Genomic DNA, 115,343 nt, shown 5'->3' with positions numbered 1-115,343 from the left:
AGGTCATGAGCCGCTTCGCGATCGACCCGCGCCTGCTGCCGTACCTGCCGCCGACCATGGCGCCGACGGCGACCTCGCGGGTCGAGGGCTACCTGGAGCACCCCGAGGAGGCCTTCGCGCAGTACGCGGCGGACGGCGTCGCGCGGGTCGTGTGCGAGGAGAAGCACATGGGCTCGCGGGCGGTGGCCCTGGTGTGCCGGGACGCGGAGACGGCCCGCAGGCGGTTCGGCGCGGAGGGTCCCACCGGGTCGCTGTACACCCGTACCGGCCGGCCGTTCTTCGACGACGGGAAGGTGACCGAGGAGATCCTCGGCAGGCTCCGCTCGGCGGTCGACAGCGCCGGGCTGTGGGACGAACTGGCCACCGACTGGCTGCTGCTGGACGCCGAGCTGATGCCGTGGTCGCTGAAGGCCTCCGGCCTGCTGCGCAGCCAGTACGCCGCAGTCGGCGCCGCGTCCGGCGCGGTGTTCCCGGGCGCGCTGGCCGCCCTGGAGGCCGCCCGGGCACGGGGCGCGGACGTGGGCGCCCTGCTGGAGCGGCAGCGGGAGCGCGCCGCCGACGCGGCCGCGTTCACCGCCGCCTACCGCCGCTACTGCTGGACCACCGACGGCCTGGACGGCGTACGCCTGGCCCCCTTCCAGCTGCCGGCCGTCCAGGGCCGCAGCCTCGCCGCGCTGCCGCACGACGAGCAACTGGCCCTGATCGACCGGCTGGTGGAGCACGACGGCACCGGACTGCTGCAGACCACCCGGCGGCTGTACGTCGACACGGCAGACCCCGAGTCGGTGCGCGCGGGCGTCGACTGGTGGCTGGAGATGACCGGCCGGGGCGGCGAGGGCATGGTCGTCAAGCCGGTCGGCGCCCTGGTCCGCAACGGCGACGGGCGGCTGGTGCAGCCCGGCGTCAAGTGCCGGGGCCGGGAGTACCTGCGGATCATCTACGGCCCCGAGTACACCCGCCCGGACAACCTCGCCAGGCTGCGGCAGCGGTTCCTGAACCACAAGCGGTCCCTCGCGCTGCGCGAGTACGCCCTCGGCCTGGAGGCCCTGGACCGGCTCGCGGACGGCGAGCCGCTGTGGCGGGTGCACGAGGCGGTGTTCGGGGTGCTCGCCCTGGAGTCCGAGCCGGTCGACCCGCGCCTGTAGCCGGCGCCGGCCTCCTCTCCGTCACACAACGCCCTTGTGTCGCTCACACATCTGTCCATATGGTGGACGGCTGCGGCACAAGGGTGTTCGCGCTGCGACGGGGAGGAACCGGCATGGAGATCAAGAAGGTCGTGGTCCGCGAGGAGGAGCGCGGCACCGGGCGTCGGCCCGCGATCCTGGAGAAGCGGCCGACCCGCTGAGCATGCGCGTCCACCTGGTCACGATGCCCTGGCATCCGCTCGACCTGCCCTCGCTCCAGCTCGGCCTGCTGAACCGGCTGGTCCGGCGCGCCGAACCCGGCGCCGAGGTGACCGAGTTCCACGGCTCGCTGCGCTGGGCGGAGTTCCTGCTGGAGCGCTCCGGCGGCCGGCTGCGGCCGCACGACTACGTCTCCGTCGGCAGCGACGCCGTCTTCCACGGCCTCGGCGACTGGGTCTTCTCCGGCGTCCTGTACGACGACCCGGACTGGGGCCTGGCCCGGCTGCGCGCCTACGCCGCCGAGCGGGACGTCTTCATCGGCACCGCCGTCGCCATGCGGCCGTACGCCGCCGCGTTCGTCGCCGCCTGCGCCGAGGAGGTGCTGGCGGCCCGGCCGGACGTCGTCGGGTTCACCAGCACCTTCATGCAGAACGTCGCCTCCCTCGCGCTCGCCCGCGAACTCAAGCGCAGGCGGCCGGAGTTGACGGTGGTCTTCGGCGGCAGCAACTGCGACGGGCCGATGGGCCACGCCCTGCACCGCAACCACCCCTTCGTCGACCACGTGGTCCGCGGCGAGGCCGAGTACGCCCTCCCGGCCCTGTTGCGGCACCTGGCGGACGGCACCGACCCCGTCGACGTGCCGGGCCTGTGCTGGTGGGACGGACCGGTCTCGCGCGCCAACCCCGCCGCCCGGCGGACCGTGGCCCCGGCCGACATCCCCGCACCCGACTACGACCAGTGGCAGGCCGCGCTGGACGCCTCCCCGGTGCGGGAGTACGTCCACCCGAAGCTCGTCGTGGAGGGCGCCCGCGGCTGCTGGTGGGGCGAGAAGCACCACTGCACCTTCTGCGGGCTCAACGGCTCCGCCATGACCTTCCGCGCCAAGCCGGGGGAGCGGCTGTGGGCGGAGATCGACCGGCTGGTGCGCCGGCACCGCGTCCTCGACGTGGTCACCGTCGACAACATCATCGACATGGCCTACTTCCGCGACTTCCTGCCCCGCGTGGTGGCAAGCGGCTGGGACCTGCGGCTGCACTACGAGGTCAAGTCCAACCTCACCGCCGCCCAGCTGAAGCTCCTCGGCGAGTCCGGCGCCGTGCACATCCAGCCCGGCATCGAGAGCCTGGGCAGCCGGGTGCTGGACCTGATGGACAAGGGTGTCACCGGCGCGCGCAACGTCCGCACCCTGCGCGAGTGCGAGAACCACGCCCTGACCTGCTCCTGGAACCTCCTCTACGGCTTCCCCGGCGAGACGGCCGACGACTACACCCCGGTGATCGACCAGCTCCCCGCGCTGGTCCACCTCCAGCCGCCGAGCGGCGCCCACCGCATCCAGCTGGAGCGGTTCAGCCCGCACTTCACCGACCCGGGCCTCGGCTTCGGCAAGCGCCGCCCGGCCCGGATGTACCAGCACGTCTACCAGCTGCCCGAGGACGAACTCGCCGACCTGGTCTACCTGTTCGACACCGAGGACGCCGGCATCGGCGGCCCGGTCGAGCGGCGCCTGCGGGACGCCGTGGTCGCGTGGCGCGCCGGGCACGCCGGCTCCCGGCTGCTGTTCGAGGAGGACGGGGAGCACCTCGTGGTCCACGACCGCCGGCACGGCCGGCCGCCGGCCGTCCACCGCTTCACCGGCTGGCGGGCCGAGGCCCTGCGCCGCCTTCAGGACGGCCGCACCGTCCGGGCCCTGCACCGGCTGCTGACCGCCGACGGCGGCGCGGAACCGACGCCGCGGGCCCTGGCGGAGTGGGTCCGGCAGGCCCATGACCTCGGCCTGCTGTTCCGCGACGGAGCCACCTATGTGTCCCTGCCGACCTGGGGCGAGCCGGTCCGCCTGCCCGAGGGCGCCGCATGAGCGCGCTGCCCGACGAGGTGCCGTACCGGCTCACCCGGCGAGGGGCCGACGTGGCACAGGCGCTGGACCTGAGCGGCGCGGGCCGGGCGACGGCGGAGGCGGTGCGCTTCCTGCGCGAGTGCGAGAGCCTGGGGCTGCACGTCGCCTGGCACGCCGCGGGCAGCCCGTCGTACGACCTCGGGGTGCTCCGCCATCTCCCGCCGCCCCTGGAACTGCCCGGTCACGAGGCCGAGTTGGCGGACTGGCGGGCCGCCTACTCCTACGGAAGGCTCCATCACCGGCGCGGGCCCGGCTTCGTCACGGTCCTGGACCGCAGACAGCGGGGCACGGCCGTACGGCTCACCCTCGACCACCCCGGTCTGCTCGCCGCCTTCCTCCGCCTGCAGGAACCCGAGCCGCTCGACGCCGTCGACCCGGAGGCCCTGGACCTGCTCACCGCCGAGCGGCTGGTGCTGGCCGCCGGGGGCTGGGCCGTCGCGCTGCCTCCGCGCATCCGCCGCTGGCCGGTCCCCTGTACCGCGATCTGACCGACGGCCCCGCTTCTCGTCAGTGGGACGAAAACAGGAGCGGACGGAAACGGTCGACTAGGGCGTGAAGACGGGCGCGGACGGCCAGGATGGAGGCATGGCATACCACGTCGACTCCGAGGCCGGACGGCTGCGCCGGGTGATCCTGCACCGGCCCGACCTCGAGCTCAAAAGGCTCACCCCGAGCAACAAGGACGCCCTCCTCTTCGACGACGTGCTGTGGGTGCGCCGGGCGCGCGCCGAGCACGACGGGTTCGCCGACGTCCTGCGGGACCGCGGCGTCGCCGTCCACCTCTTCGGCGACCTGCTCACCGAGACGCTCCGGGTGCCCGAGGCCCGCGCCCTCGTCCTCGACCGGGTCTTCCACGAGAAGGAGTACGGCCCCCTCGCCGCCGGCCATCTGCGCGCCGCCTTCGAAGCGATGCCCGCGCGGGAGCTGGCCGAGGCGCTGGTGGGCGGCATGACCAAGCGGGAGTTCCTTGAGGGGCACGCGGAGCCGACCTCCGTCCGCTTCCATGTGATGGACCTCGACGACTTCCTCCTCGGCCCCCTGCCCAACCACCTGTTCACCCGCGACACCTCCGCCTGGATCTACGACGGGGTCGCCATCAACGCCATGCGGCTGCCCGCGCGGCAGCGGGAGACGGTGCACTTCGAGGCGATCTACCGGTACCACCCGCTGTTCCGCGACGAGACCTTCCACGTCTGGTCCCAGGGGCAGGCCGACCACCCCTCCACCATCGAGGGCGGCGACGTCCTCGTGATCGGCAACGGCGCCGTCCTGGTCGGGATGAGCGAGCGCACCACCCCGCAGGCCGTGGAGATGCTGGCGTACAAGCTGTTCGCGGCGGGCTCGGCGCGCACGATCGTCGCGCTCGACATGCCCAAGCGGCGCGCCTTCATGCACCTCGACACCGTGATGACCATGGTCGACGGGGACACCTTCACCCAGTACGCCGGGCTCGGCATGCTGCGCTCGTACACCATCGAGCCGGGGGTCTGCGAGAAGGAACTGAAGGTCACCGACCATCCGCCGGAGCACATGCACCGCGCGATCGCCGCCGCGCTCGGCCTCGGTGAGATCCGGGTGCTGACCGCCACCCAGGACGTGCACGCCGCCGAGCGCGAGCAGTGGGACGACGGCTGCAACGTGCTCGCCGTCGAGCCCGGGGTGGTCATCGCCTACGAGCGCAACTCGACCACCAACACCCACCTGCGCAAGCAGGGCATCGAGGTGATCGAGATCCCGGGCAGCGAGCTGGGCCGGGGCCGGGGCGGGCCGCGCTGCATGAGCTGCCCGGTCGAGCGGGACGCGGTGTAGCGCCGTCCGCAGAACGAGATGCCGTATAGAAATGTGGAGGATCGTATAGACTTCCAGTAGTCACGTGTTCTCGTACCCTCTGGAGCGCCCCATGGCGACAGCCCCGACCGCCCTCGCCGGCCGCCACTTCCTCAAGGAGCTGGACTTCACCGAGGAGGAGTTCCGCGGCCTGGTCGAGCTGGCAGCCGAGCTGAAGGCGGCCAAGAAGGCGGGCGCCGAGACGCAGTACCTGCGTGGCCGGAACATCGCCCTGGTCTTCGAGAAGACCTCGACGCGCACCCGCTGCGCCTTCGAGGTCGCCGCCGCCGACCAGGGCGCCCGCACCACCTACCTCGACCCCTCCGGCTCCCAGATCGGGCACAAGGAGTCCGTGCGGGACACCGCCCGGGTGCTCGGCCGGATGTTCGACGCCATCGAGTACCGCGGCGACAGCCAGGCCAAGGTCGAGGAGCTGGCGGCGTACGCCGGGGTGCCCGTCTACAACGGGCTCACCGACGACTGGCACCCCACCCAGATGCTCGCCGACGTGCTCACCATGACCGAGCACAGCGCCAAGCCGCTGCGCCAGATCGCCTTCGCCTACCTCGGCGACGCCCGCTTCAACATGGGCAACTCCTACCTGGTCACCGGCGCCCTGCTCGGCATGGACGTGCGGATCGTGGCCCCCAAGAGCTACTGGCCCGCCCAGGAGATCGTCGACCGCGCCCAGGAGCTGGCCGCCTCGAGCGGCGCCCGGATCACCCTCACCGAGGACACCGCCGAGGGCGTCGCGGGCGCCGACTTCGTCGCCACGGACGTGTGGGTCTCCATGGGCGAGCCCAAGGAGGTCTGGGCCGAGCGGATCGACGCCCTCGCGCCGTACGCCGTGACCATGGACGTGCTGCGCGCCACCGGCAACCCGGACGTGAAGTTCCTGCACTGCCTGCCGGCCTTCCACGACCTGGGCACCCAGGTGGGCCGCGAGATCCACGAGACCTACGGCCGCGACTCGCTGGAGGTCACCGACGAGGTCTTCGAGTCCGCGCACTCGGTCGTCTTCGACGAGGCCGAGAACCGCCTGCACACCATCAAGGCGGTGCTGGTCGCCACACTCGGCCGGCGCGCCTAGTCCCCCGTCCCCACCAGCCCTTATCCTGGCCGGCGGCCCGGCACCACCCCAGCCTCGGGCCGTCGCCGCGACCCACCAGGTCGCCCCGTACATCCCAGAAACGAGCACCACCCGCAATGCCCGCTCCCCGCATCAAGTCCCCGCACCTGCTGGTCGCCGAATCCGGCGCCGACCGCGAGGGACACGGCCTGAAGCGCACGATGGGCCTGTTCCAGCTCATCTGCTTCGGCGTCGGCGCCATCGTCGGCACCGGCATCTTCGTCGGCCTCTCCGACTCCGTCGCCCAGGCCGGTCCGGCCGTCGTCGTCTCCTTCGTCCTCGCCGCGATCACCTGCGTCTTCACCGCCTTCTCCTTCGCGGAGCTGGGCGGCGCGATCCCGGTCTCCGGCTCCTCGTACTCCTTCGCCTACGCCGGCCTCGGCGAGTCCACCGCCTTCCTGGTCGGCTGGTGCCTGCTGCTGGAGTACGGCGTCTCCATCTCGGCCGTCGCCGTCGGCTGGAGCCAGTACGTCAACGAGCTGCTGCACAGCCTCACCGGCCTGCAGCTTCCGGCCGCGCTGTCCGCGGGACCCGGCGACGGCGGGATCGTCAACCTCCCGGCCGTGATCGTGATCGCCATGGCGTCCGTCCTGCTGGTGCGCGGCGTGCGCGAGAGCGCGCGGGCCACGGCCGCCATGGCCGCCGTCAAGCTCGTCATCCTGCTGGCCTTCTGCGCCGTCGGCTACAGCGCCTTCAAGCACGGCAACCTCACCCCGTTCTCCCCGGCCGGCCTCGGCGGCATCGGCGCGGGCACCACGGCCGCGTTCTTCTCCTACATCGGCTTCGACGCGATCACCACGGCCGGCGAGGAGGCCAAGAACCCGCGCCGGGACATCCCCGTCGCGATCATGGTCTGCATGGGCATCGTCACCCTGCTGTACTGCGCGGTCGCCGTCGCCGCGATCGGCGCCATCGGCAGCGACCAGGTCGCCGGCCGCCCCGCCGCCCTCTCCTACGTCGTCAACGAGGTCACCGGCTCCACCGTCGGCGGCGGAGTCGTCGCCTTCGGCGCGGTCGTCGCCATCGCCTCCGTCGTCCTCGCCGTGATGTACGGCCAGACCCGCATCCTGATGTCGATGTCCCGGGACGGCCTGATCCCGCGCGTCTTCGAGAAGGTGAACCCGAAGACCTCCACCCCGGTGGCCGGCACCCTGATCGTCGCCGTGGTCTTCGCGCTCCCGGCGGCCTTCGCCTCGCTGGACGCCGTGATGAACCTGTGCACCATCGGCACCCTCGCGATCATGGCCGCCGTCAACATCGCGGTGATCACGCTGCGCCGCCGCGAGCCGGGCCTCAGCCGCAGCTTCCGGGTGCCGCTGTACCCGGTGGGTCCGCTGCTCGGCGTCGCCTTCTGCCTGTACCTGATGTACGAGACCGGCTGGCAGACCTGGATCCAGTTCGCGGTGTTCCTCGCGGTGGGCCTCGCGATCTACGCCGCCTACGGCCGCCGGCACTCCACGCTGGCCCAGGCCGCGCCCGAGGTCACGCCGAGCGCCGCCGCTGAGCGGGAACCGCAGGGAGTCTGAACCACACCGCCTTGCCCCGCGGGGTGGGGCGGTGCCCGCAGGACGAGCTGAGGGCGCGGATCAGCAGCAGCCCGCGCCCGCCCTCCTGCCAGACGTCGGGCTCCTCGATCACCGGCCGGGTCAGATGGCCGGGCGGGGCCGGGTCCGGGTCGTGCACCTCGACCTGGCAGCCGCCGGGCAGCAGCTCCACCACCAGCTCGATCGGGCCGCGCCCGGCGGTGTGCTCCACGGCGTTGGCCACCAGCTCCGCCGTGAGCAGCTCCGCGGTGTCGCAGTCGGCCGGGTGCTCCACCTCGGCGAGGGCCGAGCGCACCAGGGCACGGGCCGCGGGCACCGCCGCCGCGGTGTGCGGCAGCGCGATCCGCCAGGAGGCCGGTTCGGTGGTGGGTTCGTGCAAGGCGAGTCCGTTCATGGAGCAGGCTGTCCTGCTTTCGACTGTAGAGATGGTACGGGCCCGGCCCCGGTGGCCGACGGCGGGCTGCGCCCGGGACCCTCGGCCCCGGTACCGGGCGGCCTACCCATGCGAACGGCCCGGCTCGCCCGCTCGCCCCCACTGTTACGGCGCTGTCGCCGACCGGTGACGCACGTGACCGGATCCGGCCGGACCACCGAGGCCTGTCGCGTGGTCGTGACGACAGTCACAAACAAGTGATAACTTCATGGGACAGCGCAACGTACGGCACCGCCGCCCAAGGAGGCCGCACGTCATGAGTCCCTTCACCGGCTCCGCCACCCGCACCCGCGACTGGGGGCACCTGCGCCTCCAGGTCGCCGACGGGGTCGCCACCGTCACCCTCGCCCGCCCCGAGAAGCTCAACGCGCTCACCTTCGGCGCCTACGCCGACCTGCGCGACCTGCTCGCCGAGCTGTCCCGGGAGCGCTCCGTGCGCGCCCTGGTGCTGGCCGGCGAGGGGCGGGGCTTCTGCTCCGGCGGCGACGTCGACGAGATCATCGGCGCCACCCTCGGCATGGACACCGCACAGCTCCTCGACTTCAACCGGATGACCGGTCAGGTGGTCCGGGCGATCAGGGAGTGCCCCTTCCCCGTGATCGCCGCCGTCCACGGCGTGGCGGCCGGCGCCGGAGCGGTCCTGGCGCTGGCGGCCGACTTCCGCGTCGCCGACCCGAGCGCCCGCTTCGCCTTCCTCTTCACCCGCGTCGGCCTGTCCGGCGGCGACATGGGCGCGGCCTATCTGCTGCCCCGTGTCGTCGGCCTCGGCCACGCCACCCGCCTGCTCATGCTCGGTGAACCGGTCCGGGCCCCCGAGGCCGAGCGGATCGGCCTGGTCAGCGAGCTGACCGAGGAGGGACACGCGGACGAGGCCGCGCAGGCCCTGGCCCGCCGCCTGGCCGACGGCCCGGCCCTGGCGTACGCGCAGACCAAGGCCCTGCTGACCGCCGAGCTGGACATGCCCCTCGCGGCGGCCGTCGAACTGGACGCCTCCACCCAGGCCCTGCTGATGAACGGCGAGGACTACGCGGAGTTCCACGCGGCCTTCACCGAGAAGCGCCCCCCGAAATGGCGAGGAAGGTGAGCGCGCATGCGTGTGGCGGTCATCGGCGGCGGCCCCGGCGGGCTGTACGCGGCGGCGCTGCTGAAACGGCTCGACCCGGCCCGTGAGATCACCGTCTGGGAGCGCAACGCCCCGGACGTCACCTTCGGCTTCGGCGTGGTCCTCTCCGACGAGACACTCGGCGGCATCGAACACGCCGACCCCGTCGTCTACGAGGCCCTGCAGCGCGACTTCGTCCGCTGGGACGACATCGACATCGTGCACCGGGGCGTCACGCACCGCTCCGGGGGGCACGGCTTCGCCGCGCTGGGCAGGCGGCGGCTCCTCGCGATCCTGCACGAGCGCTGCCGGTCCCTCGGCGTGGACCTGAGGTTCTCCACCGAGGCGCCCCGCGCGGAGACGCTCTCGGCCGCGTACGACCTCGTCATCGCCGCGGACGGGGTCAACAGCACCACCCGCGCCGCCCACGCCGACGTGTTCGAGCCGCACGTGACGACACACCGCTGCCGCTACATATGGCTCGCCGCCGACTTCCCCTTCGACGCCTTCCGCTTCGAGATCGCCGAGACCCCGCACGGCGTGATGCAGCTGCACGGCTACCCCTATGCCCACCCGTCTCCCGACCACCACCCCTCCACGAGGCCCTCCGGGCCGCAGGATCAGTTCGGCGCCTCGACCGTGATCGTGGAGATGCGCGAGGAGGTGTGGCGGGCGGCGGGCTTCGACGAACCGGAACCGGGCGAATCCATCGAGCGCTGCGCCAAGATCTTCGCCGACGCGCTCCGCGGCCGCCCCCTGCGCTCCAACAACTCGGCCTGGACCAGCTTCCGTACGGTGGTCAACGGCCGCTGGTCCCACGGCAACGTCGTCCTGCTCGGCGACGCCGCGCACACCGCCCACTTCTCCATCGGCTCCGGCACCAAGCTGGCCGTGGAGGACGCGCTGGCCCTGGCCGCGTGCCTGGAGGAACAGCCGGACGTGCCCAGCGCGCTGTCGGCCTACGAAAAGGAGCGCAAGCCGGTCGTCGCCTCCACCCAGCGGGCCGCCCGGGCGAGCCTGGAGTGGTTCGAGAACCTGCGGCTGTACCTGGACCAGCCGCCCCGCCAGTTCGCCTTCAACCTGCTCACCCGCAGCCGCCGCGTCACCCACGACAACCTCCGGCTGCGCGACGCCCACTTCACCGAGGCGGTCGAGCGCGAGTTCGGCTGCCCGCCAGGCACGCCGCCGATGTTCACCCCGTTCCGGCTGCGCGGCCTGACCCTGCGCAACCGGGTCGTGGTGTCCCCGATGGACATGTACTCCGCCGCCGACGGCGTCCCCGGCGACTTCCACCTCGTCCACCTGGGCGCCCGCGCGCTCGGCGGGGCCGGACTGGTCATGACCGAGATGGTGTGCGTGAGCGAGGAGGGCCGCATCACGCCGGGCTGCGCCGGTCTCTACACCGGCCGGCAGGCCGAGGCATGGCGGCGGATCACCGACTTCGTGCACACCCGGGCGCCCGGCACCGCGATCGGCGTCCAGCTCGGCCACTCGGGCCGCAAGGGCTCCACGCAGGTGATGTGGGAGGGCATGGACGAGCCGCTGCCCCGCGGCAACTGGCCGCTCGTGGCCGCCTCCCCGCTGCCGTACAAACCGGGCAGCCAGACGCCGCGCCAGCTCTCCCGGGCCCAGCTCACCGACATCCGCGAACAGTTCGCCGCCGCCGCCTGGCGGGCCGCGCGGGCCGGGTTCGACCTGCTCGAACTGCACTGCGCGCACGGCTACCTGCTCTCCGGCTTCCTCTCCCCGCTCACCAACCACCGCACCGACGCCTACGGCGGCTCGCTGGAGCGGCGGCTGAGGTTCCCGCTGGAGGTCTTCGACGCCGTACGGGCGGTGTGGCCCGCGGAGCGGCCGATGACGGTCCGCATCTCGGCCACCGACTGGGCCGAGGGCGGCACCACCGCCGAGGACGCGGTGGAGATCGCCCGCGCCTTCGCCGCGCACGGCGCCGACGCGATCGACGTGTCCACCGGGCAGGTCGTGGCCGAGGAGCGGCCGGAGTTCGGGCGGTCGTACCAGACGCCGTACGCCGACCGGATCCGGCACGAGGCCGGCGTCCCGGTGATCGCCGTGGGCGCGATCTCCTCGTGGGACGACGTCAACTCCCTGATCCTCGCCGGGCGCACGGACCTGTGCGCACTGGCCCGCCCGCACCTGTACGACCCGCACTGGACCCTGCACGCGGCGGCCGAGCAGGGGTACGAGGGCCCGGGCGCCGTCTGGCCCGCGCCCTACCGGGCCGGCAGCCGCCGCCCCCAGACCGGCCGCACGGACGCCCCGAAGCCCCGGCTGACCCTCGGCCGCTGAATCGTCGGCGCTGCATTGCCGGCGGGACCGGCCGGGGCCGGTCACACGCCTTCCACGTGATTCGCACGGTTCCTGAACCGGTCCGTTATCGGCGGCTGTCTAGGTTCTTTCGAGCCATTCGGCACACCCCACGGACGAGCCCAGGGATCGAGACTGCGATGACTGACACCAGGCCGCTGCCCGAGCAGCCCGGATACGGATACGGACACGGATCCGGACACGGATACGGCCAGGGCCCGCACCCGGCCCACCGGTACGTGGAACCCGCGGTGCCGCCGGTCGCGCCGGTCGCGCCCGCCCCGCAGCGGCGCCGGGACGGCTCGGGCATCCGACGTGCCGCGCTGGTCATTCACACGATCGGCGACGTCGCGGCGGCCTTCCTCGGACTGTGGATCGTGCTGTACCTGCTGGAGGCCAATCACGCGAACGTGTTCGTCGGCTTCGTCGAAGACGTGGCCGACGCGCTGTCCTGGTGGTCTCAGGACATCTTCACGATGGACACGGAGAGCCTGCGGGTGCTGCTCAACTACGGCCTGCCCGCGGTGCTCTACCTCGCCCTCGGGCACGGCGTCGCGATGCGGCTGCGCCGCTTCTGAGACACGCGGGAAAGCCGGTCACAGCCCGGCGAACCCGGCCCCCGCGTCGCGCAGCCGGCGGTGCAGCCCCTGGAACACCTCCGCCGAGCGCAACCCCGGCCAGCCGGCGGGCAGCAGCCGGGTGGGCAGGCCGGGGTCCGTGTACGGCAGATGGCGCCAGGAGTCGAGGGCGAGGAGGTAGTCCCGGTAGGCCTCCTCGGGCGGGGTGTCCGGCCGGCGCTCCCAGGCGCGCAGCACCGGGCCGTGCGCGTCCAGGAAGCGCTCGTGCTCCTTGGCGATCGCGGCCAGGTCCCACCAGCGGGCGACCGCCTCGGCGGTCGGCGCGAAGCCCAGGTGCTCGCCGCGGAACAGGTCCACGTACGGATCCAGGTGCAGGCGGCGCAGGGTGTGCTCGGTCTCCTCGTACAGCCGGGCCGGGGCGATCCACACGCCCGGAGCCGCCGTGCCGAAGCCCAGGCCGGCCAGCCGGGAACGCAGCACATGCCGCTTCTGCCGCTCCGACTCCGGCACCGAGAACACGGCGAGCACCCACCCGGCGTCCGCGACGGGCGGCGTGGCGTAGATGCGGCGGTCGCCGTCCTCCAGCAACTGCCGTGCCTCGGGCGAGAGTTCGTAGCCCGCCGCGCCCTGTTCCGTGCGGGCCGGCAGCAGCAGGCCGCGGCGTTTGAGCCGGGACACCGAGGACCGGACCGAGGGCGCGTCCACGCCGACCGCGGCCAGGAGCCGGATCAGCTCGGCGACGGGCACCGGGCCGGGCATGTAGCGGCCGTACGCGCCGTAGAGCGTGACGATGAGGGACCTGGGGGCGTGCTGCTCGGTCACGTTGATCATTTTAAGTCGTCGGCGTCACGGCCGGTCACCCTCGCTGCGCAGCCGGAACCGCTGCAGCTTGCCGGTGGCGGTGCGCGGCAGCGCGTCGAGGAAGACGAACTCGCGCGGGCACTTGTACGGCGCCAGCTCGGACGTGAGGAAGGCGCGCAGGGAGTCCGCGTCGCGCCGGGCGCCCTCGCGCAGCACGGTGTAGGCGACCGCCACCTGCCCGCGGGCCTCGTCCGGGCGGCCCACGACCGCGGCCTCCACCACGTCCGGGTGCCGCAGCAGCGCCTCCTCCACCTCCGGGCCCGCGATGTTGTACCCGGCCGAGATGATCATGTCGTCGGCGCGGGCCACGTAGCGGAAGTAGCCGTCGGGCTCGCGGACGTAGGTGTCGCCGGTGACGTTCCAGCCGGCGCGCACGTACTGCCGCTGCCGCGGGTCGGCGAGATAGCGGCAGCCCACCGGGCCGCGCACCGCGAGCAGCCCGGGCTCGCCGTCCGGCACGGGCCTGCCGTGCGCGTCCTGCACCCGCGCCTGCCAGCCCGGCACCGGCACGCCCGTGGTGCCCGGCCTGATGTGCTCGTCGGCGGCGGAGACGAAGATGTGCAGCAGCTCGGTGGCGCCGATGCCGTTGATGATCCGCAGGCCGGTGCGCTCGTGCCAGGCCCGCCAGGTGCCCGCGGGCAGGTTCTCGCCGGCCGACACACAGCGCCGCAGCGACGTCACGTCGTACCCGTCGAGCTGGTCCAGCATCGCGCGGTAGGCGGTCGGCGCGGTGAACAGGACGGAGACGCGGTGCTCGGCGATCGCGGGCAGCAGCCGGCGGGGGTTCGCCTCTTCCAGGAGCAGGGAACTGGCGCCGGCCCGCATCGGGAAGACCACGAGACCGCCGAGGCCGAAGGTGAAGCCGAGCGGGGGAGAGCCGGCGAAGACGTCGTCCGGCCGGGGGCGCAGCACATGGTGCGAGAAGGTGTCCGCGATCGCCAGCACGTCCCGGTGGAAGTGCATGCATCCTTTCGGGCGGCCCGTGGTGCCCGAGGTGAACGCGATCAGGGCCACGTCGTCGGCGGCGGTGTCCACCGCCCGGTACGGCGTGCCCGGGGCGGGCCGGCGCAGCAGGTCGTCGGGGCCGTCCCCGCCGTACGTGGTGATCCGCAGCCCGGGTATGTCGGCCTTCGCCAGGTCCTCCACCGACCGGATGTCGCACAGCGCGTGCCGCACCAGGGCGATCTCGCACATCGTCGCCAGCTCGTGCGGGCGCTGCTGGGCGAGCACGGTGACCGCTATCGCGCCCGCCTTCAGCACGGCCAGCCAACAGGCAGCGAGCCACGGCGTGGTGGGGCCGCGCAGCAGCACCCGGTTGCCGGGGACCACGCCGAGGTCGCCGGTGAGCACGTGCGCGATCCGGTCGACGTGTGCGCGCAGATCGCCGTACGTCCAGGGGGGCCCGGCCGGGGTGCGGAAGACCGGGCGGTCCGCCGCCGCGTGGCCGAGCAGTTCGGCGGCGCAGTTCAGCCGCTCGGGATAGCGCAGCTCCGGCAGGTCGAAGAGCAGCTCGGGCCACTCGTCGGGGGGCGGCAGATGGTCGCGCGCGAAGGTGTCGACATGGGCCGAGCGATGCATGGCGGTTCGCCCCCTTGCCGTGACAAACGTCGAAGACGGGCGTCGTGGTGGGCACCGGCGTCCTGGTGGGCTCGCAGACCGAGCGTATCGTGTTGGTGACGGCAGTCAACCTTCCGCGATAACGTCGTCGGTGGGTGGGCAGCACCCAAGAGGCCGGGCCCGGACGGACGGCCGTGCCCGCCGCCCCGGAGTCGCCCGGCCCCGCGTGACGGCCCGGCCCCGGCGGGACGGGAAGGCGCCGTGGCCCGCCCGGCAGACGGCGGGCGGGCCTGCCCCGCGCCGGACAGCGAACGGGACGGGACGGGCTGGTCCCGACCGGAGGGAGGACGGCAGTGTCCGCATTCTCGCTCGAACCCGAGCAGGCCGCCTGGCGCGCCGAGCTGCGCGCGACGGCCGCCGAACGGCTGCGGCCGCTCGCCGACAAGGGCGAGCCGGGGCACGTCAACCGGCCGCTCCTCGCCGAGCTGGGCCGACTCGGGCTCCTGGCACGGCTGTTCAGCTCCGGCGCGCTGGACCTGTGCCTGATGCGGGAGTCCCTCGCGCAGTCCTGCACCGAGGCCGAGACCGCGCTCGCCCTGCAGGGCCTCGGCGCCCACCCGGTGCACGCGCACGGCACCCCCGCCCAGCGCGAGCGCTGGCTGCCCCGGGTCGCCGACGGCACCGCGGTCGCCGCCTTCGCACTGAGCGAGCCCGGCGCCGGTTCGGACGCGGCCGCGCTGTCCCTCACGGCGGAGCCCGACGGCACCGGCTGGCGGCTCACCGGCGCCAAACGCTGGATCTCCAACGCCCCCGAGGCCGACTTCTACACCGTCTTCGCCCGCACCACACCCGGCGCCGGAGCCCGCGGCGTGACCGCCTTCCTCGTCCCCGCCGACCGGCCCGGACTCACCGGAACCACGCTGGAGATGCTCTCCCCGCACCCCATCGGCGCCCTCGCCTTCGACGCCGTACCCGTGACCGCCGACGACGTGCTCGGCGAGGTGGACCGCGGCTTCGCGGTCGCCATGGGCACCCTGAACCTGTTCCGGCCCAGCGTCGGCGCCTTCGCGGTCGGCATGGCCCAGGCCGCGCTCGACGCCACCGTCGCCCACACCCGCCGCCGCGAGGCCTTCGGCGGCCGGCTGATGGACCTGCAGACCGTCTCCCACCAGGTCGCCGAGATGGCCCTGCGCACGGAGGCCGCCCGGCTGATGGTCTACGCGGCGGCCACGGCGTACGACGAAGGCGCCGCCGACGTCCCCCGGCGCGCCGCGATGGCGAAGCTGCTCGCCACCGAGACCGCGCAGTACGTCGTCGACACCGCCGTCCAGCTGCACGGCGCCCGCGCCCTGCGCCGCGGCCACCTCCTCGAGCACCTCTACCGCGAGGTGCGCGCCCCGCGCATCTACGAGGGCGCCAGCGAGGTCCAACGGGGCATCATCGCCAAGGAGTTGTACGCCCAGACCGACGACCGGGAGGTCCGGTGACGACCGAGCGCGTCAACCCGCCCGAGCTGTCCCCGCCCACGGGGTTCTCGCACGCCGTCGTCGCGTCCGGCTCCCGCGTGGTGTTCCTCGCGGGCCAGACCTCCCTCGACGCCGACGGCAGGATCACCGGCGACACCCTGCCCGAGCAGTTCGAGCGGGCCCTCGGCAACCTTCTCGCGGCCCTGCGCGCGGCCGGCGGCACCCCCGCCGACCTCGCCCGCGTCACCGTCTACGCCACCGACGTCGCCGCCTACCGCGCCCACGCCGGACGGCTCGGCCGCATCTGGCGGGACCTGGCCGGCCGGGACTACCCGGCGATGGCCGTCGTGCAGGTCGTACGGCTGTGGGACGAGCAGGCGATGGTGGAGCTGGACGGCTTCGCCGTACTGCCGTGACCGCCCAGCCACATCATCGGCGAGCGCGTCGCGGGCGGTCCCGTGACGCGCCACCGAAGGGGTGACGGTCACGCCCGGCGGGACGGCCGCCCGGTACCAGTGGAGGCTTCCAGACCCCCACGGAACCGGGAGGCATCCCCATGCCCGTACGTCCCGCCCTCGCCGCGGCCCTCGGCGCGGTCGCCCTGCTGTGCGTCGCCTCCGGCCCGGCCGGCGCCGACCCCGCCGAGACCGTCACCGTCGACACCACCGGCCGGATCGCGTCCGACGGCACGGTCACGCTCTCCGGCAGCTACCGCTGCACCGCCGGCACCGGACCGGTGTTCGTCACCTCCTCGCTGAGCCAGCGCGACCCCCGCGTCCGGCACGGCATCGGCGGCGGCATCGCCCAGTGCGACGGCGCCGAGCACCGGTGGCAGAACTCCGGCACGGTCGACTCGGAGGTCCTCAAGGCCGGCCGGGCCCACGTGCAGGCCACGCTCATGGAGATGCGGCCCGTGGGCATCGTCCCGCTGCCCGCCTTCCACGCGGTCACCGACCAGGACGTCACCCTCGCCCAGGGCTGAGCCGGGGGTGAAGCCAGAGGTGTGACTGCCATGAGCCAGGAGTGAGACGGCGTCGGGCGCCGGGCCGCCCGACGCCGTCGCGGTACGCCGGTCAGGCGCGCTGCCAGCTGTGCGGCGCGTGGAAGGCGTGCGGGCGCCAGCACGTGGTGCCGGGGGAGACCGGCGCGGTGTCGGGGGCGGCCAGGGCGCCGCGGCTCAGCAGCAGCACCGCGAGGGCGGCCAGCTCCTCCTCGGTGGCCTGGCCCTTCTCGACCCGGATCGGGGCGGTGGGCGATGCGGGGGACGTGGGGGACACGGGCATGGGAACCTCCGTCGGGGGTGCGGGAACCGAGCAGGATCACTGCGGGGGATTGCCGTGCTTGCGCGCCGGTCGCTCGGCGTGCTTGGTGCGCAGCATCGCCAGCGCGCCGATGAGGACGGCACGGGTGTCGGCCGGGTCGATGACGTCGTCGACCAGGCCGCGTTCGGCGGCGTAGTACGGGTGCATCAGCTCGGCCTTGTACTCCTTGACCAGCTCCGCCCGCCGGGCCTCGGGATCGTCGGCCTCGGCGATCTGCCGCCGGAAGATGACGTTCGCGGCGCCCTCCGCGCCCATCACCGCGATCTCGTTCGTCGGCCAGGCGTAGGTGAGGTCGGCGCCGATGGACTGCGAGTCCATGACGATGTACGCGCCGCCGTAGGCCTTGCGAAGGATCAGCGAGATACGGGGCACGGTGGCGTCGCAGTAGGCGTACAGCAGCTTGGCGCCGTGCCGGATGATGCCGCCGTGCTCCTGGCCGACACCGGGCAGGAAGCCGGGCACGTCGAGCAGGGTGACGATCGGGATGCTGAACGCGTCGCACAACTGGACGAACCGCGCGGCCTTTTCGCTCGCCTCGATGTCCAGCACGCCGGCCAGGGTCTGCGGCTGGTTGGCGACGATCCCGACGACCTGCCCGTCCAGCCGGGCCAGCGCGCAGATGATGTTCCGCGCCCAGCGCTGGTGCACCTCCAGGTACTCGCCGTCGTCGACGATCTCCTCGATCACCCTGGCCATGTCGTACGGCCGGTTGCCGTCGGCCGGCACCAGCTCCGCGAGCGACTCGCAGCGCCGGTCCGGCGGGTCGTCGCAGGGCACGGCGGGCGGGGTCTCGCGGTTGTTGCGGGGGAGGAGGGACAGCAGGTACCGGACCTCCTCCAGGCAGGTCTCCTCGTCGTCGTACGCGAAGTGGCACACCCCGCTGGTCTCGGCGTGGACGTCGGCGCCGCCCAGCCCGTTCTGGGTGATCTCCTCGCCGGTCACCGCCTTGACCACGTCCGGGCCGGTGATGAACATCTGCGAGGTCTCGCGCACCATGAACACGAAGTCGGTGAGGGCGGGCGAGTACGCGGCGCCGCCCGCGCACGGGCCCAGCATCACGCTGATCTGCGGAATCACCCCGGACGCCGCCGTGTTGCGGCGGAAGATGCCGCCGTACCCGGCGAGCGCGGTCACGCCCTCCTGGATGCGGGCGCCGGCGCCGTCGTTGAGCGACACCAGCGGCGCGCCGGCCGCGAGGGCCATGTCCATGATCTTGTGGATCTTGGCGGCGTGGGCCTCGCCCAGCGCCCCGCCGAAGATCCGGAAGTCGTGCGCGTAGACGAAGACCGTACGGCCCTCGACCGTGCCCCAGCCGGTGACGACGCCGTCGGTGTACGGCTTCTTCGCCTCCAGGCCGAACCCGGTCGCCCGGTGCCGGCGCAGCGGCTCGACCTCGTGGAACGAGCCCTCGTCGAGCAGCAGGCCGATCCGTTCGCGCACGGTGAGCTTGCCCTTGGCCCGCTGGGCGGCCGTCGCCTTCTCGCCGGGGCCGGCGAGTACGCGTTCGCGCAGTCGGGCCAGTTCCGCGACCTGGGACTTCATGTCTCCCTGCCTCTACGTGAGGAGTTCTCGAGGTGGCGTCACCGCAAGGAGCGTGACAACCGGGGCTGACCGTGCGCTGACGGGCCGCCGACGCACTCAACCACCGTTCCGTTCAGGCGGGTTGGAGGAGGCGGTCGCCGCTGAGGGCCGGGTCGTGGGAGAGGATCGCGCTCTCGATCCGGCGCAGCGCGGGGGAGGGCTGGATGCCGAGTTCGTCGTCGAGCCGGCGCCGCATCCGGTGGAAGACGTCGAGGGCGTCGGCCTGCCGTCCGGCACCGTACAGCGCGATCATCAGCTGTTCGCAGAACCGCTCCCGCAACGGGTGGTTGGTGTGCGCCTCGGCCAGTTCGGCGAGCACCGCCGCATGGTGGCCGAGCCGCAGCTCGGCGTCGAAGAGCAGCTCCAGTGCCCGCATCCGGTACTCCTCGTAGCGGGCGCCCGCCAGCTGGCACAGGGTCCCGCCGGGGAACCCGCCGAAGACGGGCCCGCGCCACAGCGCCAGCGCGTCCCCGAGCAGCCGCGCGGTGCGCCCGGCATCGCCCGGGGGCGCGGACTCGGCAAGCCGCACGGCCCGCACGAACTCCGCGGCGTCCAGCTCCCCTTCGCCCAGCCAGAGCCGGTAGCCGGCCGGATGGATCGTCACCCGCGACACCGGCCGCCCCGGCTCCAGCGCCCGCAGCCGGCGGCGCAGCCGGCTGATGTGCGCCTGCAGCGCGTTGGCCTGGTTGTCGGGCGCGGCCTCGCCCCACATCTCCTCGGCCAGGCTCTCCCCGGAGACCGGCCGGCCCTCACTCACCAGCAGCGTCTGCACCAGGATCCGCTGAAGATCGCCCGGCACGTCCGCCGGACCCGCGTCGGTGCGTATCTGCAGTGGCCCGAGAACGGAGAACCTCAGCATGTCTTTTCCCCCTGGACGACCTTGACGACAATTCCTCGGCGACGGTTTTTCCGGTGTTCTGCTGCGGTGGAAGGGCTGAGCCGCCGAACGCGCCACGCCCCGGCGGGCCTTTTTCTCGAGCGGCCCGCCGGGGCGGTTGCTCCGCCGGGACGGGGGGCGGCCGGCGGTTCCTGGGAATCCGGTGTCCGTCGCCTTCGGCGGAACACCGGCTGAGGGTGGTCTCTCTTCCGCGCGGCGGAGTGTGAATTCTCGTTCACCCGCGTACGGAAAGCATGAACCGGCTTGTGGTGGAGACTGCGGTGGAGCGGGCGGGCCCCTGGCTCCGGTGACCCGTGCCGTTCACAGGCCTCACATTGGCAGTCGGCACTGACGGAAAGCTGACACGCTTCTGACGCAGGCAAAGGAATTTCCATCCGCCCTTTTCCCGGACATCCCGGCGGTGCTGTACTCCCTTCGGAACTCCCTTGCCGTGAAAGGCTCCCGAAAGGGGTACGGAATGACCGCCACCACCACCGAAACCACCACCCACGACCGGATTCTCGACGCGATACGCCGGCACACCGCGAGCGAGAACCCGAGTTCCTTCCTGGCGCTCAACAGCGGAAACAGCGTCTTCACCGTGCCGGGCGCGGACGGTGTCGTCGTCTACCGGCGCACCGGCCGCTGGGCCGTGCAGTTCGGCGGCCCCTTCGCCGCCGAGGAGGACTACGGCACCCTGCTGGACGCCTTCCGCGCCCACGTCCGGGCCGAGGGCCTGAACCTCGTCGGCGTCCAGCTGCAGCGCACGGACGCCGAGCGCTACGCCGGGCGCGGCTTCACCGTCAACCAGGTCGGCGCCTCCTGGGCCGTGAGCCTCGACGGGTTCACCCTGCGCGGCACCAAGTTCATGCAGCTGCGCAACAAGATCTCCCGAGCCCACCGCAACGGCCTGACGATCCACGAGGCCGACGCGGCCGACGTGGGCGAGGCCATCGCGACCATCGACCGGGCCTGGCTCGGCTCCAAGGGCGGCGCCCAGCAACTGGAGTTCCTCGTCGGCCAGATCGGCGGCGCCGCCCAGGCCCACCGCCGGCTGTTCGTCGGCACCATCGACGGCGCCCCGGTCGCGTACATCTCCTACTCGCCGGTGTACGGCAGCCGGGCCGGCTGGATGCACGACCTCAGCCGCCGCATCCCCGAGGGCTCTCCCGGCCTCATGGAGGCCATCAACGCGCACGCCATCGAGGTGTTCCGGGCCGAGGGCGTCGAGTGGCTGCACTTCGGGTTCACGCCGTTCACCGGGCTCGACGCCGCCCAGGAACTCGACGGGCACAGCGCCGCGTTCCAGTGGCTGATGCACGCCCTGTGGGCCGAGGGCGCGGCGCTGTACCCGGCCCAGACCCAGCTGTCGTACAAGCAGAAGTGGGCGCCCGACGTGACCATCCCCGAGTACGTCGCCTTCGACGGCCCGCAGGCCTCGCTGCCCGGGTTCGCGCACGTCTTCCGTGCCTGCAACGCCTTCTGACGTCCCATCATCCGAACCGGGAGACACATCATGAGCCAGTCCACCGAGGAACTCCAGCACGCCATGGTCGAGCAGCTCATGGCCGTCATCGGCGCCCCCGACGACCAGCAGGTCGCCGACGCCGCCGACGCGGTCGTCCGCGCCCTCGACGAGCGGCTGCGCACCGAGGCCGCCGCCTGAGCGCGCGGCTGGATCAGACCGGCATCAGTGCCACATCAGTGCGGCGCGGAACGCTGGACGTGCGTTCGCCCGGCGGTCCGGGCCCGGGAGCACCGCACTGTGCTCCCGTCGTCCGGGCCCGCCGGGCGGGCCGCAGCCCGCGACCGCACGCGGGAGCTGAAGTCGACTCGCGGCGCCCGCAGCTCCGCGGGGCAGCGGCGCCGCCGCCCGCCACCGGGCACTTCTCCCAAGGAGAGCAACGCATGCAGCGTCCGCACATCCAGACGGCCGGGGTCCCGGCCTCCGAGGCCGCCCCGCGCCCCGGCGCCTCGGCGACCTTCGCCGAACTGCTCAAACGGGTCAGGGCCGAAGGCCTGCTCGACCTCGACCCGCGCTACTACGTGGGCAAGCTCGCCCTCAACACCACCCTGCTGCTGATCGGCTTCGCCGCCTTCTTCGAGCTGGGCGACACCTGGTGGCAGCTCGTCACGGCCCTGTGGATGGGCCTGTGCGGCGGCCAGTCGGCGTTCATGTGGCACGACGCCGGCCACAAGGCGATGTTCCGCAGCAAGAAGGCGGCCTCCGCGGTCGGCTACATCCACGCCAACCTGGTCAACGGGGTGAGCTACGGCTGGTGGGTCAACCACCACAACCGGCACCACAGCAACCCCAACCACCTCGACATGGACCCGGACATCGGCCGGCGCACCGCCATCTTCGACATCAAGCAGTACCCCACCCGCAAGGGCACCCAGAAGCTCGTCGTGCGCTACCAGAGCGTGCTGTTCTTCGTGCTGCTGGTCCTCGAGGGCTTCAAGATGCTCAAGACCGCGGTCAAGTCCATCGTCACCGGCAAGACCAAGCGGCCCGTGCTGGAGACCTTCCTCATCCTGCTGCGCGCCGCCGTCTATCTCACCTGCGTCTTCACCGTCCTGTCCCCGGCGCTCGCGGTCGCGTTCATCGTCGTCCAGCACGCCTCCCTCGGCGTCTACTTCGGCATGATCTTCGCCCCGAACCACAAGGGCATGCAGGTGCGCGACGGCGAGGAGGAGACCCTGGACTGGCTGGAGCGCCAGGTCCTCACCTCCCGCAACATCCGGCCCGGCCGGCTGGTCGACTTCCTCTACGGCGGCCTCAACTACCAGGTGGAGCACCACCTGTTCCCGGCCATGCCGCAGAAGAACCTGCCGCGCGCCCGCGAACTGACCATGCAGTACTGCGCCGAACGCGGAGTGCCCTACCACGAGGTCGGCTTCTGGGCCTCGTACCGCGAGGTCGCCTCCTTCCTCCACGAGGTCAGCGCCCCGGTCCGCCGCGGTGACGTGGAGGAGCAGATCCGGCGCCGGGCCATGGAATCCGTCTGACGCCGGCTCGCCGGTGCCCGGGGCGACCCCACCGCCACCCCGCTCCCCACATCCCCACACCCCACATCCCACACCCCGCACTCCGGCCCCCGGGCCGTACGCCCGGGCCCGCCGGTGGCCCGGGCGGCTCCTTGGCCAGGGGGCGACGCGACAGTCCGTAAGGAGCCAGCCCCATGTCCCAGACCACCGCGGCGGCGGGCGGCCTCACCGCTCCCGCCCCGATCGGCGCCCGCCTGGACCGGCTGCCGATCACCCCGCTGCACCGCAGACTCACCGCCGTCGTCGGCGTCGGCCTGTTCTTCGACACCTTCGAGAACAACCTGTCCGGCACCATCGGCAAGGTGCTGCAGAGCGACTTCGGCTTCGGCGCGTCCTCGCTCAAGCTCGTCCTGGCCTCCGCGTTCTTCGGCCAGTTCCTCGGGTCCCTGACGCTCGGCCGGATCGCGGACCGGTTCGGCCGGCGCCGGGCCTTCCAGCTCAACCTGGCCGTCTACTCGGTGGCGTCCCTGCTCGGCGCCCTCTCGCCGAACGCCGCCTGGCTGATCGCGACCCGCTTCGTCGCCGGCCTCGGCATCGGCGCCGAACAGGCCCTCGCCGACTGCTACCTGGCCGACGTGCTGCCCGCCGGCAAGCGCGGCCGGTTCATCGCCCGGGCCTACACCCTCGCCTTCTGCGGGGTCCCCGCGGTCGGCTTCGCGGCCCTGTGGCTGGTGCCGCGCACCCCGCTCGGCGTGGCCGGCTGGCGCTGGCTGTTCGTCCTCGGCGCCCTCGGCTCGGCCGTGGTGTGGATCCTGCGCCGGGGCCTGATCGAGTCCCCGCGCTGGCTCGCCGCGCGCGGCCGCACCGGCGAGGCCGACAGGCTGGTGTCGCGCATGGAGGCGGAGGCGGCGAGCCGGGGCCTGCTGCCGGACCGGCCCGCGCCCCGGGCCGAGACTCCGGGGGACGGCACCCGGCTGCGCGAGATCCTGCGTCCCGGCCTCCGCCGCCGCACCCTGGTCCTGTGGCTGTTCTGCGTGCTCTCGGTCGTCGGCTACTACGGCTTCGGCACGCTCGCCCCGCAGATCGTCGCCGCCAAGGGCTACGGCATCGTCGCCGGCCTCGGCTTCACCGCGCTGTCCTTCCTCGGCTACCCGGTGGGCTCCGCTCTCGCCCTGCCCGTCGTGGACCGCGTCGAGCGCCGCACCCTGATCGCCCTGTCGGCGGCCGCGATGGTCGCGGCCGGACTCGGCTTCGCGTACGCGGGCTCGGCGGAGCTGATCGTGGTCTGCGGCTTCGCCTACACCCTCTTCAGCAACGTCTTCTCCAGCGTCTCCCATGTCTACCTGTCCGAGCAGTACCCCACCGCGATCCGGGCCACCGCCGCCGGCGCCGCCTACTCGCTGTCCAAACTCAGCGCCGGCGCGCTGCCGTTCGTCCTGCTGCCGGTCCTCGACGCCGACGGCCCCGGCGCCCTGTTCGCCGTGATCGCCGCCGCCATGGCCGTCCTCGCGCTCACCGTGCTGACCCTGGGCGAGCGCACCACCGGCACCCCGGTCGACTGAACCCGCCCACCAGAACAAGGAGTTGAAGATGGCCTACGTCATCGGACTGCCCTGCGTCGACGTCAAGGACCGCTCCTGCATCGACGAATGCCCCGTGGACTGCATCTACGAGGGCCGCCGCGCCCTGTACATCCATCCGGAGGAATGCGTGGACTGCGGCGCCTGCGAACCGGTGTGCCCGGTCGACGCCATCTACTTCGAGGACGACCTGCCCGAGGAGTGGGGCGGCGACCACGCGGCCTCCAACGCCGGCTTCTTCGCGGACCTCGGCTCGCCCGGCGGCGGCAGCGCCCTCGGCCCCCAGGACCACGACTCGGCGCTGGTCAGCGCGCTGCCCAAGGGGGTGCCGGCGGCATGAGCGGCATCCTCGCCGGCAAGCGGATCCTGGTCACCGGGGTGGTCACGGACGCCTCCATCGCCTTCCACGTCGCCCGGATCGCCCAGGAGGAGGGCGCCGAGGTGCTGCTCACCGGCTTCGGCCGGCTCTCCCTGATCGAGCGGTTCGCGGGCAAGCTGCCGAAGCCCGCCCCCGTCATCGAACTGGACGTCACCGACCAGGGCCACCTGGACACCCTCGCCGACCGGATCGGCGCCCACACCGACTCCCTCGACGGCGTCGTGCACTCCATCGCCTACGGCCCCCAGGGCGCCTTCTCCTTCCTCGACGGCACCTGGGCCGACGTGGCGACGGCCGTGCACGTCTCGGCGTACTCCCTGAAGTCGCTCACCACCGCCTGCCTGCCGCTGCTTCAGCGGCGCGGCGGCTCGGTCGTCGGCCTCACCTTCGACGCGAGCGTGGCCTGGCCGCACTACGACTGGATGGGCGTCGCCAAGGCCGCCCTGGAGTCCACCAGCCGCTACCTCGCCCGCGACCTCGGCGGGCACGGCATCCGGTGCAACCTGATCGCGGCCGGCCCGCTGCGCTCCATGGCCGCCAAGTCCATCCCCGGCTTCCCGGAGCTGGCCGACGTGTGGACCACCGGCCGCGCCCCGGCCGGCTGGGACCTCACCGACCCCGAACCGGCCGCCCGCGGCGTGGTCGCCCTGCTGTCCGACTTCTTCCCGCGCACCACCGGCGAGATCGTCCACGTGGACGGCGGGGTGCACATGATGGGCGCCTGACGCGCCGAAAACCTGCGTCAGGCAGGCCCAGGCCGAGCGTCCGGGTGGGTTCCGGCGGTGGGGCGCCGCCGCCGGAAACCCGGAATCCCGCACCTAGCCGAGCGGGTCCTGCTCTCCGGGCGTCCGACCAGCCGCATCGTGCTGCGACCATACGGCGCATGATGGACGCTCAGTCCTCCCCGCTGCGGCGGGTCCGCGCGGTGAGCCGGCAGGGCACCCTGCTTCTCCCGCTGCACACATCCCCCGTCCTGGCCGGCTGTCCGTGGCGGACGCGGAACCTCCCTGTGCCGGCCGGGTCCTCGGCGGCCGGGGCGGGCCGAGCCGACAGCAGGACGCCCTCCCCGGCGTCGAAGCTCACGCCCTGGAAGGACGCGGCCCGGCGCACCTCCCGGAAACCGATGGTCCGATGTCCCCCGAGGCGGCCCGCCCGATCCGCTCGGCCCACCGCGCGACCGGACCCCCGCGCACTCCCGCCTGGAGCGCGGCCAGGGCGGGACAGTCCTCGGTCTCCGCCCGCGCGAGGGCGACCCGGACCCGCTTCGGGCGGGCGTCCGGGAAGGGGGCGTAGGCCGCGAAGAAGGAATCCGGATCCACGGATCCTCCGCTTTCCGCCATGGACGGCCCACGCCCCTTCCGCCGAAGCCCTCTACCGCACGTTACGCCGCCCTCACTCGGTCGTGCCGCCCGGCAGGATCCGCCGGAACCCGGTGTACGGCACCAGCGCCTCGGGCAGCACCACGGACCCGTCGTCCCGGGCGCCCTGCTCCAGCAGCGCGGCCACGGTACGGCCGATGGGCAGGGCCGAGCCGTTCAGGGTGGCCGCCGGGCTCTTGCGGCCGTCGGCGCGCCTGACGCGGATGTCGGCGCGGCGGGCCTGGAAGGTGCCGCAGTCGGAGACCGAGGAGATCTCCCGGTAGGAGCCGCCGCCCGGCAGCCACACCTCGATGTCGTACGTCATCCGCGCCGAGAAGCCCATGTCGCCCGCGGGCAGCAGCACGGTGCGGAAGGACAGTTCGAGGCGGCGCAGGCACTCCTCGGCGTGCCCCACCATCAGCTCCAGCTGCTCCTGCGCCCGCTCCGGCGCGCAGATCCGCACCAGCTCCACCTTCTCGAACTGGTGCAGCCGGAGCACCCCGCGGGTGTCGCGGCCGTACGCCCCCGCCTCCGCGCGGAAGCACGGGGTGCGGGCGGTGAAGGCGTACGGCAGGGCGCGCGCGTCCAGCAGCTCGCCGGCCACCAGGTTGGTCAGCGGCACCTCGGCGGTCGGGATCAGGAACAGCTCCCGGTCGCCGACCTGGGTGCGGAACAAGTCCTCCTCGAACTTGGGCAGTTGCCCGGTGCCGGTCATGGTGTCCCGGCTGACCAGGAACGGCACGGACTGCTCGGTGTAGCCGTGCTCGCGGGTGTGCAGGTCGAGGAAGAAGTCGCCGAGGGCCCGCTCCAGCCGGGCGCCGGCGCCCCGGGCCACGCTGAACCGGGCGCCGGAGAGTTTCGCGGCGGCGGGGGAGTCCAGGATGCCGAGCGCCTCGCCGATCTCGGCGTGGTGCCGGGCCCCGGCGGCCGGACGCGGCTCGGGCCCGCCGCGCCGTATCTCCACCGCCTCCTTCTCGGAGTCGCCGTCCGGCACCGCGTCCAGCGGCAGGTTCGGGATGGACAGCAGCATGCCGGACAGCTCTCCGGCCGCCGTCCGCGCGGCGGCCTCCGCCGTCTGGACCTCGGCCCGCAGGGCACGCGCGGCCTCCTTCTCCGCCTGTGTGGGCGGGCCGGAGCGGCGGGCCCTGGCCGTGCGGTTCAGCTCGGTGCGCAGCCGGGTGACCTCCGCCTGGGCGGCGGTGCGGGCCCGCAGGGCGGTGGCCAGCGCGTCCAGGTCCAGCTCGTGGCGGCGGCGGGCCAGGCGCCGTACGGCGTCGGGGCCCGCCTCGATCAGCTCGTGCGGGTCATGCATGGCGGTCTCCTGTCAGGGCGGGGGAGGGGGCCGGGGCGTCCGCCGCGAGGTGCCGGGCGCCGAGCGTGCGGTAGCGCGCCGGGCGTGCCGTGCGCAGCCGGGCGGCGTACGCCAGCCCGCCGAGCGCGACCAGCGGCAGCAGCCAGGGCAGGGCGGCGATCACTTTCGAGGGGGAGCCGGTGAGCATGTCGAAGTTGCCGACGACCAGCCACACGGAGGCGGCCAGCCCGGCGAAGCCGAGCAGCGGGGCGAGGGTCTCCCGCCACCAGTGCCCGCCGCCACCGCGCAGCCGCAGCCCCAGCACGGACAGCGCGGCCAGCGCCTGCAGGGCGACGATGCCGAGGGTGCCGAGGCCGAGCATGCTGGTGGTCAGATCGGCGTACGGGTCCAGGCCGGCCACCGCGAAACCGGCCACGACGAGCGTCGTCAGCGCGCTCTGCGCGAGGCTCGCCCGGTGCGGGGAGCCGTGCCGCGGGTGCTCGGCGGCCAGCGCGCCCGGCAGCAGCCCGTCCTCGGCGAGGACCTGGGCGTACCGGTTGGCGGCGCTGTGCAGGGCCAGCGTCGCCGCGAACAGGCTGGTGCACAGCAGGACCTGGAGGCCCGTGCTGCCGGCCGTGCCGAGGAAGTCGTCGCCGAGCACGAAGAACAGGTCGCCCATCTGCTTGCCCGCGACCTCCCGCACCCGGCCGCTGCCGACCGCGCCCACCGCCAGCCAGCTGGTCAGCGCGTAGAAACCGGCGATCAGCACCACGGCCGCGTACGTCGCCCGGGGCACGCTGCGCCGCGGGTCCCGGGCCTCCTTGCCGTACAGCGCGGCCGACTCGAAGCCGATGAAGGAGACGAACGCGAACATCAGCGAGACGCCGGCGCCGGGGCCCGCGGCCGTGTGCGGCGAGAACGAGACGGCGGGCAGGGCGTGCGCCCCGTGCCGGACGAGGATCGCCACGTCGAGCGCCGCCAGTACGCCGATCTCGCCGAGCATCAGCAGGGCGAGCACGCGGGCGCTGAGCGCGATCTCCCGGTATCCGAGCACGGCCGTCAGCACCAGCCCGACGGCCGCGCACCACTCCCAGGACACCGTCAGCCCGTGCGCGGCGAGCACGAGGTGCGTGAAGTAGCCGAGCGCGCCCGCGAGGCCGATGGTGGCGCAGTTGTAGGAGAGCAGGGCGACATATCCGGCCGCGACGGCGGGCGGCCTGCCGAGACCGTCGGCGACGGAGGCGTAGAAGCCGCCGGATCCGCCGGTCCGCCGGGCGCTCACCGCGTACCCGACCGAGAAGCACAGCAGGGTCACTCCGGCGAAGAGGAAGGCCGCCGGCACACCCGCGCCGTCACCGAAGGCGAACGCGAGCGGAACCGTGCCGACCATCGCGGACAGCGGGGCGGCGGCGGCGACGATGAGAAAGAGGATGTGCCCGGTACCGAGCCGGCCGGGCGGGGAGGGGGAACCACTGGTGGACATGGGGACTCCAGAGCAGGGGGAGGAGGACGGGGAACAGCCGCCCGCAGGGGTTTTCCACGGACGGCTGCTGGAGCGCCCCACGGGGACGCGGGGCGGTGACGCTTACGCGGGTGCAATCGCCAGTGCGGTGTTCTGGCCCCCGAATCCCAGCGAGTTGCTCAGCGCCAGATCGATCGGCATCTCGGTCAGGGTCTGCGCCAGCTTCACCTCGATCCGCGGGTCGGGCAGGACCAGGTTGGCGACCGGCGGGACCATTTCGTGTTCCACACTCAGCACGGCGAACGCGGCCTCGACCGCCCCCGCCGCGCCCAGCAGATGCCCGGTGACTCCCTTCGTGGACGTGACCAGCGGATCCCCGCGCAGGGTCCGCTGGATCATGCGGGCCTCGGACAGGTCGTTGAGCGGTGTCGACGTGCCGTGGGCGTTCACGTGCTGCACGTCGTCCGGGTCGGCGCCCGCGTCGGCGAGGGCCGCCCGCACGGCCGCCTCGATGCCCGCGCCGTCCGGGTGCGGGGACGTCATGTGATGGGCGTCGGCCGTCGCGCCGTAGCCGATGATCCGGCCGTGCACATGGGCGCCCCGCGCCCGAGCGTCCGCCACCCGTTCCATCACGAGGATCCCGGCGCCCTCCCCGGCGACGAACCCGTCCCGGTCGGCGTCGAACGGCCGGGACGCGGACGCCGGGTCGTCGTGCCGCCTCGACAGCGCGCCCATCTGGGCGAACCCGGCCATCACCAGCGGGGTGATCATGGCCTCGCTGCCGCCGGCGAGGACGATGTCGCAGCGGCCGAGCGCCAGCAGGTCCCGGGCCGTGCCGATGGCGGTCGCGCCCGAGGCGCACGCGGTGGCCACCACCAGGTTGGGCCCGGTCGCCCCGAACTCGATGGCCGTCTGGCCGGCCAGCATGTTCGGCAGCTGCATGGGCAGCAGCAGCGGCGACACCCGGTCGGCGCCCTGTTCGCGGAGCACATGGTGCTGCTCCTCGACCGTGCCCGGACCGCCGTCGGCGCAGCCCAGCACCACGCCCACCCGCGCGCCGTCCCAGGTCTGCGGGTCCAGGCCCGCGTCGGCCACCGCCTCGTGCGCGGCGACCAGCGCGAACTGCACGAACCGGTCGAGCCGGTGGGCGCGCCGTGCGCTGAGCAGGGTCTCGGGATCGAAGCCGGGCACCCGGCAGGAGATCTGTACGGGGTTGTCCGCCAGTACCGGATCGAGGGCGGCGGCCGGCCTGCCGTCGCAGACCGCCGTCCAGCTCGGCCCGACCCCGATACCGCCCGGGGTGACCAGGCCGAGCCCGGTGACGGCTATGTCCATGCCGGCCATCAGACCGTCGCGCTCCGCTCCTCCATGAGCCGGACCATGTCGGCCACGGTCTCGGCCTCCAGGAGGTCGTCGTCACTGATGTCCAGGTCCAGCTCGGACTTCAGCAGCAGCGACAGCTCCACCACGGCCAGCGAGTCCAGCTCGATGTCCTCCCGGGTGGCCTCCGGGGTGATGGCCTCGGGCGACACCTTGAGCTTGTTGGACAGGATTTCCTTGAGCTGCTCCAGCATGACGGTTCCTTTCGAAGGTGTACGCGCCGCGCGTACCGCTGAATACGAGTTACTGACGTTGCGTCAGGGTGTCTGCGCGTCAGAAGGTCTGCAGCCGGGGCCAGAGGACCGTCGCCGCGCCCCACGACAGTCCGCCGCCGAACGCGGTGAGCAGGACCCGGTGGCCCGTGGCGAGCCGCCCCTCGGCGGTGGCCTCGGCGAGCAGGAGCGGGATCGAGGCGGCGCCGGTGTTGCCGACCCGCTCGATGTTGCTCAGCCGCCGCTCGCCGGGGATGCCGAGCCGGTCGGAGACGGCCTCCAGGATCCGGGCGTTGGCCTGGTGGGCCACGAACCGGTCGACGTCGGCCAGGCGCCAGCCGGCCCGCTCGGCGGCCTCGGTGGACGCGGCGGTCATGCGCTCCACCGCGTGCCGGTAGGTGTCCCGGCCGAGCATCTGGAAGAAGTGGTCCTCGGGCGCGGCCGGGCGGCCGGTGGACCGCTGCCGGGAGCCGCCCGCGGGCACCTCGATCAGATGGCTCAGCTCGCCGTCGCTGCCGAGCACCAGCGGCCCGATCGCCCCCGGTTCGGCGGGCGAGCCGGCCCGCAGGACGACCGCGCCCGCGCCGTCCGCGAAGATCACCGCGGTGGTGCGGTCGGCCGGGTTGATGATCGTGGTGAAGGCGTCCGCGGCGACCAGCAGCACGCTGTCGGCCACCCCGGCCGCGATCAGCCCGGCGGCGGACGCCAGGCCGTACAGGAACCCGGAGCAGACGGCCGCCACGTCGAAGGCGGGCACCTGCCCGAGCCCCAGCCGCGCCGCCACCTGCGGTGCGGTCGCCGGGCAGGGCTGGTCCGGGGTGGTGGTGGCCAGCACCACCGCCCCGACCCGCTCGTCGCCCGCCGACTTCAGCGCCCGCAGGCCCGCCTCCACCGCCAGGTCGCCGGTGGACGTGCCCGGGGAGACGAAGCAGCGCTCGGCGATGCCGGTGCGGGAGCGGATCCAGGCGTCCGAGGTGTCCAGCCGGGCCGCCAGGTCGTCGTTGGTCACCCGGTTGGGCGGGACGTACGACCCGATGCCGGCGATCACCGCGGCCCGCCCGGCGCTCATGCGCCCGCCTGGGAGGAGAGGACCTCCACGGGCAGGCCCATGTACGCCATGCGCACCTCGGCCATCTCGTCGGTCCAGCGTTCGGCCATGTCGTAGCGCTGCTCGGCGGTGGTGTCGAGGAGGCGCACGCCGGGCCAGATCTCGTAGTCGCCGATGAGGTCCGCGTGCCGGCCCATGCCCTCCTGGAACAGCTCCTCGCGGTGGATGACGAACTCCCGGTCCGGGATCTCGTCCCACAGCTTCACCCCGGCGCGCAGGATCTCGAGCAGCCTCGGCCTGTACTCCGGGTGCTCGACGACGTGGTCGCGCAGGATGGTGCTGGCCACCGTGAGGTGCCGGATCTCGTCGATGGCGGTGCCGCGCGAGATCTCGCCGGTCGCGGGGGACAGCGGGGTCCACTTGCGCTCGCTCAGCTCGGCGGCCGGGGCGAGCACGCCCTCGATGACGATGGCGAACACGGCGACGCCGCCGGGGAAGTCGGCCTGGTCGCGGACGATGTCCAGGGTGAAGTCCACCACCGGGTCCAGGACCCGCTTGCGGTAGTCCCGGGCCATTTCTTCGATGTCCTTCAGCAGCGTGTGCTGCGGGATGCCCAGGTCCACCAGGTGCTGCCGGAACACCCGGGCGTGCCGGGCCTCGTCGAGCAGCTGGGTGGCGTAGAACTCCATCTGCGGGATGCCGGGCGCGATCGAGACGTAGTGGCCGAGCAGCCGGGTGGCCAGCTCCTCCGCCAGCGCCCGGAAGCCGAACTCCAGCACCAGGGCCTCGCGCAGCGGGCCCGGCGCCTTCAGGAAGTCCGGGGTGAGCGCGTTCTCGTGGTGGCCGGTCGCCCCGCGGTCGCGCAGGGTGCCCTGGGCGACCGCGGTGATCCAGTAGGCGAGGTCGCACTGCTCGGGGCCGAGGGTGAGTTCCTTCGCACCGTCCAGCAGACCGGGCGCCTTCTCCCAGTCCGCCTCCGGTGCCACAGATGCGGTCATGACGCGGCGGCCTCCTTCGCCGGACGCAGGGAGCCGGCGTACAGCCCGCCGGCGTAAGAGAGCAGCGGCGGCCCGTCGTCCGCCGTGGCCCGCACGACGTGGCCGAGCAGCAGCTCGCTGTCGCCCGCCGCGTGCGCGGAGTGGAAGCGGCAGACGTAGTGGGCGAGCGCGCCCGCGATCAGCGGGGCGTGCGCGTACCGGTCCGCCGTCCAGGCCAGGCCCGTGAAGGCCGCGTCGCCGTCGGGCCGGGAGCTGTCCGCGAACCGGCGTGCCACGTCGGCCTGTTCGCCGCCGAGCACGTTGATCGCGAACCGGCCCTCGGCGGCCGCCAGCCGGGCGAAGGACGAGCCCGCCCGCAGCACGACCCCGACCAGCAGCGGCTCGCGCGAGACGAGGGTGACCGTGCTGGCCGTCGTGCCGTGCATCCGCTCCTCGGGGCCGGTGGTCAGCACCGACACCGGGGAGGCCAGGTGGTACAGGGCGCGCCGGCGCTCGGCCGGGTCCTGCCGGACCGGGCGCCGTACATCCGTGGCGGTGGTCATCGCACGGCCTCCGTCTCGCGTACGGCGCGGGCGGGCACGTGCCCGACCGGCACCGGGTCCATGGCGTGCCCGACCGGCTTGGGGTGGGGCAGGCCCAGGTCGTCCAGGAGCCTCAGGTAGCCCTCCTGGCGCACCGGTTCGAAGGGCAGCGCGAAGGACTTCATGAAGTTGCCGAACAGGCCGCGGTCGCCGAACAGGTGGAACGGCAGCACCAGCAGCGCCCACTCCGGCTTCACCAGCCAGCACCACAGCGCGGCGACCGCGCCCTGCGTGATCAGGCTGTGCATGACGTTGTAGAGGACGTAGTACGCCTTGTGGATCGGCCGGCCGCCGCTCCTGCGGAACGCGATCGCGCCGGGGATGTAGCCGATCAGGTCGATGTAGAGGAACAGCCCGAGCGCCGGCAGCCAGCGGATGTCGCCGAAGTGGTAGGCGATCAGGCCGGTGGTGACGGCGAGGCCCACCAGGTACTCGGCGCGGTGCAGCGAGTAGGTGCGCGGGGTCTCGAAGGGGTTCGCCTGGTCCATGTCAGCTCCTCGCCCGGGTCCTAGGCGCCGACCGCTGCGGGCGTGGTCAGTTCGATGCCGCCCTGGATGCGCACGGCCGGGAACAGGCCGGTCAGCGCCCAGGCGACGGTCTCCTTGATGACCCGCTCGGCGATCGGGTCGAGGATGCCCTCGAGGCTCGGGATGCCGAAGTCGAAGTCGGCGTCGAAGCGGACCGCGACGTCCGCCCCGGACTGCCGGACGGACCAGGTCCCGGAGAAGGAGTCGAAGTCCCCGTCGGACTGCTCGAAGCGGATCGCGCCCTCCTCCGGCACGACCGTGTCGTCCTCGGTCCAGCGCAGCAGGCCGCTGCGGAAGTGCAGCTCCCAGCTGGAGGAGGCCTTCGGGTCGGGGTAGGAGGCGTGCACGGTGGTCGCGTTGACGTGGGGCGCGAGGTCGGGGTACCGCTCCCAGCGCCGTACGGCGTGCAGGACCGTCTCGGCCTGCTCCGCGGGTATCAGGGCATCGAGTTCGACGTGCCGCACGATCAGTTACCGCCTTCCGGCATTGTGGCCGCGCCCTTGATCAGGTCGCGGGTGGCCAGGTCGAAGGAGTTGACGAGGAAGTCGACGTCGGTGTCGTCCAGCACGGCGGGCGGGGTGAACCGCACCACCGAGCTGCCGTTCATGGAGTGGTTGGCGACCACGCCGTGGTTGAACAGCTCGATCAGCAGCTCGCCGGCGAGGCCCGCCTCGACCAGCTCCACACCGATGAGCAGACCCCGGCCGCGCACGTCCACCACCAGCTCGGGGATGTTGCGCCGGGCGACCTCCGCGATCCGCGGCAGCAGCCGGGCGCCGAGGTCCATGGCCCGGGTGACCAGGCGCTCCTCCTTGACGGCCCGGATCGCGCCCTGCACCGCGGCCATCAGCACCGGCTGCCCGGAGAAGGTGGCGGTGTGGACGTAGGGGTCCTTGTCGAAGGGGCGGAACGCCTTGCGGGTGGCGACGGCCGCCGACACCGGCATCACCCCGCCGCCGAGCGCCTTCCCGGTGAGCAGGACGTCCGGGACGACGCCCTCGATGTCGGCGCCCCACCACTCGCCGAGCCGCCCGAACCCGGACTGCACCTCGTCGAGGATCAGGAAGCCGTCGTACTCGCGGACCAGCTCCTCGACCCGCTTGAGGTAGCCCTTGGGCGGGACGATCACCCCGCCCTCGCCCTGCACCGGCTCCAGGATCACGCACACCTCGCCGGGGTGGGCCCTCAGCTCGGCCTCCAGGGCGTCGGCGTCGCCGAACGGCAGGTGCTGGAAGTCGGGGACGAGCGGGCGGAACGGCGCCTGGTAGACGTCCTTCGCGGTCGCCGACAGGGCGCCGAGCGTCTTGCCGTGGTAGCCGCCGCGCATCGACACGGTCCGCTTGCGGCCGCCCGCGCGGGCCAGCTTCAGCCCCGTCTCCACGGCCTCCGCGCCGGACAGCGCGAAGTGCACCCGGTCCAGGCCGGGCGGCAGCACCGACACCAGCGCCTCGGCGGCGCGGGCCACCGTCGGCTCCAGCAGGATGCGGGTGGCGGTGGGGTGGGTGCGCAGCTGGCGCTCCACCTCCTCCATGACGATCGGATGCCGGGCGCCCATGATGAACACGCCGTAGCCGCCGGCGTTCAGGAAGCGCTCGCCGTCGCTGGTGGTGAGCCAGGCGCCCTCCGACGCCACCTCCATGTGACTGCCGAACAGCTCGGCGAGCGTGGCGCGGCCCTTGCTGAGGTGGGCGCGGTAGAGGTTGAGGATTTCCGACTCGGTGTCGGCGGTGGTCGCCGCCGGAGACTCCTGCATGACGGTCACGTGTCGCTCACTCCAAAAGGGTGGGTAGGGGAGCGCCCCGCAGGGGCGCGGGGAACTGCGCGATCAACCACAACGGACCCGCAGTCGCCCACTGAGCTCTGCCGGCCGAGCTCTACGCCAGAACCAACGGCCCCCCGCCGAAATACGCGAGCAACGGCTCCGACGCGGCGATCCGGGACGGCGGATGAAAAGCCAGCGCACGCGTCGCGGCAGCGGCCTGCGCGGAAGCCGTGTTGCTGATGAACTCCAGCCCGCCCAGCAGCTCCAGCGCCCGCCCCACGATCGCCGGCAGCGCGTTCTGCACGGCGTACCGGGCGACCAGCACCCGCGCCACCGACTCCTCGTCGCCGGGCTCGGCGCCCGTGCCGCGGGCCACGCCCTCCAGCAGGGCCAGCGCGGCCTCCATGTCCACGGCCAGCGCGGCGCGTTCCTCCGCGCCGCCCCGCTTGCGCTCCAGCACCTGCTCCACCAGCGCGGCGGCGGCTCCGGCGTACCCGGCGGAGATCAGCATCTCGAACCAGACGAAACCGGCCGACTGCAGGTCGTCCAGGCGGGTCGGGTCGTCGGCGCCGGCCCGCACCACCATCTCGGCCGGCACGAACACGTCCTCCAGCCGGACCTCGTCGCTCTCCGCGCCGGCCAGCAGGTCGTTGCCCCAGAAGGGGTGCACGGACAGCCCGGGCGCGCGGGCGGGCACGATCGCGAGCGCCAGTTCCGGCTCGCCGCCGTCCTCGCCGTGGATGGCGATGGACGCGGTGAGCAGGCTCATCGAGCGGGACAGGCTGCACGGCTTCTTCGCCCCGGACAGCAGGAACCCGCCCTCCACCGGGCGCGCGGTGACGGCCGGCTTGAGGATGTTCTGCGCGGTACGGCCCTCGGCCCAGCCGGAGGCCATCACCTGCTGCTCCGGCACGATCCGGTGCAGCAGCTCGGTCTGCGCGGCGGTGAGCCGGCCGTCCTTGACGGCGAGCGAGTACAGCATGGCGGCGGTGAAGTGGTGCATGGACACGGCCGCGACCAGGGACGGGGACAGCGCGCCGAGGGCCAGCTGGACGCGCAGCGCCTCCAGCGGGGCGGCGCCGTGGCCGCCGTAGGACTCGGGTATGAGCAGGCCGACCCCGCCGTGGATGCGGAACAGGTCGATCACCGGGCTGCCGGGCCGCTCCCGTTCGGCGTACGGGAGCCGCTCCAGCTCCTTGAGCAGTCCGGGGTGGAACCGCTCGCAGACGGTCCTGGCGGCATCGAGGGAACGCACGGGAAACCTCCGCGGGACTCTGGGGGTGGTCAGGCGCCGAAGACCGCGTCGTACGGGCTCACGTCGCGGGCGATGCTGACCCCCTGCACATGGGAGGTCTTGAGCATCGGGTAGTTGGCCTCGCCGAAGGCGCCGCCGGTGCGGCCGGTGCCGCCGTGGCTCGGCAGGTACGGCAGGAAGCCGATGTGGGAGTCGTTGACCTTCAGCAGGCCGCCGTTGACCGTGCGCCGCACGAAGGTCTCCACGACGCGGTCCGAGCGGGACCACAGGGAGTTGCGCAGCCCGTAGTCGTTGCTGTTGACGAACTGCAGGAACGCCTCCAGCAGGGCGTCGTCGTTGTCGCGTTCGGCGACCACGATCGGGATCAGCGGGAAGAAGGTCTCCTCGCGGACCACGTCGTACGTCCGCGCCCGGTCCAGGCCGTCCACCCGCACCACCGTCGGCTGCAGGAACACCCCGGTCTCCGAGACCGTGCCGTCCAGCTCGGTGCGGTGGCCGCCGGTCACCAGCTCGGCGCCGTTGTCCAGGGCCTGCCGCAGCAGCCGGAAGAACCGCTCGCTGCGCCGCACCGGCGACAGCAGCACGTCCTCCTCCTCGGGCAGGCCCGGACGGATGCCCTTGACCTGCTCCTTCACCTCGGCGATCAGCGCCTCGGCGACATCCGGGTGCACCAGGACGTAGTTCGGCACCATGCAGATCTGCCCGGAGCCGTAGAAGGCCTCCGTGATGGCCTCGGCCGCCCACCTCACGTCGGCGTCCTTCCACACCACGATGCCGTCGTTGCCGGCGAGTTCGAGGATCGGCTTCTTGCCGTGGGCCACGCACTGCTGCTCGAAGCGCAGGCCCTCCTGGCTGCCGCCGATGTAGAAGATGTCGTTGATCAGCGGGTCGGCGATCCAGCGGTCCATGGTCTGCTTCGGGTTGGAGCACACCGCGTTGAGCACGCCGGCGGGTGCGTCGATCTCCTCCAGCAGCGGGGCGACGACGTCCCGCAGCAGCCACATCGTGGACAGCGCGATGCTGCGCGGGGCCCGCACCACGACCGCGTTGCCGGCCATCAGGGCCAGCACGCACAGGGCGGCGCTGGGCAGCGGGGCGTTCTGCGGCGGGTTGAAGGCGACGACGCCGTCCGGCTGGCGGTGCAGGATCAGCTTGCGGCCGTTGTACTCCTTCTCCACCCGCATCTGCTTCAGGTACCAGCGCAGGGAGCCGGGGGCGTAGATCTGCAGCAGGCAGCTCAGCTCCCAGCGGGCGAGCTTCACGGGGTGGGACTCGGCGACCAGCATGCGCAGGAACTCGTCCTGGTGCTTGATCAGTTCCTCGCGGAAGCGGGTGCCCAGCCGCATCCGCCGCTCCAGGGGCACGGCCGCCCAGTCGGAGGCGGCAGCGGCGGCGGCCTGGGTGGCCAGGTCGATGGCGGAGTCGTCCGCGATCGCGCAGCGCCCGACGACGTAGGGGTGCCTCGCCGCCTCGGACTCGGGGTCCTGTTCGAGGGAGCGCTTCAGGCTCACGCTGGTGAACACGTCTTCCAGCAGGGAGCGTCCGCTGACGGTGTAGACCCAGCCGTCCCCGGCGACGTCCTTGCCCGCGATGTAGAGGTCGTAGCTCTTCAATCCGGAAGGTGCCTCAGCACTCTCCTCCTGCGCGGCTTCGCGAAGCATCTTCAGCCTTTCGGATATGGCGTGTGGATTTCTTGAAGCAAGGCGAGCCTGGCAGCGGAATCTGACCCGGCGCTGACGCCCGGCTGACCGGCTCGATCCGGCCAACCGCACCGATCGGAAGCCGTCAGTGGGGCGTCAGCCGGCGCTGCTTGCATGAGGCGCATGCCACCTGTCGACAGCACCAGCCGGCGCCTGCGTGAGCTGCCGCGCAGCGAACTCGCCGAAGAAATCGAGTCAATCGTCCTCGGCAAATTCAGGGCCGTTCTTCTCATGGACGATTCCGAGGATCTTCCGCTCGACATCAGCTATTTCGATCTCGGCCTCACCTCACTGCGGCTGACCGAGATACGGCAGAGCCTGGAACAGCTCCTGGACCTGTCGATCAACGTCAGCGTGCTCTTCAACGAGCCGACGATCGACCATCTCGTGGACCACCTGACCCAGGCCATCCAGGAAGCTTGAGGAGTCGCTCCATGCCGCGTACGGAGACAGAGCAGGCGCCCGAGCCGGTCGCGATCGTCGGAATCGGTCTGCGGTTCCCCGGCGGCAGCGGCTCGCCCGACGAGTTCGACGCCTTCCTGCGGGAGGGCAGGAGCGGGATCGGGCCCATCCCCCGGGACCGCTGGGACGTGGAGGCGTTCACCCCCGAGGGCCCCGACGACAAGGGCAAGATCATCGCCTCGGCCGGCGGATTCCTTGACCGCATCGACCTGTTCGACGCGGGCTTCTTCAACATCTCCCCGAAGGAAGCCCGCTACATGGACCCCCAGCAGCGGCTGCTGCTGGAGACCGCCTGGCAGGCCCTGGAGCACGCCGGCATCGACCCGGCCCCGCTGCGCCGGGGCAACGGCGGCGTCTACATCGGCGCCAGCTCCATCGACTACGCCCTGGAGCTGGACTCACTGCCGTACGAGGAACTCGACGGCCACCTGGCCTCCGGCATCACCATGTTCCCGCTGTCCGGCCGGCTGTCGTACTTCCTCGGCTGGCGCGGCCCGAGCATGAGCGTCGACACCGCCTGCTCCTCCTCGCTGGTCGCCCTGCACCTCGCCGTGCAGGCGCTGCGCGGCGGCGAGACCGACATCGCGCTGTGCGGCGGCGTCAACGCCCTGCACCACCCGCGCATCCCGGTGATGTTCTCCAACGCCCAGATGCTCGCCCCCGACGGGCACTGCAAGACCTTCGACGAGTCCGCCGACGGCTACGCGCGCGCCGAGGGCTGCGGCATCGTCGTCCTCAAGCGGCTGAGCGACGCCGAACGCGACGGCGACCGCGTCCTCGCCCTGGTCCGCGGCACGGCCGTCGGACAGGACGGCGACAGCGCGGGCCTGACGGTGCCCAACGGACCGGCCCAGGAGAAGGTCATCCGCAGCGCGCTCGACGCCGCCCGCCTCACGCCCGGGGACATCCAGTACGTCGAGGCGCACGGCACCGGCACCCCGCTCGGCGACCCCATCGAGTTCGGCGCCATCGGGGACGTGTTCGCAGGCTCGCACACCAAGGACCGCCCGGTGCTGGTCGGTTCGGTGAAGACCAACCTGGGCCACATGGAGCCCGCCTCCGGCATCGTCGGCGTCATCAAGACCGTGCTCCAGCTGCGCGCCCGCACGATCTACCCGCACATCAACCTGCGGACGCCCTCCGGCCGCATCCCCTGGGACCTCTACCCGCTGCGGGTGCCCACCGCCTGCGAGCCATGGGACACCGAGGTGCGGCGCGCCGTCGTCAACAGCTTCGGGTTCGCCGGGACCATCGGCGCGGTGGTGCTGGAGCAGGCGCCCGAGCGGGCGCCGGCCGCCGAGACGGCGGGTGGCGTGCCGCCGGTGTTCACCCTGTCGGCGAAGAACGCCGCGGCACTGCGCGAACTCGCCGCCGCCTACCGCGGGCTGGTCGACGAACAGCCGCTGGAAGCGCTCTGCCACAGCGCCAACACCACCCGCGCCCACCACCCCTACCGCATCGCCGCCCCGGTCGCCGACCGGGCCGCGCTGGCGAAGCTCCTGGACCGGGCCGCCGAGCAGGAGCACGAGGGGCCCTCCGGCATCCGCAAGACCGCGTTCCTGTTCACCGGCCAGGGCTCCCAGTACGCCGGCATGGGCGCCGCCCTGTACGGGGCCTTCCCCGTCTTCCGCGCCCACGTGGACGAGTGCGACCGGCTCTTCGCCGCCCATCTCGGCCGCTCCGTACGGGAGTTGCTGCTCGGCACCGCCTCCGACCCCGAGGCGGTCGACCGCACCGAGTACACCCAGCCCGCCCTGTTCACCCTGGAGTACGCGCTCGCCCGGCAGTGGATGGCCTGGGGCGCCCGGCCCAACGTACTCATCGGGCACAGCATCGGCGAGGTCGTCGCCGCCGCCGTCGCCGGGCTGTTCGACCTGCCCGACGCCGTACGGCTGGTCGCCGCCCGCGCCCGGCTGATGCAGGCCGTGCGCACCGAGGGCGGAATGGCCGCCGTCACCGCGCCCGTCGAGGACGTCGAGCCGCTGCTCGAGGGCCGCGACGACCTCGCGCTGGCCGGGATCAACGCCCCCGACCAGACGGTGATCTCCGGCGCCACGGCCGCCCTCGACGAGGTCGGCGCCATCCTCGCCGGCCGGGGCGTCCGCGTGGAGCGGCTGAAGGTCTCCCACGCCTTCCACTCCCCGCTGATGGCCGAGGTCTACGACGACTTCCGCGCCGCCCTCGACGGCATCGCCTTCCACGAGCCGCAGATCAGCATCGTCTCCAACGTCACCGGCCGGCTCGCCCGGTTCCGCGACATCGGCGACGCCGACTACTGGGTGCGGCACATCGGCGAACCGGTCCGGTTCCTCGACGGCATCCGGGCCGTCGCCCGGCGCGGTCGGCACGCGATGGTCGAGATCGGCCCGCAGGCCGGACTGACCGCGCTCGCCCGGCGCGGCGTCACCGCCGAGGACCACCTGTGGCTGCCGAGCCTGCGCCGCCGCGACACCACCACCGCCACCACCCTCACCGCCCTCGCCGACTACTACACGGCCGGCCTGCCCGTCTCCTGGACCGGCTACCACGCCGGGCAGCCCGTACCGGCCCGGGTGGACCTGCCGACGTACGCCTTCCAGCGCAAGCGCTACTGGCTGCCCTCCGTCACCCCGCGCCGCTCCGCCGCGAACGGCACCGCGCGGCACCCGCTGCTCGGCACCGAGGAGCGGTTCGCCAGCGGGGTACGGGAGTTCACCGCCGAGTTCACCGCCGAGGAGCTGGGCGCGCTCGCCGACCTCGCCGACGGCGGCCGTACCGTGCTGCCCGCCGGCGCCTACGTCGACCTGCTGTTCGCCGTGCAGGACGCGGTCCAGGGCCACGCCCGCTCCGCCGTCCGCGACCTGGCGCTGCTCGCCCCGCTGGAGCTGCCCGCCGAGACCCTGACCGCGCTGACCACCCGCTGGCGGCCCCGGCAGGGCGGCGGTGCCGAGGTCGAGGTGTTCACCACCGTCGGCGGCGAGGAGAACCTGCACGCCACCGCCGTCGTCGCCGCCGAACCCGAACCCCTCGTGCCCGTCTCGGAGCTGGCGGAACTGGACGCGACCCTGGCGCCGGCCGCCCAGCACATCGACGACGAGGACATCTACACCGACCTCGCCTCCGTCGGCCGCCCCCAGGGCCCGCGCATGCGCCTGCTGCTGCGCGCCGCCCGGCACGGCGACGGTCTGGTCACCGGCGAGCTGACCGGGCGCGACGCCACCGCCGTCGAGCACGTCCCGGCCGAGCTGCTGGAGGCCGCCGTGCAGGCGCTGGTCGTCCTCGACCCCGAGGGCCCGGTGTTCGTGCCGCGCGGGATCGCCGCCGTACGGCACTTCCGCAAGCCGCGCGGGGAGAGCCTGCGGGTGCTGGCCCGGGTGCGCGGCGAACAGGACGGGCGCCTCGCGGACGTGCTCCTGCTGGAGAACGGGGAGCCGGTCGCCGAGCTGCTCGGTGTGCGCATGGCCCGGCCCGAGGGCCGCGCCGGCCGCCGCCAGTTCCTGCACCGCCCCGACTGGGTGCGCCGCGCCCTGCCCGCCCGCGAGCACGCCCCGGCCCGGCACGTGGTCCTGCTCGACCCGTCCGCCGCGCGCGCCGCCGAACTCGCCGCCGAGCCCGGGGTGAAGGTCACCTGGCTGGCCGACCTCACCGACCTCAAGGCAGCCCTGGAGGACCCGACCGTCACCGACGTGTGCCGGCTGTGGCGGCAGCGGTCCGAGCCGATGTCCGCCGGGCGGCTGCGCGCCGAGTGCGAGGACAACTACCGCGAACTGCTCGCGCTCCTCGGCGCGCTGGAGGCCGCGGCGCGCCCGCCCCGGCTGTGGCTGGTCACCGAGGGCGCCCAGTGGCTGCCCGGCGACCCGGCCGGCGACGGCGGCCACCTCGGCGCCGCCACCCTGTGGGGCTTCGGCCGGGTGCTGCTCACCGAGTACCCGCAGTACCGGGCCACCCTGGTCGACCTCGCCCCCGGCAGCGGCCTCGCCCCGCTCGCCGAGGAGTGGCGGGCCGAGCCGCCCGGCGAGTACCAGGTCGCCCACCGCCCCGGCCGCCGCTATGTGCGCCGGCTGCTCGCCGGTGACACCGCCCTCACCTGGACCGGCGGCTTCGAACTGCGCGCCCCCGACTCCGGCGACCTGTCCGACCTGGCCCTCGCCCCGGTCACCGACCGGGCGCCCCGGGCCGGCGAGGTCCAGGTCCGGGTGCACACCGTCGGCCTCACCGCCGCCGACGCCCGCACCGCCCTGGACACCGGCCGGGCCGAGCGCGCCGAGGAGGCCGCCGAGGAGGAACCCCCGCCGTTGCTCGGCCGGTTGGCGCGCGGCACGGTCCTCGCCGCCGCCGGCGGCACCGGATTCGAGCCCGGCGACGAGGTGCTCGTCCGGCACGACGGCACCTTCCGCTCCACCCTCACCGTCCCCGTCCCGGCCGTCGTCCACGCCACCGGCTCCGACGACACCGCCCCCCGCTTCCGGCTCGACGAGACCGGCGAGGCCCTGCGCACCGCCCTCGCCGACCCCGCCGGGCGGGCCTGGGTGACGCTGCCGGAGGACATCGAGGAGCAGCCGCACCAGGCGGACGAGGGCCCCGCCGGGCTGCGCGCCGACCGCACCTACCTCGTCACCGGCGGCCTCGGCGGGCTCGGCCTGGTCACCGCCCGCAAGCTGGCCGCCCTCGGCGCCCGGCACCTGACCCTGGTCAGCCGCAGCGGCCGGGCCACCGAGGAGGCCTCCGAACTGCTCGCCGACCTCGCCGCCGACGCCGAGATCGATGTCGTACGCGCCGACGTGTCCCGCCCGCAGGACGTCCAGCGGCTGGTGCGGAAGCTGGCGGCGGGGCCGTACCCGGTCGGCGGGATCGTGCACGCCGCCGGCTCCTACGACAAGAAACTGATCTCCGAGCTGACCTGGGAGTCCATCGACGCCCAGCTCGCCGCCAAGGCCTACGGCGGCTGGCTGCTGCACGAGGCCGCCGAGACCTCCTTCCCCGAGCTGGAGTTCTTCGTCACCTACTCCTCCATCGCCTCCGTCCTCGGCGGCGCCACCCAGGGCCACTACGCCGCCGCCAGCGCCGCCCTCGACGCGCTCGCCGAGTGGCGCGGCCGGCGCGGGGTGCCGGGCCTGTCGGTGAACTGGGGCGCCTGGGCCCGGGTCGGCATGTCCGCCCGGCTGGAGGAGCACCTCGGCCAGGAGATCGAACGCAGCGGCGTCCGCTTCTTCTCCCCGACCCGCGCCCTGGACACCCTCGCCCGGCTCTGGGGGCGGCCGCGCACCCAGCGGATCGTCGGCGAGTTCGACTGGGACCGCTATGTCTCCGGCAGCGTCACCGGCGACCTGTTCTACGACCGGCTCGCCCGGCGGACACCCGGCGAGGACGGCAGCGGCCTCGACCTCGGCGCGCTGGCCGCGCTGCCCGAGTCCGAACGCCTGGCCGCCGTCACCCCCGTGGTCCGCGAGAAGGTCGCCGCCGTCCTGCACCTGGAGGAGGGCGACGAACTGGACGTGAACTCCGAGTTCGTGTCGCTGGGCCTGGACTCCCTGATGGCCCAGCAGGTCAAGTCCGCGCTGGAGCAGGCCTTCCGGCTGCCCCTGCCGGCCTCCCTCACCCACGACCACCCCACGGTCCGCGCGCTCGCCCGGTTCGTCGCCGGGCAGCTCGCCTAAGGCACGCGGAAAGCAAGGGACGGGAAACCGAGATGACCGACATACCAAGGGAGCGCTGGACGCTCCACCACTCCTCCCGGGCCCACGCCGGAAGCCGCCCCGACCACCCGGCGATCATCTGCGAGGGCCATGTCACCACCTACGACAAGCTGCACCGCGACAGCAACCGGGCCGCGCACGCCCTGCACGCGAGCGGGGTCGGGCGCGGCGACCGGGTCGCCTACCTGGGCCGCGAGTCCGCCACCTACTACCTGGTGATGATCGCCTGCGCCAAGGCCGGCGCCGTCCTGGTCCCGGTCAACTGGCGGCTCACCCCCGGCGAGGTCGACCACATCCTGCGCGACTCCGGCGCCACGCTGATCTTCGTGGACGACGAGTTCTGGGACACCGTCGCCACGGTCCGCCACCAACTGCGCGGACTGCGCCGGGTGATCCGCGTCGACGGCACCGACCCCTACGGCGAACCGGCGCGCGGCGCCGGACTGCTCGCCTGGGCGGCCGACCAGCCCGAGACCGACCCCGTGCCCGGCACCGGACCCGACGACGCCGTCATCCAGATCTACACCAGCGGCACCACCGGCCTGCCCAAGGGCGCCGTCCTCGCCCACCGCAGCTTCTTCACGCTGCCGCACGCGAGCCGCGCCGCCGGCGTCGACTGGATCGACTGGCTGCCCGAGGACGTGGCCCTGATCTCACTGCCGGGCTTCGGCGTGGCCGGCATCGGCTGGTTCCTGCACACCTTCAACGCGGGCGGCACCAATGTGATCATGCCCCGGTTCGAACCGCAGGAAGCGGTCCGCCTCATCCGCGCCCACCGGGTGACCACCACCTTCGCCGCACCGGCCATGCTCCAGGCGATGGCCGCCGAACGCGAGGCCGGACCCGAGGCGTTCGCGTCCCTGCGCAAGATCGCCTACGGCGCCGCGCCCATGTCCCCGACGCTGCTCAAGCAGTGCCTGGAGACCTACCGCTGCGAGTTCGCCCAGATCTACGCCAGCACCGAGACCGGCAGCGTCGCCGTGTGCCTGCCGCCCGACGCCCACCGCCCGGACAGCACCAAGCTCACCTCGGTGGGTCTGCCCTGCCCCGGCAACGAGATCAAGGTGATCGGCCCCGACGGCGAGAGCCTGCCGCCCGGCGCCATCGGCCAGATCTGCGTGCGCGCCCCCTCCCGGATGCTCGGCTACTGGAACCTGCCCGAGGCCACCGCCCGCACCCTGGCGGGGGAGTGGCTGCACATGGGCGACGCCGGCTACCTCGACGAGGACGGCTACCTCCACCTGTGCGACCGGATCAACGACACGATCATCGTCGCCGGGCAGAACATCTACCCGGCGGAGGTCGAGAAGGCCCTCGCCGCGCACCCCGCCGTCGCCGACGCGGCCGTGGTCGGCCTGCCCGACGAGCGGTGGGGCGAGAGCGTGCACGCGGTGGTCGTGCTCAAGCCCGGCGCGCGGGCGACAGCCCGGGAACTGCTGCTGTCCCTGCGGGGCCGCATCGCCGACTACAAGATCCCGGGCGCCTACCACTTCACCGACTCCCTGCCGCGCAACCCCTCGGGGAAGATCCTGCGCCGCGCGGTACGGGAGCAGCTGACGGCACCGGCCAGGGACGTACTCGGGAGCACAGTGTGACCTCACTTCGGATCGGCATCCTCCTGCCCACCCGCGAGCAGGCCATCAACGGCAGCTACGCCGCCGCGCCCCTGCTCGACTTCGCCCGCCGGGCGGAAGCGCTCGGCTTCGACTCGCTGTGGGCCGGGGACTCGCTCACCGCCCGCCCCCGGCTCGACCCCCTGGTCGTGCTCTCGGCCGCGGCGGCGGCCACCACCCGCATCACCGTCGGCACCGCCGCCCTCACCCCGGCCCTGCGCCACCCCCTCATCGGCGCCAACATGATCGCCAGCCTCAGCCATGTGGCCGCGGACCGGCTCATCCTCGGGCTCGGCTCCGGGTTCCCGATGGCCGAGACCGAGGAGGAGTTCGCCTCCGTCGGCGCCTCCTTCCAGGGCCGGGTGGGACGGCTGGACGAGATCACCGCGCTGTGGCGCACCGCCTGGCGCTCCCACGACGAGGGCGAACCCACCGAGTTCCAGGGCAGGTTCTGGCAGGCGGAGAACCTGGACCGGCTCCCCGGCCCCGCCGTCCCCGGCGGCCCGCCCCTGTGGCTCGCCGGCAGCGACACCCCCAGGGTGCTGGCCCGCGCGGCGGCCCGGTACGACGGCTGGCTGCCGTTCCTGCCGGACGTCGACGCCTACGCCCGCGCCCGCCGCCGTATCGCCGAACTCGCCGACGAGGCCGGCCGCACGGTCACCCCCGCGCTGTACGCCACGGTCACCGTGAACAGCGACGAAACCGCCGCCAGGGCGGAACTGGAGCACTACATCAGCCACTACTACGGCCGCTCCCTGGAGCAGATGAGCAGCATCCAGGCCTACGCCTGGGGCAGCGCCGAGAAGTGCGCCGAGTGGCTCGGCGGATACGTCCGGGCCGGCGCCCGGCACCTGGTCCTGCGGATCGGATCCCTGGACCCCGAGCCGCAGTTGAAGGAGATCGCCGAGGTGCTGCTGCCCGCCGTGCGCGCCCTCGGCCCGTCCACCACCGTTGGGAGTACGCAGTCGTGACCACCGAGATCGGCACCATAGGCAGCCGGATGTCCAGCGAGGGCCACTGGTTCCACCCCGTGGAGCCCTCGCCCGACGCCTCGATCCGGCTGTTCCTGCTGCCCCACGCCGGCAGCGGCGCCATCATCTACCGGGACTGGGAGCGCCTGCTGCCGCCGGACATCGCCCCGCAGGCCGTCACCCTGCCCGGCCGCCACAACCGCCGGGACGAGCCCACGTACGAGGAGTTCTGGCCGCTGCTCGACGCGCTGCACGAGGCCGTGCTGAACGACCTGGACGAGCGGCCGTTCGCCTTCTTCGGGCACTGCCTCGGCGCCCAGCTGGCGTTCCGGCTGGCCATCCGGATGCAGGAGGAGGGCGGTCCGGCGCCGGTCATGGTCGGCATGTCCGGCTGGTCGCCCGAGGGCTTCTTCCAGCCGACGGAGGAGCAGAGCCGGATGCCGGAGCCCGAACTCGTCGAGTGGATCAAGAAGTTGGGGTCCTTCCCGGCCGAGATCTACGACAACCCCGAGATGCTCGCCCTGGTCGTGCCCGCCCTGCGCGCCGATCTGCGGGTCGCCGCCCAGTACGAGGACGACGGCAAGGGCGTCACCTGCCCGCTCGCCTCCTACGGCGGCCGCAGCGACCCGCTCCAGGAGGCCCCGGACGCCATGACCCACTGGGCCGGCCGCACCCCGGCCTATCTCGGCCACAGCGAGTACGAGGGCGGCCACTTCTACATCGACACCCACGCCCAGGCCGTCACCGCGCACTTCGCGCACCGGCTCCAGCGGCTGGCCGCCGCGGCCGTGGGCTGACCGCCGCCGGCGTTCCGTGTCAGCGCCGTGTCAGCGGGGCGCGGGACAGTGCTCGGAGGACTGTCGTACCGAGCACCGTCCCGTGCCCCCTCGCGTGCGCCGCGGACACCTTCGGCACGCCCCCCACCAGCACGAAACGACCTAGGAGGGTCGTCCATGACCACCGAAGCGGAACTGACCGGCAGCGCGGCCTCGGCCGCCTCGCCACCGGACATCGAGGAGGCCGCGGGCAAGCCCGCCTGGGGCGCGCTCTGGGTCGTGCTGGCCGGTCTCTTCATCGCCAACGTCGACTTCTTCATCGTCAACGTGGCCATCCCGTCGCTGCAGCGGAACATGCACGCGACCAGCGCCGAGATCCAGCTCGTCGCCGCGACCTTCAACATCGGCCTGTCCGCCATGCTGATCACCGGCGGCCGGCTCGGCGACCTCTACGGCCGCCGGAAGGTCTTCTCCGTCGGCCTGGCCCTGTTCACGCTCTCGTCGCTGGCCTGCGGCATCGCCCCGAACATGGCCGAGCTGATCGTGGCCCGCGCGGTGCAGGGCGCCGCGGCCGCCCTCGTCATCCCGCAGGTCCTCGGCATCCTGACCACGGCCTACGCGGGCAAGGCCCGGGTCGCCGCGTTCAACGCCTACGGCATCACCATGGGCGCCTCGGCCGTGTTCGGCCAGCTCATCGGCGGCCTGCTGATCAAGGCCGACGTCTTCGGCTGGGACTGGCGGACCATCTTCCTGATCAACGCCCCGATCGGCGCGGTGGTGCTGCTGCTCACGCCGAAGGTGGTGCCCGAGTCCCGGGCCGAGGGCCACACCGGCCTCGACTGGACCGGCGTGATCCTGGTGACCGCGGGACTCGCCGCCGTCGTGCTGCCGCTGGTCGAGGGCCGGGAGCAGGGCTGGCCGACCTGGACGTGGGAGTGCCTGGTGGCGGCGGTGCCGCTGCTGGCCGCGTTCTGGTGGACCCAGCGCCGCAAGGCGGCCCGCGACAAGTCGCCGCTGGTCCACCCGAGCCTGTTCGAGGACCGCGCCTTCGGCGTGGGCGTCGTCTCGCTGCTCGTGTTCTTCGCCGCGATGGCCTCCTTCTTCCTGGTCCTCGCGCTGTACCTGCAGGAGGGCCGCGGCCTGTCCGCCCTCGAGTCGGGTCTGCTGTTCATCCCGCTCGGCCTCGGCTTCTTCATCGGCTCCGCCCAGTCGCCGAAGGTCGCGGCCAAGCTCGGCAAGCAGGTCCTCACCATCGGCGCGCTGCTGCAGGCGGTCGGCAACGTCGCGCTCGCCGCCACCGCCTGGGAGCTGGGCGGCAGCGGCTCCGTCGCCTGGTGCATCCCGGCCATGGTGCTCGCCGGCTTCGGCATGGGCTTCGTCGTCGCCCCGCTCGCCTCGCTGGTCCTGGAGGGCGTCGCCCCGCACCACGCGGCCGCCGCCTCCGGTGTCTTCTCCACCGCCCAGGAGATGGGCAACGCCGTCGGCATCGCGGTCATCGGCGTCGTCTTCTTCAGCGTCGCCGGCCACAAGGTCACCGCCCACTCCTACTCCCACGCCTTCGGCGCGGGCCTGCTGGTGCAGGCGGCCATCTGCGTGGCGGTGGCGCTGCTGGTGCAGCTGCTGCCGCGCAAGGCCGAGGCGTCCTGACGGCAGCGCGGGAGCAGAGCACCACCCACACCCGGCGGGCGCACGGAGGCAAAACCTCCGTGCGCCCGTCAGTGCTGCGTCAGAAACCCGTCAGCCGTCTCCTCCACGCTGGCCGAAAACGACCCGCCGCTTTTCGGCCGAGCCGACGGAGGACATCCGTGCCCGACACCCTTGACCCACTCCCCGCCTGGCCCATGCCACGCTCCTGCCCCTACGCGCCCCCCGACGCCTACGCGGAGCTGCGCGAACGGCCCCCGCTGAAGGTGCGCATACGCGGCGGCGAGGCCTGGCTCGTCACCCGCCACGCGGACGTGCGCCAGGTGCTCAACGACCACCGCTTCAGCGCCGACGACCAGCAGCCCGGCTTCCCCATCCGGATCCAGCTGCCGCCCGAGCCCGGCGTGATGTCGTTCAACCGCATGGACGACCCGGAGCACGGCCGGCTGCGCCGCATGGCCATGACCGAGTTCACCGCCCGCCGCACCCGCGCCCTGCGCCCCGACGTCGAGCTTCTCGTGCAGCAGCTGCTGGACGGCCTGGAAGCCGGCCCCAACCCGGTCGACCTGGTGCGCCACTTCGCGATCCCGCTGCCGTCGCTGGTGATCGCCCGGATGCTCGGCGTCCCCGAGCAGGACGAGGCGGACTTCACCGAGCAGAGCCAGGTCATCCTCTCCCAGGAGGCCGGCCCCGAGGAGACGTACGCGGCGTTCCTCGAGATGACGCGGTTCCTGGACCGGCTCGCGGCGCAGCGCACCGCCGAACCCCGGGACGACCTGATCAGCCGGCTGGCCACCCGGTACGTCGCCAAGGGGGAGCTGACCCACGACGAACTCGTCGCCATGGCCCGCTTCTTCCTCGTCGCCGGGCACGAGACCACCGCCCACCAGATCAGCCTGAGCGTCCTCAGCCTGCTGCGCGACCCGGCCCAGCTGGCCGAGCTGCGCGCCGACCCGTCGCTGTACAAGCGGGCGGTCGAGGAACTCCTGCGCTACTGGTCCATCTCCCAGGACAACCAGGTCCGCGCCGCCGTGGACGACGTCGAGCTGAGCGGGGCGCTGATCCGCAAGGGGGAGGGAGTGATCGTCGCGATCCCCGCCGCCAACCACGACGAGTCGGTGTACGCCGGCGCCGGCCGCCTCGACGTCCACCGCGACGCCTCCGGTCATCTCGCCTTCGGCTACGGCGCCCACCTGTGCCCCGGCGCCTCGCTGGCCCGCATGGAGCTGGAGGTGTGCCTGAGCGCCCTGTTCGCCCGCTTCCCCACCCTGCGCCTGGCCGTGCCCCCGGAGCAGGTCCGCTTCCGCGAGAACACCATCGTGTACGGCCTGGAGGAACTGCCCGTCACCTGGTGACGCCGCCGGACAGGCCGACGCCACCGGGCGAACCCTGTGGCGTCGGCCGGCCCGGGTCAGGAGACGGCGTGGCTGAGCCAGAAGTCCAGCAGGGCGCGGTCCCCGAGCACCGTCACCCGCGGGCTCCGCGGCCGCAGCCGCCCCTTGACGACCAGCAGCAGGTCCGCGGGCGCGGCGATCACGGTGGTGTCGGCCGGGTCGCCGGCCGGTGCGTCCCGGCCGACACGTACGCCCTCCGCCGCGCACGTGACCAGCCAGTCGCCGCGGCCGCCGGGGGTCGCCCCGGCCGAGCGGAAACCCAGCGTCTCGCCGCTGCGCGGCACCTCGGCGAACCGGGGCGAGAGGAACGGCCGGGCGGCCGGTTCCCCGAAGGCGCTGAGGCAGAAGTCGACACAGTCCAGGGCGACGTCCGTCTCCATCGCGAACGGCAGGCCAGCCGTCAGGGCCGCGTCGGCCCGGTGCACGGCCGTCTCGTACAGAGCCCAGCGCAGCCAGAACTCCTTGTCCTGCCGGCCGTGCGGCGCCCACAGCGGCACGTCGGGACCGACCCCGTCGAGCGCCTCGGCCAGCCGGTGCGCGCCCTCGGCCAGGAACCGCGCCCGCCGGCCCGGGTCGGCGAGGTCGTCGGCCGCTCCCCGGAGGCCCAGCTCGGCCACGCGCTCGGTCCAGCTCCTGCCGTCCTCCGGGGCGCCGGACAGGCCGCCGGGCGGGAGGAACCCGGTGCTCCGGCTGGTCAGGATCGTGGTCGCCCAGTCGTGGCCCTGCCGCACGTGCCGCACCAGGTCGGCGAGCGTCCATCCGGGGCACGTCGGGACCGGCTCGGCCGGCGGGATGCCGCGGGCCGCGTGCGCTAATCGGGCGGCCTCCCGGCGGAACTCCGAGGTGTAGCGAGGGAGGGCGAGGGTCGGACGCGTCCGTGTGGTCATGGCTGGCTCACTCCGGTCGACGGGACACAAATCGGTGCCATTCGACCCCGCTCCGCTGATCGACCGCTGACACGTCCCCGGTCACCGGCCGGTCCCGCGGTCCGGGCCGGACCCGGCGTCAGCCGCGCGTCAGCGCCGTGACAGAGGCCCCCGGCACAGTGGAGATCACCGCGGCGCCGGGCGTCCCCCGGCCCGGTCCCGCCGGTGCCGTCCGACGAGAAGGAGCAGGCCCGCCATGGCAGACACCGCAGCCCCGGCTCCCACCCGGGCGCTCGTCCTGGGCAACCCCGCCTCCGGCAGCCACTCGCCCGAACTGGTCGAGGAGGTACGCCAGGTGTGCGCCTCCTGCCTGGAGTACACGGAGGTGCACCTGACCACGGGACCGGGGGACGCCACGGCCGCCGTGCGCCGCGCCCTGCAGCGGCCCGCGCAGGCCGCGCCCGGGGCGCCGGACCTGATCGTCGTCATCGGCGGGGACGGCACCGTCCGGGAGGCCGTCCAGGGACTCGTGCCCGTGACCGGGAACGCCACCCTCGCGGTCGTGCCCGGTGGCACCGGCAACTCCGGCTACAAGATGCTGTGGGGCGAACGCCCCTGGAGCGAGTCCCTGAAAGCCGTCCTGACCGACAACGGCATCGGCGGCAGCGCCCGGCTGCGCCGCCTCGACCTGGCCCGCCTCGCCGAGACCCGCAACCTGGTGTACCTGGGCGCCTGTTCCGGGGTGATCGCCGACGCGCTGATCACGGCCAGGGAGCTGCCGCTGACCGGCCGGGAGCGCTACGCCCGCGCCTTCGCCGACACGGCCGCCGGCTACGAGCCGTACCCCGGCCGGGTCACCGTGGACGGCCGGGTGGTGCACGAGGGCCCCACGGTCCTCGCCAACGTCGGCGGCGGCCGCTACCGCGGCGGCCGGTTCCTGGTGCTGCCCGACTCGCTGCTCGACGACGGACTGCTCGACGTCTGCGTCATCGGCGGCGCCGTCCCGGCCGGCCGGGTGCCCGAACTGACGCTGGACGCGCGGCACATGGACCATCCGGCGACCGTGTACGCCCGTGGCCGCACGATCACCGTCGAGCGCACCGACGGCGGCCGGCTCCCGCTGGAGCACGACGGCGAGTACCAGCACGGCATCGGCGCCAGGGCCACCTTCGAGGTGCTCCCCGGAGCCCTCCCGGTCTGGGCGCCGGCCCTCCCCTGAACCGGCCCTCCCCCGAACCACCTGTCCGAAGAACCGAAGAAGCAACGCCACGTAAGGAGATCGCCCGCATGAGCGACCTGACCACCACCGTCAACCGCTACCTCGCCATCTGGAACGAGGCGGACGCCGACAAGCGCGCCGCGGCCATCGCCGAGCTGCTCACCGCCGACGCTCCGTACATCGACCCGCTCGCCGCGGTCGAGGGCCACGAGGGCTTCGCGGCCGTGGTGGCCGGCGCCCGCGACCAGTTCAAGGGCCTCAGCTTCGAGCTGCACGGCACCGTCGACGCCCACCACAACCAGGCCCGCTTCCAGTGGGGCCTGGTGACCGAGCCGGGCGCCGAGCCGATCGCCATCGGCTTCGACGTGATCGTCACCGACGACGCCGGCAAGATCAAGGGCATCTACGGCTTCCTGGACAAGGTCCCGGCGGCGTAACACCCTCTCTCACGGCGGGAGCACCGGGGCGCCGGTGCTCCCGTTGCCGTGTCCGCGGACGTACCACCAGGCAGCAGGAAGGTTTCCGCCATGACCGCCGTCCTCGCGGAGAGCGTCGCCCGGGCGCTGTGCGCCGACTGGGCCGAGCAGGGCAGCGTCCTGCCGCGGGCCGCCCGCGGCCGCCCGCCCGCCGACACCCCGCTGCGCGAACTGTCGCACTGGGCCGCGACACTGCGCCCCCAGCACATCCCGTGCCGGGTGCTGAAGCTCGCCGCGAGCCAGGTGCTGTCCCAGATCGCCTCCATCCGCGCGGGCCTCCAGCACCCGCTCGGCAGAAGGCTGGTGGCCGCGTTCGGGCACCCCATGCAGCGCGACCCGCGCCAGGCGGCCGGCGTCTTCGCCGCGCTCGGCTCCTGGCTCAACCTGGACGACACCGCGTACGCCGGGCACCTGTCGAACTCGACGGTCGCGGTGCCGCTCGCCTTCGCCTACGCCCGGCAGCTGGACGGGCTCTCGCTGCTCACCGCGGTCGTCGCGGCCAACGAGTGCGCGGCCCGGATCACCGCCTCCGCGACCCTCGGACCGCTGCGCGGCCAGAGCGCCGTGCACACCCACCTGGCCGGCGCGGTGGCCGGCCGGCTGCACTGCGACCGGGCGCCGGCCACGCTGTTCGAGAACGCCTTCGGGCTGGCCTTCGCGATGCCCAACTGGCCGCTGATGCGCGCCTTCCTGGCCAGCGACGCCCGTCTGTTCAACACCTTCACCCCGGTGCGCACCGCGATGGACGCCTGCGACGCGGCGTACGCCGGGCTGCGCGGGGCGCCGGACATCATGGAGCACAGCGACGGCTTCCTGGCCCGCTTCGCCACCGTGCCGCTGCCGCAGGCGGTGGCCAAGGGCCTCGGGCGCCGCTGGCACACCGACACGCTGTCGTTCAAGATGCACCCGGGCGGCCCCGGCATCGACGCGGCGGTCGACTGCGCGGCGGAGATCCACAAGGAGCTCGGGCCCGTCCGGCCGCGGGACGTGGCCGAGGTGGTGGTGGAGGCCTCGCTGTACACGCTGTTCGCGGGGGAGCGGGCCGCCCGCTATGTCACCGGCCCCGGCTCCCCGCTCGGCGCGCTGGTCCTGGACGTGCCCTATCCGGTCGCCACCACGCTGCTCACCGGCGGCTTCGGCGTGGACGACTTCTCCCCGCCGCACCTGGACGACCCCGACCGCTGGGCGCTGGCCAAGCGGATACGACTGGAGCACGACACCGAGATGACCCGCGAGCTGTTCCTGTCCGACGCGCCGTTCGGCGAGGCCGTGCGGGAGGCGGGCGAGCTGGCCGTGCCGTGGCTGCGCGGCTTCGGCGGCGACGAACTGGTCGACCTGGTGGGCGCGTTGGCCGCGGACGACCGGGACTTCTCCCGGTCCACCAAGGCGACCGGGGCCCGGGTGACCGTACGGCTGACGGACGGCCGTACCGTCTCGCGCACCCGGCTGATTCCCATCGGCGCGGCCGGGCCGGAGACCCGGGCGGGCCATGCCGAGCTGGTGCGGGAGAAGTTCCTGTCGGTGGGCGGCGCGCCGGAGGTCGCCGACACCGTGGACCGGCTGCATCGGATGCGCCCGCGGGCGGTACGCCGCTGGATCGAGACGGCGTTCCTGGACTGACGGCACCGACCGCGGCGCCGGGGTCCCCTTCAGTGGGCCGGTTGCCGTGGATCCTTCAGCGGATCGGTCGCCGCGGTCCCCTTCCGTGGGTCGGTTGCTGTGGATCCTTGAGTGGGTCGGTTGCCGGGGTCCCTTCAGTGGGCCGGTTGCCGCGGTCCCTTCAGTGGGCCGGTCGCGCGGTCGCTTCAGTGGGCCGGTTGCCGGGGTCCCTTCAGTGGATCGGTTGCCGGAGTCCCTTCAGCGGACCGGCCGCCCCCGGCCCCTCAGCGGACCGGTCGCCGCGGTCCCGTTTCTCCCGCCGGCCGGCGCAGGGCGGCCACGAACTTGTAGCGCGAGCCTCGGTACACCGAGCGCACCCACTCCACCGGGGCGCCCGCCGCGTCCCGCGAGTGCCGGGAGAGCAGCAGCATCGGCAGGCCCACGTCCGTGCCGAGCAACTGCGCCTCGCGCGGGGTCGACAGCGAGGTCTCGATGGTCTCGTCGGCCTCCGCGAGCCGGACGCCGTACACCTCGGCGAGCGCCGTGTAGAGCGAGGGGTGCGTCGCCAGGGTGCCGCGCAGTCCGGGGAAGCGGCGTGCGGACAGATGGGTGGTCTCGATCGCCATGGGCTCGCCGCCGGCCAGCCGCAGCCGCTCGATGCGCAGCACGCGCTCGCCCGCCGCGATGCCGAGCAGCTCGGCGAGCCGCTGGTCGGCCTCGGCCTCGCCGAGGTCCAGCACCTGCGAGGAGGGCGTCAGGCCCTGGGCGCGCATGTCCTCGGTGTGCGAGGTCAGCTGCAGCGTGCGGTAGAGCTTGGGCGGGGAGACGAAGGTGCCCTTGCCCTGGATCCGGTCCAGGCGGCCCTCGCCCACGAGTTCGGTGAGCGCCTGCCGCACGGTGGTCCGCGAGGTGCCGAACCGGACCGCGAGCAGCCGCTCGGCCGGCATGGCCGAACCGGGCTGCAGCGCCTCGGCCATGGCGAGGAGCTGCTGCTTGATCCGGTAGTACTTCGGCACGCGCGCGCCGCTGACGTCGATGGTCATGCCTGCCTTCCCGGCCGTGCCGACGGTCTCCCGTTATAGCGACCAACTGCCCTATGGTCTAGTCCAACTCGCCTGGCCGACCGTGGTCCGGTCCAACGCGGGGCGAAAGGGGCGGATGCGGACGGAGGCGCTCCGGTGACGTTCTCGTAACGGCCGGAATCGGCTCGGTTGACCACCCTTGACACCCCGAAAGGTCTAGGCCAAGCTCCACCGTACTGGTCTACACCATTAGTGGCCAGGTCCCGAGCCCTACGTGCAACAGCGTCGTACGCAGGTCACCGCCGAGGGCGTGGGGGGATTAGTGGCATCCCTGAGGAGGGTGGCGTGAAGCGCAAGCTCGCTGCCGCGATCGTGATCGCGGGCATGATGGTCTCCGTTGCGGCGTGTGGCGGAAACGGCGGCAAGGACGGCTCCAAGGACGCGGGACCGAGCAGCTGGAAGGGCCAGACGCTCACCGTCTGGACCATGGACGGCTCCGCTCCGCCGCAGTGGAGCAAGGACGTCCAGGCCGCCTTCGAGAAGAAGACCGGCGCGAAGCTGAAGTTCGAGACCCAGAAGTGGGACGGGATCCAGCAGAAGATCACCACCGCGCTCTCCGAGGACAACCCGCCGGACGTCCTGGAGGTCGGCAACACCCAGACCCCGGCCTACGCGGCCACCGGCGGCCTCGCCGACCTCTCCGACGTCAAGAAGGCGATCGGCGCCGACTGGACGCCGTCCGTCTCCCAGTCCTCCGTGTACGACGGCAAGCAGTACGCCGCCCCCTGGTACTTCGCCAACCGCGTGGTCATCTACAACAAGGCGATCTGGGCGAAGGCCGGCATCAAGTCCACCCCGAAGACCCGCGACGAGTTCTTCAAGGACCTGGACACCATCGGCAAGAAGACCGACGCCGAGCCGCTCTACCTGCCGGGCCAGAACTGGTACTTCCTCGACGGCCTGATCATCGGCCAGGGCGGCGACCTGGTGAAGAAGCAGGGCGACAAGTACGTCTCCAACCTCGCCGACCCCAAGGTCGCCGCGGCCATGGAGCTCTACAAGAGGTACGCCTCCTACTCCAGGGCCCCCAAGGACAAGGACGAGGCCACCCCGCAGCAGGCCACGATCTTCGCCAAGGGCAAGACCGGCGCGTTCATCGGCATGGGCTGGGAGGCCGGTACCGCGATCCAGGCCAACAAGTCCATCGAGAAGCAGATCGGCTACTTCACCATCCCGGGCGCCACGGCCGACAAGCCCGAGGGCGTCTTCCTCGGCGGCTCCAACCTCGCCGTCGCCCAGAACAGCAAGAAGCAGTCCCTCGCCAAGGAGTTCCTGAAGATCGCCCTGTCCGACCAGTACGAGGGCGAACTGGCCAAGCTCAACGGCGTCATCCCCAACAAGACGTCGCTGCAGAGCAACCTGAAGGGCAACGGCGCCGCCGAGGCCGCCGCGCCCGCCGCCGCCGCCGGCGGCACCACCCCGCTGATCCCGGAGTGGGCCGCGGTGGAGAACACCCCGAACCCCATCAAGTCCTACATGACCGCCGTGCTCAACGGTAAGGCTCCCGCCGCGGCCGCCAAGGACGTCCAGTCCGAGATCGACAAGCGCCTGGCCCAGCAGAACTGACGACCCGCGCCGGGGGCGCCGCGGCAGGCGCCCCCGGCCCAGCCGTTCGTACGGCCGGTTCGGCCACGGAAGAGATGACACCTCATGTCAGTGCAGACCCAAGGCACGGACACGGCCGGGGAGCCCGCTGTCCGCAAGGCCCGGACACCGGGGCCGCCACGGGGCGCGGAGCGCGCCTTCGGATCCCCCTCCCGCCGCGGTGCCGCCACCCCATATCTCCTGCTGCTCCCGGCGCTGCTGGCCACCCTGGTCCTGCTCGGCTGGCCCCTGGTCAAGAACGGCATGCTGTCGTTCCAGAACCTCAACCCGCGCCAGCTCATCCAGCACCTCACCGAGTGGAACGGCGTCGACAACTACAAGGAGGTCCTGACCGGTCCGGACTTCTGGAAGGTCGTCGAGCGCACCGTCCTGTTCACCGCCGCCAACGTCGTCCTGATCATGGTGTTCGGCACCCTCGTCGGACTGCTGCTGGCCCGCCTCGGCAAGAAGATGCGGCTGACGCTGATGATGGGCCTCGTCCTGGCCTGGGCCATGCCGGTCATCGCGGCCACCACCGTCTACCAGTGGCTGTTCGCGCAGCGCTTCGGCGTCGTCAACTGGGTCCTGGACAAGCTCGGCTGGCACTCCATGGCCGACTACAACTGGCTCGGCACCCAGTTCTCCACCTTCTCCGTGGTCACCCTGCTCATCGTCTGGATGTCGGTGCCGTTCGTCGCGATCAACCTGTACGCCGCGACCACCACCATCCCCAGGGAGCTGTACGAGGCCGCCGCCCTGGACGGCGCCGGCGCCTGGCAGAGCTTCTCCTCGGTGACCCTGCCCTTCCTGCGGCCGTTCCTGTACTCCACGACCTTCCTCGAGGTCATCTGGGTCTTCAAGGCGTTCCCGCAGCTCTTCGCCATGAACGCGGGCGGCCCGGACCGGCTCACCGAGACCCTGCCGATCTACGCCTACGTCGAGGGCGTCGGCAACCAGCACTTCGGGGTCGGCGCGGCGATCTCCTTCCTGACCATCCTGGTCCTGCTCGTCATCACCTCGTACTACCTGCGCATGGTGCTCAAGCAAGAGGAGGACGAGCTGTGAAGCGCTCGCTCTTCGGCCGTATCTGGCCCAACGCGACCGCCGTCGTCCTCTTCGCCGGCTTCGTGTTCCCCGTCTACTGGATGTTCGCCACGGCCTTCAAGCCGACCGGCGACATCATCGCGGAGAACCCCGTGTGGTTCCCGACGGACGTCACCCTCGGCCACTTCGACCGGGCCGTGCACGCCGACCACTTCTGGACGCTGGTCCTCAACTCCGTCACGGTCACCGTCTGTTCGGTGCTGTGCTCGCTCGTCATCGCCCTGTTCGCGGCCTTCGCCCTCGCCCGGATGCGGTTCCGGGGCCGGCGCGGGCTCATCGTGACCTTCATGCTGGCGCAGATGGCCCCCTGGGAGGTCATGATCATCGCCATCTACATGATCGTCCGCGACGACGACATGCTCAACAGCCTGGTGCCGCTCACCGTCTTCTACACGATGATGGTGCTTCCGCTGACCATCCTGACCCTGCGCGGCTACGTCGCCGCCGTACCGAAGGAGCTGGAGGAGTCGGCCATGGTCGACGGCTGCACCCGCATGCAGGCCTTCGTCAGGGTGATCTTCCCGCTGCTCGCGCCCGGCCTGATGGCCACCTCGCTGTTCGGCTTCATCACCGCCTGGAACGAGTTCCCGCTCGTCCTGATCCTCAACAAGGACATCGAGAAGCAGACCCTGCCGCTGTGGCTGTCGCAGTTCCAGACCGCCTTCGGCGACGACTGGGGCGCCACCATGGCAGCCTCGTCCCTGTTCGCGCTGCCCATCCTGATCCTCTTCGTCTTCCTGCAACGCAAGGCCGTCAGCGGCCTGACCGACGGCGCCGTGAAGGGATGACCCCGCCGATGACCACACTCGCCACGGGCACGGACACCCTCACCCGGGACGCCCTCGCCGTGCTGCAGCCGGGGTTCGACGGCACCACCGCGCCCGACTGGGTGCGCCGCCGCCTCGGCGAAGGGCTCGCCTCCGTCGCCCTGTTCGGCCGCAACGTCGTCTCCGAGGACCAGGTCACCGCGCTCACCGCCCAGTTGCGGGCCGAACGCGACGACCTGCTCGTCGCCATCGACGAGGAGAGCGGCGACGTCACCCGCCTCGACGTGCGCACCGGCTCCTCCTTCCCCGGCAACCACGCCCTCGGCGCCGTCGACGACCCCGGCCTCACCCGCGCCGTCAGCCGCGAACTGGGCCGGCGCCTCGCGGCCTGCGGCGTCAACTTCGACTGGGCGCCCTCCGCCGACGTCAACGCCAACCCCGACAACCCCGTCATCGGGGTGCGCTCCTTCGGCGCGAGCAGCGACCTGGTCGCCCGGCACACCGCCGCCTGGGTCGAGGGCCTGCAGTCCACCGGCGTCGCCGCCTGCACCAAGCACTTCCCCGGCCACGGCGACACGGCCGTCGACTCCCACCACGCGCTGCCCCGCATCGACGTCGACGCGAAAACGCTGTACGAGCGCGAACTGCCCCCGTTCCGCGCGGCCATCGCCGCCGGCACCCGGGCCGTCATGAGCGCGCACATCCTCGTCCCCGCCCTCGACCCCGACCGCCCCGGCACCCTCTCCCACCGCGTGCTGACCGGCCTGCTCCGCGAGGAACTCGGCTACCAGGGGCTGATCGTCACCGACGGCATGGAGATGCGCGCCATCTCCGGCACCTACGGCCTGGAGCACGGCGTGGTCCTGGCGATCGCGGCCGGCGCCGACGCCATCTGCGTGGGCGGCGGACTGTGCGACGAGGGCACCGTGCTGCGGCTGAGGGACGCGCTCGTGGCCGCCGTGCGCTCCGGCGAACTGCCCGAGGAACGGCTCGCCGACGCGGCCGCACGGGTGCGTGAGCTGGCCCGGTGGACGGCGCGGGCCCGCGGCCGCGCGGCGGCCACCGCGCCCGACCCGGAGATCGGCCTGACCGCGGCCCGCCGCGCGCTCACCGTGACCCGCGCGGGCGCCGCCGCGCCGGTCACCGCGCCGGTGTACGTCGCCCGGTTCGAGCCGGCCCGCAACATCGCCGTCGGCGACCAGACCCCCTGGGGCGTGGCCGCCGAACTGCGGCGACTGCTGCCCGGCACCGCCTCCGGCTCCTTCACCGGCGACACCGCGGGCGCCGACGCCCTCGCCGCCGCCGGCGGCCGCCGGATCGTCGCCGTGGTCCGCGACGAACACCGGCACCCCTGGATGCGCGCCGCCCTCGACACCCTGCTCGCCGCCCGCCCCGACACGGTCGTCGTGGAGATGGGCCTGCCCGGAGCCGCCCCGCGCGGCGCCCTGCACATCACCACCTACGGCGCGGCCCGGGTGTGCGCGGTGGCGGCGGCGGAGGCGGTGGTGGCGGGCTGACACCGCGCGGCGCACCGGCGCGGGCAGCCCTCGGCCACCCGCGCCGGCCGGGGTCAGATGTCCCGGAACGTCTCGATCTGCGCCCCCACCGAGTTCAGGCGCTCGGCGAGGTCCTCGTAACCCCGGTTGATGACGTAGACGTTGCGCAGCACCGACGTGCCCTCGGCGGCCATCATCGCCAGCAGGACGACCACGGCGGGGCGCAGCGCCGGCGGGCACATCATCTCGGCGGCGCGCCAGCGGGTCGGGCCCTCGACCAGCACCCGGTGGGGGTCCAGCAACTGCAGGCGGCCGCCCAGGCGGTTGAGGTCGGTCAGGTAGATCGCGCGGTTGTCGTAGACCCAGTCGTGGATGAGGGTCTTGCCCTGCGCGACGGCCGCGATCGCCGCGAAGAACGGGACGTTGTCGATGTTCAGGCCCGGGAAGGGCATGGGGTGGATCTTGTCGATCGGGGCTTCGAGCTTGGAGGGGCGGACGGTGAGGTCGACCAGGCGGGTGCGGCCGTTGTCCGCGACGTACTCGGGGCTGCGGTCGTGGTCGAGGCCCATCTCCTCCAGGACCGCCAGCTCGATCTCCAGGAACTCGATGGGGACCCGGCGGACCGTCAGCTCCGACTCGGTGACGACCGCGGCGGCCAGCAGGCTCATCGCCTCGACCGGGTCCTCGGAGGGGGAGTAGTCCACGTCGACGTCGATGTCCGGCACGCCGTGCACGGTCAGCGTGGTGGTGCCGATGCCCTCCACCTTCACGCCGAGGGCCTCCAGGAAGAAGCACAGGTCCTGGACCATGTAGTTGGAGGAGGCGTTGCGGATGACGGTCACGCCGTCGTGCCGGGCGGCGGCCAGCAGCGCGTTCTCGGTCACGGTGTCGCCGCGCTCGGTCAGCACGATCGGGCGGTCGGGTCGCACCGTGCGGTCGACCCGCGCATGGTACTGGCCCTCGGTGGCGGCGATGTCCAGGCCGAACCGGCGCAGCGCGATCATGTGCGGCTCGATGGTGCGCGTACCGAGGTCGCAGCCGCCGGCGTAGGGCAGCTTGAAGGCGTCCATGCGGTGCAGCAGCGGGCCGAAGAACATGATGATGGAGCGGGTGCGCACGGCGGCCTCGGCGTCGATGGCGGCCATGTCCAGCTCGGCCGGGGGCACCAGTTCCAGGTCGACGCCGTCGTTGATCCAGCGGGTGCGCACGCCGATGGAGTTCAGCACCTCCAGCAGGCGGTACACCTCCTCGATGCGCGCGACCCGGCGCAGCACCGTGCGCCCCTTGTTCAGCAGCGAGGCGCACAGCAGCGCCACGCAGGCGTTCTTGCTCGTCTTGACGTCGATGGCCCCGGAGAGCCGGCGGCCGCCGACGACGCGCAGATGCATCGGCCCCGCGTATCCCAGCGACACGATCTCGCTGTCCAGGGCCTCACCGATGCGGGCGATCATCTCAAGGCTGATGTTCTGGTTGCCGCGCTCGATGCGGTTGACCGCGCTCTGGCTGGTACCGAGCGCCTCGGCGAGCTGTGTCTGTGTCCAGCCCCGGTGCTGCCGGGCGTCACGGATGAGCTTGCCGATGCGTACGAGGTAGTCGTCTGCCATGAGGTTGAGGCTATCTCAGATATGAGATGCCGCCCGTCATAGGGGGCCATTCGGGTGACGACACGTCAACGACCTGCGGAAACGCGGCAGTACGCCCGTTTGGCGGCGAGTGCCCGATTTCAGCCTCATTCTCACCTTAGGAGGTGAATTAGGTGCATTGCGCGACCCCTCGCGCCGCGGCCGGCGTGGAGGGGGTGTCCGGGCATGACCATCCGGCCCCCATGTACTAGAGTTATCTCGACATCGAGATATCTGCCAGGCGCACCGCGGCGCCAGCCACTAAGGGTTACCTAACTTAGCCTTACCTCAGCGGATCGGCCAGACCGGAGTGGCGGCACGATGGACGGTGGTACGCGCACATCAATGAAGGAGACTGTCGTGTCGGCGAACAGCTTCGACGCCCGCAGCACGCTGCAGGTGGGCGACGAGTCGTACGAGATCTTCCGGCTGGACAAGGTGGAGGGCTCGGCCCGCCTGCCGTACAGCCTCAAGGTCCTGCTGGAGAACCTGCTCCGCACGGAGGACGGCGCGAACATCACCGCCGACCACATCCGCGCCCTCGGCGGCTGGGACTCCCAGGCCCAGCCCAGCCAGGAGATCCAGTTCACGCCGGCCCGCGTGATCATGCAGGACTTCACCGGCGTGCCCTGCGTCGTGGACCTCGCGACCATGCGCGAGGCCGTGAAGGAGCTGGGCGGCGACCCGGCGAAGATCAACCCGCTGGCCCCGGCCGAGCTGGTCATCGACCACTCCGTCATCGCCGACAAGTTCGGCACCAACGACGCCTTCCAGCAGAACGTCGAGCTGGAGTACGGCCGCAACAAGGAGCGCTACCAGTTCCTGCGCTGGGGCCAGACCGCCTTCGACGAGTTCAAGGTCGTACCCCCCGGCACCGGCATCGTCCACCAGGTCAACATCGAGCACCTGGCCCGGGTCGTGATGGTCCGCGACGGCAAGGCCTACCCGGACACCCTGGTCGGCACCGACTCGCACACCACGATGGTCAACGGCCTCGGCGTCCTCGGCTGGGGCGTCGGCGGCATCGAGGCCGAGGCCGCCATGCTCGGCCAGCCGGTCTCCATGCTCATCCCGCGCGTCGTCGGCTTCAAGCTCACCGGTGAGCTGCAGCCCGGCACCACCGCCACCGACCTCGTGCTCACCATCACCGAGATGCTCCGCAAGCACGGTGTGGTCGGCAAGTTCGTGGAGTTCTACGGCGAGGGCGTGGCCGCCACCTCGCTCGCCAACCGCGCCACCATCGGCAACATGTCGCCGGAGTTCGGCTCCACCGCCGCGATCTTCCCGATCGACGACGAGACCCTGAACTACCTGCGCCTGACCGGCCGTTCCCAGCAGCAGGTCGCGCTGGTCGAGGCCTACGCCAAGGCCCAGGGCCTCTGGCTGGACCCGAAGGCCGAGCCGGACTTCTCCGAGAAGCTCGAGCTGGACCTGTCCACGGTCGTGCCGTCCATCGCCGGCCCGAAGCGCCCGCAGGACCGCATCGTCCTGGCCGAGGCCGCCCAGCAGTTCGCCAAGGACGTCCTCAACTACGTCGAGGCGCCCGTCGCCCAGACCCCGGCCGCCGCCGCCTCCGTGGTCGACGAGGCAAGCGCCGAGTCCTTCCCGGCCTCCGACTCCCCGGCCTACGGCCACGAGGAGAACGGCGCCGGCGCCCCGCAGCACGGCCAGGGCACCGGTGCGGTCCCGTCCAACCCGGTCCCGGTGACCGCCCCCGACGGCACCACCTACGAGCTGGACCACGGTGCGGTGACGGTCGCGGCCATCACCTCCTGCACCAACACCTCCAACCCGTACGTCATGATCGGCGCCGCCCTGGTCGCCAAGAAGGCGGTCGAGAAGGGCCTGACCCGCAAGCCGTGGGTCAAGTCCACCCTCGCCCCGGGCTCCAAGGTCGTCACCGACTACTTCGAGAAGGCCGGCCTCACCCCGTACCTGGACAAGCTGGGCTTCAACCTCGTCGGCTACGGCTGCACCACCTGCATCGGCAACTCCGGCCCGCTGCCGGAGGAGGTCTCCAAGGCGGTCAACGACAACGACCTCGCCGTCGTCTCGGTCCTGTCCGGCAACCGCAACTTCGAGGGCCGGATCAACCCCGACGTCAAGATGAACTACCTGGCGTCCCCGCCGCTGGTCGTCGCCTACGCCATCGCGGGCTCCATGAAGGTGGACATCACCCGCGAGGCCCTGGGCACCGACCAGGACGGCAACCCGGTCTACCTGAAGGACATCTGGCCGACCGAGGCCGAGGTCAACGACGTCGTCGCGAACGCCATCGGCGAGGACATGTTCGCCAAGTCCTACAGCGACGTCTTCGCGGGCGACGCCCAGTGGCAGTCGCTGCCGGTCCCGACCGGCAACACGTTCGAGTGGGACCCGCAGTCCACCTACGTCCGCAAGCCCCCGTACTTCGAGGGCATGGGCATGGAGCCGGCCCCGGTCGAGGACATCACCGGCGCCCGGGTCCTCGCCAAGCTGGGCGACTCGGTCACCACCGACCACATCTCCCCGGCCGGTGCCATCAAGGCCGACACCCCGGCCGGCAAGTACCTCACGGAGCACGGCGTCGAGCGCCGCGACTTCAACAGCTACGGCTCCCGCCGCGGCAACCACGAGGTCATGATCCGCGGCACGTTCGCCAACATCCGCCTGCGCAACCAGATCGCGCCGGGCACCGAGGGCGGCTACACGCGTGACTTCACGCAGGAGGGCGGCCCGGTCTCCTTCATCTACGACGCCTCGCAGAACTACCAGGCCGCCGGCATCCCGCTGGTCGTCCTGGCCGGCAAGGAGTACGGCTCCGGCTCGTCCCGCGACTGGGCGGCCAAGGGCACCGCGCTCCTCGGCGTCAAGGCCGTCATCGCCGAGTCGTACGAGCGCATCCACCGCTCGAACCTCATCGGCATGGGCGTGCTGCCGCTGCAGTTCCCGGAGGGCGCCAGCGCCCAGTCGCTCGGCCTGACCGGCGAGGAGGCCTTCTCCATCACCGGCGTCACCGAGCTGAACGAGGGCCGTACCCCGCGCACGGTGAAGGTCACCACCGACACCGGTGTCGAGTTCGACGCGGTCGTCCGCATCGACACCCCCGGTGAGGCCGACTACTACCGCAACGGCGGCATCATGCAGTACGTGCTGCGCAACCTGATCCGCAAGTAGGCGGCAGGCCACCCAGCGGTCAGGGCCGCACCCCCCACCCAGCGGTCAGGGCCGCACCCCCGGCACCGGGGGTGCGGCCCTCGGCCTCGCTACGGCAGCTCCTGCTCCGCCCAGATCACCTTGCCCCGCGGGCTGTACCTGACGCCCCACCGCTCGGTCATCTGCGAGACCAGGAACAGGCCGCGGCCGCCCTCGTCGGTCGTCGCGGCGTACCGCAGATGCGGCGCGGTGTTGCTGCCGTCCGCCACCTCGCAGATCAGCGTGCGGTCGCGGATCAGCCGCACATGGATCGGCTCGGCGCCGTGCCGGATGGCGTTGGTGACCAGTTCGCTGAGCACCAGTTCCGTCGCGAAGCCGAGTTCGGCGAGTCCCCATTCCCCGAGCTTCTCGGTCACCGCCACGCGCATGTCCGCCACGGCCGCCGGATCGGGCGGCACGTCCCAGTCGGCGACCTGGCCGGGGGGCAGCGCCCGGGTGTGCGCGACCAGCAGCGCCACGTCGTCCGTGGCTCCTTCGGGCAGCAGCTCGTCCAGCACATCCTGGCACATCCCGTCCGGCGGCCGGCCGGCATGGGCCGCCAGCGCCTGCCGCAGCAGGTCCATGCTCACGTCCAGGTCACGGGTGCGGTTCTCGATGAGGCCGTCGGTGTAGAGCACCAGCCGGGTGCCCTCGGCCAGCTCCAGCTCGGCCGTCCGGAACGGCAGGCCCCCGATGCCCAGCGGAGGCCCGGCGGGCACGTCCGCGAAGGTGACGGTCCCGTCGGGGTGGACCAGGGCGGGCGCCAGATGCCCTGCCCGCGCCATCGTGCACCGGCGCGTCACCGGGTCGTAGATCGCGTACAGACAGGTGGCGCCGGCGATCTCCCTGGCCGCCTCCGCGCACGCCTCGTCCTGGTCGATGCGGCCGACCAGGTCGTCCAGATGGCTCAGCAGCTCGTCGGGCGACAGGTCGAGAGCGGAGAAGTTGTGCACCGCGGTCCGCAGCCGCCCCATCGTGGCGGCGGCGTGCAGGCCGTGGCCGACCACGTCGCCGACGACCAGGGCCACCCGGCTCCCGGACAGCGGGATCACGTCGAACCAGTCCCCGCTCACCCCGCTCTGCGCGGGCAGGTAGCAGTAGCCGACGTCGAGGGCGTTCTGCTCCGGCAGCGCCCGCGGCAGCAGGCTGCGCTGCAGGGTGACCGCCAGTGCGTGCTCACGGGCGTAGCGGCGCGCGTTGTCTATGCTGACGGCGGCGCGCGCCACCAGCTCCTCCGCGAGCGACAGGTCCTCCTCGTCGAAGGGGTCCCGCTTGGCACGCCAGAACGTCGCCATGCCCAGTACCGCGCCGCGGGCCCGGATCGGAGCGACGATGAGCGACTGGATGCCGTAGTCGAGGATGGCCCTGGCGCGCTGCGGATCCTGCGCCCGCCAGTCCTGCACGGTGGACAGGTCGGGCACCAGCTCCGCGTGGCCGGTGCTGTACCCCCGGCCGTGGGGCGTGGACGGCAGGAAGTCGATCAGCCGGTCCTTCTCGTAGAGCGGGTGGTCGTCCCGGACGCCGTGGACGGCGACGCGGCGCATGTCCGTCGCGGTGGCGGCCGGATCCTCGCCGTGCAGCACGGCGTCCGCCAGGTCCACGGTGACGAAGTCGGCGAACCGCGGCACGGCGACCCGCGCCAGCTCCGCGGCCGTGCGTCCCGCGTCCAGCGTGGCGCCGATGCCCAGACCGGCGTCGTAGAGCAGCTTGAGCCGCTCTCTGGCGGCCTCCGCCCGACCGGACACCGCCTGGAGCTCGGTGGAGTCCCGCAGGGTGACCACGGTCCCTCCGGGGCCTCCGGCGTGGTCCGTGGGCCGCTGGTTGACCGCCAGCAGCCGTTCGCCGGCGAAGAGCACCTCGTCACTGGCCTCGCGTCCGGAGGCGAGCAGCTCCACGATGTCGGGTTCCAGGCCCGGCTGCTCGGACACCCGCCGGCCCTCGGCCTCGGCGGGCAGCTCCAGCAGCCGCCGGGCCTCGTCGTTGACCAGCAGCAGCCGGCCGTCGGCGCCGACGATGAGGACTCCTTCGCGCACCGCGTGCAGCACCGTGTCGTGATGCTGGTACATGCGTGTCATCTCGTCCGGGGCCAGGCTGTGCGTCTGCCGCCGCAGCCGCCGGCTCATCAGCGCCGTGCCTCCGGTCGACACCACCAGCGCACCGGCCCCGGCCCCCAGGATGATGGGCAGCTGCCGGTCCACGGCGTTGGTGATGTTCTTGACCTTCAGCCCGGCGGAGACCAGAGCGACGACCTTGCCGTGCGTGTCCTTGATCGGAACGGTCGCCTGCTCCTCATGGCCGAGCGGTCCGTGGACGCTCTCCGTGTAGACCCTGCCGGCCAGCGAGGGCCCGATCGTGCCCACGAACCGGTGCCCGATCTTGCTCGGTATCGGGTGGGTGTAGCGGATGCCGTGTGTGTTCATGACCACGATGAAGTCGACGCCGGCCGTCTTGCGTCCCGCCTCGGTGAGCGGCTGGAGGATCTGGGTGGGGTGCGGGGCCTTCAGCGCCTGCAGGATGCCCGGGGAGTGCGCGAAGGTCTGGGCGACGGCGATGGAACGGCGTCGAGCCTCGGTGCCCGTGTCCCGCTGCGACTGCAGGACCAGGGCGACGACGGCGCACAGCACGAGCGCCGCGACGAGAGCCGCCTGCAGGACGAAGACCTGCCCGGCGACGCTTCGTGGGCACTTGCCGATCACAGACCGCCAAGAAGGACGCTTGGCTCGGCCAGGGGTGTCCGACATGCGGCCTTTGTAGCATTCGTATCCCCGTGTGGCTATGGCTGGGCCGCCGGCCGGCCGCACGCCCCTTCCTGCCGGAGTCGAATCGACGCAGGTCGCAGGCGTGAGAACAGAGGCTGAGGCGAATCACACATTCTCCGGGCGCCCTGCGCCTGTGCTCTGGGCGGACCCGGCGTCCAGGCGCACCGGGTCCGCGAGCCGGGCGGGGAGGGGGGTTCGGAGAACCCGCCCGGAAGGTGCTGGATTGTGATGTCGGACACAGTTTCTGCCGCAGCTCGGCGACAACGTTGTCCATGGCCGGTACATGACTCTACCTCGGCAACCGACAACGATGTCAACAGGTTTGGGGCACGAGGGCGGGAACGACGACGAAGAGCGGCCGTCCCCTCGCAGAGGACGGCCGCTCGCACTCCCGCCGGTACGCGTCAGGCCAGCAGCTCCACCTCCGCCAGCGTCGACGCACCGTCCAGCACCAGCCGGTACTTCGTGTACCTGCCCGGCGCGGCGATCGTGAACGCCCGGGTCTGGCGGTCCCAGGTGAACGTCTCCCCGGAGCGGTGGTCCAGGGTCTGCCAGGTGGCGCCGTCCGTGGAGCCCTGCAGCGTCCAGCCGGCCGGCGCCTTGGTGCGGTCGGCCGAGGAGGTCAGCGTGTACTGGACGGGCGTGACGGCCCGGTCCACCGGCAGGTCCACGGAGGTGACCGTGGCGTCCGTCGCCGAGGTGTCGTCGAACAGCGGGCCGTCGCCCTTCAGCACGTCCGACCGGGGCGCCGGCACCTTGTCGTCCTGGGTGATGGACACCGGCGCCGCGTTCCTGCCCGTGCCCCAGGTGGACGGCCTGGACCCCATGGAGAACTCCAGCACCCCGCCCTTGGCCAGCAGCGCGTGCGGCAGCGACGTGGACGTCCAGGGCCGGCCGTCGAAGGTGACACCCTGGACGTAGACGTTCCGGGCGCTGTTGCCGGGCGCCTTGACCACCAGATCACGGCCGTTCTCCAGGTGCACGGTGACCTTCTTGAACAGCGGGGAGCCGATGGCGTACTCGCCGCTGCCCATCACCAGCGGGTAGAAGCCGAGCGCCGAGAACAGGAACCAGCCCGACTGCTCGCCGTTGTCCTCGTCCCCGTGGTAGCCCTGCCCGATCTCGCTGCCGAGGTAGAGCCGGGAGAGGATCTCCCGGACCGCCGCCTGCGTCTTCCAGGGCTCGCCGGCCGCGTCGTACATGTACGCCACATGGTGCGCGACCTGGTTCGACTGCCCGAGCATGCCCATCCGGACGTCCCGCGCCTCGGTCATCTCGTGGATCACGCCGCCGTAGGAGCCGACGAACTCCGGGGAAGCCGTCTCCGGGGCGGAGAAGAAGGCGTCCAGCTTGTCCGCGAGCCCCTGCCGGCCGCCGTAGAGGTTGGCCAGGCCCCGGCTGTCCTGCGGGACGCTGAAGGCGTACCCCCAGCCGTTGGTCTCCGTGTAGTCGTACCCCCACACGCGCGGGTCGTACGCGGCGGAGTCCACCCGCCAGCCGCCCTTGGCGTCCCGCCCCTGGAAGAAGCCGGCCTTGGAGTCGAAGAGGTTCACATAGTCCCGGGCGCGGTTGAGGAAGTACTCCGACTCCTCCTCGTAGTGCTTCTCACCCGTCTTCCGGTACAGGGCCTCGCCCATCCTCGCGATGCCGTAGTCGTTGACGTACCCCTCCATCGCCCAGGACAGGCCCTCGGGGGTGTCGGTGCCGGTGTAACCGAGGAAGGGCGAGGTGCTCATGCCCTTGCGGCCCACGCCCGACATCGGCGGGACCACGGTCGCGTTCTTCAGGGCCGCGTCATAGGCCGCCTTCGCGTCGAACTTCACGCCCTTCACATACGCGTCCGCGAACGCCACGTCCGAGGAGGTGCCGGTCATCAGGTCCGCGTAGCCGGGGGAGGACCAGCGGGAGGTCCAGCCGCCGTCCTTGTACTGCTGCACGAACCCGTCCACCATCTCGCCCGCCTGAGAGGGCGTCAGGAACGAGTACGCCGGCCACGTCGTCCGGTAGGTGTCCCAGAAGCCGTTGTTGACGTACACCTTCCCGTCCACGATCTTCGCACCCGTGTGGGTCGGGGTGTCCTGGCTCGGCATAGGGGAGAACGGAGAGGCGTACCGGTACGTGCCCCCGACCTTCTCGAAGCCGGAGTTGGGGTACAGGTACAGCCGGTACAGGCTGGAGTACAGCGTGGTCAGCTGGTCCGGGGTCGCGCCCTCCACCTCGACCTTGCCGAGCAGCCTGTCCCAGACGTGCTGCGCCCGCTCCTCGACCGTGCCGAAGGAGGCGCCGTCCGGGATCTCCTGGCGCAGGTTGTCCTTCGCCTGGTCCACGCTGATCAGCGAGGTCGCCAGGCGCAGGGTCACCGTGCGGCTCGAGCCCGCGTCGAAGCGCAGATAGCCCTTGACCCCGCTCGAGCCGCCGTCCGTCACCGGCTTGTCGAACTCGCCGTACACGAACAGCCGGGTCGCGCCGGCCGACAGACCGGACTTCACGTCCGAGTAGCCGGTGACGATCCCGTGGTCCTTGTCCAGGGTCAGCCCCGCCTGCTCGGTGACGTTGTCGAACAGCACGCTCGCGTCGTCGCCTGGGTAGGTGAAGCGCAGCATCGCCGCGTGGTCGGTCGGCGTCATCTCGGCCTTGAGCCCGTTCTCGAAACGGACCCCGTAGTAGTACGGCCGCGCCGTCTCGTTCTCGTGCCGGAACGGCAGCGCCCGCGCCTCGCGGCCGGTGTCCGGGGTGCCCGACGCGGCCGACGGCATCACCTGGAACGTCTGCCGGTCGCCCATCCACGGGCTCGGCTCATGACTCGCGCTGAACGCCTGGATCGTCGGCAGGTTGTCGTCGTTGTTCGCGCGCGCGTACTCGTACAGCCAGCTCAGCGACGACGCGTTGGTCACCGGGGTCCAGAAGTTGAAACCGTGCGGAAGGGCCGTCGCCGGGAAGTTGTTGCCGCGCGAGAAACTGCCGCTGGAGTTGGTGCCGCGCGTGGTCAGCGCGTAGTCCGACAGGTGCGCCTTCGGCCGCTCGGGCGCAACCGGCCTCAGGGACACGTCGTCGATCCAGCCGCGGAACTTCGCCGGCCCGGCGGGGGAGTCGTACCCCACCAGGATCCGGTCGACCGTCCTGCCGGCCGCCACCGAACCGATCCGCGCCACCACGTTGTTCCACTGGTTGACGTACAGCGCCTTCGCCTCGCCCTGCCCGCGCGGGGACAGCGGGAACCCGTGCTGGTCCAGCGCGCCCAGACCGCTCAGATACGTGCCGTCGGTGAAGGCCAGGTCCAGGGAGACGTTGGTGGCGTCGTAGTCCCGGTCCCCGTCGGCCATCTGCGGGAAGATCCGGTACGACAACTCCGTGTCGGCGCCGACCTTCACGTTCACGTCGAAGACCTTGTTGTACGAGTACGCCCGCCCGGCCGCCGTGTGCCGTCCCGCGTACCGCAGCGCCCGCCTCCCGGTGAACCCGGCCCGGGCCTTCGCCGTCGGCGAGGCGGTCGGGCCCTTGTCCACCAGCGTCAGCATGTCCTGCGGCACCGGGCCGCCCCCGCCGCCGGTGGAGAACTGCACATCGGCGATCTGCAGGATGTCCGAGGCGCCGTTGTTCCTCGTGACCTCCAGCCGGAAGTGCTGGTACTCGGCCGGCTGGTCCAGGTCGTAGGACTTGGTCTGGAAGCGCTCGGAGAACGTCTCGCCCGAGCGGGTGTCGACCGTCTTCCAGTCCTTGCCGTCGGTGGAGCCGAGCAGCGTCCAGTCCCTGGGATCGCGCTCGGCGTAGTCGTTGGCCGAGGTCAGCGCGTACGTCACCAGCTTGACGGGCTTGTCGAGGTCGAACTCCGCCCAGCCGGTGGGCTCGAAGGTCAGCCACTTGGTGCCCGGCTCGCCGTCGGTCAGGTTCTCCTTCACCTCGCCCGCGCCGGTGTTCTCGCCGCTCGCCCTGACCTCGGTGACATGGTCGTTGACGTTGCCCGGTATGCCGGTGCTGTAGCCGCCGTCGACACCCGAGGCGCGCTTGGCGCCGTCCGGGCCGGTGTCGACGGTGTTCAGCCAGTCCGGCGCCGGATCACCCGTCTCGAACGAGGATGCGAACTCCCGGTCCGCCACCGGGGCCCTGGCCGGCAGGGCGACCGCCGCGCCCTGCGCGCCGACGGCCATGACAAAGGCGGCCGTGAGGACGACCGCCGGACCCCATCTGTGCCGCGTTCTCCGCTGCATCTACGGATTTCCCCTCCTGCGACCGCCGTGGACAACGTTGTCAGCTTCGGTGCGCAGGAACCAGTAGGGCGTCAAGTGACCGGCGGTGTCAAGGGTGTTGGCTGTGGCATTCAGGCACTTATGCGGCGGGTTTTTCTCGCAGGCGCTCCACAAGGGCCTCATATTTCCGCGAGGTCTCAACTCGGAAAAGACCCATCGCCAACCTTGCATTCGATCTTGCTCCGCTGGCGGGAAGTGGACTATACCTGTCGGCGTTTCCCGCACAACCCTGCACTACCCGACCGCGGTGCCGGGGAGGATCCGGTTCACCGCCTGAGTCCTGGAAGCGAGGACTTGAGCATGGGATCCACTGCGCACCACGGTGGCGAGGGTGTCGGCCGCCGCGATCTGATCAAGCGTTCGGCGGCGCTCGGACTGGCGTCCGTGCCCGCCATGGGCCTGCTGTCCGCCTGCGCGAGCGGCGGCGGGGGCGGCGGCTCGGACGAGGGCAACACCAAGGGGAAGTCGTCCAAGGACAATCCGTTCGGCGCCAAGAGCGGCAGCAAACTCGATGTGGTCGTCTTCAAGGGCGGCTACGGCGACGACTACGCCAAGGCGTGGGAAGCCGACTTCAGCAAGAAGCTCGGCATCACCTCGACCCACACCGGAACCCAGGAGATCACCGGCAAGCTGCAGCCGCGCTTCAACGCCGGCAACCCGCCGGACATCGTGGACGACTCCGGCGCCCAGCAGATCAAGATCGACGTCCTCTACAAGAACGGCTCCCTGCTCGACCTCTCCGAGGTCCTGGACGCGCCGTCGGTGGACGACCCGAGCAAGAAGGTCCGTGACACGCTGATCCCGGGCACCCTCGACCCGGGCGTCCAGGAGGGCAAGGTCGTCGCCCTCAACTACATCTACACGGTGTGGGGCCTGTGGTACTCCGGCAAGCTCTTCAAGCAGAAGGGCTGGGAGGCGCCGAAGACCTGGGACGACTTCCTCGCCATCTGCCAGGACGCCAAGAAGCAGGGCATCGGGGGCCTCGCCCACCAGGGCAAGTACCCGTACTACATCAACGTCGCCATCATGGACCTCATCGCCAAGAAGGGCGGCATCGACGCCGTCAAGGCGATCGACAACCTCGACCCGAAGGCGTTCGTCGGCTCCGAAGCGGCCCAGGCGGGCGTCGAGGCGATCTACGAGGTCGTCGAGAAGGGCCTGTTGATGCCGGGCACCAACGGCCTGACCCACACCGAGTCGCAGACCCGGTGGAACCAGTACAAGGCCGCGTTCATCACCTGCGGCTCCTGGCTGGAGAACGAGCAGCTGAAGCAGACGCCGACCGACTTCGACATGAAGTTCCTGCCGATGCCGCTGCTGCCCGGCAGCAAGATGCCGTTCGAGGCGATCCGGGCCGGCTCCGGCGAGCCGTTCATCATCCCGGCGAAGGCGGCGAACCTGCCCGGCGCCAAGGAGTTCATGCGGCGGATGCTGTCCAAGGACTGGTCGACGCTGTTCGCCAAGGAGGCGAACTCCCTGACGATCCTGAAGGACGGGGTGGACCCGAGCGTGAAGCTGCGGCCGGGTACGCAGTCGACGGTGGAGGCCTCCAAGGCGGCCGGCTCCAACACGTTCCGGTATCTGTACCCCGACTGGTACAGCGAGATGGACACGGCGATCCAGAACGCGTCCAATGAGCTCATGGCGAAGCGGATTCAGCCGAAGGAATGGCTGAAGAGGTGTCAGGCGGCGGTGGACAAGCAGGCCAAGGACCCGGCCAGCAAGAAGAACCACCACGCCTGAGTTCGAACGACCGGATTCGGGGCCGGGAACCGTTACGATTCCCGGCCCGGAACATCAGGGGCAGGAACGCCATGCGCAAAGGGCAGTACCGGTTCGTCGCGGGGTTTCTCCTCGTTCCCGTGGCGCTTTATCTGATCTTCGTGATCTGGCCGTACATCCAGACGTTCGGCTATTCACTGACCGACTGGAAGGGCCAGTCCCAGACCTTCGGCTTCGTCGGTCTGGACAACTACAAGGCGCTGTTCCAGGACGACGTGTTCCTCGAGGCGATCTGGCACAACATCCAGTTCCTGATCTTCATCCCGGTCATCACCATTCTGCTCGCCCTGTTCTTCGCCTTCATGCTGAACGCGGGCGGGCGCGGCAGGGCCGGCGGGGTGCAGGGCGTCGCGGGGGCGAAGTTCTACAAGATCGTCTACTTCTTCCCGCAGGTGCTCTCGCTGGCGATCCTCGCCGTGCTGTTCAACGCGGTGTACCGCAGTGACGGCGGCGGTCTGCTCAACGGCGTCCTGATCAAGGCCAGCCTGGTCGACGCCGACAACCCGGTGGAATGGCTGAACGAGCCGCACCTGGTGCTCTGGGCGCTCATGGTCGCCGTCATCTGGCAGGGCGTGGGCTTCTACCTGGTGCTGTTCTCCGCCGCCATGCAGTCCGTCCCGAAGGACATCTACGAGGCCGCCCTGATCGACGGCGCCAGCCGCAACCAGTCCTTCTTCCGCATCACCCTGCCGCTGCTGTGGGACACCGTGCAGACCGCCTGGGTCTACCTCGGCATCGTCGCCATGGACATGTTCGTCCTGGTGTCCTCCATGACCCAGAACATGGGCGCGTACGGCGGCGGCCCCGACCATCACAGCGATGTGATGTCGACCGTGATGATGCGCAACTTCCTGTACTACGGCAAGAGCGGCTACGCCTGCGCCATGGGCGTGGTCATGCTGCTGCTCACCCTGGTCCTGTCCGTCGTCACGCTGCGCGCCACCCGCCGCGAGCGCATCGAGTTCTGAGCGGGAGGAGAGACGATGAGTGCACTCAAGGAGACCGCTCCCGCTCCGGCCGGCGGGCCCGTGGCCAAGGCGCCCGTCCGGTCCGGCGACCGGCACGGCGAGGGCGTGGTCCTGAACGTCTTCTCGCACGGCTTCCTCGCCGTGTGGGCGCTGCTGATCGTGCTGCCGCTGCTGTGGCTGGTGCTCAGCTCCTTCAAGACCGACGCCCAGATCGGCGGCTCCGCGTTCGGCTGGCCGCACGACTGGTCCTTCGACGTCTTCCGGCGGGCCTGGAACAAGGGCATCGGGGACTACTTCCTGAACACCGTGATCGTCCTGGTCTTCTCGGTGCCGCTGACCATGCTCTTCGGCTCCATGGCGGCGTACGTGCTGGCCCGCTACCAGTTCTGGGGCAACCGGCTGCTGTACTACTTCTTCGTCGCCGGCGCCATGTTCCCGGTGTTCCTGGCCCTCGTCCCGCTGTTCTTCATGGTCAAGCGGCTGGACATGCTGAACACCTACCAGGGCCTGGTCCTGGTCTACATCGCCTACTCGATGCCGTTCACGGTGTTCTTCATGCACGCCTTCTTCCGGACCCTGCCCACGGCGGTCTTCGAGGCGGCGATCCTCGACGGCGCCTCGCACACCCGGACCTTCTTCCAGGTGATGCTGCCGATGGCCAAGCCGGGCCTGATCAGCGTGGGGATCTTCAACACTCTGGGCCAGTGGAACCAGTTCATCCTGCCGACGGTGCTCATGCAGCCGCAGAGCGGCTCCGACCCCGAGCGCTATGTGCTCACCCAGGGCCTGATCCAGCTGCAGCAGCAGCAGGGATACGCCTCCGACCTGCCGGTTCTGTTCGCGGGTGTGACCATTGCGATGATCCCGATGCTGGCCGTCTACCTGTCCTTCCAGCGCCAGGTGCAGGCGGGTCTGACCTCGGCGACCCTGAAGTAGCGCCACGCGGCGCGACCGATCGTGCGCACGCTGTCCCGGCCCCCGGGACGGCGTGTTCGCTTGTGTCCGGGGTACCCGGAAACGGTTCAACCTCTTGACGTGAGTCACCCCGAACGGCTCAGCTTAGAGTTCACTAGTTGGACATACGCGGGGCCTCGCCGAAGCGGCCCCGCGCTCAGGAGGTCGTCGTGGAGACTCCAGGGTCGCAGTCGTCGCTGCACCGAGCCAACCTGGAGCGGGTCGTACGGGCCGTGCGCCTGGCCGGATCCCTCACGCAGGCGGAGATCGCGCGGACGACCGGTCTGTCCGCCGCGACCGTCTCCAACATCGTGCGGGAGCTGAAGGACGGCGGAACCGTCGAGGTCACGCCCACGTCGGCGGGCGGGCGGCGGGCCCGCAGCGTCAGCTTGAGCGGGGACGCCGGGATCGTGATCGGCGTCGACTTCGGGCACACCCATCTGCGCGTCGCGATCGGGAACCTCGCCCACCAGGTGCTGGCCGAGGAGTCCGAGCCGCTCGACGTCGACGCCTCCGCCGACCAGGGCTTCGACCGGGCGGAGGAGCTGGTCAGCCGCCTGATCGCGGCGACCGGCGTGAACCGGTCCAAGGTGGCCGGCGTGGGGCTCGGCGTGCCGGGCCCGATCGACGTGGAGTCGGGCACGCTGGGGTCCACCGCGATCCTGCCCGGCTGGGGCGGCACCAAGCCCGCCGAGGAGATGCGCGAGCGGCTCGGCGTGCCGGTGCACGTGGACAACGACGCCAACCTGGGCGCCCTCGGCGAGCTGGTCTGGGGCAGCGGGAAGGGCGTGCGGGACCTCGCGTACATCAAGGTCGCCAGCGGTGTCGGCGCCGGTCTGGTGATCGACGGGAAGATCTACCGCGGTCCCGGCGGCACAGCTGGCGAAATCGGACATATTACACTCGATGAGTCCGGCCCGGTCTGCCGTTGCGGGAACCGCGGCTGCCTGGAGACGTTCGCGGCCGCGCGCTATGTGCTCCCGCTGCTCCAGCCCAGTCACGGCCCCGACCTGACCATGGAAGGCATCGTGCGGCTGGCCAGGGACGGAGATCCGGGCTGCCGCCGGGTGATCGCCGACGTCGGCCGCCACATCGGCAGCGGGGTGGCCAATCTCTGCAATCTGCTGAACCCGAGCCGCGTGGTCCTCGGCGGTGATCTCGCCGAGGCCGGTGAGCTGGTGCTCGGGCCGATCAGGGAGTCCGTCGGCCGCTACGCCATTCCCAGTGCGGCGCGCCAACTGTCCGTTCTTCCGGGGGCACTTGGCGGCCGTGCGGAGGTGCTCGGGGCGCTCGCCCTCGCCCTGAGCGAGATGGGCGATTCGACTCTTTTGGACGGGTCGCTGCCGATGGCGGCCCCCGCCTTCACTTAGAGAACGGATGGCACCGTTGCCATCTCGTTAAGGATTTACTTCTTGACGTCGCACGTGTGGCCGAGTTGACTTCCAGCCACCTCGGCCGCAACGACGCGGCCTCGTCAGGGAGGTTTCTGAAGTGAACGCACGTATGCGTCGTGCCGCCGTTGCCATTGCCGCCGGTGCCATGGCGGTCTCGCTGGCCGCCTGTGGCAGTGCCAAGGAGTCGAAGGGCGGCAGCTCTTCCTCCTCGTCGCCGAAGAAGGGCGACAACATCAAGGTCGGTCTCCTGCTTCCGGAGAACAAGACCGCGCGTTACGAGAAGTTCGACCGCCCGCTGATCGAGAAGAAGATCAAGGAGCTGACGAACGGCAAGGCCACCATCCAGTACAACAACGCCCGGCAGGACGCGAACCTCCAGGCGCAGCAGGTCGACACCATGATCACCAACAAGGTGGACGTCCTGATCCTGGACGCGGTGGACGCCAAGGCCATCCAGAACTCGGTCCAGAAGGCCGTGGACGCCGGCATCAAGGTCGTCGCCTACGACCGCCTCGCCGAGGGCCCGATCAGCGCCTACACCTCGTTCGACAACGAGAAGGTCGGCGAGACCCAGGGCCAGGCCCTGCTGCAGGCGCTGGGCAGCAAGGCCGACAAGAAGTCGAAGATCGTCATGGTCAACGGCTCGGTCACCGACCCGAACGCCGCCCAGTTCAAGGCGGGCGCCCACAAGGTCCTCGACGGCAAGGTGACCATCGCCAAGGAGTACGACACCAAGGAGTGGTCGCCGGACAACGCCAACTCCGAGATGGAGGCGGCGATCTCCGCGGTCGGCAAGAAGAACATCGCGGGCGTCTACTCGGCCAACGACGGCATGGCCGGCGGTATCATCACCGCCCTCAACGCCGCGGGCATCAAGGTCCCGGTCACCGGCCAGGACGCCGAGCTCGCCGGTGTGCAGCGCATCGTCGCCGGCACCCAGTACATGAGCGTCTACAAGCCGTACGCCCCCGAGGCCGAGGCCGCCGCCACGATGGCCGTCGACCTGGCCCAGGGCAAGTCGCTGGACTCCGTCGCCAAGGACAAGGTCTCCAGCAACTCCCAGAAGGACGTCCCCTCGGTGCTCGTCCCGGTCACCGCGCTGACCAAGGACAACATCAAGGACACCGTCATCAAGGACGGCGTCTACACCGCGGCCGACATCTGCACCGCCGACTACAAGGCGGCCTGCGACAAGCTCGGCCTGAAGTAAGCGGCGTCAAGTCCCTTCCCCGGAACCGGCATTCGTCCTTGAATGCCGGTGGGGAAGCCGACTGACCGCCCCCGGCTCCTGAAGGCGTCCCGCGCATCACACAGCCCCGCAAGCTCGGCGCGGGGCGCCCGAAGGAACACCCCCCAATCTTTCTGCACAACCTCCCGCCGGGTCAGGCGGCGAAGGAGATGGTTCACGTGTCCGCTACGCCCGTGCTGGCGTTGCGCGGGGTCTCCAAGCGATTCGGTGCCGTCCAGGCGCTCACCGACGTAGAGCTTGAGGTCCACGCCGGTGAGGTGGTCGCCCTGGTGGGCGACAACGGCGCCGGAAAGTCCACGCTGGTCAAGACGATCGCCGGCGTGCACCCGATCGACGAGGGTGTCATCGAGTGGGACGGCAAGCCCGTCACCATCAGCCGGCCCCACGACGCCCAGGCACTGGGCATCGCGACGGTCTACCAGGACCTCGCGCTGTGCGACAACATCGACGTCGTCGGCAACCTGTTCCTCGGCCGTGAGCTGAGGAAGTGGGGTGTGCTGGACGAGGTCGAGATGGAGCGCCGCTCCCGCGAGCTGCTCACCACGCTGTCCATCCGCATCCCGAGCGTCCGCATCCCGATCGCCTCGCTCTCCGGCGGTCAGCGCCAGACGGTGGCCATCGCCCGCTCCATGCTCGGCGACCCCAAGCTGGTCATCCTCGACGAGCCCACCGCCGCCCTCGGCGTCGAGCAGACCGCACAGGTCCTCGACCTCGTGGAGCGCCTGCGCGAGCGCGGCCACGCCGTCATCCTCATCAGCCACAACATGGCGGACGTGAAGGCGGTGGCCGACAAGGTCGCCGTCCTGCGCCTCGGCCGCAACAACGGCGTCTTCGAGGTCAAGACGACCTCGCAGGAGGAGATCATCTCCGCCATCACCGGCGCCACCGACAACGCAGTGACCCGCCGTGCGGCCCGCACCTCCGGCGCGAACGGGGAGGTTTCCAAGTGAGCATCGACAAGACCTCCGCGAACCTCGGCAACACGGCCGCGCAGGACGAGCCCGTCGTCGAGAACCCCGAGGCCGCGGCCGCCGCGGTCACCGCGGTCGACCCGCGCCTGCTGGTCCAGCAGGAGGGCCTGCTCGGCTACTGGCACGAGTTCAAGCGCAAGATGAAGGCCGGCGAGCTGGGCTCCATCCCGGTCGTGCTGGGCCTCGCGATCATCTGCGTCATCTTCCAGGTGCTGAACTCCGAGTTCCTGTCCGCGCAGAACATCAACGACATCACGATCACGATGGTCGGCACGGGCATGATCTCGGTCGGCATCGTGTTCGTGCTGCTGCTCGGCGAGATCGACCTGTCGGTCGGCTCGGTCAGCGGCGCGGCCAGCGCCCTCGCCGGCGTCCTCGCGGTCAACCAGGGCTGGCCCGAGTGGGCGGCCGTCCTCGTCGCCGTCGCCGCCGGCATCGCCATCGGCGCGCTGCACGGCTTCTTCTTCGCGGTGCTCGGCGCCCCCGCCTTCGCCGTGACCCTGGCCGGTCTGCTGTTCTGGCTCGGCTTCATGCTGAAGGTGCTGGGCGCGGACGGCACGATCAACCTCGACCCGCACGGTCTGGTCGGCAAGCTCACCACGTACTACTTCTCGGACGTGGCCGCCGCCTACGGACTCGCCGTCGTCGTGGTCGGCGTGTTCTTCCTCACCTCCTTCCTCGCCAACCGCCGCCGGCAGGCCGTGGGCGTCCCCTCCCGGCCGCTGAGCGACACGATCCTGCGGACCGTGCTGCTGGCCGTGGTCTCCTTCGCCGCGGCGTACATGTACAACCAGTACAAGGGCCTGCCGCTGGCCACGGTGATCTTCCTGGCCTTCCTGATCGCCACGGACTTCGTGCTGCGGCGCACCTCCTACGGGCGCAAGATCTTCGCGCTCGGCGGCAGCGTCGAGGCCTCCCGGCGTGCGGGTATCAACGTCACCGCGGTGCGGATCTCCGTGTTCGCCATCTCCGGCGGCTTCGCGGCGATCGGCGGTCTGTTCCTGGCGTCGAAGATCGCCTCGGCCAACCAGAGCGCCGGTACCGGTGACCTGCTGATGAACGCGATCGCCGCGGCCGTCATCGGCGGTACGTCGCTCTTCGGCGGACGGGGCCGCACCTGGAACGCGCTGCTCGGTGTGCTGGTGATCGTCTCCATTCAGTACGGTCTGCAGCTGGAGTCCATCGCCGAGCCGGTGAAGTACATGATCACCGCCGCGGTCCTGCTCACCACGGTCGTGATCGACTCCATCACGCGCAAGACGCAGAAGACGGCCGGGCGTGCGTAACGCGTAGGCCGCCTCACGCGGGACCAGTGCCCGGCACGGGAAACGTGCCGGGCACTGTCGTGTCCGGCAAAGCGTGAACATTAGACTCGGGCGAGCCCGGCGAAAGCTCGATCAGCTCTATTGCAAGGAGGCACGGGTGCCGCTGCTGACCCGCATCAGGGGACCGCGCGATCTGGACCGGCTCAGCCTGGAGGAGCTGGACCAGCTGGCGGAGGAGATCCGGACCTTCCTCGTCCAGGAGGTCTCCAAGACCGGCGGGCACCTGGGCCCCAACCTCGGCGTGGTGGAGCTGACCATCGCCCTGCACCGGGTCTTCGACTCGCCGAAGGACAAGGTGCTCTGGGACACCGGCCACCAGTCCTACGTGCACAAGCTGCTCACGGGTCGGCAGGACTTCTCCCGGCTGAAGATGAAGGGCGGCCTGTCCGGCTACCCCTCGCAGGCCGAGTCCGAGCACGACGTCATCGAGAACAGCCACGCCTCCACGGTGCTCGGCTGGGCGGACGGCATCGCCAAGGCCAACCAGCTCAAGAAGCGCGACAGCCGCGTCGTCGCCGTCATCGGTGACGGCGCCCTCACCGGCGGCATGGCCTGGGAGGCCCTCAACAACATCGCCGACGCCAAGGACCGCCCGCTGGTCATCGTCGTCAACGACAACGAGCGGTCGTACGCGCCCACCATCGGCGGTCTCGCCAACCACCTGGCCACCCTGCGGACCACCGACGGCTACGAGCGGTTCCTCGCCCGCACGAAGGAGCTGCTGGAGCGCACCCCGGTCGTCGGCAGGCCGCTGTACGAGACCCTGCACGGGGCCAAGAAGGGGTTCAAGGACTTCATCGCCCCGCAGGGCATGTTCGAGGACCTGGGCCTGAAGTACGTCGGCCCGATCGACGGCCACGACATCGAGGCGCTGGAGTCGGCGCTGGCGCGCGCCAAGCGGTTCGGCGGGCCGGTCATCGTGCACTGCCTCACCGAGAAGGGCCGCGGCTACCAGCCCGCCCTGCAGGACGAGGCCGACCGGTTCCACGCCGTCGGCAAGATCCACCCGGACACCGGCCTGCCGATCGCCAGCTCGGGCGCCGACTGGACGTCCGTCTTCGGCGACGAGATGGTCAGGCTGGGGGAGGAGCGGGAGGACGTCGTCGCCATCACGGCGGCCATGCTCCAGCCCGTCGGCCTGGACAAGTTCGCCAAGCGGTTCCCCGAACGGGTGTACGACGTCGGCATCGCCGAGCAGCACGGCGCCGTCTCCGCCGCCGGCCTCGCGTACGCCGGGCTGCACCCGGTCTTCGCGGTGTACGCCACCTTCCTCAACCGCGCCTTCGACCAGGTCCTCATGGACGTCGCCCTGCACAGGTGCGGGGTGACCTTCGTGCTGGACCGGGCCGGCATCACCGGCACCGACGGCGCCTCCCACAACGGCATGTGGGACATGTCGATCCTCCAGGTCGTGCCGGGCCTCAGGCTCGCCGCGCCGCGCGACGCCGAGCAGGTCCGGGCCCAGCTGCGGGAGGCCGTCGCCGTCGACGACGCGCCGACCGTGGTGCGCTTCTCCAAGGGCGCCGTCGGCCCCGCCGTACCCGCCGTGGGCCGGATCGGCGGCATGGACGTGCTGCGCGAGCCCGGCGCCGACCGGCCGGACGTGCTGCTGGTCTCCGTGGGCGCCCTCGCCCCGATGTGCCTGGAGATCGCCGGCCTGCTCGACAAGCAGGGCATCTCCACCACCGTCGTCGACCCGCGCTGGGTCAAGCCCGTCGACGAGGCCATGGCCCCGCTCGCCGAGCGGCACCGGGTCGTCGTCACCGTCGAGGACAACAGCCGCGTCGGCGGCGTCGGCTCCGCGATCGCGCAGGCCCTGCGCGACGCCGGGGTGGACGTGCCGCTGCGCGACTTCGGCATCCCGCCGCGCTTCCTCGACCACGCCTCCCGCGCCGAGGTCCTCGCCGAGATCGGCCTGACCGCCCCGGACATCGCCCGCCAGGTCACCGGACTGGTCGCCAAGCTCGACGGCATCCCCCACTCCCGGCTCCGCCCGAGCGGGGAGAGCGCCGCCGACCGTACGGCCGCCGAGGTGGACTCGGTCGAGCCCGCGCGCGACTGATCCGGAACCCGCCCCGCACGGGCCGGTCCCGCCACTCCTTGCGGTGGCGGAACCGGCCCGCTTGCGTGAACCTGCCTGTGCCGGGGCATACGCATCCCGACCCTCTCGATCATGACGGGCCAGGGCGTGGCCCCCGAGCGTGGGAGGTAGGTACGTGAGCAGCGCGCTGTTCAGGACGAAGAACGTCGAGCAGTCCATCCAGGACACCGAGGAACCGGAGCATTCGCTCAAGAAATCCCTCTCCGCGCTGGATCTGACCGTCTTCGGCGTCGGCGTCATCATCGGCACCGGCATCTTCGTCCTCACCGGACAGGTCGCCAAGAACAACGCCGGCCCGGCGGTGGCCCTGGCCTTCGTGGTGGCCGGCGTGGTCTGCGCGCTCGCCGCCCTCTGCTACGCCGAGTTCGCGTCCACGGTCCCCGTGGCGGGCTCGGCGTACACGTTCAGCTACGCCTCCCTGGGCGAGCTGCCCGCCTGGATCATCGGCTGGGACCTGGTCCTGGAGTTCGCGCTCGGTACGGCGGTGGTGGCGGTCGGCTGGTCCGGCTACATCCGCTCCCTGCTGGACAACGCCGGCTGGCACCTGCCGGACTACCTGGCCAGCCGGGACACCGCCTCCGGCTTCGGCTTCGACATCCTCGCCGCCGCCCTGGTGCTGGTGCTCACCGGCATCCTCGTCCTCGGCATGAAGCTGTCGGCCCGGATCACCTCGCTCGTCGTGGCCGTCAAGGTGGCCGTCGTCCTCATCGTGATCGTCGCGGGCGCCTTCTTCGTGAACTCCGCCAACTACACGCCGTTCATCCCGCACCCCCGGCCGGTGTCGGCGGGCGGGAACCTGAAGGCCCCGCTGATCCAGCTGATCTTCGGCTGGGCGCCCGCCGACTTCGGCGTGATGGGCATCTTCACCGCCGCCTCGGTGGTGTTCTTCGCGTTCATCGGCTTCGACATCGTCGCCACGGCCGCCGAGGAGACCCGCAACCCGCAGCGGGACATGCCGCGCGGCATCCTCGGCTCCCTGTTCATCTGCACCGTGCTGTACGTCGCCGTCTCCATCGTGGTCACCGGCATGCAGAAGTACTCCAAGCTGTCCGTGGACGCGCCGCTCGCCGACGCCTTCAAGGCCATCGGGCACCCCTGGTACGCGGGTGTCATCAGCTTCGGCGCCGCCGTCGGCCTGACCACGGTCTGCATGATCCTGCTGCTCGGCCAGACCCGGGTGTTCTTCGCGATGAGCCGCGACGGGCTGCTGCCGCGCTTCTTCTCCCGCGTCCACCCGCGCTTCCGCACCCCGCACCGGCCGACCATCCTGCTCGGCGTGATCATCGCGATCGTCGCCGGCTTCACCAGCCTGAGCGAGCTGGCCGAGCTGGTGAACATCGGCACGCTCTTCGCGTTCGTCGTCGTCGCGATCAGCGTGATCATCCTGCGCCGGACCCGCCCGGACCTGCCGCGCGCCTTCCGCACCCCGTGGGTGCCGGTCATCCCGGTCCTGTCGGTGTGCGCCTCGCTGTGGCTGATGCTCAACCTGCCGGCCGAGACCTGGCTGCGGTTCGCGATCTGGATGGTGATCGGTTTCGTCGTCTACTTCTTCTACGGCCGCACGCACAGCCGGCTGGCCCCGGGCCGGCAGGCCCCCGCCGAGGAGCCCCGGCCGTCCCCCGGAGACAACCGGTGACCGCCCGCCCCGGGCGGCTCCACGTCTCGTCCGGCGGCATCCGGGGGCCGGCCCGGTGCCGTACCCGTGCCGCGCTCAGCCCAGTACCGTACGCGGCCCGGTGACCTCGGCCCCGTGTTCCCGGACCCGGCGGCGCAGCTCCCGGTCGGCCGTGACGACGAGGCACGGGCGGTCGCCGGCCGCCGCCGCGAGATCCACGATGCGGTCGTCGCCGCTGCCCGGCGCGTCCTCGACGCGCACCCCGGGCACCGAGGCCACGCCCCTGGCTGCGCCCTCCACCACCAGGACCAGCTCCAGCGGACCGGGCAGGCCGGGCACGCCGGTCCGGGCGAGCGGCGCCAGCCGGTCGCGCAGGCGCTCGGCGGCGCTCCGGCGGTCCCGCCACCAGCCGTCGGGCACCGAGCCCACGACGTTCGCGCCGTCGACGACGAGCAGGGGCAGGGGCTCACGCCCGGCGCCCGAGGGATCCGTCATAGCGGTGGCAGCCTTGCTGTCGCGTGCTCCTGGGGGGCTCAGTCTGTCACGGGTGCCGCGGACGCGGGCCGTGCCGGTTCCCGGGCCCACCGGCCCGTGACCGCGGCGATCGCGGCCGCCGCCCGCTCGGCCGGCCCGCCGCCGGCGCGCACCTCGGGGGAGAACTCGACGTGCAGGAACGGCACATGGTCGGCGTCGGCCACCATGCCCTGCACGTTCGTACGGCCCTCCAGCGGACAGGACCGCGCCCAGGCCCGGCACACCCGCAAACCCCGGGCGTGCAGGGCGTCGGCCAGCTCGCGGCCGTCCTGCCGGCCCGCCGACCCGGCGCCGGTGGAGGCGACCACGTCGTAGCCGGGCACGGCGGAGGCGGCGAAACCGTGCAGCTGGACGCCGGGCATCCCGCGCCGGGCCAGCTCGGCGCAGATCGCGTGGAAGACGGTGTCCGTGCGGTGCGCCACGTCCGCGGAGTTGCCGGCCCCCGCTTTGCGGTGTGCGCCCGCGATCACCAGCACCCCGCCGGGCGAGCCCCGCAGCACCCGCACGCCCAGCTGCTCGGTGCCCAGGTCGAAGCCGGGGTGCGGAACCTGCACCGACCAGCTCGGGCGGTGGTCCAGGTCGAGGTAGACCCGGCCCCAGCCGCGCGGCGCCACCGCGGAGTCGGTGCGGTCCGCGACCTCGGCGTAGCGGCGTCCGGTGGGCCGGTCGACGACCGTGCGCACGGTGAAGTCCCGTTCCGCGAGCCGCCGTTCCGCTGGGGCGCGCCGTCCGTCGAGCAGCAGGCCGATCGCCGCGGCGATGTCCTCGCGGTCGGCCCGACCGGGCGGCAGATACCCCTGCCCGGGGCCGAACCGGCGCGTGTAGTCCGCCACCTCCCGCGCCAGGTCGATCCGCGCGGCCCCCTTCGTGCCGGGCCGGCCGGCGTCGTCCGCATCACCCCCGGCCCGGAGCCGGCTGGTGAGACCGACGGCGACAGCGGCGATGACCAGCAGAAGTGCTGCGATCGTTATGGTGCGTGAGCGAGGGGCTCTCATGGTTGTATCAAGATATCCCGGTGAACAGACGTAGCCGGACCCTGCTGTCCCTGCTGACCCCGCTCTCCCTGCTCGCCGCCGTCTCGGGCTGCGGCCTCCTCTCCGACGACGCCCAGGGCGGCGGGCGCTCCTTCACCGTCGCGGCCGCCGGGGACATCCTCATGCACCCCGAACTGGTCGACCAGGCGCGCAAGGACGCGCAGCGCACCGGCAAGGGCGTGGACGGCATGGACTTCGGGCCGATGATGGCCGGCATCAAGCCGGTGATCAGCAAGGCGGACCTGGCGATCTGCCACTTCGAGCCGGTGATGGGCCCGGCGCAGGGCCCCTTCGCGGGCTTCCCCGACTTCCAGGTGCCGCCGCAGCAGGCGAAGACCATCAAGGACATCGGCTACGACACCTGTTCCACCGCCTCCAACCACACCCTCGACCACGGCTACGACGGTGTGAAGCGCACCCTGGACGCCCTGGACGCCGCCGGCCTGAAGCACACCGGCTCCGCCCGCACCGAGAAGGAGGCGGACACCCCGCTGATCATGGACGTCAAGGGCGTCAAGGTCGCGCAGCTCTCCTACGCGTACGGCTTCAACGAGCCGCACAGGCTGCCGAAGGACAAGCCCTGGCTGGCCAACCTCCAGGACCTCGGCCGGATCAGGGCCGCCGAGCAGCGGGCCCGCAAGGCCGGCGCCGAGGTGGTGATCCTCTCCCTGCACTGGGGCCGCGAGCACCACCCGGAACCGTCGGCCGCGCAGCTCTCCTTCGCCCGGCAGATCGCCCGGAACACCGGCATCAACCTGGTCGTCGGCCACCACGCGCACGTCGTGGAGCCGCTGGAGAAGGTCGGCGGGACCTGGATCTCCTACGGGCTCGGCAACCAGATCGCCCGGCACGAGGTGCCGACCGGTCTGACCGAGGAGGGCGTGATCGCCTGGTTCACCTTCACCGAACACGGCAAGGGTCACTGGGACGTCCAGCCGCGTTTCGAGCCGACGCTGCTGACGATCCCGCCGGACGCGGAAAACGTCCGCGACGGCGGCACCGCCGACCGCACCGGCGAGGACGCCAAGGACTACCGCCTGCTGGACGTGCCGGCCGCGCTCCGCGACGACCACGGACTCTCCGACGCCCAACGGGCCCGGCTGCGGCTGGCCTTCGAGCGCACCGAGGGCACCCTCCTCAACCGCGGCGCGGGTGCCGACGGACTCAAGCCGCTCACCCCGCTGCCCGCATAGGCGCCGTACCGGTCCCGAACCGCACGGCATTTGTCCGTCCTTATCCGACTCGTGCTCGATGTTGCGCAGATCACGTGGGACTTACTGCAACTTAACCGGCCTCTTGTCTGTCTGAGGTTTCCGGGCGCGGTCTTTTCATGTGCGCGCCCGGACCGCATTTCACGAGGAGACCTCCTGTGGCGTCACCGCCCCCGGCGCGGCAGCACAAAGCCCGCCGCCGAGCCGACATGTCGCTGATCGGAGGCATCCGTCCGCCGATCGCGGTCCTCTCGGTGCTGTTGCTGACGCTCTCGGGCATCACGGCCCTGGTGCTGGGACGCGTCGACACCACGGGCGTACCGAAGGCGGTGCTGACCTCCCAGCAGCACTTCGCCGAGGACGGCGCCATCGCGCTGCGCGCCTCCATCGACGAGTCCGTCAAGGACGTCACCCGGTCCGCCGCACTCTTCAGCGCCGGACAGCCGGTCACCGGCGACGCCGTCCTCGACAAGCTCGGCAGCACCTACCAGAAGTGGATGGGCACCGCCGTCGTCGAGATCCGCACCGGCAAGCTGGTCGCGGCCCGCGGCGAGACGGTGCCGCTGACCTCCGTGGACCTGTCCTCGCTCAGCGGCGAGGACGGGCTGGCCCCGCGCATGGTCCAGCAGAAGAACGGCGAGGTACGGCTGCTGTCCTTCGGACTGCTGACCTGGCCGGGCAAGCCGCAGCTGCTGCTGGTCGCCTCCCGGAACCTGAAGTTCCCCGGCATCAGCCTCGGCCAGTTCCGCTCCATCGCCGTCGTCGACTCCGGCGGCACGATCCTCAGCGAGGACGGCATCGCGGACCCCGCGTCCGCGCGCAACAGCATCGACCGCAAGGACCTCACGGCCTCCCGCGAGCAGCTGACGGAGTTCGCCCGGCAGGCCGCCCGCCGCGCCCAGCAGGACCCGCGCAGCAGCAGGGAACCCGGCACCGGCGGCTACCAGGGCGTCAGCGGCAGCCTGCTCGGCGGCAAGCTGGCCGGCGACCGCTCCGTCGCCGGATACGCCACGCTCGCCGCGTCCGCGCCCGGCGAGCGCACCACCGCCACCGGGCTCGGCCTGTCCGTGGTCTCCATGGTCAGGGTGACCGAGGAGTCCGGCCGGGCCCAGTCCCCGGTGTTCGGGCTGGCCACGGGCGGCGCCCTGCTCGTCGTCGGCGCCCTGGCCGTGGCGGTGCTGCTGGGCACCGTGCAGCGCCCGCTGCTGAGGCTGTTCCTGGAGTCCCGCCGGCTCACCCGCGGCGACCTGACCCGGCCCGTCACCGTCCCCGGCTACGGCGAGGCGCACCGCATCGGAGGCGCCCTGGAACGGCTGCGCCGCCAACTGCTCGGCGAGAGCCCGGAGTCCACCGGCCCCGTCGTCCGCCCGAGCGGGGTGCGCCGGGTCGGCACCCGCGCCCTCCTCGCGGTCTGCGCCGTCCTGCTGCTGGCCTGGTCCGCTCCGCTGATGCTGCTGGTCAACCGGGCCGGCAGCAGCGCCGAGGTGCCCCGGCAGCTCGTCAACGACCAGCGCGAACGCACCGACACGCTCAGCGACCGGGTCCGCCGCGCCCTCAACGAGGGCGACGCCGACCTGCAGTCCGTCGCCTCCCTCATCGGCGACAAGACCTCGCCCGAGGCGATGGAGAGGGTGCTGGAACGCACCTACAACGAGAACAGGCGCTACCGCTCCCTCTACGTCGTCGACGCGCACGGTGCGATCCAGGCCCGCGAGGGCAAGAAGCCCAAGGTGATCCAGGCCAACCGGGTCTCCGACAAGCCGCTCAGGCTGCTCGGCCGCGGCGGCAAGGAGCCCGTGGTCGTCGCCGCCGCCGAGATACCCGGCCGCGGCGGCGCCCGGCTGGTCGGCGAGTTCCGCGTCGAGTTCTTCAACGCCCTGCTGACCCGGCCGGGCCTCGGCGTGGTCCGGCTCGTGGACGACCAGAGCAAGGTCATCGCCGGCAACACCGGCTTCCTCGCCTTCCAGTCGCTGCCCGACGGCCACCTCAAGGACCTCGTCGAGGCCAGCACCCAGCGGCTCGGCAAGAAGCCGCAGCCGAGCGGCGTGCTCTACCGGGACAACGGGCTGCGCATCGCCGCCGCCGCGCCGTTCTCCGGCGGCGGGTCGGCCCAGTCGCTGCACTGGAGCGTGGTCAGCTGGCAGCCCGTCGACCACCTGCCCATCCCGGAGTACGACACCCAGAACCGCACCGTCCTCGCCGGTCTGCTCGGCGCCGCCGCGGCCGTCGCCTGCCTGGGCTGGCTGCACATGGTCGTCGCCCGGCCGATGCGCACCCTCGCCGACCGGGCCGAGGCACTGGCCGACGGCGACCGCAAGACCGTGCTCTTCCCGCAGCACCACGACGAGGTCGGCGCCGTCACCCGCTCCCTGGAACTGATCCGCCAGCAGCTGCAGGACCAGCGCAGGCAGCAGCCCCGCCGCACCCCGCCGCCCCGCCCCAACCCGCCGGGGACGGACGGGCCGCGCCAGGACCCGCCCGAACGGTACGCGCAGCCGCCGTACCAGGAGCCGTACCCCCCGCAGCAGTACCCGCCCCAGCAGTACACAAGGAACTGATCACCCGTGCTCTTCCTCTACACCGTGCTGCTGGTCTGCTGCGCGATACTGCTCGCCGCGGGCGTCATCGAGCAGCGGCGGCACTTCACCAACCTGGACCACATCCCCACCCGCGTCCTGGTCAACGGCATCCGCGGCAAGTCCTCCATCACCCGGCTGTGCGCGGGCGCCCTGCGCGGCGGCGGCCTCACCACCGTCGCCAAGACGACCGGCACCGCGGCCCGGTTCATCCACCCGGACGCCACCGAGGAGCCGGTCTACCGCAAGTTCGGCATCGCCAACGTGGTCGAGCAGATCGGCATCGTGCGCCGGGCCGCCGCCTACAAGCCGGACGCGCTGGTCATCGAGTGCATGGCCGTCATGCCCGCGCTGCAGGAGATCAACCAGTCCAAGCTGATCCGCTCCACCATCGGCGTGCTGTGCAACGTCCGCGAGGACCACCTGGCCGAGATGGGCCCCACCCTGGACGACGTGGCCCGCTCGCTGTGCCGCTCGATGCCCGAGGACGGCATCTGCGTCACCGCCGAGAAGGACCGCTTCCACATCCTCCAGGAGGAGGCGGACGCCCGTAACTGCAAGCTCGTCTACGCCGACCCCGACACCGTCACCGACGAGGAGCTGCGCGGGTTCAGCTGGTTCACCTTCAAGGAGAACGTGGCCATCGCCCTCGCCGTCGCCGAACTCCTCGGCGTGGACCGCGAGACGGCCCTGCAGGGCATGTACGACGCCCCGCCGGACCCCGGTGTGCTCTCCGTCGAGCGCTACCTGACGCACGACGGCAAGAAGCTGCGCTTCGCCAACGTCTTCGCGGCCAACGACCCCGAGTCGACGCTGATGAACATCAACCAGCTGCTCGACCTCGGCGCCATCCACCGCCCCCTCAACGTGGTCATCAACTGCCGCCCCGACCGCGTCGAACGCAACGGCCAGATGGGCGAGATCATCCCCGACCTCGACCCCGAGCGCGTCTTCGTCATCGGCCACCCGGCCAAGTCCGCCATCGACGCGATCCCCGCCGAGTTCCGCTCGCGCGCCGTGGACCTCGGCGGCGACAGGCGGGACGCCGAGGAGTTCATGGGGAAGATGCTGGACATGCTCGGCCCCGACTCGTCGATGGTCGCGATCGGCAACATCCACGGGCAGGGCGAGATCCTGCTGGAGCACCTGGCCGAACTGCCGCCGGACGAGAGCGCCGACGAGCCGGCGCCTCCCGCCGCCACGGCACCGGCCCGCCGGACCGAGCACGCGCCGGACGGGACCGACTCCTCGGAGACCATGCAGCTCTACGCGCCCCGCATCGACCCCTACCAGCACTACTCGGAGGCGTACGAGTCGCGCTACGCCCAGCACCAGCAGCCGTACGTCCCCCGGCTGCCGGCGCAGCGCGACGCCGCCCGCCCCCACCGGCACGAGGATCCGGGGCACGGGACCGGACACGAGCGGGCGCAGTCGTACGGCGCCTGGACCGAGCCCCAGCCGCACCCGGCCGGCCCGCCCGCCCCCGCCGAGCCGCAGGCGGCCGCCGTGCCGCAGGCGCCCGCCGACCGCGGCCGGGCGGACGAACCGGACCGCTCGCGCGGCCTGTTCGAACCCCGCTTCCCGCCCCAGCCTTCCGCCGACGACAGCCAGCAGTGGCACAGCCCAGGAGAACAGCGTTGATCCCCTCCGTCCTCACCCCCGAGATCGCCGCGATCGGCATCGGCCTGGGCCTGATGTTCTCGCTCATGTGCTACCTGACGACCAACCTGTCGCCGGGCGGCATGATCACTCCGGGCTGGCTCGCGCTCACGCTCATCGAGGACCTCCAGCGGGCCGCGCTCGTCGTCGGCGTGACCGTGCTGACGTACCTCGCCACGCTGCTCATGCAGAAGTACGTGATCCTCTACGGCAAGCGGCTGTTCGCGGCCGTCGTGCTCAGCGGCGTGCTCATCCAGGCCACCGTGATCATCGTGCTGCAGATGGAGTTCCCGCTGCTGTACGCCAACCAGACGCTCGGCTTCATCGTGCCGGGCCTGGTCGGCTACCAGCTGGTCCGCCAGCCCAAGGGCGCGACCCTGCTGTCCGTCGGCACGGTCACCCTCGCCACCTACGTGGTGCTGACCGCCGGCATCCTGCTCGGCGCCATGCCGTCCGCCTGAACCGCCCGAACCCGACGCATCACTGGAGCCCCCACCATGCCGAAGCGCAAAGGCCGACCCGTCGTCCACGCGGTGACGGTCCTGGCGCTGCTCGCGGGCAGCGCCTACTTCACCTACGAACTGCGCAAGGACGAGCAGGCGAAGCTCCCGGCCGCCCAGACCATCACCGAGAACCTGCACAGCTCGGGCGGGGCGACCGGCAAGCAGACCTGGGAACGGCTGAACAACCCGGCCCGCTCGGTGCTGCGCGACGGCAAGGGCGCGGTCATCGCCACCTTCACCGACGGCGCCCGCACCGCCACCCTCAAGGGCCCGACCCGCACCTTCAGCGAACCGTCCAACACCAGCACCAAGCTGGTCACCGACGACTGGGTGCGCCTGATGCCGGAGCCGTGGACCAAGGGCGCCGAGAAGCAGCAGTGGTTCAAGGACTGGTTCAAGCAGTACTACGGCAGCGAGGAGGACGACATCTTCGCGTTCGCCTTCCAGTACATCGTGGGCGCGCCGGTCAAGAAGGACGACCAGGGCATCCAGTACGCGGGCCACGCCTACTACGGCCCCCTGAAGACCGACGGCGTCGACCGCTACGAACAGACCGACTTCTACGACTACCTGGGCATCCCGTACACCTTCCGGGACGGAGTCACCAAGTACCCGCAGCAGGACCGGCTGCGCTCGGTGGACTGCTCCGGCTATCTGCGCCTGGTCTACGGCTACCGCGCCCGCTACCCGCTGATGTCCGACAACGACCACGGCGACGGGCTGCCGCGCACCGCCGACGGCATGGCCCGCGGCAAGGAGGGCGTGGACATCATCAAGCTCCAGGGCCCGAGCCCGTGGTACACCCGGCCGCAGAACATCGACGTGCTCCAGCCCGGTGATCTGCTGTTCTTCAAGATGGACCACCGCACCGGCAACCACATGGACCACTCCGCGATCTACCTCGGCCCGGACACCGAGGGCCACAAGATCTTCATCTCCAGCCGCAAGGAGCAGAACGGGCCGACCATCGGCGACCAGGGAGGTGTCTCGCGCCTCGACGGAAACGGCTTCTACGCCAAGCTGTTCCGCAGCGCCAAGCGGCTGTGAGCATCCCGGGCGCGGGCCGCGTGGGACCCACGGATCAGGGTGATCCGGTGAGCGGCGACTGGCTTCTGCGCGGCCGCGACGGCCGGCTCAGTGTCTACCAGCTGTCGGGCGACGCCGTCCTGTGCCGGGCGGAACGCGAACCCGGCGGCCCCTGGACGACCCCGCGCAAGGTCGGCGGCGACCAGCGGCTGCACCCCGTCCTGGCGATCGGCCAGGGCGCCGACGGCTACGCCCACCTGGTCTCCTGGCGGCCCACCGTCAAGGGCGAGTCGGGACTCGTCCACTCCACCCACTTCCGGCCGCGTCTCGCCGCCCTGGACTGGAGCCCGGTCGGCCATCCGCGGAAGAAGGGCGACCGCACGGGCACGCCCGCGGTCGCCGTCGACGCCGAGGGCCGCGCGCATGTCTTCGTGCCCGACGGGCAGGGCGGGGTGCGGCTGCTAGCCCAGAAGGAGAAGGGCGGCTGGGAAGCCTGGCGGGACCTGGAGGGGGAGCAGGTCCGGGACGGGCTCGCGGCGGTGACGGGGGAGTCCGGCCGGGTCGAGCTGTACGCGGCCGCCTCCGACGGGATCCTCCACTGGCGCCAGGAGAAGCCGGGCGCCGAACCGGTCCTGACGCAAGCCCTGCGGACCCCGGTGCGACCGGGCACCCTCCACGCCCTGGCCACCTCGCCCGGGAGCACGACCCTCTACTACACCGACACCTCGGGCGACCTGTGCGCCTGGCGCCCCGGGGTCGAGCCGGCCGTCCTGCTGCCGGCGGCCGGCTCCGGCCCGGTCTCGGCGGTCCGCTGCGACCTCGACGGCCACGACTGCACCCTGCTCGCCCAGCGCTCGGCGAGCGGCCGCGTCGCCTTCGCCGCGTATCCCACGGAACAGGAGTCTGCGGGCGCCTGGTGGACCGAGTCGGGCCCGCGGCTGCCCGTGGACGCGACGGTGTCCCTCGCCACCGACGCCGACGGCCGGGTGGCCGCGGCAACGTTGTCGCCGTCGACCGGACAGCTCCTGCTGACCCGCCGCAAGGACGAGCCCGGACTGGCGCTGGAGGCGTGGCGGCAGGTCTGAGCACGCGGAAGGGCCCCCGCCGCGGCGGGGGCCCTTCCTGCTGTCACGAGGTCACGCCGGAACCGACGCCACGCCCGGCTGAAGGAACTTCTTGCCGTTCACGCGCTCCGAGACGCCCTCGCGGTCCAGGTACGGCGTGATGCCGCCCAGGTGGAAGGGCCAGCCGGCACCGGTGATCAGGCACAGGTCGATGTCCTGGGCCTCGGCGACGACGCCCTCGTCGAGCATGAGCCCGATCTCCTGCGCCACCGCGTCGAGGACACGGGCGCGGACCTGCTCCTCCGTCAGCACGACGTCGCCCTGCTTCAGCAGCGCGGCGACCTCCGGGTCCAGCTCCGGCTTGCCGCTGTCGTAGACGTAGAAGCCGCGCTTGCCCGCCTCCACGACCGCCTTGAGGTTCGGGGAGACCTTGAAGCGGTCCGGGAAGGCCCCGTGCAGGGTCTCCGAGACGTGCAGACCGATCGCCGGGCCGACCAGCTCCAGCAGCACCAGCGGGGACATCGGCAGACCGAGCGGCTCGATGGCCTTCTCGGCGACCTCGACCGGGGTGCCCTCGTCGATGACGTTCTGGATCTCGCCCATGAAGCGGGTCAGGATGCGGTTCACGACGAACGCCGGGGCGTCCTTGACCAGGACCGCCGTCTTCTTCAGCTTCTTGGCGACGGCGAACGCCGTGGCCAGGGAGGCGTCGTCGGTCTTCTCGCCGCGGACGATCTCCAGCAGCGGCAGCACCGCGACCGGGTTGAAGAAGTGGAAGCCGACGACCCGCTCGGGGTGCTTCAGCTTCGACGCCATTTCGGAGACGGACAGCGAGGAGGTGTTGGTGGCGAGGATCGCGTGCGCCGGGGCGACCGCCTCGACCTCCGCGAACACCTTCTGCTTGACGCCCATCTCCTCGAACACCGCTTCGATGACGAAGTCGGCGTCCGCGAAGCCCTCCGCCTTGTCCAGGACACCGGTGACCAGGGCCTTGAGGCGGTTGGCCTTGTCCTGGTTGATCCGGCCCTTGCCGAGCAGCTTGTCGATCTCGGCGTGGACATAGCCGACGCCCTTGTCGACGCGCTCCTGGTCGATGTCGGTCAGCACGACCGGCACCTCCAGGCGGCGCAGGAACAGCAGGGCCAGCTGCGAGGCCATCAGACCGGCGCCGACCACGCCGACCTTGGTGACCGGGCGGGCGAGGTTCTTGTCCGGGGCGCCGGCGGGACGCTTGCCGCGCTTCTGCACGAGGTTGAACGCGTAGATGCCGGCGCGCAGTTCGCCGCTCATGATCAGGTCCGCGAGGGCCTGGTCCTCGGCGTCGTAGCCCTGCTGCAGGTCGCCGTTCTTGGCGGCCGCGATGATGTCCAGGGCCCGGTAGGCGGCCGGGGCCGCGCCGTGCACCTTGGAGTCGGCGATGAACCGGCCCCGCTCGACCGCCTGGTCCCAGGCCTCGCCGCGGTCGATGACCGGGCGCTCGACCTGGATGTCGCCCTTGAGGACCTGCGCGGTCCACACCAGCGACTGCTCCAGGAAGTCGGCGCCCTCGAACAGGGCGTCGGCGATGCCGAGTTCGTGGACCTGCTTGCCCTTGAGCTGCTTGTTCTGGTTCAGCGAGTTCTCGATGATGACCGAGACGGCCTTGTCGGCGCCGATCAGGTTCGGCAGCAGGGTGCAGCCGCCCCAGCCGGGGACCAGGCCGAGGAAGACCTCGGGGAGCGAGAACGCCGGGACGGCCTTGGACACCGTGCGGTAGGTGCAGTGCAGACCGACCTCGACACCGCCGCCCATCGCCGCGCCGTTGTAGTAGGCGAAGGTCGGCACGGCCAGCGCGGACAGACGCTTGAAGACGTCGTGGCCGCCCTTGCCGATGGCGAGCGCGTGCTCGCGCTCCTTGAGGATCTCCACGCCCTTGAGGTCGGCGCCGACCGCGAAGATGAACGGCTTGCCGGTGATGCCGACGCCGACGATCTCGCCGTCCGCCGCCTCCTTCTCGACCTGGTCGATGGCGGCGTTGAGGTTCGCCAGCGAGCCGGGGCCGAAGGTGGTCGGCTTGGTGTGGTCGAAGCCGTTGTCCAGCGTGATCAGCGCGAAGCGGCCGGCGCCGAACGGCAGGTCGAAGTGGCGTACGTGCGCGCTGGTGACGACCTCGTCGGGGAACTGCTCGGAGGCCTGCTTCAGAAGCTCGGCGGTGGTGCTCACTTGTCCCCCTCGAAGTGCGGGTTCTCCCAGATGACCGTCGCGCCCATGCCGAAGCCGACGCACATGGTGGTCAGGCCGTAGCGGACCTGCGGCTGCTCCTCGAACTGGCGGGCCAGCTGCGTCATCAGCCGGACGCCGGAGGAGGCCAGCGGGTGACCGAAGGCGATGGCGCCGCCGTACTGGTTGACGCGCTCGTCGTCGTCCGCGATGCCGTAGTGGTCGAGGAAGGCCAGCACCTGCACGGCGAAGGCCTCGTTGATCTCGAACAGGCCGATGTCGGAGATCGACAGGCCCGCCTTGGCGAGGGCCTTCTCGGTCGCCGGGATCGGGCCGTAGCCCATGACCTCCGGCTCGACGCCCGCGAAGGCGTAGGAGACGAGCCGCATCTTCACCGGCAGGCCGTGCTCGCGGGCGAAGTCCTCGCTCGCGATGATCGAGGCGGTGGCGCCGTCGTTCAGACCGGCCGCGTTGCCGGCGGTGACCCGGCCGTGCACGCGGAACGGCGTCTTCAGGTTCGCCAGGTTCTCCAGCGTGGTGCCCGGCCGCATCGGCTCGTCCTGCGTCACCAGGCCCCAGCCGGTCTCGCCGCCCTCGGGGTTGGTGCGGCGTACCGAGATCGGCACCAGGTCCTGCTGGATCTTGCCGTTGGCGTACGCCTTGGCGGCCTTCTCCTGCGAGCGGACCGCGTACTCGTCGGCGCGCAGCTTGGTGATGTGCGGGTAGCGGTCGTGCAGGTTCTCCGCGGTCATGCCCATGAACAGGGCCGACTCGTCGACCAGCTTCTCGCTCACGAACCGCGGGTTGGGGTCCACGCCCTCGCCCATCGGGTGGCGGCCCATGTGCTCCACGCCGCCGGCGATGACGGCGTCGTAGGCGCCGAAGGCGATGGAGCCGGCGGTGGTCGTCACGGCGGTCATCGCACCGGCGCACATGCGGTCGATGGAGTAGCCGGGCACCGACTGCGGCAGTCCGGCGAGGATGCCGGCCGTACGGCCGAGGGTGAGCCCCTGGTCGCCGATCTGCGTGGTGGCCGCGATGGCGACCTCGTCGATCTTCTTCGGGTCCAGACCGGGGTTGCGGCGCAGCAGCTCCCGGATCGCCTTCACGACGAGGTCGTCGGCGCGGGTCTCGTGGTAGATGCCCTTCGGGCCCGCCTTGCCGAACGGGGTGCGGACGCCGTCGACGAAGACGACGTCCCTGACGGTACGAGGCACGATGGCTCTCCTCCAGGGTGCGGGGTGGCACTACTGCTGCGCGGCACGCTGAGCGCCCGCTCAGGACACATGCTACTTACGAGTAACGTAACTGCCCAGTCCCCTCGCCGCGAGCGGCGAACGTCACACCGCCGGGACGGCGGACGGAAGGAGGGCCCGCCCGCCGGGTACGGCCGTCCACCGCAGCGTCCGCGTCCCGTTCCCCTTCACGCCGGCCCAGGATCTTGGCGCGATCTCGACGGCCTGCCGCGCGGGGCGGCCGGGTGGCGGGCTCAGGCGCGGGCGGTCAGCGCGCGCACCAGCACGGGCGTGACCAGTTCCACCTGCCACGGCCGCGCGCCGTAGCCGGCCAGCGCGGACTCCACGGACTCGGTGTCGACGACCTGCGGCGGCTCCCAGCAGATCCGCCGCACGGTATCCGGGGACACCAGGTTCTCCTGGGGCAGGTTGAGCTGCTCGGCCAGCGCCGTCACCCCGGCCCGCGCCGCGGACAGCCGGGCCGCGGCGGCGGGGTCCTTGTCGGCCCAGGCGCGCGGCGGCGGGGGGCCGGTCACGGGCTGCCCCGGCTGCGGCAGCGCGGAGTCCGGCAGGGCCCTGGCCCGGTCGACCGCCGCCTGCCACTGCTCCAGCTGACGCCGCCCCATCCGGTGCCCGAAGCCGTTCAGCTGGGCCAGGGCGTGCACATTGGCCGGCAGCGCGAGCGCGGCCTCGACGATGGCCGCGTCACTGAGCACCTTGCCCGGCGACACGTCCCGGCGCCGCGCGATCCGGTCCCGCGTCTCCCACAGCTCCCGTACGACACCGAGCTGCCGGCGCCTGCGCACCTTGTGCATCCCGGACGTGCGGCGCCACGGGTCCTTCCGGGGCTCGGCCGGGGGCGCGCTCGCGATCGCGTCGAACTCCTGCAGGGCCCACTCCAGCTTGCCCTGCCGGTCCAGCTCCTTCTCCAGGGCGTCCCGCAGGTCGATCAGCAGCTCGACGTCCAGGGCGGCGTAGCGCAGCCACGGCTCGGGGAGCGGCCGGGTCGACCAGTCGACGGCGGAGTGGCCCTTCTCCAGCACGAAGCCCAGCACGTTCTCGACCATGGCGCCGAGGCCGACCCGCGGGAACCCGGCGAGCCGCCCGGCCAGCTCGGTGTCGAAGAGCCGGGTCGGGACCATGCCTATCTCGCGCAGGCAGGGCAGGTCCTGGGTGGCGGCGTGCAGGTCCCACTCGACGCCGGACAGGACCGTGCCGAGAGCGGACAGGTCGGGACAGGCCACGGGGTCGATCAGCGCGGTGCCTGCGCCCTCGCGGCGCAGCTGCACCAGGTAGGCGCGCTGGCCGTAGCGGTAACCGGAGGCGCGCTCGGCGTCGACGGCGACGGGCCCGGAGCCCGCGGCGAACGCGGCGACCACGTCGGCGAGGCCGGCCGGGTCGGCGATGACGGGGGGAACGCCCTCGCGCGGCTCGAGCAGCGGTGTCGGCGCCCCCGTCACAGAAGATCCTGCGGCGTCCGGAGGGGTGCCTCCGGTGGTGCGCGGGGAGCAGTCTGCTGCGGTGTCTTGGGCGTCGGTCACCTGTCAAGAGTATCCGTGTGTCGACGGCGCCCGTCGACGGAACGTTCCGCCGACGGGCGCGGGAGGGTCGTAAACCAGTCACGTCGGTGAAAGCCGCGGTTCACACGAGTGAACCGCGCGCTGCCCCGAACGGCCGGAGCGCCGGGGCCCGCGACCGGCTCGCGGAGGGGCCGGGTCCGGCGGAAGGCCGTGGCCGGGTCGCGGCCGGTCCTGCGGCCGGCTCGGGGGTCGGCCCAGGGATCGGTTCCGAGGAGGGTCCGGTGTCGGGTCGCGGGCCGGCTCGGCGGCCGGTTCCGCGGAGGTCTGGTGATCGGGTCGGTGGCGGTTCGGGGATCGGGTCGGTGGCGCTTCGGTGATCAGGTCGGTGGCGCTTCGGTGATCAGGTCGGTGCGCGGCCCGGCGGTGGGGGCGGCGCGCGGTGGTTCAGTGGATGATGCCGGTGCGCAGGGCCACGGCCACCATGCCGGCGCGGTCGCCCGTGCCCAGCTTGCGGGCGATGCGGGCGAGGTGGCTCTTGACGGTCAGGGCGGACAGGCCCATGGAGACGCCGATCGCCTTGTTCGACTGCCCCTCCGCGACCAGTCGCAGCACCTCGACCTCGCGTCCGGACAGCTCGCGGTAGCCGCCCGGGTGGCTCGGGGCACCCGGGGGGCGGCGGTGCATGCGGGCGGCGCCGAGGGGAGCGGCGCCGGGCCGGGTGGGCAGGCCGATGTTGGTGCGGGTGCCCGTGACGACGTAGCCCTTGACCCCGCCGGCCAGGGCGTTGCGCACCGCGCCGATGTCGTCGGCGGCCGACAGCGCCAGCCCGTTGGGCCAGCCCGCGGCGCGGGTCTCGGACAGCAGGGTCAGGCCGGAACCGTCCGGCAGGTGGACGTCGGCGACGCAGATGTCGCGGGGGTTGCCGATGCGGGGACGAGCCTCCGCGATGGACGAGGCTTCGATGACATCGCGCACGCCGAGCGCCCACAGATGGCGGGTGACGGTGGAGCGCACGCGCGGGTCGGCCACGACCACCATGGCGGTCGGCTTGTTCGGGCGGTAGGCGACCAGGCTTGCGGGCTGCTCGAGGAGAACGGACACCAGGCCTCCTGGGTGGGGGGACGGGGCCGGCTTGTGGGGATGAAGCCGGGACGAACCGTGCTTTCAAGGTCACAGTCGTCTTCGGCAGCAAACTCGTCCGCCTTTAGAGAATGATCACGATCTAGTGAGTAACAATCCGTGCAATTCGGACACGCGATCGATCATCCGAAGATCGAGTCGGTTCGCGTGTAGGCGATTCGGGGTCGGAAAGTGGCCGTATCGACAAAGAGATGGTCAATAAGCCGCCCATGCGGATGAACGTCGCCCGTCCGGCGGCTGCGTCACCGGGGCTGCGGACCCCTGCGCTGCGGCAGCGTCACCACCGAGGTGTCGCCCGGACCGGCCGGCGGCAGCCCCGCGACCTGCGCCAGCAGATCGCACCAGGAGGCCAGGTGCGAGGCCGTGTCCGGTACCCCGCCGAGCCCCTCGCGCGGCGTCCAGGACGCCCGGATCTCGATCTGCGAGGCCGCCGGCCGCTCGCCCAGACCGCCGAAGTAGTGCGAGCTCGCCCGGGTGATCGTGCCGCTCGGCTCGCCGTAGCCGAGCCCGCGCGCCTGCAGCGCCCCCGTCAGCCACGACCAGCACACCTCGGGCAGCAGCGGATCGGCCGCCATCTCCGGCTCCAGCTCCGCGCGCACCAGGGTCACCAGCCGGAACGTGCCGCGCCAGGCGTCGTGGCCCGCCGGGTCGTGCAGCAGCACCAGCCGTCCGTCGGCCAGCTCCTGCTCGCCGTCCACGACCACGGCCTCCAGCGCGTACGCGTAGGGGGCGAGCCGCTGCGGGGCGGGCGTGGCCTCCACCTCGACCTGCGGCCGCAGCCGGCAGCTGCGCAGGGAGTCGACCGCGGCACGGAAAGCCGGCGGCCCCGGAGATCCGGAACGCCGGTCCGCCTCCTCGGTGTCCTTCATGTCGTCCATTCCGTCAGCGCTGTCCGACATTCGTCCGTGAGCCGCAGCCATGCGGGGAAGAGTAAGGGGAACGGAGCCTTCGTGCAGGGCAAGACACATACGCGGCCCAGGCAGTGGCACCCGGCGGGGGCGGCGAGCGGGCCGGCCGGCGCTCCCCCCGCACACCCGGCGGGTCCCGCCGCGGCGGCATGCGAAACTTGCCCCGTGACCGCGAACAGCAGCATGCAGCCGACAGCAACGTACGACAGCGCCTTCCTCAAGGCGTGCAGGCGCGAGCCCGTGCCGCACACCCCCGTGTGGTTCATGCGCCAGGCCGGCCGCTCGCTGCCCGAGTACCGCAAGGTGCGCGAGGGCGTGCCGATGCTCGAGTCCTGCACGCGGCCCGAGCTGGTCACCGAGATCACGCTGCAGCCGGTGCGCCGGCACCACGTCGACGCGGCGATCTACTACAGCGACATCGTCGTGCCCCTGAAGGCCATCGGCATCGGCCTCGACATCAAGCCCGGCGTCGGCCCGGTCATCGACGAGCCCGTCCGCACCCGTGCCGACCTGGCCCGGCTGCGCGACCTGACCCCCGAGGACGTGCCGTACGTCACCGAGGCGGTCGGCATGCTGACGAAGGAGCTCGGCGCGACCCCGCTGATCGGCTTCGCGGGCGCGCCGTTCACCCTCGCGAGTTACCTGGTCGAGGGCGGTCCGTCCCGCACGTACGAGAACGCCAAGGCGATGATGTACGGCGACCCGGAGCTGTGGGCCGACCTGCTGGACCGGCTCGCCGACATCACGGCCGCCTTCCTGAAGGTGCAGATCGAGGCCGGCGCCAGCGCGATCCAGCTGTTCGACTCCTGGGTCGGCGCCCTCGCCCCGGCGGACTACCGGCGCTCGGTCATGCCGGCGTCCGCGAAGGTCTTCGACGCCGTCGCCGGCTACGGCGTACCCCGCATCCACTTCGGCGTCGGCACCGGCGAGCTGCTGCAGCTCATGGGCGAGGCAGGCGCGGACGTCGTCGGCGTCGACTGGCGGGTCCCGCTGGACGAGGCGCAGCGCCGCGTCGGCCCCGGCAAGGCGCTCCAGGGCAACCTGGACCCGACGGTGCTGTTCACCGACAAGGACATCGTCGAGGCCCGGACCCGCGAGGTGCTGGACGCGGCCGCCGGCCTGGAGGGGCATGTCTTCAACCTCGGCCACGGCGTGCCGCCGAACACCGACCCGGACGCGCTGACCCGGCTCGCGGAGTACGTCCACACCGCGACCGCGCGCTGACTCACCAGGTGTAGCGGGGCCGCGCCCGCCTGCCGAACAGCAGGCCGCGCGGCTCCGGCGGGGGCGGGGTGCCGGGCTTGAGCGGCCAGGCCAGCAGCATGCCCGCGACGAAGCCGACCACGTGCGCCGCGTACGCCACGGTGCCGGCGCTGGAGACGCCCTCGCCGGCCGAGTACACCGCCTGCAGCGCGAACCAGAAGCCCAGCACCAGCCAGGCGGGCAGCCTGAGCGGCAGGAAGACCAGGAACGGCACGAGGACCCACACCCGCGCCCTCGGCCAGAGCACGATGTAGGCGCCGAGCACCCCGGCGATCGCGCCGGATGCGCCGATGAGCGGATCGCCGGAGGCGGCGTTGAGCAGCGCGAAGCCGTATCCGGCCGCGTAACCGCAGACGACGTAGAAGAGGAAGAAGCGGATGTGGCCCATCCGGTCCTCGACGTTGTTGCCGAAGATCAGCAGGAAGAGCATGTTCCCGAGCAGGTGCAGCCAGCTGCCGTGCAGGAACATCGCCGTGAACACCGACAGCGCCGGCGACTTGTCGTAGCCGGGCGGGGCGACCACGCAGCCCGGGCCGTGCGGGCCGACGCCGACCTGTCCCGTCGGCACCAGCCGCGGCATCTGATGGTGGATCAGTTCCCGCGGCACCGCCGCGTAGTGGTCCGTGAAGGCCTGCAGATGGCACAGGTCGGCCAGGCTGCTGCCGCCGGCCACGGAACCGGCTATGCCGGGCGTGTTGATGAACACCAGCACGTTGACGGCGATGAGCGCGTACGTCACCCAGGGGGTGCGGCGCACCGGATTCACGTCATGAACGGGGATGACCACACAGAAGTAGTGCCCGGGATGCGGCGGGCGAATCGGTGAACGGCGCCGGGCGGCCGTGCGTATCTGTCCTCAACCGACGTGAGGACAGGCGATGACGAACGCTCCGCAGCTTCAGCAGATGCAGGCACTGCCCGACGGCGAGGCCGAGCTGTCTTTGGTGGTACGGATCCCGTGGGAGGACGTCGCACGGCTCGGTCAGGAAACGGGGCGGCTCGCCTCGCAGATGGGGCGGCCGGTCACGCTGGACGAGGCCGTCAGCTACCGGCTGCGGTCCACCCGGCCCACGGCCACGCACGCCAAGCCCGCGGGCGAGCAGCCCCCGGCCGCGGTCTCGGCTCTGCCGCGGATCAGCGGGACGGCCTAGGAAGCCCGGTGCGGCCGGTCGCGCCGTTCCTCCTCGTCAGAAGGCGCCCTCCCGCACCTTCGCCGCGGCCTTTCTCGCCGCCACCAGCACCGGGTCCCACACGGGTGAGAAGGGCGGGGCGTAGCCGAGGTCCAGGGCCGTCATCTGCTCGACCGTCATCCGCGCGGTGAGCGCCACCGCGGCGATGTCGACGCGTTTCGCCGCGCCCTCCCGGCCGACGATCTGGACGCCGAGCAGCCGGCCCGTGCGGCGTTCGGCGAGCATCTTGACCGTCATCGGGGAGGCGCCGGGGTAGTAGCCGGCGCGGCTGGTGGACTCGATGGTGACCGTCTCGTACCGCAGGCCCACCCGGTCGGCGTCCTTCTCGCGCAGGCCGGTGCGGGCGATCTCCAGGTCGCAGACCTTGCTGACGGCCGTGCCGACCACCCCCGGGAACGTGGCGTAACCGCCGCCCGCGTTGGTGCCGATGACCTGGCCGTGCTTGTTGGCGTGGGTGCCGAGCGGGACGTACTGGTCCTGGCCGGAGACCAGGTTCAGCACCTCCACGCAGTCCCCGCCCGCCCAGATGTTCTCGTGTCCGCGCACCCGCATCGCGAGGTCGGTGAGCAGCCCGCCGTGCGCGCCGAGGGGGAGTCCCGCGGCCTTCGCGAGGGCGGTCTGCGGGCGGACGCCGATGCCGAGGATCACCACGTCCGCCGGGAACTCGGCGTCCTGCGTGGCCACAGCGCGGACCCGGCCGTCCTGACCGGTGAGGATCTTGGTGACCTCGGCGTCGTTCACCATGGCGATGCCGAGGCCCTCCATGGCCCGGTGCACCAGCCGGCCCATGTCCGCGTCGAGCGTCGACATGGGTTCCTTGCCGCGGTTGACGACCGTCACCTCGAAACCGCGCTTGATGAGCGCCTCCGCCATCTCCACGCCGATATAGCCGGCGCCCACGACCACCGCCCTGCGGCCACGCGTGCGTGCCAGCGTCCGCAGCAGGGCCTGGCCGTCGTCCAGGGTCTGCACCCCGTGCACCCCGGGGGCCTCCACGCCGGGCAGGTCGGGGCGGACCGGGCGCGCGCCGGTCGCGATGACGAGCTTGTCGTACGACGTCCACGACTCGGCGCCGGAATCGACGTCACGCGCGCGTACCCGCCGTCCGGGCACGTCGATCTCCGTGACCTCGGTGCGCAGCCGCAGGTCGATCGCCCGCGCGCGGTGCTCCCCGGGCGTGCGGGCGATCAGGTCGTCCCGTTCGGGGACGTCGCCGCCCACCCAGTAGGGGATGCCGCACGCCGAGAAGGAGGTGAAGTGGCCGCGTTCGAAGGCCACGATCTCCAGCTCTTCCGGCCCCTTCAGCCGGCGCGCCTGCGACGCCGCGGACATGCCCGTGGCGTCGCCGCCGATCACGACCAGTCGTTCCGTCCCGCCCCGCCCGCCGTCCATGCTCATGGGGACACGCTACGGGGCGCGGGCATCTCAGTCCCGCTCCGGCCGCCCCCCGGAGCATTCCGGCGCCGGACCGGCCCGACGGCAGCGGCCCCGGCGCCGTCATCGCGGGCGCGGGCTCCCGGCGGCGCGGCAGCCGGGGCCGTACGGCCCGCAGCCACAGCAGCGTCAGCAGGGCCGCGAACGCCGCGAACGGCAGGGCGGCGCCGAGCGCGAGCAGGATCCAGCGCAGCAGGGTGACGAACACGTGCCAGCCGCCCGCCAGGGCGTCCGCGACGCCGGGGGAGCCGTCACCGGCCGCCGCGTGCACCGGTGTCCCGGACAGCGACAGCGTGACGGTGGCGAGGCTCGTGCGGTCCTTCAGGGACGCCTGCCGGGCCGGCAGCGCCTCCAGGCCGGCCTGACGGTTGCTCAACTCGCCCTCCAGCGCGACGACATCGCTGAGCTTGGTCGCCCGGGCCGTCAGTGCGCGGATCCGGTCCACGCTCGCCCGCTGCGCCTTCACGCGGCCGGCCACGTCCACGACCTGGTCGGTGACGTCCTCGGCCTTCTGCGTGCGGCTGATCAGCCTGCCGGCGCCCTGGAGTTCGGCGAGGACCGCGTCGTACGCGGCGGCGGGCACCCGCAGGACGACCCGGGTGTGCTCGCGCCCGGCGCCGTCCCGGCTCGTGCTCTCGTCGCCGACGTAGCCGCCGGCGTCCTCCGCGGTGGTCCGTGCCCGGCCCAGGGCCTTGGCGACGTCCTTGACCTGGAGGGTGAAGGAGGCGGTCCGGATGATCGCGCTCTGAAGCAGCCGGGGCGTCCCGGGCGCCGCCGTGCTGGGGCCCGCCCCCGTGCCCGGCCCGGCCGCCTGGTCCTGCCAGGCGGCCACGCCGGCCCCGTCCGCGGCGGATCCGGCCGCGGTCTTCGCCCGGCCGCTGCCGCCCGAGTCGGCCGCGCCGCCGCATCCGGCGAGGGCCAGGCAGGCGGCGAGCAGGATTCCCGCCAGGGCCCTCGCGGGACGTGCGGATCCTGCGGAACGTGACGTGCGCATGCGCGGGACCCCTGGGGCTCTGCGTCCCGTGACGTTCCCACGACGGCCGGACCCGCCGGAACGTTCGGCCGACGGCCCCGGTGCCGAGGACTTCCGGCCCTCACGGGAGTGTCAGCGGTGTCTGAGAGAGTGGGGGCATGAGCGCAACGGTTACGCCTGCGGGGCATGTCGTCGTCATCGGAGCCGGTATCGCCGGGCTGGCCGCCGCCCACCGGCTGCTCGGACGCGGCACGCGCGTGACCGTGCTGGAGGCCGCGGACCGGGTCGGCGGCAAGCTGCTGCCCGGTGAGATCGCGGGCGTGCGCGTCGACCTGGGAGCCGAGTCGCTGCTCGCCCGCCGCCCCGAGGCGGTGACCCTCGCGCGCGAGGCCGGCCTCGACGGACGGCTCCGGCCGCCGGCCACCGCCACCGCCTCGATCTGGACCCGCGGCGCCCTGCGCCCCATGCCCAAGGGCCATGTGATGGGCGTCCCCGGCACCGCCGCAGCCCTGACCGGAGTGCTCTCCGACGAGGGCCTCGCCCGCATCGAGCGGGACGCCGACCTGCCGCCCACCGAGGTCGGCGACGACGTGGCCGTGGGGGAGTACGTCGCGGCGCGGCTCGGCCGCGAGGTGGTCGACCGCCTGGTCGATCCCCTGCTCGGCGGGGTGTACGCGGGCGACGCGTACCGCATCTCGATGCGCTCGGCCGTCCCCCAGCTCTTCCAGGCCGCCCGCACCCACACCTCCCTCACCGAGGCGGTCCGCGGCATCCAGGCCAGGGCGGCGGCGAACCCGCAGACCGGGCCGGTGTTCATGGGCATCGAGGGCGGCGTCGGCACCCTGCCGCTCGCGGTCGCGGACTCGGTGCGCGCGCGGGGCGGAGAGATCCTGACGGGGACGCCGGTCACCGGGCTGCGCCGGGAGGCGTCCGGCGGCTGGCGGATCACCGCGGGCGAGCGCCTGCTGCACGCCGACGCGGTGATCCTCGCCGTACCGGCCCCGGCCGCCGCCGGTCTGCTGCGGCCGGAGTCCCCGGAGGCCGCCGCCGAGCTGGCCGCGATCGAGTACGCCTCCATGGCCCTGGTCACCCTCGCCTACCGGCGCGCGGACCTGCGCCTGCCGGAGGGCAGCGGCTTCCTCGTACCCCCCGTCGACGGGCGCACCATCAAGGCGTCCACGTTCGCCTCGCAGAAGTGGGCCTGGATCGCCGAGCAGGACCCGGACGTCGTCGTGCTGCGCACCTCGGTGGGCCGGTACGGCGAGACGGAGATCCTCCAGCGGGACGACGCCGGCCTGGTGGACGTCTCCCGGCACGACCTGCGCGAGGCCACCGGCCTGGACGCCGTCCCCCTGGACACCCGGGTCACCCGCTGGACCGACGGCCTGCCGCAGTATCCGGTGGGCCACCACGCGCGCGTGGCCCGCATCCGCGAGCATGTCGCCAAGCTGCCCGGGCTCGCGGTGTGCGGCGCGCAGTACGACGGCGTCGGCGTCCCGGCGTGCGTCGCGAGCGCGTACGCGGCGGTGGACCAGCTGGGCGGCGACCCGACCGGGGTCCGGGAGCTGACCGCCCACCCGGTGCAGAGCCTGCACGGCGGAGCGGGAGAATAGGGACCATGAGTGACGACGCCCCCATCACCGAGACCGGCAGGATTCCGAACAAGGGCAAGCTGGCCAAGGACCTCAACGAGGTCATCCGCTACACCCTGTGGTCGGTCTTCAAGCTGAAGGACGTGCTGCCGGAGGACCGCGCGGGTTACGCCGACGAGGTCCAGCAGCTGTTCGACCAGCTGGCCGCCAAGGACGTGACCATCCGCGGCACCTACGACGTCTCCGGCCTGCGCGCCGACGCCGACCTGATGATCTGGTGGCACGCCGAGACGAGCGACCAGCTCCAGGAGGCGTACAACCTCTTCCGCCGCACCAAGCTGGGCCGCGCGCTCACCCCGGTGTGGTCCAACATGGCGCTGCACCGCCCGGCCGAGTTCAACCGCTCGCACATCCCGGCGTTCCTCGCCGACGAGACGCCCCGCAACTACGTCAGCGTCTACCCGTTCGTGCGCTCCTACGACTGGTACCTGCTGCCCGACGAGGACCGCCGCCGCATGCTCGCCGACCACGGCAAGATGGCCCGCGGCTACCCGGACGTGCGCGCCAACACGGTCGCGTCCTTCTCCCTCGGCGACTACGAGTGGATCCTGGCGTTCGAGGCCGACGAGCTGTACCGCATCGTCGACCTCATGCGCCACCTGCGCGGCTCCGAGGCCCGGATGCACGTCCGCGAGGAGATCCCGTTCTTCACGGGCCGCCGCAAGGACATCGGGGACCTGGTGGCCGGGCTGGCCTGACGGTTCCCTCGGGGGCGGCGCCGCCAACGGGACCGGCAGTCCCTAGCGCCGCCCGGCCTCGGGCAGCCCGCGCCGGGTCCCCTTTCCCGGCCCGGCCGCCGGAGGCAACCGGTGCGGCGCGCAGGCCGCGTGCCGTCCCGGGATCCGCCCTTCGAGCAGGTACGCCTCGAAGTGGCCGTTGACGCAGCGGTTGGGGCCGCCCGCGATGCCGTGCGTGCCCGCGTCCCGCTCGGTCACCAGCACCGAACCGCCCAGCCGCCGGTTCATCTCCAGCGCGCCCGGGTACGGCGCGGCCGCGTCCCGCTCGGCCGCCAGGATCAGCACCGGCGGCAGCTCGCCCGGCCCGGTGCGCACGTCGAGCGGCTGCTGCCGGGGCTCCGGCCAGTAGGCGCACGGCAGGTTCATCCACGCGTTGTCCCAGGTCTCGAACGGCGCCACCCGGGCGAGCCGGGTGTTGTCCCGGTCCCACACCTTCCAGTCCGTCGGCCAGGGCGCGTCGTTGCACTCCACCGCCGTGTAGACGGCGTTTTCGTTCTCCGCCTCCGCGGCCGTCCGCGCGTCCGGCGCGGCCAGCCGGACCAGCGGCGCGGGATCGCCGTGCAGATAGGCCGACAGCGCCGCGGCCCGGCTCGGCCAGAAGTCGTCGTAGTACCCGGCCGTCAGGAACGCGTTCTGCAGCTGGCCGGGACCGACCTTCCCGCCGGCGGCCTTCCGGGCCAGCCGGCCGGCGGCGGTGTCATAGCTGCGCTGCACCTTCGCGGCGGTGTCGCCGAGCTTGTAGACGTCGTCGTGGCGGGCGACCCAGTCCCGGAAGTCGGCCCAGCGCTCCTCGAACGCGGCCGACTGGTCGAGGTTGTCCTGGTACCAGATCTTCGCCGGATCGGGGTCGACCGCCGAGTCCAGCACCATGCGCCGTACGTGCGTGGGGAACATCGCCGCGTACAGCGCGCCGAAGTAGGTGCCGTAGGACGCCCCCGCGAAGGTGAGCCGGTCCTCGCCCAGCGCGGCCCGCAGCACGTCCAGGTCCCGCGCGTTGTTCAGCGACGTGTAGAAGCGGAGCCTCTTCCCGGAGCGCTTGGCGCAGCCCCGCGCGTACGCCTTCGCCTGTGCGATGCGCTGCCGCTTGTACGCCTCCGACGGGTGCGCCGGCGCCGCGGTGGGCGCCTTCAGGAAGCGCTTCGGGTCCTCGCAGGACAGCGGCGCCGAACGGCCCACGCCGCGCGGCGCGTAGCCGACCAGGTCGTAGGCGGCCGCGATCCGCTGCCACTGGGGGACCGAGCCGATCAGCGGGAAGTACATGCCGGACGCGCCGGGTCCGCCCGGGTTGTAGACGAGGGCGCCCTGCCGGGGGACCTTCCGCTTGCTGTTGCGCGGGTCCTTCTGCGTCGCCGGCATCCGGCTGACCGTCAGTCTGATCTGCCTGCCGTCCGGGTGGGCGTAGTCGAGCGGGACGGTCACCGTGCCGCAGCGCAGCCCCTTCGGCGCCTCGGGTACGTCGGCGGGGGAGCACGCGCCGAAGTCGATGCCGGCCGCCCGGGCGCGGGCCACGGCCACCGCGGTGCCGCGCAGCTCGGCCGCGCCGGGGACGGCGGACGCCCCGCCCGCGCCGTCCGCCGGGGCGGCGGCCAGCGTGGTCAGCAGCAAGGACCCGGCGGCCGAGTACAGGGCGGCAGCTCTCATCGCGTTTCCCTTCGGTACGGCGACGGCGATGGCACGGCTGCCACGCCCCGGCGTCAACAGAAGGGATGTTTCGTTCGCCCCCCGGTGAAGGCAAGCACCACCCGGCCGGTGTCGGCCGCAATGCCCCCTATGCGCCCCCGGCGGCCCCCGGACGCCCTCACTCCCGCCAGGGCTGGTCGCGGTGGGTGAAGGCGGCGCGCAGCCGCGGCTCGCCGATCGCCCGGATCCCGCGCACGGCGACCGAGGTGAGGAACGACCGCTCGTCACCGGCCGGCCGGCGCGCCAGCGCCTCCAGCAGCCGCTGCCCGGCGGGAGAGGCCCAGCGGGTGTACGGGTGCGCCTCGAAGCGGGCGATGGCCAGGCAGCTCAGGGACAGCGTGAGCGGCAGGGCGAACCACAGGCCGACCAGCAGCCGCGGCGTCCCGGTCCCGACCGGCAGCAGCAGCGCGGTCGCCCCCAGGGCGGCCACGGCCAGCGCGGCGGCGCGCACCTGGCGCACCGCGGCGCCCACGGTCGTCCCGGCGCCCTCGGGGACGGCGAGCCCGGCCCGCACCAGCCGGTCGGCGAGCCGCCGTACGGCCTCGGCGCCGGCCGCCCGGGCCCGCGCGGGCGCGATGCGCGACTGTCCCTCCGGGCCGATGGCCCCTATGACCGACTGCTCGATCTCGTCACGCCCCAGCGGATCCACGACCGTGGCCCAGCCGGTGTGCGCGAGCAGCAGGCGGCGCTGGCGGGCCATGGACACCATCGTCACATCGGCGACCCGGACCGGGCCGCCGGAGAGGAAGGCCGCCTCGTACAGCGTCAGTTCGCGCTCGGAGTCCACCGTCGCGGCATCCGCGTCCAGGGCTGCGGCGCGGACGGCCGCCAGGCACAGCCGGGTGCACGCCGTACCGGCGAAAGCCCAGGCCAGAAGCAGGAGAAGGACCCAGAACATGACGCGTTTCTATGCCAGAGGCCCGGGTGAGCGCCATGCCTTGTTCATCATCCGGACACGGTGTCACAGGTCTGTGACGTTCCGTTTCCGCGCCCGGGCCGACCGGGTCCGGGCCGTCAGGAGCCGCCGGTCCCCGGCGGCGGGCTGGTGGTGGCGGGGGGCATGGAGTACGACTCCTGCGGCGACGGGGCGACCGGCACCGCGGCGGAGGGGTCCACGGCAGGCGGGGTCGGCACGGGGCTGGGGGACGCCGCCAGCTCCTGGGCCAGCGCCGCGAAGTCGACGTACCCCGTCGCCTCCAGCACCTTGATGTGGTCCAGGGTGGTCGCGTCCGCGTCGTCGGCGAGATCGCGGACCAGGGAGTTCTGGGTGCCGGCCCGGACCTGGGCGACCTGCGCGTACATCCGGCCCTGGGCGAGCCGGACGAGACCGGCGAACCGGCGGTCGAAGTCCTGGCCCTGCGCCGAGCGCAGCGTGTCCAGCCACTGCTTCTGCTGGGCGTTCGGTTCGTTGGGCAGCGGCACGCCGAGCTGGCCCGCGACGGTGCGGAGATGGCCGTCCAGCGAGGTGTGCCCGTCGACCAGGTGCCGACCCGCCGTGCGGACGGCCGCCGTGGTGCCCTTGCGCTCCGCGAGCTCCCCGGCGGTCAGCTCCCACAGGCTCGCCAGCCGGACGCCGGTGATGAGGTCCCGGTCCTGCGCCGACAGGGGGCCGTACGGGGTGGTGACGGTCTGCGTGCTCAGCACGGTGGCGCCGGCCGCGGGGCCCGGGCGGTCGGCGTACGACCACAGCGGGTACAGCAGCGCCGTCGCGGTCGCCGCGAGGCCCGCGATGACGAGGCCTGTGCCGCTGAATATGCCTCTGCCCTTGATCGGGGGCCGGGGTCGCATGACGCCTCCTGTCAGCGCACCGCACGCGGATGTGCATGGGGGGTGGGTGCGGGCGGCATATTACTCGGGCGCGGGTCGCTGCCGCGGGGCGTGGGCGGGGTGCGCGTGGGCGTCGGGGCTGATCGAGCGTCGGCGGGTGCGGGCGCGTTGTGGCTGGTCGCGCGGTTCCCCGCGCCCCTTGGGGTGTTCGTCGCCGTCGTCGCCTGCGGGCAGTCCGTTCACACTCTTCGCAGCAGCACCTTCCGTGCCGCCCGGGTCATCCGCCCACCGGACCGCGGAGCCGGGCCCGAGCGGTCCAGCCACCACTCCCGGAGCCGGCGGCGGGAGGCAGCGCTGGCCGGGCGGCCGGAGTCGAGCAGGTGGGCGGCGAAGTCCAGGGCGTCGCGGCGGTAGCCCCCGGTCATCGGGCGTGCCCGGGCGTAGTCCAGGAAAGCCGCCCGGTATCCCTCGCCGAGGATGACCGGCAGTTCGGGGGCCACCTTCGCCACCACGTCCGCCCGCTTGGCGGCGAGGGCCCGTGCCTGCACCCGCATCCGTACCCGGTCGAAGCCCTCGGGCACCGGCGTGCCGGCGACCAGGGAGGAGAGCACGGCGGCCTGGGAGACGGCGAGCCGCTCCCGGGCGCCGGTCTGCGCAGGGGGTGCGACGGTGGCGTCCCCGCCGCCCGCCGGGTCTTGCGCGGCGGACGGCGCCGGCCCCGCGCCGGCCCGCGCGCGCCCGGCCCGGACCGCGTCCCGGATCGACGTCAACTCCCGCTCCAGCTCGGCCGGTCCGGGGAAGTTCTCGTCCCGTTCCAGGAGGACTCCGGGCGGGGCGGTGCGGGCGGCGAGGTCGGTCAGGATGTCGTACACCGGGCGCGGCACGGGGTGGGCGTGGCTGTCGTGCCAGACGCCGTCGCGTTCGAAGCCGCCCGCGACATGCACGTAGGCGATCGCCTCCACGGGCAGCGCGGCCAGCGCCTCGGCCGGGTCCTCGCCGCGGTTGACGTGGTTGGTGTGCAGGTTGGCCACGTCGATCAGCAGGCGCACGCCGGTGCGCTCGACCAGCTCCGACAGGAACTGCCCCTCGGTCAGCTCCTCGTCCGGCCAGGAGAACAGCGCGGCGATGTTCTCCACGGCCAGCGGCACCGGCAGCGCGTCCTGAGCGATGCGCACGTTCTCGCAGAGCACGTCCAGGGCGTCCCTCGTGCGCGGCACCGGCAGCAGATGCCCGGCCTCCAGCCGCGGGGAGGCGGTCAGCGGGCCGCCCGCGCGGACGAACGCGACGTGCTCGGTGACCAGCGGGGAGCCGAGCGCCTCGGCCCGCTCCGCCAGCGCCGTCAGCCGTGCCCCGTCGGGGCGGTCGGCGCCACCCAGGCCCAGGGAGACGCCGTGCGGGACCACGGCCACGCCGCGCTCGCGCAGCCGCAGCAGCGACTCCGGCAGGTGCCCGGGACAGACGTTCTCGGCCACGACCTCCACCCAGTCGATGCCCGGCAGCCGCTCCACGGCGTCCGCGATCTCCGGCCGCCAGCCGATCCCCGTGCCCAGTCGCCGCATGGTCCCACCCCTCCTTCGCGGATCTGTCCGCGGAATGACGGGGGTATGGCCCGGGCGACCGGCCGCGAATCATGTCCGCGCCGTGTTCAGAGCAACATTTGAGCTTCGCCCCGGCCTGGTCCCACGCCGCCCACCGCCCGGAGCACGGCCCTGCGGGCGCCCCACGCCCCACAGCGGCTACCGGCGGATGCCTTGCAGCGACTCCGGCGGAGGCCGCAGCGACCCCGGCTGACGCCTTACAGCGGCCCAGGCGGAGGCCTCAGCGACCCCGGCTGACGCCTCGCAGCGGCCCGGTGACCTAGCGCAGCGCCGGGTGGTCGGCGACCACCGTGCAGCTGCCCGGTGCGATCTCGGTGAAGCCCGCGTCGCGGACGACCGGCAGGCCGCTGCCCGTCAGCCGGGGCCAGTCGGCGGGACCGGCCGTGCGGACGGCCAGCGCGTAGCCGGCGTCCCGCCAGGCGGCGCGCTCCGCGTCGGACAGCGCCCACCAGGCCAGCTGGGCACCGTGCCCGGCCTGCGCCATCGCCTTCCCGGCGGACATCTCCAGTCCGGGGTTCAGCCACAGCACCGGCTGCGCCGGGTCGGCGGCGACGGGCGGCTCGGGGTCGTCCAGCTCGGTGCCGGACACCTGGAGCCTCGCAAGGTCCTTGGGCCAGCCGTCGAGCGGGACCGGCGGAAAGACCCGTACCTGCGCGGACTTGCCGGTCACCGTGATCCCGGGCAGCGCCTCGGCCCGCCGCCACTCGGCGCCACGCGCCCGACGGACCACCTTGCGGATCCGCGCGTCCTGCCAGTCGCGCACCGCCTCGGCCCACTCGCCGTCCCCGTGCGCCCGCTCGTCCCCGAGCAGCACGAGCACCGCCCGTGCGGCCGTCTCCAGCGCGTCGGTGCGCGCGGGCGGCGCGGCGCGCTCGATCCGCACGACGAGGGGCAGCACGAACTGGGGCGCCTCGTCGCGCGGGCCGCGCTCGGCCTGGACGGGACTGTCTCCGGGGGACGCTGAAACCTGGCTCACAGCAGTCAACCTTAAGGGGGCCGGCGACGGTCCCCGGCTCCGTCCGGCGGGCGTGAGCGGCCACAATGCTCCCATGCAACGTGAGCTACGGCTGGCAGCGTGGGCCGCCGCTACGGCCTGCGCGGCTCCTGGGTGTTACGGGGCGTCGACCTCACCCTCAGCCCCGGCACCCTCACCCGTATAGAAGGAGCGAACGGCACCGGGAAGTCCCC

The 115,343-nt window shown here is 72.3% G+C and carries 91 protein-coding genes and 2 pseudogenes (2 of these 93 only partly in view); 54 read left to right on the top strand and 39 right to left on the bottom strand.

Annotation, left to right across the window (positions count from 1 at the left end; genetic code table 11):
* From OG956_RS08345 to OG956_RS08315, 7 genes are all read left to right on the top strand, one after another.
* Window positions 1-1,145: the 3' portion of a polynucleotide kinase-phosphatase gene (locus tag OG956_RS08345; RefSeq protein WP_330337312.1), read on the top strand. It extends 1,399 nt beyond the left edge of the window; the window shows 1,145 of its 2,544 coding nt (coding positions 1,400-2,544); its start codon lies beyond the left edge, outside the window; it ends in the stop codon at window positions 1,143-1,145.
* Window positions 1,146-1,204: 59 nt separating this feature from the next.
* Window positions 1,205-1,345: a hypothetical protein gene (locus tag OG956_RS08340; protein WP_330337311.1), complete on the top strand. Its 141-nt coding sequence runs from the start codon at window positions 1,205-1,207 to the stop codon at window positions 1,343-1,345.
* 2 nt (window positions 1,346-1,347) lie between these two features.
* Window positions 1,348-3,198: a RiPP maturation radical SAM C-methyltransferase gene (locus OG956_RS08335; protein WP_330337310.1), complete on the top strand. Its 1,851-nt coding sequence runs from the start codon at window positions 1,348-1,350 to the stop codon at window positions 3,196-3,198.
* Window positions 3,195-3,725, top strand: a complete 531-nt coding sequence (locus OG956_RS08330) for a DUF5825 family protein (RefSeq protein ID WP_330337309.1) — start codon at window positions 3,195-3,197, stop codon at window positions 3,723-3,725. Before OG956_RS08335 ends, OG956_RS08330 begins: the two co-directional genes overlap by 4 nt.
* A gap of 97 nt (window positions 3,726-3,822) precedes the next feature.
* Complete coding sequence (locus OG956_RS08325) at window positions 3,823-5,046, top strand: arginine deiminase (protein ID WP_330337308.1); 1,224 nt, start codon at window positions 3,823-3,825, stop codon at window positions 5,044-5,046.
* Window positions 5,047-5,137: 91 nt separating this feature from the next.
* Window positions 5,138-6,154, top strand: a complete 1,017-nt coding sequence (gene argF / locus OG956_RS08320) for an ornithine carbamoyltransferase (RefSeq protein WP_330337307.1) — start codon at window positions 5,138-5,140, stop codon at window positions 6,152-6,154.
* A 116-nt stretch (window positions 6,155-6,270) separates the two neighbouring features.
* Window positions 6,271-7,719, top strand: a complete 1,449-nt coding sequence (locus OG956_RS08315; RefSeq protein WP_330337306.1) for an amino acid permease — start codon at window positions 6,271-6,273, stop codon at window positions 7,717-7,719.
* On the opposite strand, the gene OG956_RS08310 is transcribed toward OG956_RS08315, so the two are convergent.
* On the bottom strand, window positions 7,676-8,131 hold the full coding sequence (locus OG956_RS08310) for an ATP-binding protein (protein WP_330337305.1): 456 nt from the start codon (window positions 8,129-8,131) through the stop codon (window positions 7,676-7,678). The two genes, OG956_RS08315 and OG956_RS08310, sit on opposite strands and share 44 nt — an antisense overlap.
* Before the next feature lie 295 nt (window positions 8,132-8,426).
* Here OG956_RS08310 and OG956_RS08305 point away from each other — a divergent pair, with 295 nt between their 5' ends.
* The 3 genes from OG956_RS08305 (at window position 8,427) to OG956_RS08295 (ending at window position 12,178) form a co-directional block, all read left to right on the top strand.
* Window positions 8,427-9,254, top strand: a complete 828-nt coding sequence (locus OG956_RS08305) for an enoyl-CoA hydratase family protein (RefSeq protein ID WP_330337304.1) — start codon at window positions 8,427-8,429, stop codon at window positions 9,252-9,254.
* Window positions 9,255-9,260: 6 nt separating this feature from the next.
* The gene (locus tag OG956_RS08300) at window positions 9,261-11,582 is read left to right on the top strand and encodes a bifunctional salicylyl-CoA 5-hydroxylase/oxidoreductase (RefSeq protein WP_330337303.1); all 2,322 of its coding nucleotides are present in this window, start codon (window positions 9,261-9,263) and stop codon (window positions 11,580-11,582) included.
* A gap of 269 nt (window positions 11,583-11,851) precedes the next feature.
* Window positions 11,852-12,178: a hypothetical protein gene (locus tag OG956_RS08295; RefSeq protein ID WP_330342776.1), complete on the top strand. Its 327-nt coding sequence runs from the start codon at window positions 11,852-11,854 to the stop codon at window positions 12,176-12,178.
* 18 nt (window positions 12,179-12,196) lie between these two features.
* Here OG956_RS08295 and OG956_RS08290 read toward each other — a convergent pair whose 3' ends face one another.
* Together OG956_RS08290 and OG956_RS08285 are read right to left on the bottom strand one after the other, a co-directional pair.
* Window positions 12,197-13,009 carry a PaaX family transcriptional regulator gene (locus OG956_RS08290; protein ID WP_330337302.1) on the bottom strand — a complete coding sequence of 271 codons (813 nt, stop codon included), beginning with the start codon at window positions 13,007-13,009 and terminating at the stop codon, window positions 12,197-12,199.
* A 15-nt stretch (window positions 13,010-13,024) separates the two neighbouring features.
* Window positions 13,025-14,722, bottom strand: a complete 1,698-nt coding sequence (locus OG956_RS08285; protein WP_330342775.1) for an AMP-binding protein — start codon at window positions 14,720-14,722, stop codon at window positions 13,025-13,027.
* Window positions 14,723-14,949: 227 nt separating this feature from the next.
* Between OG956_RS08285 and OG956_RS08280 the strand changes: the two genes are divergently transcribed.
* From OG956_RS08280 to OG956_RS08270, 3 genes are all read left to right on the top strand, one after another.
* Window positions 14,950-16,083, top strand: coding sequence for an acyl-CoA dehydrogenase family protein (locus OG956_RS08280; RefSeq protein WP_330337301.1), 1,134 nt, complete (start codon window positions 14,950-14,952; stop codon window positions 16,081-16,083).
* Entirely contained in the window at window positions 16,080-16,478 is a 399-nt protein-coding gene (locus OG956_RS08275; protein WP_330337300.1) for a RidA family protein, read from the top strand. Before OG956_RS08280 ends, OG956_RS08275 begins: the two co-directional genes overlap by 4 nt.
* A 140-nt stretch (window positions 16,479-16,618) precedes the next feature.
* Window positions 16,619-17,044, top strand: coding sequence for a DUF6299 family protein (locus OG956_RS08270; RefSeq protein ID WP_330337299.1), 426 nt, complete (start codon window positions 16,619-16,621; stop codon window positions 17,042-17,044).
* A 91-nt stretch (window positions 17,045-17,135) separates the two neighbouring features.
* Here the strand turns inward: OG956_RS08270 and OG956_RS08265 are convergent, their stop codons facing one another.
* The 3 genes from OG956_RS08265 to OG956_RS08255 all read right to left on the bottom strand — a co-directional run bounded on the left by OG956_RS08265 (window position 17,136) and on the right by OG956_RS08255 (window position 19,824).
* Window positions 17,136-17,345 carry an acyl-CoA carboxylase epsilon subunit gene (locus OG956_RS08265; RefSeq protein WP_330337298.1) on the bottom strand — a complete coding sequence of 70 codons (210 nt, stop codon included), beginning with the start codon at window positions 17,343-17,345 and terminating at the stop codon, window positions 17,136-17,138.
* A gap of 36 nt (window positions 17,346-17,381) precedes the next feature.
* Window positions 17,382-18,926 carry an acyl-CoA carboxylase subunit beta gene (locus tag OG956_RS08260; RefSeq protein ID WP_330337297.1) on the bottom strand — a complete coding sequence of 515 codons (1,545 nt, stop codon included), beginning with the start codon at window positions 18,924-18,926 and terminating at the stop codon, window positions 17,382-17,384.
* A 112-nt stretch (window positions 18,927-19,038) separates the two neighbouring features.
* The gene (locus OG956_RS08255) at window positions 19,039-19,824 is read right to left on the bottom strand and encodes an AfsR/SARP family transcriptional regulator (protein ID WP_330337296.1); all 786 of its coding nucleotides are present in this window, start codon (window positions 19,822-19,824) and stop codon (window positions 19,039-19,041) included.
* 496 nt (window positions 19,825-20,320) lie between these two features.
* Between OG956_RS08255 and OG956_RS08250 the strand changes: the two genes are divergently transcribed.
* The 6 genes from OG956_RS08250 (at window position 20,321) to fabI (ending at window position 25,514) form a co-directional block, all read left to right on the top strand.
* Window positions 20,321-21,328, top strand: coding sequence for a DUF2156 domain-containing protein (locus OG956_RS08250; protein WP_330337295.1), 1,008 nt, complete (start codon window positions 20,321-20,323; stop codon window positions 21,326-21,328).
* 30 nt (window positions 21,329-21,358) lie between these two features.
* On the top strand, window positions 21,359-21,508 hold the full coding sequence (locus OG956_RS08245) for a hypothetical protein (RefSeq protein WP_330337294.1): 150 nt from the start codon (window positions 21,359-21,361) through the stop codon (window positions 21,506-21,508).
* A gap of 242 nt (window positions 21,509-21,750) precedes the next feature.
* Window positions 21,751-22,851, top strand: a complete 1,101-nt coding sequence (locus OG956_RS08240) for a fatty acid desaturase family protein (protein ID WP_330337293.1) — start codon at window positions 21,751-21,753, stop codon at window positions 22,849-22,851.
* Between the two features lie 173 nt (window positions 22,852-23,024).
* The gene (locus tag OG956_RS08235) at window positions 23,025-24,392 is read left to right on the top strand and encodes an MFS transporter (RefSeq protein ID WP_330337292.1); all 1,368 of its coding nucleotides are present in this window, start codon (window positions 23,025-23,027) and stop codon (window positions 24,390-24,392) included.
* 28 nt (window positions 24,393-24,420) lie between these two features.
* Complete coding sequence (fdxA, locus tag OG956_RS08230; protein WP_330337291.1) at window positions 24,421-24,750, top strand: ferredoxin; 330 nt, start codon at window positions 24,421-24,423, stop codon at window positions 24,748-24,750.
* A complete protein-coding gene (gene fabI, locus OG956_RS08225) occupies window positions 24,747-25,514 on the top strand; it encodes an enoyl-ACP reductase FabI (RefSeq protein WP_330337290.1) in 768 nt (255 codons plus the stop codon). Before fdxA ends, fabI begins: the two co-directional genes overlap by 4 nt.
* Before the next feature lie 667 nt (window positions 25,515-26,181).
* On the opposite strand, the gene serS is transcribed toward fabI, so the two are convergent.
* From serS to OG956_RS08165, 12 genes are all read right to left on the bottom strand, one after another.
* Window positions 26,182-27,459, bottom strand: coding sequence for a serine--tRNA ligase (serS, locus tag OG956_RS08220; RefSeq protein WP_330337289.1), 1,278 nt, complete (start codon window positions 27,457-27,459; stop codon window positions 26,182-26,184).
* Window positions 27,452-28,921 carry an APC family permease gene (locus tag OG956_RS08215; protein ID WP_330337288.1) on the bottom strand — a complete coding sequence of 490 codons (1,470 nt, stop codon included), beginning with the start codon at window positions 28,919-28,921 and terminating at the stop codon, window positions 27,452-27,454. The genes serS and OG956_RS08215 overlap by 8 nt, the downstream gene beginning before the upstream one ends.
* A 102-nt stretch (window positions 28,922-29,023) precedes the next feature.
* Complete coding sequence (locus OG956_RS08210) at window positions 29,024-30,244, bottom strand: beta-ketoacyl-[acyl-carrier-protein] synthase family protein (protein ID WP_330337287.1); 1,221 nt, start codon at window positions 30,242-30,244, stop codon at window positions 29,024-29,026.
* A complete protein-coding gene (locus tag OG956_RS08205) occupies window positions 30,244-30,474 on the bottom strand; it encodes a phosphopantetheine-binding protein (RefSeq protein ID WP_076095786.1) in 231 nt (76 codons plus the stop codon). Before OG956_RS08205 ends, OG956_RS08210 begins: the two co-directional genes overlap by 1 nt.
* A 79-nt stretch (window positions 30,475-30,553) precedes the next feature.
* The gene (locus OG956_RS08200) at window positions 30,554-31,561 is read right to left on the bottom strand and encodes a beta-ketoacyl-ACP synthase III (RefSeq protein ID WP_330337286.1); all 1,008 of its coding nucleotides are present in this window, start codon (window positions 31,559-31,561) and stop codon (window positions 30,554-30,556) included.
* Complete coding sequence (locus OG956_RS08195) at window positions 31,558-32,538, bottom strand: VlmB-like protein (RefSeq protein ID WP_330337285.1); 981 nt, start codon at window positions 32,536-32,538, stop codon at window positions 31,558-31,560. Before OG956_RS08195 ends, OG956_RS08200 begins: the two co-directional genes overlap by 4 nt.
* Window positions 32,535-33,080: a flavin reductase family protein gene (locus tag OG956_RS08190; protein ID WP_330337284.1), complete on the bottom strand. Its 546-nt coding sequence runs from the start codon at window positions 33,078-33,080 to the stop codon at window positions 32,535-32,537. Before OG956_RS08190 ends, OG956_RS08195 begins: the two co-directional genes overlap by 4 nt.
* Window positions 33,077-33,607: a hypothetical protein gene (locus tag OG956_RS08185; protein ID WP_330337283.1), complete on the bottom strand. Its 531-nt coding sequence runs from the start codon at window positions 33,605-33,607 to the stop codon at window positions 33,077-33,079. The genes OG956_RS08190 and OG956_RS08185 overlap by 4 nt, the downstream gene beginning before the upstream one ends.
* A 20-nt stretch (window positions 33,608-33,627) precedes the next feature.
* Window positions 33,628-34,110, bottom strand: a complete 483-nt coding sequence (locus OG956_RS08180; protein WP_330337282.1) for a type II toxin-antitoxin system RatA family toxin — start codon at window positions 34,108-34,110, stop codon at window positions 33,628-33,630.
* A 2-nt stretch (window positions 34,111-34,112) separates the two neighbouring features.
* Window positions 34,113-35,408, bottom strand: coding sequence for an aspartate aminotransferase family protein (locus tag OG956_RS08175; protein ID WP_330337281.1), 1,296 nt, complete (start codon window positions 35,406-35,408; stop codon window positions 34,113-34,115).
* A gap of 112 nt (window positions 35,409-35,520) precedes the next feature.
* Complete coding sequence (locus OG956_RS08170; RefSeq protein ID WP_330337280.1) at window positions 35,521-36,663, bottom strand: acyl-CoA dehydrogenase family protein; 1,143 nt, start codon at window positions 36,661-36,663, stop codon at window positions 35,521-35,523.
* A 29-nt stretch (window positions 36,664-36,692) separates the two neighbouring features.
* Entirely contained in the window at window positions 36,693-38,324 is a 1,632-nt protein-coding gene (locus tag OG956_RS08165; RefSeq protein WP_330337279.1) for an aldehyde dehydrogenase family protein, read from the bottom strand.
* Between the two features lie 162 nt (window positions 38,325-38,486).
* Here OG956_RS08165 and OG956_RS08160 point away from each other — a divergent pair, with 162 nt between their 5' ends.
* The 7 genes from OG956_RS08160 (at window position 38,487) to OG956_RS08130 (ending at window position 50,859) form a co-directional block, all read left to right on the top strand.
* Window positions 38,487-38,786, top strand: coding sequence for an acyl carrier protein (locus OG956_RS08160; protein ID WP_330337278.1), 300 nt, complete (start codon window positions 38,487-38,489; stop codon window positions 38,784-38,786).
* Between the two features lie 11 nt (window positions 38,787-38,797).
* Entirely contained in the window at window positions 38,798-44,461 is a 5,664-nt protein-coding gene (locus OG956_RS08155) for an SDR family oxidoreductase (RefSeq protein WP_330337277.1), read from the top strand.
* A 32-nt stretch (window positions 44,462-44,493) separates the two neighbouring features.
* Window positions 44,494-46,095, top strand: a complete 1,602-nt coding sequence (locus tag OG956_RS08150; protein WP_330337276.1) for a long-chain-fatty-acid--CoA ligase — start codon at window positions 44,494-44,496, stop codon at window positions 46,093-46,095.
* Window positions 46,092-47,084: an LLM class flavin-dependent oxidoreductase gene (locus tag OG956_RS08145; protein WP_330337275.1), complete on the top strand. Its 993-nt coding sequence runs from the start codon at window positions 46,092-46,094 to the stop codon at window positions 47,082-47,084. Before OG956_RS08150 ends, OG956_RS08145 begins: the two co-directional genes overlap by 4 nt.
* 29 nt (window positions 47,085-47,113) lie before the next feature.
* Window positions 47,114-47,881 (top strand): thioesterase II family protein, encoded by a 768-nt coding sequence (locus tag OG956_RS08140; RefSeq protein ID WP_330342774.1) that lies wholly within the window; start codon window positions 47,114-47,116, stop codon window positions 47,879-47,881.
* Window positions 47,882-48,037: 156 nt separating this feature from the next.
* Window positions 48,038-49,507: an MFS transporter gene (locus OG956_RS08135; protein WP_330337274.1), complete on the top strand. Its 1,470-nt coding sequence runs from the start codon at window positions 48,038-48,040 to the stop codon at window positions 49,505-49,507.
* 158 nt (window positions 49,508-49,665) lie between these two features.
* Window positions 49,666-50,859, top strand: a complete 1,194-nt coding sequence (locus tag OG956_RS08130) for a cytochrome P450 (RefSeq protein ID WP_330337273.1) — start codon at window positions 49,666-49,668, stop codon at window positions 50,857-50,859.
* 56 nt (window positions 50,860-50,915) lie between these two features.
* Here the strand turns inward: OG956_RS08130 and OG956_RS08125 are convergent, their stop codons facing one another.
* Window positions 50,916-51,785, bottom strand: coding sequence for a maleylpyruvate isomerase family mycothiol-dependent enzyme (locus OG956_RS08125; protein ID WP_330337272.1), 870 nt, complete (start codon window positions 51,783-51,785; stop codon window positions 50,916-50,918).
* Window positions 51,786-52,020: 235 nt separating this feature from the next.
* On the opposite strand from OG956_RS08125, the gene OG956_RS08120 reads away from it, so the two are divergent.
* The 3 genes from OG956_RS08120 (at window position 52,021) to OG956_RS08110 (ending at window position 55,079) form a co-directional block, all read left to right on the top strand.
* Entirely contained in the window at window positions 52,021-52,983 is a 963-nt protein-coding gene (locus tag OG956_RS08120) for a diacylglycerol/lipid kinase family protein (RefSeq protein ID WP_330337271.1), read from the top strand.
* A 68-nt stretch (window positions 52,984-53,051) separates the two neighbouring features.
* Entirely contained in the window at window positions 53,052-53,420 is a 369-nt protein-coding gene (locus OG956_RS08115; RefSeq protein ID WP_330337270.1) for a nuclear transport factor 2 family protein, read from the top strand.
* 90 nt (window positions 53,421-53,510) lie between these two features.
* Window positions 53,511-55,079, top strand: a complete 1,569-nt coding sequence (locus OG956_RS08110; protein WP_330337269.1) for an MmgE/PrpD family protein — start codon at window positions 53,511-53,513, stop codon at window positions 55,077-55,079.
* Window positions 55,080-55,342: 263 nt separating this feature from the next.
* Here OG956_RS08110 and OG956_RS08105 read toward each other — a convergent pair whose 3' ends face one another.
* Window positions 55,343-56,101, bottom strand: coding sequence for a GntR family transcriptional regulator (locus OG956_RS08105; protein ID WP_330337268.1), 759 nt, complete (start codon window positions 56,099-56,101; stop codon window positions 55,343-55,345).
* 324 nt (window positions 56,102-56,425) lie between these two features.
* Here OG956_RS08105 and OG956_RS08100 point away from each other — a divergent pair, with 324 nt between their 5' ends.
* From OG956_RS08100 to OG956_RS08085, 4 genes are all read left to right on the top strand, one after another.
* On the top strand, window positions 56,426-57,706 hold the full coding sequence (locus OG956_RS08100) for an extracellular solute-binding protein (RefSeq protein ID WP_330337267.1): 1,281 nt from the start codon (window positions 56,426-56,428) through the stop codon (window positions 57,704-57,706).
* Between the two features lie 84 nt (window positions 57,707-57,790).
* A complete protein-coding gene (locus OG956_RS08095) occupies window positions 57,791-58,789 on the top strand; it encodes a carbohydrate ABC transporter permease (protein WP_330337266.1) in 999 nt (332 codons plus the stop codon).
* Window positions 58,786-59,616, top strand: coding sequence for a carbohydrate ABC transporter permease (locus tag OG956_RS08090; RefSeq protein ID WP_330337265.1), 831 nt, complete (start codon window positions 58,786-58,788; stop codon window positions 59,614-59,616). Before OG956_RS08095 ends, OG956_RS08090 begins: the two co-directional genes overlap by 4 nt.
* Window positions 59,617-59,624: 8 nt before the next feature.
* Window positions 59,625-61,112, top strand: coding sequence for a glycoside hydrolase family 3 protein (locus OG956_RS08085; protein WP_330337264.1), 1,488 nt, complete (start codon window positions 59,625-59,627; stop codon window positions 61,110-61,112).
* 53 nt (window positions 61,113-61,165) lie between these two features.
* Here the strand turns inward: OG956_RS08085 and OG956_RS08080 are convergent, their stop codons facing one another.
* Window positions 61,166-62,695, bottom strand: a complete 1,530-nt coding sequence (locus OG956_RS08080; protein ID WP_330337263.1) for a helix-turn-helix domain-containing protein — start codon at window positions 62,693-62,695, stop codon at window positions 61,166-61,168.
* Between the two features lie 378 nt (window positions 62,696-63,073).
* Here OG956_RS08080 and OG956_RS08075 point away from each other — a divergent pair, with 378 nt between their 5' ends.
* Complete coding sequence (locus OG956_RS08075) at window positions 63,074-65,869, top strand: aconitate hydratase (protein WP_330337262.1); 2,796 nt, start codon at window positions 63,074-63,076, stop codon at window positions 65,867-65,869.
* Between the two features lie 89 nt (window positions 65,870-65,958).
* Here the strand turns inward: OG956_RS08075 and OG956_RS08070 are convergent, their stop codons facing one another.
* Together OG956_RS08070 and OG956_RS08065 are read right to left on the bottom strand one after the other, a co-directional pair.
* Window positions 65,959-68,628, bottom strand: coding sequence for a SpoIIE family protein phosphatase (locus OG956_RS08070; RefSeq protein WP_330337261.1), 2,670 nt, complete (start codon window positions 68,626-68,628; stop codon window positions 65,959-65,961).
* A gap of 422 nt (window positions 68,629-69,050) precedes the next feature.
* Entirely contained in the window at window positions 69,051-72,854 is a 3,804-nt protein-coding gene (locus tag OG956_RS08065; protein ID WP_330337260.1) for a GH92 family glycosyl hydrolase, read from the bottom strand.
* A 339-nt stretch (window positions 72,855-73,193) separates the two neighbouring features.
* Here OG956_RS08065 and ngcE point away from each other — a divergent pair, with 339 nt between their 5' ends.
* The 9 genes from ngcE (at window position 73,194) to OG956_RS08020 (ending at window position 85,273) form a co-directional block, all read left to right on the top strand.
* Window positions 73,194-74,636 carry an N-acetylglucosamine/diacetylchitobiose ABC transporter substrate-binding protein gene (gene ngcE / locus OG956_RS08060; RefSeq protein ID WP_330337259.1) on the top strand — a complete coding sequence of 481 codons (1,443 nt, stop codon included), beginning with the start codon at window positions 73,194-73,196 and terminating at the stop codon, window positions 74,634-74,636.
* 71 nt (window positions 74,637-74,707) lie between these two features.
* Window positions 74,708-75,643, top strand: coding sequence for a carbohydrate ABC transporter permease (locus OG956_RS08055; RefSeq protein WP_330337258.1), 936 nt, complete (start codon window positions 74,708-74,710; stop codon window positions 75,641-75,643).
* Window positions 75,644-75,658: 15 nt separating this feature from the next.
* On the top strand, window positions 75,659-76,579 hold the full coding sequence (locus OG956_RS08050) for a carbohydrate ABC transporter permease (RefSeq protein ID WP_330337257.1): 921 nt from the start codon (window positions 75,659-75,661) through the stop codon (window positions 76,577-76,579).
* Between the two features lie 188 nt (window positions 76,580-76,767).
* On the top strand, window positions 76,768-77,967 hold the full coding sequence (locus OG956_RS08045; protein ID WP_330337256.1) for an ROK family transcriptional regulator: 1,200 nt from the start codon (window positions 76,768-76,770) through the stop codon (window positions 77,965-77,967).
* A gap of 133 nt (window positions 77,968-78,100) precedes the next feature.
* Complete coding sequence (locus OG956_RS08040; RefSeq protein WP_330342773.1) at window positions 78,101-79,201, top strand: sugar ABC transporter substrate-binding protein; 1,101 nt, start codon at window positions 78,101-78,103, stop codon at window positions 79,199-79,201.
* Window positions 79,202-79,389: 188 nt separating this feature from the next.
* Window positions 79,390-80,190, top strand: coding sequence for an ATP-binding cassette domain-containing protein (locus OG956_RS08035; RefSeq protein WP_330337255.1), 801 nt, complete (start codon window positions 79,390-79,392; stop codon window positions 80,188-80,190).
* Window positions 80,187-81,497 carry a sugar ABC transporter permease gene (locus tag OG956_RS08030; RefSeq protein WP_330337254.1) on the top strand — a complete coding sequence of 437 codons (1,311 nt, stop codon included), beginning with the start codon at window positions 80,187-80,189 and terminating at the stop codon, window positions 81,495-81,497. The genes OG956_RS08035 and OG956_RS08030 overlap by 4 nt, the downstream gene beginning before the upstream one ends.
* A gap of 136 nt (window positions 81,498-81,633) precedes the next feature.
* Entirely contained in the window at window positions 81,634-83,598 is a 1,965-nt protein-coding gene (gene dxs, locus OG956_RS08025) for a 1-deoxy-D-xylulose-5-phosphate synthase (RefSeq protein ID WP_330337253.1), read from the top strand.
* Between the two features lie 154 nt (window positions 83,599-83,752).
* Entirely contained in the window at window positions 83,753-85,273 is a 1,521-nt protein-coding gene (locus tag OG956_RS08020; protein ID WP_330337252.1) for an amino acid permease, read from the top strand.
* A gap of 75 nt (window positions 85,274-85,348) precedes the next feature.
* On the opposite strand, the gene OG956_RS08015 is transcribed toward OG956_RS08020, so the two are convergent.
* Together OG956_RS08015 and OG956_RS08010 are read right to left on the bottom strand one after the other, a co-directional pair.
* Window positions 85,349-85,747 (bottom strand): NTP pyrophosphohydrolase, encoded by a 399-nt coding sequence (locus OG956_RS08015; RefSeq protein ID WP_330337251.1) that lies wholly within the window; start codon window positions 85,745-85,747, stop codon window positions 85,349-85,351.
* Between the two features lie 38 nt (window positions 85,748-85,785).
* Window positions 85,786-86,781, bottom strand: coding sequence for a hypothetical protein (locus OG956_RS08010; protein WP_330337250.1), 996 nt, complete (start codon window positions 86,779-86,781; stop codon window positions 85,786-85,788).
* 20 nt (window positions 86,782-86,801) lie between these two features.
* Between OG956_RS08010 and OG956_RS08005 the strand changes: the two genes are divergently transcribed.
* The 6 genes from OG956_RS08005 (at window position 86,802) to OG956_RS07980 (ending at window position 94,880) form a co-directional block, all read left to right on the top strand.
* A complete protein-coding gene (locus OG956_RS08005; protein WP_330337249.1) occupies window positions 86,802-88,013 on the top strand; it encodes a CapA family protein in 1,212 nt (403 codons plus the stop codon).
* Between the two features lie 227 nt (window positions 88,014-88,240).
* Window positions 88,241-90,589 (top strand): HAMP domain-containing protein, encoded by a 2,349-nt coding sequence (locus OG956_RS08000; RefSeq protein WP_330337248.1) that lies wholly within the window; start codon window positions 88,241-88,243, stop codon window positions 90,587-90,589.
* A 6-nt stretch (window positions 90,590-90,595) separates the two neighbouring features.
* Window positions 90,596-92,248, top strand: a complete 1,653-nt coding sequence (gene pgsB / locus OG956_RS07995) for a poly-gamma-glutamate synthase PgsB (protein WP_330337247.1) — start codon at window positions 90,596-90,598, stop codon at window positions 92,246-92,248.
* Window positions 92,245-92,727 carry a poly-gamma-glutamate biosynthesis protein PgsC/CapC gene (locus tag OG956_RS07990; protein WP_330337246.1) on the top strand — a complete coding sequence of 161 codons (483 nt, stop codon included), beginning with the start codon at window positions 92,245-92,247 and terminating at the stop codon, window positions 92,725-92,727. Before pgsB ends, OG956_RS07990 begins: the two co-directional genes overlap by 4 nt.
* 36 nt (window positions 92,728-92,763) lie before the next feature.
* Window positions 92,764-93,816, top strand: a complete 1,053-nt coding sequence (locus OG956_RS07985; RefSeq protein ID WP_330337245.1) for an NlpC/P60 family protein — start codon at window positions 92,764-92,766, stop codon at window positions 93,814-93,816.
* A gap of 47 nt (window positions 93,817-93,863) precedes the next feature.
* Window positions 93,864-94,880, top strand: a complete 1,017-nt coding sequence (locus OG956_RS07980; protein ID WP_330337244.1) for a hypothetical protein — start codon at window positions 93,864-93,866, stop codon at window positions 94,878-94,880.
* Between the two features lie 51 nt (window positions 94,881-94,931).
* Here OG956_RS07980 and OG956_RS07975 read toward each other — a convergent pair whose 3' ends face one another.
* The 5 genes from OG956_RS07975 to OG956_RS07955 all read right to left on the bottom strand — a co-directional run bounded on the left by OG956_RS07975 (window position 94,932) and on the right by OG956_RS07955 (window position 101,873).
* Window positions 94,932-97,061, bottom strand: coding sequence for a 3-hydroxyacyl-CoA dehydrogenase NAD-binding domain-containing protein (locus OG956_RS07975; protein WP_330337243.1), 2,130 nt, complete (start codon window positions 97,059-97,061; stop codon window positions 94,932-94,934).
* On the bottom strand, window positions 97,058-98,275 hold the full coding sequence (locus OG956_RS07970; protein WP_330337242.1) for a thiolase family protein: 1,218 nt from the start codon (window positions 98,273-98,275) through the stop codon (window positions 97,058-97,060). The genes OG956_RS07975 and OG956_RS07970 overlap by 4 nt, the downstream gene beginning before the upstream one ends.
* Before the next feature lie 272 nt (window positions 98,276-98,547).
* Window positions 98,548-99,834 carry a ribonuclease D gene (locus OG956_RS07965; protein WP_330337241.1) on the bottom strand — a complete coding sequence of 429 codons (1,287 nt, stop codon included), beginning with the start codon at window positions 99,832-99,834 and terminating at the stop codon, window positions 98,548-98,550.
* A gap of 423 nt (window positions 99,835-100,257) precedes the next feature.
* Window positions 100,258-100,914 carry a response regulator transcription factor gene (locus OG956_RS07960; protein ID WP_023545949.1) on the bottom strand — a complete coding sequence of 219 codons (657 nt, stop codon included), beginning with the start codon at window positions 100,912-100,914 and terminating at the stop codon, window positions 100,258-100,260.
* A gap of 281 nt (window positions 100,915-101,195) precedes the next feature.
* Window positions 101,196-101,873: a DUF3000 domain-containing protein gene (locus tag OG956_RS07955; protein ID WP_330337240.1), complete on the bottom strand. Its 678-nt coding sequence runs from the start codon at window positions 101,871-101,873 to the stop codon at window positions 101,196-101,198.
* 171 nt (window positions 101,874-102,044) lie between these two features.
* Here OG956_RS07955 and hemE point away from each other — a divergent pair, with 171 nt between their 5' ends.
* Window positions 102,045-103,085: a uroporphyrinogen decarboxylase gene (gene hemE / locus OG956_RS07950; RefSeq protein ID WP_443065667.1), complete on the top strand. Its 1,041-nt coding sequence runs from the start codon at window positions 102,045-102,047 to the stop codon at window positions 103,083-103,085.
* Window position 103,086: 1 nt separating this feature from the next.
* Here the strand turns inward: hemE and OG956_RS07945 are convergent, their stop codons facing one another.
* Window positions 103,087-103,911, bottom strand: a complete 825-nt coding sequence (locus OG956_RS07945) for a rhomboid family intramembrane serine protease (RefSeq protein ID WP_330337238.1) — start codon at window positions 103,909-103,911, stop codon at window positions 103,087-103,089.
* Between the two features lie 118 nt (window positions 103,912-104,029).
* Between OG956_RS07945 and OG956_RS07940 the strand changes: the two genes are divergently transcribed.
* On the top strand, window positions 104,030-104,275 hold the full coding sequence (locus tag OG956_RS07940) for a hypothetical protein (protein ID WP_443065666.1): 246 nt from the start codon (window positions 104,030-104,032) through the stop codon (window positions 104,273-104,275).
* A 36-nt stretch (window positions 104,276-104,311) separates the two neighbouring features.
* On the opposite strand, the gene OG956_RS07935 is transcribed toward OG956_RS07940, so the two are convergent.
* Both OG956_RS07935 and OG956_RS07930 read right to left on the bottom strand, forming a co-directional pair.
* A complete protein-coding gene (locus OG956_RS07935) occupies window positions 104,312-105,712 on the bottom strand; it encodes an FAD-dependent oxidoreductase (RefSeq protein WP_330337236.1) in 1,401 nt (466 codons plus the stop codon).
* A 214-nt stretch (window positions 105,713-105,926) separates the two neighbouring features.
* Window positions 105,927-106,742, bottom strand: a pseudogene (locus OG956_RS07930) (DUF4349 domain-containing protein); the annotation flags it as partial.
* 137 nt (window positions 106,743-106,879) lie between these two features.
* Between OG956_RS07930 and hemG the strand changes: the two are divergent.
* Together hemG and hemQ are read left to right on the top strand one after the other, a co-directional pair.
* A complete protein-coding gene (gene hemG, locus OG956_RS07925; RefSeq protein ID WP_330337235.1) occupies window positions 106,880-108,334 on the top strand; it encodes a protoporphyrinogen oxidase in 1,455 nt (484 codons plus the stop codon).
* A 5-nt stretch (window positions 108,335-108,339) separates the two neighbouring features.
* Window positions 108,340-109,071 carry a hydrogen peroxide-dependent heme synthase gene (hemQ, locus tag OG956_RS07920; protein ID WP_330337234.1) on the top strand — a complete coding sequence of 244 codons (732 nt, stop codon included), beginning with the start codon at window positions 108,340-108,342 and terminating at the stop codon, window positions 109,069-109,071.
* Window positions 109,072-109,113: 42 nt separating this feature from the next.
* Here the strand turns inward: hemQ and OG956_RS07915 are convergent, their stop codons facing one another.
* From OG956_RS07915 to OG956_RS07890, 6 genes are all read right to left on the bottom strand, one after another.
* Window positions 109,114-110,751, bottom strand: a complete 1,638-nt coding sequence (locus tag OG956_RS07915; RefSeq protein ID WP_330337233.1) for an alpha/beta hydrolase — start codon at window positions 110,749-110,751, stop codon at window positions 109,114-109,116.
* 157 nt (window positions 110,752-110,908) lie between these two features.
* Window positions 110,909-111,688: a TIGR04222 domain-containing membrane protein gene (locus OG956_RS07910; RefSeq protein ID WP_330337232.1), complete on the bottom strand. Its 780-nt coding sequence runs from the start codon at window positions 111,686-111,688 to the stop codon at window positions 110,909-110,911.
* A gap of 116 nt (window positions 111,689-111,804) precedes the next feature.
* Window positions 111,805-112,578, bottom strand: coding sequence for a DUF4142 domain-containing protein (locus OG956_RS07905; protein ID WP_330337231.1), 774 nt, complete (start codon window positions 112,576-112,578; stop codon window positions 111,805-111,807).
* Window positions 112,579-112,638: 60 nt separating this feature from the next.
* A complete protein-coding gene (locus OG956_RS07900; protein ID WP_330337230.1) occupies window positions 112,639-112,800 on the bottom strand; it encodes a hypothetical protein in 162 nt (53 codons plus the stop codon).
* The gene (locus OG956_RS07895; RefSeq protein WP_330337229.1) at window positions 112,797-114,116 is read right to left on the bottom strand and encodes a DUF692 domain-containing protein; all 1,320 of its coding nucleotides are present in this window, start codon (window positions 114,114-114,116) and stop codon (window positions 112,797-112,799) included. The genes OG956_RS07900 and OG956_RS07895 overlap by 4 nt, the downstream gene beginning before the upstream one ends.
* A gap of 298 nt (window positions 114,117-114,414) precedes the next feature.
* Window positions 114,415-115,131 carry a peptidyl-tRNA hydrolase gene (locus OG956_RS07890; protein WP_330337228.1) on the bottom strand — a complete coding sequence of 239 codons (717 nt, stop codon included), beginning with the start codon at window positions 115,129-115,131 and terminating at the stop codon, window positions 114,415-114,417.
* Between the two features lie 73 nt (window positions 115,132-115,204).
* Here OG956_RS07890 and OG956_RS07885 point away from each other — a divergent pair.
* Window positions 115,205-115,343, top strand: a pseudogene (locus OG956_RS07885) (ATP-binding cassette domain-containing protein) (its annotated part continues 211 nt past the right edge of the window); the annotation flags it as partial.

It is taken from the genome of Streptomyces sp. NBC_00557 (genome assembly GCF_036345995.1).
GTDB lineage: Bacteria > Actinomycetota > Actinomycetes > Streptomycetales > Streptomycetaceae > Streptomyces.
This window is presented reverse-complemented; position numbering and strand designations above follow the sequence as displayed.

Coding starts and splice junctions, on each gene's coding strand:
- OG956_RS08340 (WP_330337311.1), top strand. CDS start 1,205: ATGGTGGACGGCTGCGGCACAAGGGTGTTCGCGCTGCGACGGGGAGGA.
- OG956_RS08335 (WP_330337310.1), top strand. CDS start 1,348: ATGCGCGTCCACCTGGTCACGATGCCCTGGCATCCGCTCGACCTGCCC.
- OG956_RS08330 (WP_330337309.1), top strand. CDS start 3,195: ATGAGCGCGCTGCCCGACGAGGTGCCGTACCGGCTCACCCGGCGAGGG.
- OG956_RS08325 (WP_330337308.1), top strand. CDS start 3,823: ATGGCATACCACGTCGACTCCGAGGCCGGACGGCTGCGCCGGGTGATC.
- argF (WP_330337307.1), top strand. CDS start 5,138: ATGGCGACAGCCCCGACCGCCCTCGCCGGCCGCCACTTCCTCAAGGAG.
- OG956_RS08315 (WP_330337306.1), top strand. CDS start 6,271: ATGCCCGCTCCCCGCATCAAGTCCCCGCACCTGCTGGTCGCCGAATCC.
- OG956_RS08310 (WP_330337305.1), bottom strand. CDS start 8,131: ATGAACGGACTCGCCTTGCACGAACCCACCACCGAACCGGCCTCCTGG.
- OG956_RS08305 (WP_330337304.1), top strand. CDS start 8,427: ATGAGTCCCTTCACCGGCTCCGCCACCCGCACCCGCGACTGGGGGCAC.
- OG956_RS08300 (WP_330337303.1), top strand. CDS start 9,261: ATGCGTGTGGCGGTCATCGGCGGCGGCCCCGGCGGGCTGTACGCGGCG.
- OG956_RS08290 (WP_330337302.1), bottom strand. CDS start 13,009: ATGATCAACGTGACCGAGCAGCACGCCCCCAGGTCCCTCATCGTCACG.
- OG956_RS08270 (WP_330337299.1), top strand. CDS start 16,619: ATGCCCGTACGTCCCGCCCTCGCCGCGGCCCTCGGCGCGGTCGCCCTG.
- OG956_RS08265 (WP_330337298.1), bottom strand. CDS start 17,345: ATGCCCGTGTCCCCCACGTCCCCCGCATCGCCCACCGCCCCGATCCGG.
- OG956_RS08260 (WP_330337297.1), bottom strand. CDS start 18,926: ATGAAGTCCCAGGTCGCGGAACTGGCCCGACTGCGCGAACGCGTACTC.
- OG956_RS08255 (WP_330337296.1), bottom strand. CDS start 19,824: ATGCTGAGGTTCTCCGTTCTCGGGCCACTGCAGATACGCACCGACGCG.
- OG956_RS08250 (WP_330337295.1), top strand. CDS start 20,321: ATGACCGCCACCACCACCGAAACCACCACCCACGACCGGATTCTCGAC.
- OG956_RS08245 (WP_330337294.1), top strand. CDS start 21,359: ATGAGCCAGTCCACCGAGGAACTCCAGCACGCCATGGTCGAGCAGCTC.
- OG956_RS08240 (WP_330337293.1), top strand. CDS start 21,751: ATGCAGCGTCCGCACATCCAGACGGCCGGGGTCCCGGCCTCCGAGGCC.
- OG956_RS08235 (WP_330337292.1), top strand. CDS start 23,025: ATGTCCCAGACCACCGCGGCGGCGGGCGGCCTCACCGCTCCCGCCCCG.
- fdxA (WP_330337291.1), top strand. CDS start 24,421: ATGGCCTACGTCATCGGACTGCCCTGCGTCGACGTCAAGGACCGCTCC.
- fabI (WP_330337290.1), top strand. CDS start 24,747: ATGAGCGGCATCCTCGCCGGCAAGCGGATCCTGGTCACCGGGGTGGTC.
- serS (WP_330337289.1), bottom strand. CDS start 27,459: ATGCATGACCCGCACGAGCTGATCGAGGCGGGCCCCGACGCCGTACGG.
- OG956_RS08215 (WP_330337288.1), bottom strand. CDS start 28,921: ATGTCCACCAGTGGTTCCCCCTCCCCGCCCGGCCGGCTCGGTACCGGG.
- OG956_RS08210 (WP_330337287.1), bottom strand. CDS start 30,244: ATGGCCGGCATGGACATAGCCGTCACCGGGCTCGGCCTGGTCACCCCG.
- OG956_RS08205 (WP_076095786.1), bottom strand. CDS start 30,474: ATGCTGGAGCAGCTCAAGGAAATCCTGTCCAACAAGCTCAAGGTGTCG.
- OG956_RS08200 (WP_330337286.1), bottom strand. CDS start 31,561: ATGAGCGCCGGGCGGGCCGCGGTGATCGCCGGCATCGGGTCGTACGTC.
- OG956_RS08195 (WP_330337285.1), bottom strand. CDS start 32,538: ATGACCGCATCTGTGGCACCGGAGGCGGACTGGGAGAAGGCGCCCGGT.
- OG956_RS08190 (WP_330337284.1), bottom strand. CDS start 33,080: ATGACCACCGCCACGGATGTACGGCGCCCGGTCCGGCAGGACCCGGCC.
- OG956_RS08185 (WP_330337283.1), bottom strand. CDS start 33,607: ATGGACCAGGCGAACCCCTTCGAGACCCCGCGCACCTACTCGCTGCAC.
- OG956_RS08165 (WP_330337279.1), bottom strand. CDS start 38,324: ATGCTTCGCGAAGCCGCGCAGGAGGAGAGTGCTGAGGCACCTTCCGGA.
- OG956_RS08160 (WP_330337278.1), top strand. CDS start 38,487: ATGCCACCTGTCGACAGCACCAGCCGGCGCCTGCGTGAGCTGCCGCGC.
- OG956_RS08155 (WP_330337277.1), top strand. CDS start 38,798: ATGCCGCGTACGGAGACAGAGCAGGCGCCCGAGCCGGTCGCGATCGTC.
- OG956_RS08150 (WP_330337276.1), top strand. CDS start 44,494: ATGACCGACATACCAAGGGAGCGCTGGACGCTCCACCACTCCTCCCGG.
- OG956_RS08140 (WP_330342774.1), top strand. CDS start 47,114: ATGTCCAGCGAGGGCCACTGGTTCCACCCCGTGGAGCCCTCGCCCGAC.
- OG956_RS08135 (WP_330337274.1), top strand. CDS start 48,038: ATGACCACCGAAGCGGAACTGACCGGCAGCGCGGCCTCGGCCGCCTCG.
- OG956_RS08125 (WP_330337272.1), bottom strand. CDS start 51,785: ATGACCACACGGACGCGTCCGACCCTCGCCCTCCCTCGCTACACCTCG.
- OG956_RS08120 (WP_330337271.1), top strand. CDS start 52,021: ATGGCAGACACCGCAGCCCCGGCTCCCACCCGGGCGCTCGTCCTGGGC.
- OG956_RS08115 (WP_330337270.1), top strand. CDS start 53,052: ATGAGCGACCTGACCACCACCGTCAACCGCTACCTCGCCATCTGGAAC.
- OG956_RS08110 (WP_330337269.1), top strand. CDS start 53,511: ATGACCGCCGTCCTCGCGGAGAGCGTCGCCCGGGCGCTGTGCGCCGAC.
- OG956_RS08105 (WP_330337268.1), bottom strand. CDS start 56,101: ATGACCATCGACGTCAGCGGCGCGCGCGTGCCGAAGTACTACCGGATC.
- OG956_RS08095 (WP_330337266.1), top strand. CDS start 57,791: ATGTCAGTGCAGACCCAAGGCACGGACACGGCCGGGGAGCCCGCTGTC.
- OG956_RS08085 (WP_330337264.1), top strand. CDS start 59,625: ATGACCACACTCGCCACGGGCACGGACACCCTCACCCGGGACGCCCTC.
- OG956_RS08080 (WP_330337263.1), bottom strand. CDS start 62,695: ATGGCAGACGACTACCTCGTACGCATCGGCAAGCTCATCCGTGACGCC.
- OG956_RS08070 (WP_330337261.1), bottom strand. CDS start 68,628: ATGTCGGACACCCCTGGCCGAGCCAAGCGTCCTTCTTGGCGGTCTGTG.
- OG956_RS08065 (WP_330337260.1), bottom strand. CDS start 72,854: ATGCAGCGGAGAACGCGGCACAGATGGGGTCCGGCGGTCGTCCTCACG.
- ngcE (WP_330337259.1), top strand. CDS start 73,194: ATGGGATCCACTGCGCACCACGGTGGCGAGGGTGTCGGCCGCCGCGAT.
- OG956_RS08055 (WP_330337258.1), top strand. CDS start 74,708: ATGCGCAAAGGGCAGTACCGGTTCGTCGCGGGGTTTCTCCTCGTTCCC.
- OG956_RS08050 (WP_330337257.1), top strand. CDS start 75,659: ATGAGTGCACTCAAGGAGACCGCTCCCGCTCCGGCCGGCGGGCCCGTG.
- OG956_RS08040 (WP_330342773.1), top strand. CDS start 78,101: ATGCGTCGTGCCGCCGTTGCCATTGCCGCCGGTGCCATGGCGGTCTCG.
- OG956_RS08035 (WP_330337255.1), top strand. CDS start 79,390: ATGGTTCACGTGTCCGCTACGCCCGTGCTGGCGTTGCGCGGGGTCTCC.
- OG956_RS08015 (WP_330337251.1), bottom strand. CDS start 85,747: ATGACGGATCCCTCGGGCGCCGGGCGTGAGCCCCTGCCCCTGCTCGTC.
- OG956_RS08010 (WP_330337250.1), bottom strand. CDS start 86,781: ATGAGAGCCCCTCGCTCACGCACCATAACGATCGCAGCACTTCTGCTG.
- OG956_RS08000 (WP_330337248.1), top strand. CDS start 88,241: ATGTCGCTGATCGGAGGCATCCGTCCGCCGATCGCGGTCCTCTCGGTG.
- OG956_RS07985 (WP_330337245.1), top strand. CDS start 92,764: ATGCCGAAGCGCAAAGGCCGACCCGTCGTCCACGCGGTGACGGTCCTG.
- OG956_RS07955 (WP_330337240.1), bottom strand. CDS start 101,873: ATGGCTGCGGCTCACGGACGAATGTCGGACAGCGCTGACGGAATGGAC.
- hemE (WP_443065667.1), top strand. CDS start 102,045: ATGCAGCCGACAGCAACGTACGACAGCGCCTTCCTCAAGGCGTGCAGG.
- OG956_RS07940 (WP_443065666.1), top strand. CDS start 104,030: ATGCAGGCACTGCCCGACGGCGAGGCCGAGCTGTCTTTGGTGGTACGG.
- OG956_RS07935 (WP_330337236.1), bottom strand. CDS start 105,712: ATGAGCATGGACGGCGGGCGGGGCGGGACGGAACGACTGGTCGTGATC.
- hemG (WP_330337235.1), top strand. CDS start 106,880: ATGAGCGCAACGGTTACGCCTGCGGGGCATGTCGTCGTCATCGGAGCC.
- hemQ (WP_330337234.1), top strand. CDS start 108,340: ATGAGTGACGACGCCCCCATCACCGAGACCGGCAGGATTCCGAACAAG.
- OG956_RS07915 (WP_330337233.1), bottom strand. CDS start 110,751: ATGAGAGCTGCCGCCCTGTACTCGGCCGCCGGGTCCTTGCTGCTGACC.
- OG956_RS07910 (WP_330337232.1), bottom strand. CDS start 111,688: ATGTTCTGGGTCCTTCTCCTGCTTCTGGCCTGGGCTTTCGCCGGTACG.
- OG956_RS07905 (WP_330337231.1), bottom strand. CDS start 112,578: ATGCGACCCCGGCCCCCGATCAAGGGCAGAGGCATATTCAGCGGCACA.
- OG956_RS07895 (WP_330337229.1), bottom strand. CDS start 114,116: ATGCGGCGACTGGGCACGGGGATCGGCTGGCGGCCGGAGATCGCGGAC.